This window comes from Actinosynnema sp. NPDC004786, assembly GCF_053601135.1.
In genome coordinates this window covers 49,189-161,600 of record NZ_JBSGBG010000017.1, presented here as the reverse complement: position 1 = coordinate 161,600, position 112,412 = coordinate 49,189, and the positions used below count along the sequence as shown (strand labels likewise).

At 73.1% G+C, this 112,412-nt stretch carries 106 protein-coding genes and 1 pseudogene (1 of these 107 running past the window's edge); 47 read left to right on the top strand and 60 right to left on the bottom strand.

What is annotated here, in order from left to right; translation table 11 throughout:
- The 9 genes from argH to ACWEFJ_RS17920 form a co-directional block, all read right to left on the bottom strand.
- Positions 1-1,169 carry the 5' portion of an argininosuccinate lyase gene (gene argH, locus ACWEFJ_RS17960; RefSeq protein WP_449714404.1) on the bottom strand. Its footprint begins 175 nt before the window's first position, so the window shows 1,169 of its 1,344 coding nt (coding positions 1-1,169); it begins with the start codon at positions 1,167-1,169; its stop codon lies off the left edge, out of view.
- Positions 1,170-1,229: 60 nt separating this feature from the next.
- Positions 1,230-2,150 carry an argininosuccinate synthase domain-containing protein gene (locus tag ACWEFJ_RS17955; protein ID WP_449714400.1) on the bottom strand — a complete coding sequence of 307 codons (921 nt, stop codon included), beginning with the start codon at positions 2,148-2,150 and terminating at the stop codon, positions 1,230-1,232.
- Positions 2,143-2,652, bottom strand: coding sequence for an arginine repressor (locus ACWEFJ_RS17950; RefSeq protein ID WP_378087919.1), 510 nt, complete (start codon positions 2,650-2,652; stop codon positions 2,143-2,145). Before ACWEFJ_RS17950 ends, ACWEFJ_RS17955 begins: the two co-directional genes overlap by 8 nt.
- A complete protein-coding gene (gene argF / locus ACWEFJ_RS17945; protein ID WP_378087917.1) occupies positions 2,649-3,602 on the bottom strand; it encodes an ornithine carbamoyltransferase in 954 nt (317 codons plus the stop codon). Before argF ends, ACWEFJ_RS17950 begins: the two co-directional genes overlap by 4 nt.
- The gene (locus ACWEFJ_RS17940) at positions 3,602-4,783 is read right to left on the bottom strand and encodes an acetylornithine transaminase (RefSeq protein WP_378087915.1); all 1,182 of its coding nucleotides are present in this window, start codon (positions 4,781-4,783) and stop codon (positions 3,602-3,604) included. Before ACWEFJ_RS17940 ends, argF begins: the two co-directional genes overlap by 1 nt.
- Positions 4,780-5,682, bottom strand: a complete 903-nt coding sequence (argB, locus tag ACWEFJ_RS17935; protein WP_378087913.1) for an acetylglutamate kinase — start codon at positions 5,680-5,682, stop codon at positions 4,780-4,782. The genes ACWEFJ_RS17940 and argB overlap by 4 nt, the downstream gene beginning before the upstream one ends.
- Positions 5,679-6,881, bottom strand: a complete 1,203-nt coding sequence (gene argJ, locus ACWEFJ_RS17930) for a bifunctional glutamate N-acetyltransferase/amino-acid acetyltransferase ArgJ (RefSeq protein WP_449714399.1) — start codon at positions 6,879-6,881, stop codon at positions 5,679-5,681. Before argJ ends, argB begins: the two co-directional genes overlap by 4 nt.
- Positions 6,878-7,894, bottom strand: a complete 1,017-nt coding sequence (gene argC, locus ACWEFJ_RS17925; RefSeq protein ID WP_449714398.1) for an N-acetyl-gamma-glutamyl-phosphate reductase — start codon at positions 7,892-7,894, stop codon at positions 6,878-6,880. The genes argJ and argC overlap by 4 nt, the downstream gene beginning before the upstream one ends.
- A gap of 84 nt (positions 7,895-7,978) precedes the next feature.
- Positions 7,979-9,160 (bottom strand): cytochrome P450, encoded by a 1,182-nt coding sequence (locus tag ACWEFJ_RS17920; protein ID WP_449714397.1) that lies wholly within the window; start codon positions 9,158-9,160, stop codon positions 7,979-7,981.
- A 103-nt stretch (positions 9,161-9,263) separates the two neighbouring features.
- On the opposite strand from ACWEFJ_RS17920, the gene ACWEFJ_RS17915 reads away from it, so the two are divergent.
- On the top strand, positions 9,264-9,905 hold the full coding sequence (locus tag ACWEFJ_RS17915) for an HAD family hydrolase (protein ID WP_378087905.1): 642 nt from the start codon (positions 9,264-9,266) through the stop codon (positions 9,903-9,905).
- Here ACWEFJ_RS17915 and sthA read toward each other — a convergent pair.
- The 4 genes from sthA to pheS form a co-directional block, all read right to left on the bottom strand.
- Positions 9,902-11,314: a Si-specific NAD(P)(+) transhydrogenase gene (sthA, locus tag ACWEFJ_RS17910; RefSeq protein ID WP_449714396.1), complete on the bottom strand. Its 1,413-nt coding sequence runs from the start codon at positions 11,312-11,314 to the stop codon at positions 9,902-9,904. The genes ACWEFJ_RS17915 and sthA overlap by 4 nt on opposite strands.
- 64 nt (positions 11,315-11,378) lie before the next feature.
- Entirely contained in the window at positions 11,379-11,870 is a 492-nt protein-coding gene (locus tag ACWEFJ_RS17905; RefSeq protein WP_378087901.1) for a hypothetical protein, read from the bottom strand.
- Between the two features lie 307 nt (positions 11,871-12,177).
- On the bottom strand, positions 12,178-14,655 hold the full coding sequence (pheT, locus tag ACWEFJ_RS17900; RefSeq protein ID WP_449714395.1) for a phenylalanine--tRNA ligase subunit beta: 2,478 nt from the start codon (positions 14,653-14,655) through the stop codon (positions 12,178-12,180).
- Positions 14,656-14,658: 3 nt separating this feature from the next.
- Positions 14,659-15,726 (bottom strand): phenylalanine--tRNA ligase subunit alpha, encoded by a 1,068-nt coding sequence (gene pheS, locus ACWEFJ_RS17895; protein WP_378087897.1) that lies wholly within the window; start codon positions 15,724-15,726, stop codon positions 14,659-14,661.
- Positions 15,727-16,160: 434 nt separating this feature from the next.
- Here pheS and ACWEFJ_RS17890 point away from each other — a divergent pair, with 434 nt between their 5' ends.
- Positions 16,161-17,915: an HSP90 family protein gene (locus tag ACWEFJ_RS17890; RefSeq protein WP_378087895.1), complete on the top strand. Its 1,755-nt coding sequence runs from the start codon at positions 16,161-16,163 to the stop codon at positions 17,913-17,915.
- Positions 17,912-20,710 (top strand): hypothetical protein, encoded by a 2,799-nt coding sequence (locus ACWEFJ_RS17885; protein WP_449714394.1) that lies wholly within the window; start codon positions 17,912-17,914, stop codon positions 20,708-20,710. Before ACWEFJ_RS17890 ends, ACWEFJ_RS17885 begins: the two co-directional genes overlap by 4 nt.
- Before the next feature lie 386 nt (positions 20,711-21,096).
- On the opposite strand, the gene ACWEFJ_RS17880 is transcribed toward ACWEFJ_RS17885, so the two are convergent.
- The 4 genes from ACWEFJ_RS17880 to infC all read right to left on the bottom strand — a co-directional run bounded on the left by ACWEFJ_RS17880 (position 21,097) and on the right by infC (position 23,279).
- The gene (locus ACWEFJ_RS17880) at positions 21,097-21,945 is read right to left on the bottom strand and encodes a TrmH family RNA methyltransferase (RefSeq protein ID WP_449714403.1); all 849 of its coding nucleotides are present in this window, start codon (positions 21,943-21,945) and stop codon (positions 21,097-21,099) included.
- Positions 21,942-22,331 (bottom strand): 50S ribosomal protein L20, encoded by a 390-nt coding sequence (gene rplT, locus ACWEFJ_RS17875; RefSeq protein ID WP_073892005.1) that lies wholly within the window; start codon positions 22,329-22,331, stop codon positions 21,942-21,944. The genes ACWEFJ_RS17880 and rplT overlap by 4 nt, the downstream gene beginning before the upstream one ends.
- A gap of 74 nt (positions 22,332-22,405) precedes the next feature.
- Positions 22,406-22,600, bottom strand: coding sequence for a 50S ribosomal protein L35 (rpmI, locus tag ACWEFJ_RS17870; protein ID WP_378087891.1), 195 nt, complete (start codon positions 22,598-22,600; stop codon positions 22,406-22,408).
- Positions 22,601-22,673: 73 nt separating this feature from the next.
- Positions 22,674-23,279, bottom strand: a complete 606-nt coding sequence (gene infC, locus ACWEFJ_RS17865; protein ID WP_378087889.1) for a translation initiation factor IF-3 — start codon at positions 23,277-23,279, stop codon at positions 22,674-22,676.
- 267 nt (positions 23,280-23,546) lie between these two features.
- On the opposite strand from infC, the gene ACWEFJ_RS17860 reads away from it, so the two are divergent.
- The 3 genes from ACWEFJ_RS17860 to ACWEFJ_RS17850 all read left to right on the top strand — a co-directional run bounded on the left by ACWEFJ_RS17860 (position 23,547) and on the right by ACWEFJ_RS17850 (position 27,483).
- Entirely contained in the window at positions 23,547-23,897 is a 351-nt protein-coding gene (locus ACWEFJ_RS17860) for a DUF1844 domain-containing protein (RefSeq protein ID WP_378087887.1), read from the top strand.
- A gap of 184 nt (positions 23,898-24,081) precedes the next feature.
- On the top strand, positions 24,082-25,677 hold the full coding sequence (locus ACWEFJ_RS17855) for a vWA domain-containing protein (RefSeq protein WP_449714393.1): 1,596 nt from the start codon (positions 24,082-24,084) through the stop codon (positions 25,675-25,677).
- 276 nt (positions 25,678-25,953) lie between these two features.
- Positions 25,954-27,483, top strand: a complete 1,530-nt coding sequence (locus ACWEFJ_RS17850; protein WP_449714392.1) for a S8 family serine peptidase — start codon at positions 25,954-25,956, stop codon at positions 27,481-27,483.
- Between the two features lie 145 nt (positions 27,484-27,628).
- Here the strand turns inward: ACWEFJ_RS17850 and ACWEFJ_RS17845 are convergent, their stop codons facing one another.
- Positions 27,629-28,225, bottom strand: coding sequence for a hypothetical protein (locus ACWEFJ_RS17845; protein ID WP_449714391.1), 597 nt, complete (start codon positions 28,223-28,225; stop codon positions 27,629-27,631).
- A gap of 106 nt (positions 28,226-28,331) precedes the next feature.
- Between ACWEFJ_RS17845 and ACWEFJ_RS17840 the strand changes: the two genes are divergently transcribed.
- Positions 28,332-30,620 carry an ATP-binding protein gene (locus ACWEFJ_RS17840; RefSeq protein WP_378087879.1) on the top strand — a complete coding sequence of 763 codons (2,289 nt, stop codon included), beginning with the start codon at positions 28,332-28,334 and terminating at the stop codon, positions 30,618-30,620.
- Between the two features lie 214 nt (positions 30,621-30,834).
- Here ACWEFJ_RS17840 and ACWEFJ_RS17835 read toward each other — a convergent pair whose 3' ends face one another.
- From ACWEFJ_RS17835 to ACWEFJ_RS17825, 3 genes are read right to left on the bottom strand one after another with little or no spacing between them, the layout of a single operon-like run.
- Entirely contained in the window at positions 30,835-31,218 is a 384-nt protein-coding gene (locus ACWEFJ_RS17835; RefSeq protein WP_378087877.1) for a RidA family protein, read from the bottom strand.
- Positions 31,219-31,246: 28 nt separating this feature from the next.
- Positions 31,247-31,996 carry an IclR family transcriptional regulator gene (locus tag ACWEFJ_RS17830; protein WP_378087875.1) on the bottom strand — a complete coding sequence of 250 codons (750 nt, stop codon included), beginning with the start codon at positions 31,994-31,996 and terminating at the stop codon, positions 31,247-31,249.
- Positions 31,993-32,961, bottom strand: a complete 969-nt coding sequence (locus ACWEFJ_RS17825; RefSeq protein ID WP_449714390.1) for a sugar kinase — start codon at positions 32,959-32,961, stop codon at positions 31,993-31,995. Before ACWEFJ_RS17825 ends, ACWEFJ_RS17830 begins: the two co-directional genes overlap by 4 nt.
- 129 nt (positions 32,962-33,090) lie before the next feature.
- On the opposite strand from ACWEFJ_RS17825, the gene ACWEFJ_RS17820 reads away from it, so the two are divergent.
- The 3 genes from ACWEFJ_RS17820 to ACWEFJ_RS17810 are packed head-to-tail and all read left to right on the top strand — an operon-like array spanning position 33,091 to position 37,349.
- Positions 33,091-34,344: an amino acid deaminase gene (locus tag ACWEFJ_RS17820; RefSeq protein ID WP_449714389.1), complete on the top strand. Its 1,254-nt coding sequence runs from the start codon at positions 33,091-33,093 to the stop codon at positions 34,342-34,344.
- A gap of 24 nt (positions 34,345-34,368) precedes the next feature.
- Positions 34,369-35,958, top strand: a complete 1,590-nt coding sequence (locus ACWEFJ_RS17815; RefSeq protein WP_449714388.1) for an N-acyl-D-amino-acid deacylase family protein — start codon at positions 34,369-34,371, stop codon at positions 35,956-35,958.
- Positions 35,955-37,349, top strand: coding sequence for a GntP family permease (locus ACWEFJ_RS17810; protein WP_449714387.1), 1,395 nt, complete (start codon positions 35,955-35,957; stop codon positions 37,347-37,349). Before ACWEFJ_RS17815 ends, ACWEFJ_RS17810 begins: the two co-directional genes overlap by 4 nt.
- A gap of 21 nt (positions 37,350-37,370) precedes the next feature.
- On the opposite strand, the gene ACWEFJ_RS17805 is transcribed toward ACWEFJ_RS17810, so the two are convergent.
- Positions 37,371-38,558, bottom strand: a complete 1,188-nt coding sequence (locus tag ACWEFJ_RS17805; RefSeq protein WP_449714386.1) for an FAD-dependent oxidoreductase — start codon at positions 38,556-38,558, stop codon at positions 37,371-37,373.
- A gap of 76 nt (positions 38,559-38,634) precedes the next feature.
- On the opposite strand from ACWEFJ_RS17805, the gene ACWEFJ_RS17800 reads away from it, so the two are divergent.
- A complete protein-coding gene (locus tag ACWEFJ_RS17800; RefSeq protein ID WP_378087863.1) occupies positions 38,635-39,228 on the top strand; it encodes a TetR/AcrR family transcriptional regulator in 594 nt (197 codons plus the stop codon).
- A gap of 46 nt (positions 39,229-39,274) precedes the next feature.
- On the opposite strand, the gene ACWEFJ_RS17795 is transcribed toward ACWEFJ_RS17800, so the two are convergent.
- The gene (locus tag ACWEFJ_RS17795; RefSeq protein ID WP_378087861.1) at positions 39,275-39,742 is read right to left on the bottom strand and encodes an SRPBCC family protein; all 468 of its coding nucleotides are present in this window, start codon (positions 39,740-39,742) and stop codon (positions 39,275-39,277) included.
- Positions 39,743-39,787: 45 nt separating this feature from the next.
- Positions 39,788-42,661 (bottom strand): excinuclease ABC subunit UvrA, encoded by a 2,874-nt coding sequence (gene uvrA / locus ACWEFJ_RS17790; RefSeq protein ID WP_378087859.1) that lies wholly within the window; start codon positions 42,659-42,661, stop codon positions 39,788-39,790.
- A 231-nt stretch (positions 42,662-42,892) separates the two neighbouring features.
- Here uvrA and ACWEFJ_RS17785 point away from each other — a divergent pair, with 231 nt between their 5' ends.
- Positions 42,893-43,687: a maleylpyruvate isomerase family mycothiol-dependent enzyme gene (locus ACWEFJ_RS17785; RefSeq protein ID WP_378087857.1), complete on the top strand. Its 795-nt coding sequence runs from the start codon at positions 42,893-42,895 to the stop codon at positions 43,685-43,687.
- A gap of 101 nt (positions 43,688-43,788) precedes the next feature.
- On the opposite strand, the pseudogene ACWEFJ_RS17780 reads toward ACWEFJ_RS17785, so the two are convergent.
- Positions 43,789-44,727, bottom strand: a pseudogene (locus ACWEFJ_RS17780) (acyltransferase family protein); the annotation flags it as partial.
- 116 nt (positions 44,728-44,843) lie between these two features.
- On the opposite strand from ACWEFJ_RS17780, the gene ACWEFJ_RS17775 reads away from it, so the two are divergent.
- Together ACWEFJ_RS17775 and ACWEFJ_RS17770 are read left to right on the top strand one after the other, a co-directional pair.
- Entirely contained in the window at positions 44,844-45,521 is a 678-nt protein-coding gene (locus ACWEFJ_RS17775; RefSeq protein ID WP_378087856.1) for an MBL fold metallo-hydrolase, read from the top strand.
- 108 nt (positions 45,522-45,629) lie between these two features.
- On the top strand, positions 45,630-46,571 hold the full coding sequence (locus tag ACWEFJ_RS17770) for a GIY-YIG nuclease family protein (RefSeq protein WP_449714385.1): 942 nt from the start codon (positions 45,630-45,632) through the stop codon (positions 46,569-46,571).
- Between the two features lie 459 nt (positions 46,572-47,030).
- Here ACWEFJ_RS17770 and ACWEFJ_RS17765 read toward each other — a convergent pair whose 3' ends face one another.
- On the bottom strand, positions 47,031-47,738 hold the full coding sequence (locus ACWEFJ_RS17765) for a hypothetical protein (protein WP_449714384.1): 708 nt from the start codon (positions 47,736-47,738) through the stop codon (positions 47,031-47,033).
- An 815-nt stretch (positions 47,739-48,553) separates the two neighbouring features.
- On the opposite strand from ACWEFJ_RS17765, the gene ACWEFJ_RS17760 reads away from it, so the two are divergent.
- Entirely contained in the window at positions 48,554-48,778 is a 225-nt protein-coding gene (locus ACWEFJ_RS17760; protein ID WP_449714383.1) for a hypothetical protein, read from the top strand.
- A 198-nt stretch (positions 48,779-48,976) separates the two neighbouring features.
- On the opposite strand, the gene ACWEFJ_RS17755 is transcribed toward ACWEFJ_RS17760, so the two are convergent.
- On the bottom strand, positions 48,977-49,774 hold the full coding sequence (locus tag ACWEFJ_RS17755; RefSeq protein WP_449714382.1) for a class I SAM-dependent methyltransferase: 798 nt from the start codon (positions 49,772-49,774) through the stop codon (positions 48,977-48,979).
- 81 nt (positions 49,775-49,855) lie between these two features.
- Between ACWEFJ_RS17755 and rnhA the strand changes: the two genes are divergently transcribed.
- A complete protein-coding gene (gene rnhA / locus ACWEFJ_RS17750; protein WP_449714381.1) occupies positions 49,856-50,332 on the top strand; it encodes a ribonuclease HI in 477 nt (158 codons plus the stop codon).
- 10 nt (positions 50,333-50,342) lie between these two features.
- Here the strand turns inward: rnhA and ACWEFJ_RS17745 are convergent, their stop codons facing one another.
- The 4 genes from ACWEFJ_RS17745 to ACWEFJ_RS17730 form a co-directional block, all read right to left on the bottom strand.
- Positions 50,343-50,948, bottom strand: coding sequence for a response regulator transcription factor (locus ACWEFJ_RS17745; protein ID WP_449714380.1), 606 nt, complete (start codon positions 50,946-50,948; stop codon positions 50,343-50,345).
- Positions 50,945-52,015 (bottom strand): sensor histidine kinase, encoded by a 1,071-nt coding sequence (locus ACWEFJ_RS17740; protein WP_449714379.1) that lies wholly within the window; start codon positions 52,013-52,015, stop codon positions 50,945-50,947. Before ACWEFJ_RS17740 ends, ACWEFJ_RS17745 begins: the two co-directional genes overlap by 4 nt.
- Before the next feature lie 73 nt (positions 52,016-52,088).
- On the bottom strand, positions 52,089-52,478 hold the full coding sequence (locus ACWEFJ_RS17735; RefSeq protein WP_378087842.1) for a hypothetical protein: 390 nt from the start codon (positions 52,476-52,478) through the stop codon (positions 52,089-52,091).
- 89 nt (positions 52,479-52,567) lie between these two features.
- Entirely contained in the window at positions 52,568-53,701 is a 1,134-nt protein-coding gene (locus ACWEFJ_RS17730) for an aminotransferase-like domain-containing protein (protein WP_449714378.1), read from the bottom strand.
- A 110-nt stretch (positions 53,702-53,811) separates the two neighbouring features.
- Between ACWEFJ_RS17730 and ACWEFJ_RS17725 the strand changes: the two genes are divergently transcribed.
- The 4 genes from ACWEFJ_RS17725 to ACWEFJ_RS17710 are packed head-to-tail and all read left to right on the top strand — an operon-like array spanning position 53,812 to position 56,697.
- The gene (locus tag ACWEFJ_RS17725) at positions 53,812-54,738 is read left to right on the top strand and encodes a sigma-70 family RNA polymerase sigma factor (RefSeq protein ID WP_449714377.1); all 927 of its coding nucleotides are present in this window, start codon (positions 53,812-53,814) and stop codon (positions 54,736-54,738) included.
- A 19-nt stretch (positions 54,739-54,757) separates the two neighbouring features.
- Positions 54,758-55,501 (top strand): alpha/beta fold hydrolase, encoded by a 744-nt coding sequence (locus tag ACWEFJ_RS17720; protein ID WP_449714376.1) that lies wholly within the window; start codon positions 54,758-54,760, stop codon positions 55,499-55,501.
- 39 nt (positions 55,502-55,540) lie between these two features.
- Positions 55,541-55,846 (top strand): ArsR/SmtB family transcription factor, encoded by a 306-nt coding sequence (locus ACWEFJ_RS17715; protein WP_378087834.1) that lies wholly within the window; start codon positions 55,541-55,543, stop codon positions 55,844-55,846.
- Positions 55,846-56,697, top strand: coding sequence for an SRPBCC family protein (locus ACWEFJ_RS17710; protein WP_449714375.1), 852 nt, complete (start codon positions 55,846-55,848; stop codon positions 56,695-56,697). Before ACWEFJ_RS17715 ends, ACWEFJ_RS17710 begins: the two co-directional genes overlap by 1 nt.
- Here the strand turns inward: ACWEFJ_RS17710 and ACWEFJ_RS17705 are convergent.
- Entirely contained in the window at positions 56,685-57,518 is an 834-nt protein-coding gene (locus ACWEFJ_RS17705) for an ADP-ribosylglycohydrolase family protein (RefSeq protein WP_449714374.1), read from the bottom strand. The genes ACWEFJ_RS17710 and ACWEFJ_RS17705 overlap by 13 nt on opposite strands.
- Before the next feature lie 132 nt (positions 57,519-57,650).
- On the opposite strand from ACWEFJ_RS17705, the gene ACWEFJ_RS17700 reads away from it, so the two are divergent.
- Positions 57,651-58,364: a S1 family peptidase gene (locus ACWEFJ_RS17700; RefSeq protein WP_449714373.1), complete on the top strand. Its 714-nt coding sequence runs from the start codon at positions 57,651-57,653 to the stop codon at positions 58,362-58,364.
- Positions 58,365-58,412: 48 nt separating this feature from the next.
- Here ACWEFJ_RS17700 and ACWEFJ_RS17695 read toward each other — a convergent pair whose 3' ends face one another.
- Positions 58,413-58,811 carry a winged helix-turn-helix transcriptional regulator gene (locus tag ACWEFJ_RS17695; protein ID WP_449714372.1) on the bottom strand — a complete coding sequence of 133 codons (399 nt, stop codon included), beginning with the start codon at positions 58,809-58,811 and terminating at the stop codon, positions 58,413-58,415.
- Positions 58,812-58,859: 48 nt separating this feature from the next.
- On the opposite strand from ACWEFJ_RS17695, the gene ACWEFJ_RS17690 reads away from it, so the two are divergent.
- Entirely contained in the window at positions 58,860-59,657 is a 798-nt protein-coding gene (locus ACWEFJ_RS17690; RefSeq protein ID WP_378084589.1) for an SDR family NAD(P)-dependent oxidoreductase, read from the top strand.
- Positions 59,658-59,666: 9 nt separating this feature from the next.
- On the opposite strand, the gene ACWEFJ_RS17685 is transcribed toward ACWEFJ_RS17690, so the two are convergent.
- Together ACWEFJ_RS17685 and ACWEFJ_RS17680 are read right to left on the bottom strand one after the other, a co-directional pair.
- Positions 59,667-59,897: a hypothetical protein gene (locus ACWEFJ_RS17685; protein ID WP_449714371.1), complete on the bottom strand. Its 231-nt coding sequence runs from the start codon at positions 59,895-59,897 to the stop codon at positions 59,667-59,669.
- Entirely contained in the window at positions 59,894-60,931 is a 1,038-nt protein-coding gene (locus tag ACWEFJ_RS17680; protein ID WP_449714370.1) for a DNA polymerase IV, read from the bottom strand. The genes ACWEFJ_RS17685 and ACWEFJ_RS17680 overlap by 4 nt, the downstream gene beginning before the upstream one ends.
- Before the next feature lie 231 nt (positions 60,932-61,162).
- Here ACWEFJ_RS17680 and ACWEFJ_RS17675 point away from each other — a divergent pair, with 231 nt between their 5' ends.
- Both ACWEFJ_RS17675 and ACWEFJ_RS17670 read left to right on the top strand, forming a co-directional pair.
- Positions 61,163-61,612 carry a DUF309 domain-containing protein gene (locus ACWEFJ_RS17675; protein WP_449714369.1) on the top strand — a complete coding sequence of 150 codons (450 nt, stop codon included), beginning with the start codon at positions 61,163-61,165 and terminating at the stop codon, positions 61,610-61,612.
- A gap of 123 nt (positions 61,613-61,735) precedes the next feature.
- Positions 61,736-61,918: a hypothetical protein gene (locus ACWEFJ_RS17670; RefSeq protein ID WP_106620345.1), complete on the top strand. Its 183-nt coding sequence runs from the start codon at positions 61,736-61,738 to the stop codon at positions 61,916-61,918.
- 51 nt (positions 61,919-61,969) lie between these two features.
- On the opposite strand, the gene ACWEFJ_RS17665 is transcribed toward ACWEFJ_RS17670, so the two are convergent.
- Positions 61,970-62,200, bottom strand: a complete 231-nt coding sequence (locus ACWEFJ_RS17665; RefSeq protein ID WP_449714368.1) for a hypothetical protein — start codon at positions 62,198-62,200, stop codon at positions 61,970-61,972.
- 112 nt (positions 62,201-62,312) lie between these two features.
- Here ACWEFJ_RS17665 and ACWEFJ_RS17660 point away from each other — a divergent pair, with 112 nt between their 5' ends.
- Positions 62,313-63,065, top strand: coding sequence for an EI24 domain-containing protein (locus tag ACWEFJ_RS17660; RefSeq protein ID WP_449714402.1), 753 nt, complete (start codon positions 62,313-62,315; stop codon positions 63,063-63,065).
- Here ACWEFJ_RS17660 and ACWEFJ_RS17655 read toward each other — a convergent pair.
- Positions 63,058-65,004 carry a beta-propeller domain-containing protein gene (locus ACWEFJ_RS17655; protein WP_449714367.1) on the bottom strand — a complete coding sequence of 649 codons (1,947 nt, stop codon included), beginning with the start codon at positions 65,002-65,004 and terminating at the stop codon, positions 63,058-63,060. The two genes, ACWEFJ_RS17660 and ACWEFJ_RS17655, sit on opposite strands and share 8 nt — an antisense overlap.
- Positions 65,005-65,106: 102 nt before the next feature.
- Between ACWEFJ_RS17655 and ACWEFJ_RS17650 the strand changes: the two genes are divergently transcribed.
- The 6 genes from ACWEFJ_RS17650 to ACWEFJ_RS17625 all read left to right on the top strand — a co-directional run bounded on the left by ACWEFJ_RS17650 (position 65,107) and on the right by ACWEFJ_RS17625 (position 71,685).
- Positions 65,107-65,481: an FKBP-type peptidyl-prolyl cis-trans isomerase gene (locus ACWEFJ_RS17650; RefSeq protein WP_073888740.1), complete on the top strand. Its 375-nt coding sequence runs from the start codon at positions 65,107-65,109 to the stop codon at positions 65,479-65,481.
- A 137-nt stretch (positions 65,482-65,618) separates the two neighbouring features.
- Positions 65,619-66,155, top strand: coding sequence for a YbaB/EbfC family nucleoid-associated protein (locus tag ACWEFJ_RS17645; RefSeq protein WP_449714366.1), 537 nt, complete (start codon positions 65,619-65,621; stop codon positions 66,153-66,155).
- Between the two features lie 21 nt (positions 66,156-66,176).
- Positions 66,177-66,479 (top strand): type VII secretion target, encoded by a 303-nt coding sequence (locus ACWEFJ_RS17640; RefSeq protein ID WP_449714365.1) that lies wholly within the window; start codon positions 66,177-66,179, stop codon positions 66,477-66,479.
- On the top strand, positions 66,479-70,363 hold the full coding sequence (locus ACWEFJ_RS17635; RefSeq protein WP_449714364.1) for a hypothetical protein: 3,885 nt from the start codon (positions 66,479-66,481) through the stop codon (positions 70,361-70,363). The genes ACWEFJ_RS17640 and ACWEFJ_RS17635 overlap by 1 nt, the downstream gene beginning before the upstream one ends.
- On the top strand, positions 70,353-70,703 hold the full coding sequence (locus ACWEFJ_RS17630; protein ID WP_449714363.1) for a toxin-antitoxin system YwqK family antitoxin: 351 nt from the start codon (positions 70,353-70,355) through the stop codon (positions 70,701-70,703). The genes ACWEFJ_RS17635 and ACWEFJ_RS17630 overlap by 11 nt, the downstream gene beginning before the upstream one ends.
- A 121-nt stretch (positions 70,704-70,824) precedes the next feature.
- On the top strand, positions 70,825-71,685 hold the full coding sequence (locus tag ACWEFJ_RS17625) for a hypothetical protein (RefSeq protein WP_449714362.1): 861 nt from the start codon (positions 70,825-70,827) through the stop codon (positions 71,683-71,685).
- A 59-nt stretch (positions 71,686-71,744) separates the two neighbouring features.
- Here ACWEFJ_RS17625 and ACWEFJ_RS17620 read toward each other — a convergent pair whose 3' ends face one another.
- Entirely contained in the window at positions 71,745-72,926 is a 1,182-nt protein-coding gene (locus tag ACWEFJ_RS17620) for a glycosyltransferase 87 family protein (RefSeq protein WP_449714361.1), read from the bottom strand.
- A 178-nt stretch (positions 72,927-73,104) separates the two neighbouring features.
- On the opposite strand from ACWEFJ_RS17620, the gene ACWEFJ_RS17615 reads away from it, so the two are divergent.
- Both ACWEFJ_RS17615 and ACWEFJ_RS17610 read left to right on the top strand, forming a co-directional pair.
- Positions 73,105-73,689, top strand: a complete 585-nt coding sequence (locus tag ACWEFJ_RS17615) for a DNA-binding protein (RefSeq protein WP_378084606.1) — start codon at positions 73,105-73,107, stop codon at positions 73,687-73,689.
- Positions 73,690-73,874: 185 nt separating this feature from the next.
- A complete protein-coding gene (locus ACWEFJ_RS17610) occupies positions 73,875-74,531 on the top strand; it encodes an RES family NAD+ phosphorylase (RefSeq protein ID WP_378084608.1) in 657 nt (218 codons plus the stop codon).
- Here ACWEFJ_RS17610 and ACWEFJ_RS17605 read toward each other — a convergent pair.
- From ACWEFJ_RS17605 to ACWEFJ_RS17585, 5 genes are all read right to left on the bottom strand, one after another.
- Positions 74,513-75,076, bottom strand: a complete 564-nt coding sequence (locus tag ACWEFJ_RS17605; RefSeq protein ID WP_378084610.1) for a GNAT family N-acetyltransferase — start codon at positions 75,074-75,076, stop codon at positions 74,513-74,515. The two genes, ACWEFJ_RS17610 and ACWEFJ_RS17605, sit on opposite strands and share 19 nt — an antisense overlap.
- A 33-nt stretch (positions 75,077-75,109) precedes the next feature.
- On the bottom strand, positions 75,110-75,715 hold the full coding sequence (locus ACWEFJ_RS17600; protein WP_378084611.1) for a hypothetical protein: 606 nt from the start codon (positions 75,713-75,715) through the stop codon (positions 75,110-75,112).
- 57 nt (positions 75,716-75,772) lie between these two features.
- Positions 75,773-76,456, bottom strand: coding sequence for a Crp/Fnr family transcriptional regulator (locus ACWEFJ_RS17595; protein WP_378084612.1), 684 nt, complete (start codon positions 76,454-76,456; stop codon positions 75,773-75,775).
- A gap of 201 nt (positions 76,457-76,657) precedes the next feature.
- Positions 76,658-78,568: a S9 family peptidase gene (locus tag ACWEFJ_RS17590; protein WP_449714360.1), complete on the bottom strand. Its 1,911-nt coding sequence runs from the start codon at positions 78,566-78,568 to the stop codon at positions 76,658-76,660.
- 53 nt (positions 78,569-78,621) lie between these two features.
- A complete protein-coding gene (locus ACWEFJ_RS17585; protein ID WP_378084615.1) occupies positions 78,622-79,632 on the bottom strand; it encodes a TerC family protein in 1,011 nt (336 codons plus the stop codon).
- 290 nt (positions 79,633-79,922) lie between these two features.
- Here ACWEFJ_RS17585 and ACWEFJ_RS17580 point away from each other — a divergent pair, with 290 nt between their 5' ends.
- Both ACWEFJ_RS17580 and ACWEFJ_RS17575 read left to right on the top strand, forming a co-directional pair.
- Positions 79,923-82,784, top strand: a complete 2,862-nt coding sequence (locus ACWEFJ_RS17580) for an alpha/beta fold hydrolase (protein ID WP_378084617.1) — start codon at positions 79,923-79,925, stop codon at positions 82,782-82,784.
- Positions 82,781-83,707 (top strand): ABC transporter permease, encoded by a 927-nt coding sequence (locus tag ACWEFJ_RS17575; protein ID WP_449714359.1) that lies wholly within the window; start codon positions 82,781-82,783, stop codon positions 83,705-83,707. The genes ACWEFJ_RS17580 and ACWEFJ_RS17575 overlap by 4 nt, the downstream gene beginning before the upstream one ends.
- Before the next feature lie 52 nt (positions 83,708-83,759).
- Here the strand turns inward: ACWEFJ_RS17575 and ACWEFJ_RS17570 are convergent, their stop codons facing one another.
- The gene (locus ACWEFJ_RS17570; RefSeq protein WP_378084620.1) at positions 83,760-84,116 is read right to left on the bottom strand and encodes an MmcQ/YjbR family DNA-binding protein; all 357 of its coding nucleotides are present in this window, start codon (positions 84,114-84,116) and stop codon (positions 83,760-83,762) included.
- Positions 84,117-84,147: 31 nt separating this feature from the next.
- On the opposite strand from ACWEFJ_RS17570, the gene ACWEFJ_RS17565 reads away from it, so the two are divergent.
- On the top strand, positions 84,148-84,540 hold the full coding sequence (locus tag ACWEFJ_RS17565; RefSeq protein WP_449714358.1) for a hypothetical protein: 393 nt from the start codon (positions 84,148-84,150) through the stop codon (positions 84,538-84,540).
- 182 nt (positions 84,541-84,722) lie between these two features.
- On the opposite strand, the gene uvrB is transcribed toward ACWEFJ_RS17565, so the two are convergent.
- Both uvrB and ACWEFJ_RS17555 read right to left on the bottom strand, forming a co-directional pair.
- On the bottom strand, positions 84,723-86,882 hold the full coding sequence (gene uvrB / locus ACWEFJ_RS17560; protein ID WP_378084624.1) for an excinuclease ABC subunit UvrB: 2,160 nt from the start codon (positions 86,880-86,882) through the stop codon (positions 84,723-84,725).
- 135 nt (positions 86,883-87,017) lie between these two features.
- Entirely contained in the window at positions 87,018-88,316 is a 1,299-nt protein-coding gene (locus tag ACWEFJ_RS17555) for a DUF5685 family protein (RefSeq protein WP_449714357.1), read from the bottom strand.
- Between the two features lie 53 nt (positions 88,317-88,369).
- Between ACWEFJ_RS17555 and ACWEFJ_RS17550 the strand changes: the two genes are divergently transcribed.
- Together ACWEFJ_RS17550 and ACWEFJ_RS17545 are read left to right on the top strand one after the other, a co-directional pair.
- A complete protein-coding gene (locus ACWEFJ_RS17550) occupies positions 88,370-88,882 on the top strand; it encodes a DUF402 domain-containing protein (RefSeq protein ID WP_378084627.1) in 513 nt (170 codons plus the stop codon).
- A 137-nt stretch (positions 88,883-89,019) separates the two neighbouring features.
- On the top strand, positions 89,020-89,538 hold the full coding sequence (locus ACWEFJ_RS17545; RefSeq protein ID WP_378084629.1) for a DUF402 domain-containing protein: 519 nt from the start codon (positions 89,020-89,022) through the stop codon (positions 89,536-89,538).
- On the opposite strand, the gene coaE is transcribed toward ACWEFJ_RS17545, so the two are convergent.
- The 3 genes from coaE to rpsA form a co-directional block, all read right to left on the bottom strand.
- Positions 89,514-90,692, bottom strand: a complete 1,179-nt coding sequence (gene coaE / locus ACWEFJ_RS17540) for a dephospho-CoA kinase (RefSeq protein WP_449714356.1) — start codon at positions 90,690-90,692, stop codon at positions 89,514-89,516. The two genes, ACWEFJ_RS17545 and coaE, sit on opposite strands and share 25 nt — an antisense overlap.
- A gap of 28 nt (positions 90,693-90,720) precedes the next feature.
- Complete coding sequence (locus ACWEFJ_RS17535; RefSeq protein WP_378084633.1) at positions 90,721-91,332, bottom strand: hypothetical protein; 612 nt, start codon at positions 91,330-91,332, stop codon at positions 90,721-90,723.
- A gap of 120 nt (positions 91,333-91,452) precedes the next feature.
- Positions 91,453-92,946 carry a 30S ribosomal protein S1 gene (gene rpsA, locus ACWEFJ_RS17530; RefSeq protein ID WP_378084635.1) on the bottom strand — a complete coding sequence of 498 codons (1,494 nt, stop codon included), beginning with the start codon at positions 92,944-92,946 and terminating at the stop codon, positions 91,453-91,455.
- A 190-nt stretch (positions 92,947-93,136) separates the two neighbouring features.
- Here rpsA and ACWEFJ_RS17525 point away from each other — a divergent pair, with 190 nt between their 5' ends.
- From ACWEFJ_RS17525 to ACWEFJ_RS17505, 5 genes are all read left to right on the top strand, one after another.
- Positions 93,137-93,967, top strand: a complete 831-nt coding sequence (locus ACWEFJ_RS17525) for a class I SAM-dependent methyltransferase (RefSeq protein WP_449714355.1) — start codon at positions 93,137-93,139, stop codon at positions 93,965-93,967.
- Positions 93,968-93,977: 10 nt separating this feature from the next.
- On the top strand, positions 93,978-94,901 hold the full coding sequence (locus ACWEFJ_RS17520; protein ID WP_449714354.1) for an N-acetyltransferase family protein: 924 nt from the start codon (positions 93,978-93,980) through the stop codon (positions 94,899-94,901).
- 92 nt (positions 94,902-94,993) lie between these two features.
- Positions 94,994-95,611 carry a hypothetical protein gene (locus ACWEFJ_RS17515; RefSeq protein ID WP_378084641.1) on the top strand — a complete coding sequence of 206 codons (618 nt, stop codon included), beginning with the start codon at positions 94,994-94,996 and terminating at the stop codon, positions 95,609-95,611.
- Positions 95,608-97,503 (top strand): YhgE/Pip family protein, encoded by a 1,896-nt coding sequence (locus ACWEFJ_RS17510; protein WP_449714353.1) that lies wholly within the window; start codon positions 95,608-95,610, stop codon positions 97,501-97,503. The genes ACWEFJ_RS17515 and ACWEFJ_RS17510 overlap by 4 nt, the downstream gene beginning before the upstream one ends.
- Positions 97,500-98,093, top strand: coding sequence for a TetR/AcrR family transcriptional regulator (locus ACWEFJ_RS17505; protein ID WP_378084644.1), 594 nt, complete (start codon positions 97,500-97,502; stop codon positions 98,091-98,093). The genes ACWEFJ_RS17510 and ACWEFJ_RS17505 overlap by 4 nt, the downstream gene beginning before the upstream one ends.
- Here ACWEFJ_RS17505 and ACWEFJ_RS17500 read toward each other — a convergent pair.
- The 4 genes from ACWEFJ_RS17500 to ACWEFJ_RS17485 form a co-directional block, all read right to left on the bottom strand.
- Positions 98,090-98,665 carry a hypothetical protein gene (locus ACWEFJ_RS17500; RefSeq protein ID WP_449714352.1) on the bottom strand — a complete coding sequence of 192 codons (576 nt, stop codon included), beginning with the start codon at positions 98,663-98,665 and terminating at the stop codon, positions 98,090-98,092. The genes ACWEFJ_RS17505 and ACWEFJ_RS17500 overlap by 4 nt on opposite strands.
- Positions 98,662-99,258, bottom strand: a complete 597-nt coding sequence (locus tag ACWEFJ_RS17495) for an AAA family ATPase (protein ID WP_378084648.1) — start codon at positions 99,256-99,258, stop codon at positions 98,662-98,664. Before ACWEFJ_RS17495 ends, ACWEFJ_RS17500 begins: the two co-directional genes overlap by 4 nt.
- Before the next feature lie 9 nt (positions 99,259-99,267).
- A complete protein-coding gene (locus ACWEFJ_RS17490) occupies positions 99,268-100,563 on the bottom strand; it encodes a Gfo/Idh/MocA family protein (protein ID WP_449714351.1) in 1,296 nt (431 codons plus the stop codon).
- Positions 100,564-100,637: 74 nt separating this feature from the next.
- Positions 100,638-101,141 carry a GNAT family N-acetyltransferase gene (locus ACWEFJ_RS17485; RefSeq protein WP_378084652.1) on the bottom strand — a complete coding sequence of 168 codons (504 nt, stop codon included), beginning with the start codon at positions 101,139-101,141 and terminating at the stop codon, positions 100,638-100,640.
- A 78-nt stretch (positions 101,142-101,219) separates the two neighbouring features.
- On the opposite strand from ACWEFJ_RS17485, the gene ACWEFJ_RS17480 reads away from it, so the two are divergent.
- Together ACWEFJ_RS17480 and ACWEFJ_RS17475 are read left to right on the top strand one after the other, a co-directional pair.
- The gene (locus ACWEFJ_RS17480) at positions 101,220-101,675 is read left to right on the top strand and encodes a winged helix-turn-helix transcriptional regulator (protein ID WP_449714350.1); all 456 of its coding nucleotides are present in this window, start codon (positions 101,220-101,222) and stop codon (positions 101,673-101,675) included.
- Positions 101,676-101,910: 235 nt separating this feature from the next.
- On the top strand, positions 101,911-102,255 hold the full coding sequence (locus ACWEFJ_RS17475; protein ID WP_378084656.1) for a hypothetical protein: 345 nt from the start codon (positions 101,911-101,913) through the stop codon (positions 102,253-102,255).
- 33 nt (positions 102,256-102,288) lie between these two features.
- Here ACWEFJ_RS17475 and polA read toward each other — a convergent pair whose 3' ends face one another.
- Complete coding sequence (gene polA / locus ACWEFJ_RS17470; protein ID WP_449714349.1) at positions 102,289-104,964, bottom strand: DNA polymerase I; 2,676 nt, start codon at positions 104,962-104,964, stop codon at positions 102,289-102,291.
- A 73-nt stretch (positions 104,965-105,037) separates the two neighbouring features.
- Between polA and ACWEFJ_RS17465 the strand changes: the two genes are divergently transcribed.
- Positions 105,038-105,439, top strand: a complete 402-nt coding sequence (locus ACWEFJ_RS17465) for a hotdog fold thioesterase (RefSeq protein WP_378084726.1) — start codon at positions 105,038-105,040, stop codon at positions 105,437-105,439.
- Positions 105,440-105,524: 85 nt separating this feature from the next.
- Positions 105,525-106,079: a DUF4352 domain-containing protein gene (locus ACWEFJ_RS17460; RefSeq protein WP_378084660.1), complete on the top strand. Its 555-nt coding sequence runs from the start codon at positions 105,525-105,527 to the stop codon at positions 106,077-106,079.
- A gap of 26 nt (positions 106,080-106,105) precedes the next feature.
- Here the strand turns inward: ACWEFJ_RS17460 and ACWEFJ_RS17455 are convergent, their stop codons facing one another.
- From ACWEFJ_RS17455 to ACWEFJ_RS17430, 6 genes are all read right to left on the bottom strand, one after another.
- Entirely contained in the window at positions 106,106-106,810 is a 705-nt protein-coding gene (locus tag ACWEFJ_RS17455) for an ABC transporter ATP-binding protein (RefSeq protein ID WP_378084662.1), read from the bottom strand.
- Positions 106,800-107,540 carry an ABC transporter ATP-binding protein gene (locus tag ACWEFJ_RS17450; protein WP_378084727.1) on the bottom strand — a complete coding sequence of 247 codons (741 nt, stop codon included), beginning with the start codon at positions 107,538-107,540 and terminating at the stop codon, positions 106,800-106,802. Before ACWEFJ_RS17450 ends, ACWEFJ_RS17455 begins: the two co-directional genes overlap by 11 nt.
- 32 nt (positions 107,541-107,572) lie before the next feature.
- Positions 107,573-108,742, bottom strand: coding sequence for a branched-chain amino acid ABC transporter permease (locus tag ACWEFJ_RS17445; protein WP_378084664.1), 1,170 nt, complete (start codon positions 108,740-108,742; stop codon positions 107,573-107,575).
- A complete protein-coding gene (locus tag ACWEFJ_RS17440; protein ID WP_378084666.1) occupies positions 108,739-109,701 on the bottom strand; it encodes a branched-chain amino acid ABC transporter permease in 963 nt (320 codons plus the stop codon). The genes ACWEFJ_RS17445 and ACWEFJ_RS17440 overlap by 4 nt, the downstream gene beginning before the upstream one ends.
- A gap of 125 nt (positions 109,702-109,826) precedes the next feature.
- The gene (locus ACWEFJ_RS17435; RefSeq protein ID WP_378084668.1) at positions 109,827-111,002 is read right to left on the bottom strand and encodes a branched-chain amino acid ABC transporter substrate-binding protein; all 1,176 of its coding nucleotides are present in this window, start codon (positions 111,000-111,002) and stop codon (positions 109,827-109,829) included.
- Between the two features lie 276 nt (positions 111,003-111,278).
- The gene (locus ACWEFJ_RS17430; RefSeq protein WP_449714348.1) at positions 111,279-111,884 is read right to left on the bottom strand and encodes an ANTAR domain-containing response regulator; all 606 of its coding nucleotides are present in this window, start codon (positions 111,882-111,884) and stop codon (positions 111,279-111,281) included.
- Between the last annotated feature and the right edge of the window lie 528 nt (positions 111,885-112,412).

Genomic DNA, 112,412 nt, shown 5'->3' with positions numbered 1-112,412 from the left:
AGCTCCTCCAGGCCGACGCCGCGGCCCTCGGCCACCCGGACGCACTCGCCCGCCGCCTCGTGGGCGACCCGGAACGGCACGCCCTGCCGCACGAGCCATTCGGCGATGTCGGTGGCCAGGGTGAACCCGGCGGGCGCGAGCGCGGCCATGCGCGCGGTGTCGAAGCGCATGGTCGCGATCATCCCGGCGAGCGCGGGCAGGAGCAGTTCGAGCTGCTCGACCGAGTCGAACAGCGGCTCCTTGTCCTCCTGGAGGTCGCGGTTGTAGGCCAGGGGCTGGGCCTTGAGCGTGGCGAGCAGGCCGGTCAGGTTGCCGATGAGCCGGCCGGACTTGCCGCGGGTCAGCTCGGCGACGTCGGGGTTCTTCTTCTGCGGCATGATCGAGCTGCCGGTGGCCCAGGCGTCGTCCAGCACGGCGAAGCGGAACTCGGCGGTGGTCCAGATGATCACCTCTTCGGCGATCCGGGACAGGTCGACGCCGATCATGGCGAGCACGAACGCGATCTCGGCGGCGAAGTCGCGGGACGCGGTGCCGTCGATGGAGTTCTCCACGGGGCCGTCGAAACCGAGTTCCGCGGCGACGGCGGCCGGGTCCAGGCCGAGCGAGGAGCCGGCGAGCGCGCCGGACCCGTACGGCGACAGGGCGGTCCGCCGGTCCCAGTCGTGGAGCCGGTCGACGTCGCGCAGCAGGGCCTGGCCGTGCGCGAGCAGGTGGTGCGCGAGCAGCACGGGCTGCGCGGACTGCAGGTGGGTGCGGCCGGGCATGACGGCGGTGGCGTGCGCGGACGCCTGGTCGGCGAGGGCCTCGACCACGTCGAGGACGCCCTGCGCGACGCGGTGGGCGGCGTCGCGCAGCCACATCCGGAACAGGGTGGCGACCTGGTCGTTGCGGGACCGGCCGGCGCGGAGCTTGCCGCCCAGCTCGGGTCCGGCGCGGTCGATCAGGCCGCGTTCGAGGGCGGTGTGCACGTCCTCGTCGGCCACCGTCGGCGTGAAGTCCCCGGACGCCACGTCGGCCTCCAGGGCGTCGAGCGCGGCGAGCATGCGGTCCAGCTCGTCGGTGGTCAGCAGGCCGGCCCGGTGCAGCACGCGGGCGTGCGCGCGGGAACCCCTGATGTCGTACGGGGCGAGTCGCCAGTCGAAGTGCGTGGACGCGGACAGCCGCGCCATCGCCTCCGCCGGTCCGCCGGCGAACCGGCCACCCCACAATGAGCTCACGTGTTCGAATCCCTACTTCGCGGCGATCTGGTTCGGCAGGTCACGCGGTGTCGCGTGGCCCGGGTGCGGGCGGGGCGGCGGGTCCTCGCCGCGCCGGTCGGTGACGACCGCGCGGCCGCCGCGCAGCACGAGCCGGACCTCGCCGGACACGTGCCGCTGGGTGTGGTCGAGGAAGCCGTCCAGCGCCTGTCTCAGCGGCGAGAACCAGAGCCCGTCGTGCACGAGCCCGGCCCAGCGCCGCTCGACCCGGCGCTTGAAGCGCGCCAGGTCGGGTTCCAGGGTGACGTCTTCAAGGTCGCGGTGCGCGGTGACGAGCGCGACCGCGCCCGGCGCCTCCCGCGCCCACGTGGTCGTCGTGCGGGCGACGCCGGAGCGCCGGTTCAGCTCCCGGACGGCCTGGCGCATGGTGACGGTCTCGCCGTCGATGGCCACGGGCCTGCCCCGGTCGAAGGTGACGACGAGCTCGTCGGGGTCGTACGGCTCCAGCACGCGCCGGGCCTGGACCGGCAGCTCCGGTTCCGCGCCGGGGTCGACCGCGACGACCTTCAGGTCGGGGGCGAGCGCGCCGACGCCCGCTTCGATCGGGCCGCGGTCGCCGGTGTGCGCCACGGTCGTCGCGCCGTGCCGTGCGGCGGCGCGGACCAGGTGCTCGACAATGAGGGGCCGGGACAGCGCGGAGGGTCGCGGCAGGGTGTTGGCGCGCAGGGCGGCGAGGAAGTACCGGTCGGCGACCTCGTCGCGGGCGTCCACGACCTCGGCCGCGACCGCGCCGCAGGCCAGGGCGCGCCGCCGGACGGCGTCCGGGTGCTCGCCGCCGTGGCCGAGGTCGACCGCGACGGCGACCACTTCGGCGCCGGCGTTCCCGGTGAGCCGGCCGATGGCCGCCGCGGCGGCCGGTCCGCCGGAGCAGGCGAGGACGACCCGCTCACTCATGGGTTTCGCCCTGCTGGGGCTGCTGCTCCTCGCCGGCGGCGAGCGCGGTGACGCGGGCGGCCAGGTCGGCGCCGGTGAGGGGTTCGCGCGCCACGGCGAGGATGGTGTCGTCGCCCGCGATGGTGCCGACGATGTCGTGCAGCGCGGCGCGGTCCAGGGCGCTGGCCAGGAACTGGGCCGCGCCGGGCGGGGTGCGCAGGACGGCGAGGTTGCCGGAGTGGTCCACGGACACCAGCAGCTCGCCGAGCAGCCGGGTGAGTCGGGTCGTGCCGCCCTGCACGCCGCGCACCGGGCTGCCGTCCTCGGGGATGACGTAGACGGGCGCGCCGCCGTCGGGTCCGCGCAGCTTCACCGCGCCCAGCTCGTCCAGGTCGCGCGACAGCGTGGCCTGGGTGACCTCGATGCCTTCCACCGCCAGCGTCTTCGCCAGTTCGGACTGGCTGCGGATGGCGCGTTGGGCGACCAGTTCGACGATGCGGGCCTGCCGCGCGGTCCGGGTCATCGCGCCGGGTCCCTCGGTGCGGTCGCGCCGGAGCGTTCGAGGAGCCACACGAGCAGCGCCTTCTGCGCGTGCAGGCGGTTCTCGGCCTCGTCCCAGACGGCGCTGTCCGGGCCGTCGAGCACCTCGTCGGTGATCTCCTGGCCGCGGTGGGCGGGCAGGCAGTGCAGCACGGTGGTCTTCACGCCGGTGGCGGCGACCAGGTCGGAGTTGAGCTGGTAGGGCCGGAAGGGGCGCATCCGGTCGCGGCCGTCGTTCTCCTGGCCCATGGACGTCCACGTGTCGGTGACCAGGACCTCCGCGCCGTCCACGGCCTTGCGCGGGTCCTCGATCACCTGGACCGAGCCGCCGGTCTCCTCGGCCCGCTTGCGGGCGTCCTCCAGCACCCACGGCAGCGGCTGGAACAGCGCCGGCGCGGCGATCCGCACGTGCATGCCCGCGGTGGCGCCGCCGAGCAGCATCGAGTGGGACATGTTGTTCGCGCCGTCGCCGAGGTAGGTGACGGTGAGGCCGGCGAGCCTGCCGTGCACCCGGCGGATGGTCTGGAGGTCGGCCAGCACCTGGCAGGGGTGGAACTCGTCGGTCAGCGCGTTGATCACCGGGATGCGGGACACCGACGCCATCGCGTCGATACGCTTCTGCGCGAACGTCCGCCACACGACCGCCTCGACGTACCCGGACAGGATGCGGGAGGTGTCCTCGATGGTCTCCTCGCGGCCGAGCTGCATGGACCGGCCGTCGATGATGACCGGGTTGCCGCCGAGCTGGGCGATGCCCACCTCGAACGACAGCCGGGTGCGGGTGGAGTTCTTCTCGAAGATCACCGCGACGGACTTCGGGCCGGCCAGGGGCTTGGCCGTCATCCGGTCGGCCTTGTAGTCGTCGGCGAGGTCGAGGACCTCGGCCTGCTCCTCGGGGGTCAGGTCGTCGTCACGCAGGAAGTGGCGCACCATCACGGCTCCTGGCCTGGGGTCGGGAGGAACGACGGCAGGTCGGCCACCAGCCGGTGGGCGTCGGCCTCGTCCAGCACCAGCGGCGGCGCCAGGCGGATGACGTCGGGCTGGATCGGGTTGATCAGATAGCCGGCCTGCTGCGCGGCCGCCGCGGCCTTCGCCGAGACCGCCTCGCGCAGCGTGATGCCGAGCAGCAGGCCGGCGCCCCGCACACCGGAGATGAGCGGGTGGTCCAGCGCCTCGACGCCGGCGGCGATCTCCTTGCCGACCGCGGAGGTGTGCTCCAGCAGGCCGTCGGCGGCGATCGTGTCCAGCACGGCGAGCGCGGCGGCGCAGCACACCGGGTTGCCGCCGAACGTGGTGCCGTGCTGGCCGGGGCCGAACAGGTCCTTGGCCGGGCCGATCGCGATGCACGCGCCCAGCGGCAGGCCGCCGCCCAGGCCCTTGGCCAGGGTGATCACGTCGGGCACCACGCCGACCTGCTGGAACGCGAACCAGGTGCCCAGCCGGCCGATGCCGGTCTGCACCTCGTCGAGGACCAGCAGCGCGCCGTGCTCGGCGGTGATCCGGCGGGCCGCCTGGAGGTAGCCCTCGGGCGGCACGACCACGCCGTTCTCGCCCTGGATGGGCTCCACGACGAACGCGGCGGTCTCGTCGTCGATCGCGGCCTCCAGCGCGGCGACGTCGCCGTACGGGATGTGCACCACGCCGGGCACCAGCGGCTCGAACGGCTCGCGCTTCGCGGGCTGGCCGGTGAGGGCCAGCGCGCCCATGGTGCGGCCGTGGAAGCCGCCGTCGGTGGCGACGACCTTGGTGCGGCCGGTGCGGCGGCTCAGCTTGAACGCGGCCTCGTTGGCCTCCGCGCCGGAGTTGCAGAACAGCACGCGGCCGTCGCCGTCCACGCCGGACAGGTCGAGCAGGCGTTCGGCGAGCGCGAGCGCGGGCTCGTTGATGTAGAGGTTGGACGTGTGGCCGAGCCGGCCGATCTGCTCGGTCACCGCGGCCACGATCGCCGGGTGCGCGTGGCCGAGCGCGTTGACCGCGATGCCGGTGAGCAGGTCCAGGTAGCGGTTGCCGTCGGCGTCCCAGACGTACGCGCCCTCGCCGCGGGTCAGGGTCAGGCCGGGCGTGCCGTAGTTGTTCATCATGGCGGCCTGCCACCGCCGCTGGTGCTCGCTCATGCCTCGTCCTCCCCAGTCGGGTCGCCGACCTCGCCGGCGGTGACCATCGTGCCGACGCCCTCGGACGTGAAGACCTCCAGCAGCACCGAGTGCGCCAGCCTGCCGTCGATCACGTGCGCCTCGGGCACGCCGCCGCGCACGGCGCGCAGGCACGCCTCCATCTTCGGCACCATGCCGCTGTCCAGGTCCGGCAGCATCTTCTCCAGCCGCTCGGCGTCCACCCGGTGCAGCAGCGAGTTCCGGTCCGGCCAGTCCGCGTACAGGCCCTCGACGTCGGTGAGCACGACCAGCTTCTCGGCCTTGAGCGCCACCGCCACCGCGCCCGCCGCCGTGTCGGCGTTGACGTTGTGGACCACGCCGTCGGCGTCCGGCGCGACCGTGGACACGACCGGGATGCGGCCCGCGCGCACGATGTCGAGCACCGCGTCGGGGTTGACGTCGACGATGTCGCCGACCAGGCCGATGTCGACCGGCTCGCCGTCCACCAGGGCCGACCGCCGGGCCGCGGTGAGCAGGTGGGCGTCCTCGCCGGACAGGCCGACCGCGAACGGGCCGTGCGAGTTGATCAGGCCGACCAGCTCGCGCTGCACCTGGCCGACCAGGACCATGCGGACCACGTCCATGGCCTCCGGCGTGGTGACGCGCAGGCCGCCGCGGAACTCGCTGGCGATGCCGAGCCTGGTGAGCATCGCGGCGATCTGCGGCCCGCCGCCGTGCACCACGACCGGGTGCAGGCCCGCGAGCTTGAGGAACACCATGTCCTGCGCGAACGCGCGCTTGAGCCCGTCGTCCACCATGGCGTTGCCGCCGTACTTGACGACCACGATCGCGCCGCGGAACCGCTGGAGCCACGGCAGGGCCTCGATCAGGATCCCGGCTTTCTCCTGTGGCGTGCTCACGAGCTGTACGCGCTGTTCTCTTCGACGTAGGCGTGGGACAGGTCCGTGGTGAGCACGGTGGCCGTGCCGTCGCCCAGGCCCAGGTCGACCACGATGTCCACGTCGCGGCCGGACAGGTCGGCCTCGCTGCGGTCGGCGGCCTTGTGGCCGTCGGCGAACAGGGTGACGCCGTTGATCGCGATGCCGAGCTTGTGCTGGTCGACGGTCGCCGGTGAGCGGCCGACGGCCATCGCGATGCGGCCCCAGTTCGGGTCCGAGCCGAACAGCGCGGTCTTGACCAGGTTGTCCTCGGCGACGGTCTTGGCGACCGCCAGGGCCTCGGCTTCGCTCAGCGCGCCGTTGACCGTGATCGAGACCTCCTTGGTGACGCCCTCCGCGTCGCCCTGGAGCTGCTTGACCAGGTCCTTGGCCACGGCGGTGAGCACCTCGGCGAACTCCTCGGCGGTCGGCGCGACGCCGGACGCGCCGGAGGCGAGGAGCAGGACCGTGTCGTTGGTGGACGTGCCGCCGTCCACGTCGAGCCGGTCGTAGGTCTTGGCCGTGGCCGCGCGCAGCGCCGCGTCCAGGGCGTCGCCGTCCACCACCGCGTCGGTGGTGAGGACGCTGAGCATCGTGGCCATGTTCGGCGACAGCATGCCCGCGCCCTTGACGAACCCGCCCACGGACCAGCCGTCGGGGTGGGCGAGCCAGGACTGCTTGGGGCGGGTGTCGGTGGTCATCACGGCGGTGGCGGCGTCCAGGCCCGCGCGGTCGCCCGCGGCCAGCTCCTGGGCGGCCTTCTCCACGCCCGCCTTGAGGTTGTCCATCGGCAGCCGCTCGCCGATCAGGCCGGTGGAGCACACCGCGACCTCGATCGCGCCGACGCCGAGCTCCTCGGCGACCTTCTCGGCGGTGGCGTGGGTGTCCTGGAAGCCCTCGGGGCCGGTGCACGCGTTCGCGCCGCCGGAGTTGAGCACGACGGCGCGCAGCCTGCGCTCCTTGAGCACCTGCTGCGACCACAGCACCGGCGCGGCCTTCACCTGGTTGGTGGTGAAGACGCCGGCGGCGGCCTGGCCGGGGCCCTCGTTGACGACCAGCGCCAGGTCGAGCGCGCCGGACTCCTTGATGCCGGCCGCGACGCCCGCGGCCTGGAAGCCCTTCGGCGCGGTCACGCCCCGGTGGCGATCGGGCGTGGACAAGCCGGTGGTCTCGCGGTTCACGGGGCTACTCCCACGGTGGACAGGCCGGTGGTCTCCGGCAGGCCGAGTGCCAGGTTCATGCACTGCACCGCCGCGCCCGCGGTGCCCTTCGCCAGGTTGTCGATCGCGGCGACCACGACGAGCCGGTTCGCGTCCCGGTCGACGGTCACCTGGAGCTGGACCGCGTTCGAGCCGAGCACCGCGCCCGTGGTCGGCCAGTGGCCTTCCGGCAGCAGGTGCACGAACGGCTCGTCGGCGTAGGTCTTCTCGTAGGCGGAGCGCACGTCCGCGTCGACGTCCACGAGCGTGGCCGAGCAGGTGGCCAGGATGCCGCGCGGCAGCGGCGCGAGCACGGGGGTGAACGACACCGCGACCGGCTCGCCCGCGACGGCGGCCAGGTTCTGCGCGATCTCCGGGGTGTGCCGGTGCGTGCCGCCGACGCCGTAGGCGCTGAGCGAGCCCATCACCTCGGAGCCGAGCAGGTGGGGCTTGAGCGACTTGCCCGCGCCGGACGCGCCGGACACGGCCACCACGGTGACCTCCGGCTCGACCAGCCCCATCGCGGGGGCCAGGGCCAGCGAGGACACCGTCGGGTAGCAGCCGGGGACGGCGACGCGGCGCGCGCCGCGCAGCTCCTCGCGCCGGCCGGGCAGCTCGGGCAGGCCGTACGGCCAGCTGCCCGCGTGCGTGCCGCCGTACCAGCGGTCCCAGGCGGCGGGGTCGGTGAGCCGGTGGTCCGCGCCGCAGTCGATGACGACCGTGTCCTCGCCCAGCTGCGCGGCGATCGCGGCGGAGTGCCCGTGGGGCAGGGCGAGGAAGACGACGTCGTGGCCGCGCAGGGCGTCGGCGGTCGTCTCCTCCAGCACCCGGTCGGCCAGCGGCAGCAGGTGCGGCTGGTGGGAGAGCAGCTTCGAGCCCGCGTTGCCGCCGGCGGTGAGCGCGCCGATCTCCACGTCCGGGTGACCGAGCAGGAGGCGCAGCACCTCTCCCCCGGCGTACCCGCTGGCCCCGGCGACCGCGATCCGTACCGTCATGCGGATAAGTATGCACGTTGATGCAAAGTCACTCAAATCGCTTTTCGGGGTTCCGCGCGACGGCGGACCGCCCCGCCCGCGCGATCACCAGGTGACGCGCAGCGACGAGAGCCCGTAGACGACCGCCTCCGGCCGGTAGTCCGGCTCCGGGTCGACGGTGCGCAGCCCCGGGAACCGGCGCGCCAGCGCGGCGAACGCGATCCGCATCTCCATCCTGGCCAGCGGCGCGCCCAGGCAGTGGTGCACGCCGTGGCCGAACGCGACGTGGCTGCCCGCGGCGCGGGTGACGTCCAGCCGTTCCGGGTCCGGCACGAGCGCGGGGTCGCGGTTGGCCGCGGGCAGCGCGCACACGACCAGCTCGCCGGGCCCCAGCGCGTGGCCGCCCAGCTCGACGTCGGTCGTGGTGACCCGCGGCACGCCGGTGTGCACGACGCTCAGCCACCGCAGCAGCTCCTCCACCGCGGCGGCGGCGCGGTCCGGTTCCTCGCGCAGCAGCCGGAACTGCGCGGGGTGGCGCAGCAGGGCGAGCGTGCCGAGGCCGAGCATGTTGGCCGTCGTCTCGTGCCCGGCCAGCAGCAGCAGGTCCGCCATGCCGACCAGCTCGCGGTCGGCGAGGTCGGCGGTGGTGTCGCGGACGAGCATGCCCAGCAGGTCGTCCCCCGGCTCCCGCCGCGCCCGCGCGACGAGCCGCGCCAGGTAGTCCTTGGCCTCGAACTGCACCGCGACCCGCTCGTCGAACGACAGCGTCATGTCGAAGTAGCGGGCGTAGCGGGCCTGGAACGCGTCCCGGTCCTCGGCGGGCACGCCGAGCAGCTCGCAGATCACCAGCGCGGGCACCGGCAGGGCGAAGTCGGGCACGAGGTCGGCCGGCGGGCCCTGGCGCTCGATCGCGTCGAGGTGGTCGCGCACGATCTCGTGCACGCGCGGTTCGAGGCGGCGCATCCGGCGGACGGTGAACTCCGGCGCCAGCAGCCTGCGCAGCCGGGTGTGCTCCGGCGGGTCGAACACGAGCAGGTTGCCCGGCCGCGCGGCGGCCAGCTCCTCCTCGGACAACGCGGGCGCGCCGGGCACGAGGTGCGGCGCCGAGTTGCCGAACCGCAGCGGGTCGCCGTAGACCCGCCGGACGTCCTCCACCCGGGTGACCAGCCACACCGGGACGCCCAGCGCCGAGTCGACCCGGACCACCCCCTCCCGGTCGCGGACCTCCGCGATCGCCGGATCCGGGTCGAAGCCGACCCGGCGCATGTAGAGGGGCATCGCGGCCATGCCGGTCTCCCGCCGTAGGGGTCCGGAAAACGGTAGCCCCGCACGGGAGTGGTGCGGCAGCCTTCAGCCGAGTGAGTCGCCGACTACCGAAGGTGAGCGCGGGATGGCCGACCGACTGCGGGCCGTGATCTTCGACTGGCGGGGGACGCTGGTGCTCGCGCCGACGTTCCGGAGGTGGGTGGCGGAGGCGTTGCGCCGGATCGGCCGCGCCGCCGACGGGGCCCCCGAGGTGGCGGCGGCCCTCGCCCGCGCGAGGCTCGACGTGCCGGGCGTGGACGCCGACGCCGACCTGCACCGGCGGACGAGCTACGCGGCGTTCCGGGACGCAGGGCTGGACGCGGAGCTGGCGGACTCGCTGTACGCGGTCGACCGCGACCCCGCGTTCACCCCGTTCGCGGTGGACGCCGCCCCGACGTTGCGGGCACTGCACGCGCACGGCGTCCGCATCGGGGTGTTGAGCGACATCCACTTCGACCTGCGGCCCGCGTTCGCCGACCTGCCGGTCGACTCCTTCGTGCTGTCGTTCGAGCACGGCGTGGTGAAACCCGACCCGGCGATCTTCCGGATCGCGCTGGACGAGCTCGGCGCCGCGCCCGCCGCGACGCTCATGGTCGGCGACCGCGCCACGCACGACGGCGCGGGCGTCGCCGCGGGCATGCCGACGCTGCTCGTGCCGCCGCTGATGGACGTCCGGGACGCGCGGCTGCACCTCGTCACCCGGCTGCTGCTCGACGGCCCCGGCTAGGACCCGAACCGCTCCAGCGCGCGGATCTTGTTCGTCGCGTCCAGCGCGGCCACCTTGTACGCCTCGGACAGCGTCGGGTAGTTGAAGACGGTGTCCACCAGGTAGTCGACCGTGCCGCCGCACGCCATGACCGCCTGGCCGATGTGCACGAGGTCGGTCGCGCCGGTGCCGAACAGGTGCACGCCGAGCAGCTTGCGGTCCACAGTGGACACCAGCAGCTTGAGCATGCCGTAGGCGTCGCCGACGATCGAGCCCCGCGCCAGCTCCCGGTACCGCGCGAGCCCCACCTCGTAGGGCACGGCGGACGACGTCAGCTCGGCCTCCGTGGCGCCGCAGTACGAGATCTCCGGGATGGTGTAGATCCCGATCGGCTGCAACGCCGACAGCTCGCGCGCCCGCTCGCCGAACGCGTGGTAGGCGGCGAGCCTGCCCTGGTCCATCGACGTGGCGGCCAGCGCCGGGAAGCCGATCACGTCGCCGACCGCGTAGATGTGCTCGACCGCCGTGCGGTAGTGCTCGTCCACCGACAGCCGGCCGCGGTGGTCGGACTCCAGTCCCGCGTTGTGCAGGTCCAGCGCCTCGGTGTTGCCCTGGCGGCCCGCCGAGTACATGACCGCGGCGGCCGGGATGCGCTTGCCGCTGGCCAGCGTCGTGACCGTGCCGGTCTCGGACACGTCCACGTTCACGACCTTCTCGCCGAACCGGAACGTCACCGCCAGGTCGCGCAGGTGGAACTTCAGCGACTCCACGATCTCCGGGTCGCAGAAGTCGAGCATCCGCTCCCGCTGCTCGACCACGGTCACCCGGCTGCCCAGCGCGGCGAACATCGACGCGTACTCGATGCCGATCACGCCCGCGCCCACGACCACCAGGGACGACGGGATCTCCTCCAGCGCCAGCACCTCGTCGGAGTCCAGCACCCGCACCTCGTCGAAGTCCACCTGGTCCGGCCGCGCGGGCCGGGTGCCGGTGGCGATCACGACGTGGCCCGCGGTGACGGTGTGGTGCTCGCCGCGCTGCGTGCCGTCCACCGCGATCGTGTGCGGGTCGACGAACCGGGCCGTGCCCTGGAGCAGGTCGATGTGGTTGCGGTGCAGCTGGGCGCGCACGACCTGGACCTCGCGGCCGATCACGTGCTGCGTGCGGGCGAGCAGGTCGGAGATGGTGATGTCGTTCTTGACCCGGTAGCTCGCGCCGTACAGGTCGCGCTGGCTCATGCCCGTCAGGTACAGGACCGCCTCGCGCAGCGTCTTCGAGGGGATGGTGCCGGTGTTCACGCAGACGCCGCCCACCATGTCGGCCCGGTCCACGATCGCGACCCGCTTGCCCAGCTTCGCGCCCGCGATCGCGGCCTTCTGCCCGCCGGGGCCCGACCCGATCACGACCAAGTCGTAGTCGTACGCGCTCATGCCGGAAGCCTCGCACACCGGGGCGGCCCGCGGTGGTTTTCGGGACGGACCCGCCGGACGTCCGCTAGACGCGGGCCGCCCGCCCCGAGTACGTCAGCGGGAACACCAGGTCCGTGCACGCGTCCGGCACGTCGTGCGCGATCCGCACGACCATCTCCACGTCGACCGACCCCGCCGGCGGGATGGTGACCGGCTCCGCCATCGGCGCCACGGCCAGCACGCCGGCCGGGCAGCCCGGCACCGGGTTGCCCGCCTCGTCCAGCGGCTCGCCCGGCTGCGCCTGCAACGTCAGCACCACGATCTCCACGCTGTTCGGGTTCGACAGCCGCACCAGCCGCGCGCCCTCGCTGCCGGGCGTCAGCTCGACCGCCCCGCCCGACACGTCGTTGATCTCGAACGACTGCAGGTCCGACACCTCGCCGCCGCTGACCGCGTACGCCATCGCGGGCAGTTCGGGTTCCGGCCAGGTCAGGTGCATGGCAGCGACCACGGCGGCGCCCACGCCGAGGATGGTCATGGCGACGGCGACTTCCATCCGCGGGCCCAAGCTGCGCATGAGGCAACCTCACTAGATTGCATGCTCCAGGCGGTGGGTTCGCCGCTAGCTCCCCGTCGGACCGGCGACCAGACTCGCCCGGCGGTTCATCGCTTCGCCCCTCGGCCCAGCGGGCCGCGACGCCAATCTTGGAGAACGTTCAACCTGTGCGCAAGGACCAAGCCGGCCCGGAAAGACAGGTCTTTGGGCCTCTTGACACGTCACTCAACGCGTTCTGAACTGCACGTTCACCGTTGCCCCACCGTCCGGTCGTTCACCCGGACGGCGTAAACCCGGACCCGCACCAGTGCGGGTCCGGGACACCGCGTCACGCTCTCAGCACCGCGCCGAACCGCTCGGCCGCGGCGGCCACGGCCGCGTCCCGCGCCGCCGTCGCCTCGTCCACGGTCAGGGTGCGGTCCGGCGCGCGGAACCGCAGCGAGTACGCCAGCGAGCGCTTGCCCTCGCCGACCTGGTCGCCGGTGTAGACGTCGAACAGCCGGATGTCCTCCAGCAGCGCGCCGCCACCGCCGCGCAGCACCCGCGCCACCTGCTCGGCGGGCACGTCCTCCGGCACGACCACGGCCACGTCCAGCAGCACCGGCGGGTACGCCGACACCACCGGCGCGGGCCGGTTGTCGCTCAACGGCAGCGCGTCCAGGTCCAACTCCATCGCCACGGTCCGCTTCGGCAGCCCCAGCGCCTCCACGACCTTCGGGTGCAGCTCGCCCGCGTGCCCCACCGGCCAGTCGCCGACCCGCAGCTCGGCGCACCGGCCCGGGTGCCACGGCGCGAGGTCGGAGGCGACCACGGTCAGCTCCACCCCGTACGCCTGGCCGACCAGCCGCGCGGCCTGCACCGCGTCCGCCCAGTCCGCCTGCCGGCCCTTGCCCCACCAGCCCGCCTGCTCGCGGTTGCCCGCCAGCACGGCCGCCACGTGCACCGGCTGCTGCGGCAGCGCCGCCAGCAGCGACGCGACCTGCGCGTCCGACGGCCGTTCGCCGACGCCGACCTGCGGCACGGGCACCTGCTGCGTGCGGGGCAGCGTCACCTGGGCGATCGCGTAGACCGCCAGGTCCTTCTGGCCGCGGGCCAGGTTGCGCTGCACGGTCTCCAGCAGCCCCGGCACCAGCGTGGTGGCCAGCGCGTGCTTGTCCGCCTCCAGCGGGTTGAGCACGCTCACCGTGTTGCGCCGCACGTCGCCCTCGGGCAGGCCCAGCGCGTCGAACACCGACGGCGCGACGAACGGGAACGGCTTGACCTCGACGAACCCGTGCTCGGCCAGCGCGCGCGACACCGTGCGGCGGCGGCGCTGCTGCTCGGTCAGCCCGCGACCGGCCGGGGCGGGCGGCAGCGTGGACGGGATCGTGTCGTAGCCCTCCAGCCGCAGCACCTCCTCCACCAGGTCGGCGGGCTGGGTCAGGTCCGCGCGCCACGTCGGCGGCACCGCGGTGACCATGGTCGTGCCGTCGTCGCCCGTGGTGACCTCGACCTGGCAGCCGATCTGGCCCAGCCGCCGCGCGGTCGCGCCGCGGGCGTAGTTCACGCCCGCGACCCGGTCGGGCAGGTTGATCGGCATCGTCACCGGCTTGGGCTGCGCGGGCGTGCCCACGTCCGTGCGGCCGGGCTTGATGCTGCCGTCGCCCAGCATGTCCAGCAGCCGGGCCGCGCGCTCCAGCGCCACCGGCGCCAGCGCCGGGTCCACCGTGCGCTCGAACCGCTTCGCCGCCTCGCTGGGCAGCTTGTGCCGCCGCACCGTGCGGGCGATGGACGCCGGGTCCCAGTTCGCCGCCTCCAGCAGGATGTCCGAGCTGCCGTCGCCGACCTCGGTGCTCGCGCCGCCCATCACGCCGGCCAGCGAGATCACGCCGCTGTCGTCGGCGATCACCACGTCGTCCGGGTCGAGCGCGCGGACCTGCTCGTCCAGCGTGGTCAGCTTCTCGCCGGCCGCCGCGCGCCGCACCACCAGGCCGCCCTGGACCTTCGCCGCGTCGAACGCGTGCAGCGGCTGGCCCAGCTCCAGCATCACGTAGTTGGTGACGTCCACCGGCAGCGAGATCGACCGGATGCCCGCCAGCATCAACCGCCGCCGCATCCACCACGGCGTCGGCGCGGTCGGGTCGACGCCGCTGACGCGGCGGGCCACGAACCGCGAGCACATCGCCGGGTCCTCGATGCGGACCGGCAGCACGTCGCCCTCGCCCTCGGGCACCTCGACCGCGCCGGGGTCGCGGTAGGGCACGTCGAACGCGCACGCCAGCTCACGCGCCAGGCCGCGCACCGAGAACGCGTAGCCCCGGTCGGGGGTGGGCGCGACCTCGATCACCGTGTCGCCCAGGCCCAGCAGCTCGACCGCGTCGTCGCCGGGCTGCGCGGTGCCGCTGGGCAGCACCATGATGCCCGAGTGGTCGTCGCCCAGGCCCAGCTCGCGGGCCGAGCAGATCATGCCCTCGCTGGTCCGGCCGTAGGTCTTGCGGGCCGAGATGGCGAACCCGCCGGGCAGCACCGCCCCGGGCAGCGCCACCACGACCGTGTCGCCCTCGCGGAAGTTCGACGCGCCGCAGACGATGCCGTTGACCTGGTCCGGGGCGACCTCGACCCGGCAGAAGCGGATCGGCTTCTTGAACCCGGTCAGCTCCTCGACCTCCACCACGCGACCCGCCACCAGCGGGCCGGTGACGGCGTCGAGCGCGTGGACGTCCTCGACCTCGATGCCGATCCGCACGAACGCCTCGGCGACCTGCTCGGGCGTGGGCGTCTCGGCGAACTCGAGGTTCTCGACCAGCCAGGTAACCGGAATGCGCACCGGTCAGGCCTCCGTTCCGAATGGCTGGGTGAAGCGGACATCGCCTTCGACCATGTCCCGCATGTCGGGCAGGCCGTTGCGGAACTGCAGGGTGCGCTCCAGGCCCATGCCGAACGCGAACCCGGAGTACACCTCCGGGTCGACGCCGCAGTTGCGCAGCACGTTGGGGTTGACCATGCCGCAGCCGCCCCACTCGACCCAGCCCGCGCCGCCCTTCTTCTCCGGGAACCACACGTCCACCTCGGCGGACGGCTCGGTGAACGGGAAGAAGCTCGGCCGCAGGCGGGTCCTGGAGTCCTCGCCGAACATGGCGCGGGCGAACGCGTCGAGCGTGCCCTTCAGGTGCGCCATGGTCAGGCCCTTGTCCACGGCCAGGCCCTCGACCTGGTGGAAGACGGGGGTGTGGGTGGCGTCCAGCTCGTCGGTGCGGAACGTGCGGCCGGGGCACACCACGTAGACCGGGAGGTCGCGGTCGAGCAGGGTGCGGGCCTGCACCGGGCTCGTGTGCGTGCGCAGCACCAGGCCGGAGTCGGCGGGCGCGACGTAGAACGTGTCCTGCATGGTGCGCGCCGGGTGGTCCTTGCCGAAGTTCAACGCGTCGAAGTTGAACCACTCGGTCTCCAGCTCGGGGCCCTCGGCGACCTCGTAGCCCATGGCCACGAACACGTCGGCGATGCGCTCGGCGAGGGTGGAGATGGGGTGGCGGGCGCCGCGCGGCACCCGGTCCCACGGCAGCGTGACGTCGACCGTCTCCTCGCGCAGCACCCGTTCGTCGCGCTCGGCCTGCAACCGGGCGCGGCGCTCCTCGAACGCGGCCTTGACCGCGTTCTGCGCCTCGTTCACCCGCTTGCCCGCCTCGGCCTTCGCGGCCGGCGGCAGCGCGCCGATCTCGCGGCGCGCCAGCAGGACCGGCGAGCGGTCGCCCAGGTGGCTCGGTTTCACGGCGGCCAGCTCGTCGAGGTCGGCCGCCTTCGCGAACGCCTCACGAGCCTGCCCGACCGCCGCGTCGAGCGCTTCCGGGGAGAGCGCCGCGACCTGCTTGGGGTCGTACGGGTCGTTGGCTCCGGACATGGTTGGTGGACAGCTCCCGTCACGGACAACAGGTGGTCAGCCCTCCGCGAGGCACGCGGAGCGGCGGTCCGATCCTAGGTGATCGGCCCTCCGCCTCCCCCACCGCCGCCCGACCAGGTGATTCCGGACCGGCCCGCGGTCAGGCCCCGGGCGTCGCCCGGTGAGCGGCCGGCGCGCCCACGCCCCGGATCGGGCGCGCGGTCGCGGTTCCGGCCCCGGACCGGCGACCCGACCCGCGCGGCGCCGTGCCGGTGACGCCGTGCCGGAACCCGATCGCGACCCGGGCGCGTCGGAATTGTCGGTGGGCCGTGGCACTCTTCGACCGCGCGCGCAGGATCCCGGCGGCGATCAGCGGAAAACCGGGTCACAAGCCGCGACCACGCCCTTAGAATCAGCCCTCCCCCGTGACCTGACCCGAGGTGAACTCCACTCCCATGGCACACACCTTCGGTGTCGACCTGCGCGGGATCATCGACCTGCTCAGCCACCACCTCTACAGCAGCCCCAGGGTGTACGCGCGCGAACTGCTCCAGAACGCGGTGGACGCGATCACCGCCCGCCGCGCGCTGCACCCGGACGCGCCGGGCGAGGTCGTGATCGAGCCGGTCGGGTCCGCCGGCGGCACCCTCCGCATCTCCGACACCGGCATCGGCCTCACCGAGCGCGAGGTGCACGAGCTGCTGTCCACGCTCGGCCGCACCTCCAAGCGCGACGACCTGGGCTTCGCCCGCCAGGGCTTCCTGGGCCAGTTCGGCGTCGGCCTGCTGTCGGCGTTCCTGGTGGCCGAGCGCATCCGGCTGGTCAGCCGCTCCGCCCGGGGCGGCCCCGCGGTCCGGTGGACGGCCGACGCGGCGGGCAACTACGAGGTCGAGGTGGACGACGGCGCCCGCGCGGACGTCGGCACCACCATCGAGCTGGTGCCGCACCGCGACGCCGAGCACTGGCTGGAGCGCGACGTGGTCAAGGCCCTGGTCACCGAGTACGGCGCCCTGCTGCCGGTGACGGTGCGGGTCGGTGACGAGGTCGTCACGGAGGGCGGGCTGCCGTGGGAGTCCGACCCGATCGCGTACGGCGAGCGGGTGCTGGGCGTGCGGCCGTTCGACGCGATCCCGGTCGAGGTGCCGACGGTGGGCCTGCGCGGTGTCGCCTACGTGCTGCCCGGCGGCGTGCACCCCGGCGCGCGCCAGTCCCACCGCGTCTACCTCAAGCGGATGCTCGTCGGCGACGCCATCGAGGGCCTGCTGCCGGAGTGGGCGTACTTCGTGCGCTGCGTGGTCGACTCGACGTCGCTGCGGCCGACCGCGAGCCGGGAGTCGCTCTACCAGGACGAGACGCTGCTGGCCGTGCGCGAGGAGCTGGGCCGCCAGGTCCGCGACTGGCTGGTCCGCCTCGACGCGACGAGCCCCGACCGCACGCGTGCCCTGCTCGACGCGCACCACCTGGGCATCAAGTCGCTGGCCAGGGTGGACGACGAGATGCTGCGGCTGGTCGAGCGGTGGCTGCCGTTCGAGACCACCGACGGCCCCCAGTCGCTGCGCCAGTTCCGCCGCAAGCACGGCGTCATCGCGCACGTGCCGGACGTGGACGAGTTCCGCCAGCTCGCGCCGGTCGCGCACGCGCAGGGCATGGGCCTGGTCAACGCGGGCTACGCCTACGACGCGGAGATCATGGAACGGCTCGTCGCCCTGGACGGCCCGACCGCCGCCCGCCGGGTCGCGCCGACCGAGGTGCTGGCCGCGCTCGACGACCCGGACCCGGAGTTGGAACGCGCGCTGCGGGAGCGGTTCGCGCTGGCCAAGGACGTGCTGGAGCGGCACGACTGCGAGGCCGTGCCGCGCGACTTCGACCCGGGCTCGCTGCCCGCGCTGCTGGTCACGAACGTGGAGGGCGAGCGGAGGCGGGACGCGCGGCAGGTCGGCGAGCAGGCCGACCCGCTGTGGGCGGAGCTGCTGGGCAGCCTGGTCGAGTCGACGTCCGACGCCGCCCAGCGGCTCGTGCTGAACTGCCGCAACCCGCTGGTGCGGCGGCTGGCGCAGCTGACCGACCCGGCGCTGGTGGAGCTGACCGTGGAGTCGCTGTACGTGCACGCGTTGCTGCAGGCGCGCCGCCCGATGCGCCCGAAGGACACCGCGGCGCTGAACCGTTCGTTCCTGGAACTGCTGGACCGTGCCGTGGGAGATCACCGGTGAACGAGGAGAAGGAAGCCGCCGAGCGGCAGTTCGTCGAGGCGTACCACATGCCGGAGGGCATGGCGCGGCACGAGGCGCTGGAGCGGGCGGCCCGCGCGGCGGACGCGCTCGACCACCTGCCGCTGGCCGTGAGCTGCCGCATCGCGCTGATCCGGTCCGCCTACGACCTGGGCCGCTACGACCTGATGCTGGCCCCGTTCGCCTGGTGCGGCACGGCCGAGCAGCGCGACCCCACCGCGTTCGACGAGTGGGAGACGCACAGCTACGACTGGGCGCACAAGTGGATCGTCAGCGGCCTGATCGCCGACCCTCGGTTCACGCTGGAGCAGATCAACTCGTTCGTGGACCAGCTCGCCGAGCGCTACCGGCGGCTCGGCTACTCGATGCAGCCCGTGCACGGCGCCCGCGCCGACCTGGCCTCGCACATCGGCGACGAGGAGGCGTACCGGGAGCACTTCGCGCGGTACCTGGCGATGGACCGCGGCCCGATGAGCGACTGCGAGGCGTGCGTCATCGAGGAGCAGGCCGGGCACCTGATCCGGCAGGGCAGGCACGCCGAGGCCGTCGCGCACGCCGAGCACCAGTTGGAGCAGGACACGGGCTGCGCGACCCAGCCCCAGGGCATCCTGACCACGTTGACGCCCGCGTTCGTGGCGCTCGGCGACGTGGACCGGGCCCGGCAGGCGCACGTGGTGGCGTACCGGCTGGTGCGCGACGACCTGGTCGGCGGCTACCTGGACGACCACCTGGAGTTCTGCGCGACGTCGGGCAACGTGCGGCGCGGCGTCGAGCTGCTGCGCGGCCACCTGCACCGGGTGCACCACTCGACCAGCCCGTCCCGGGCCATGCACTTCGCCGCGGGCGCGGCGCTGCTGCTCAGCCGGGTGTCGCCGGACGAGGAGTTCGCCGTGCCGCGGGACGGGCGGACCACCGTGCTGACCGCGCCGGAGCTGCGCGAGCTGCTGGAGGCGCAGGCGCTGGAGATCGCGGCCCGGTTCGACCGGCGCAACGGCAGCGACGCGGTGAGCACCCGCGTGCGGCGCACGCTGGCCGCGCCGGACACGATCCCGGTGCCGCTGGCCGTGCCGACCGCGGCCGCTCCCCCGCCCCCGGTCGAGGAGGAGCCGGTGGCGGTCGCCGACCCGGTCGAGCTGGCGCGGGCGATGTGCGACGCGTTCGACGAGGGCGAGTTCCTGGTCGGCATGCGGCTGCTGAGATCGCTGCCGGAGGACCTGGACCCGTTGCTGCCCGAGTCGCTGGGCGCGCTGGTCGCGGCCCGGCGGGCGATCGCGGGCGGGCATGTGCGGCCGAAGGAGGAGGTGCTGGCGGAGCTGGACGCGGCGGTCGACCGGCTGGCCGCGTGCGGCGAGCACGACCTGGCCAACCGGTTCCGGGCGCGGGGCGCCGGGCTGCGCGCGGAGGACGGCGGGCTCGCGCGGTGCATCGCCGTGGCGCGCACGTGCCTGGCGGAGGCGGACGTCGCGGGCACCCCGTTCACGCGGGTGCTGACGCGGTTGCTGCTGGGCGACCTGCTCGCGGACGCCGACGAGGTCGACGAGCAGGGCGAGCTGGCCGCCGAGGCGCTGGAGCTGGCGCGGGCCGAGGTGCCGGAGCTGGTGTCGCGGGCGCGGTGCGACCGGGCGCAGCACCTGGCCACCACGGGGCGGTTGGACGAGGCGCACGCCGAGGTGGCGGACGTGCTGTCGGGTGACGTGCCGGCGTCCGTGCGGTTCGACGCGCTGCGGCTGCTGCTGAAGATCCAGACCGTGCGCGGCGAGGAGGAGGCGGTGCGCACGGCGGCCGAGTTCGTCGGCGCGTTCAGCACGCCGCGCGGGCCGTGGACGGCGGAGACGCACCGGCAGCGGGTGGCGTCGGTCGAGCGGCTCGGGCTGGAGGCCGAGCACCTGGCGGAGCTGCGTGACGCGGTGACCGTCGGCCACGAGGTCGGCGTGCCGGACGACGTGGCCAAGGCGTGCTACGCCCTGGCCGGCGGCTACCTCAAGGCGGGCCGGTTCGTGGAGGCCGCCGAGGCCCTGGAGGAAGCCGTCCGCGTCATCGAGGGCGGCGACGTCGACCCGGACATCGTCGTGCCCGTCCGCTACCGGCTGGGCCAGGTGTGCGCCCGCCTGGACGAGACCGAGGCCGCCCGCAAGCACCTGGAGGTCGCGCTCGGCCTCGTGCCCGCCGACGAGCCGTGGCGACGGGCCATGGTCCTGGACGTCCTGGCCGGCGTCCTGCGCCGCCTGGACCACCCGCTCGAAGCCGCGTCCGCCTACCAGGGCGCCGCGGCCGCGTGGCAGGAGGTCTCGGAACCGGCCGAGGCCGCCGGCTCCCTGGTCGAAGCCGCCGCCGCGCTGCCGAACGAGGAAGCCGCCGAGTGCCACGCGACCCTGGCGGAAGCCGAACAACTCCTGCCCGCCGTCGAGGACGCCGACCACCGCACCCACCTGACCGCGCGGATCGCCGCCATCAGGGCCTTCCTGCACGTCCAAGCCGGCCACCACGAGGCCGCGATCGAGCAGAACGGCATCGCCGAGGAACTGGCCGCGCAGCTGGGTGACCTGGACTGGCAGACGTTCCTGGTGGCGCGCGGCGCGCGGTTCCTGCTGGAGTCGGGCGACCCGGCCAACGCCGAAGCGGAAGCCCGCCGGGCCGGCGCCCTGATCACCGACGACACCCCGCCGCAGATCCTCGGCGACATCGCCAACGTGGTCGAGGAAGCCCTCCGCGCCCAGTCCAAGCCGACCTCGGGCGACCCCCTGCTCCGCACTCTGACGACACGGCTGGAAGCCTGACGAGCGGCGGGTTGACCGGACCATAACACCTGGTCAACCCGCCTTTTCCCGGCTGGCTCAGATGTCAACCATGATCACCGGATCGAGCGAATCACCGGTCCACCGTGAACCAAATCCGAGTTCGCGCGTCGCCTAGGAACAAGAAGGAGGCCGGCTCAGGCACCACCCGCCCCCGCCCTCAAGCCCGCGCCCCACAACCCCCGGCCCTCCCGACCCCACGCCCCAGACACCCCAGCAACCGCCCCCGAGCCCTCTCACCCCGCTCGCACCACCACACCCAGCCCACACCCGCCGCACTCAGCCCACACACCCGCACCCGAGCCGCACGGCCCTCACCCGCACAGCCCTCACACCCGCCGCACCGGAGCCCTCACACGCCCGAGCCCTCACACCCGCTGCGCCCGAGCCGAGGCATACAGGCACACCGCCGCGGCGGTAGCGAGGTTGAGGCTCTCCGCCGCACCGTAGATCGGCACCTTGAGCGCGGCGTCCAGCCCGGCCACCACGTCATCCGGCAGCCCGTGCGCCTCGCTGCCGAACACCCACCCCGTCGGCCCCGCCAGCTCGCCGCGCAGGTCGGCCGTCACCAGGTCGTCGGGCGCGTACCCGTCCGCCGCGACCAGCCGCAGCCCCGCCGCCCGGCACGCCGCGAACGCCTCGTCCGCGTCACGCACGCGCGCGATCGGCAGGTGGAACACGCTGCCCGTGGACGCGCGCACGCACTTGCCGTTGTGCGGGTCGACCGCGTCGCCCGCGAAGATCACCGCGTCCGCACCCGCCGCGTCGGCCACGCGCACCACGGTGCCGGCGTTGCCGGGGTCGGCCACGCCGTGCAGCACGGCCACCAGCCGCACGTCGGGGGTGAGCGCCGTGGCCAGCGGCACGTCCACGAGCGAGCACACGGCGACGATGCCCTGCGGCGTGACGGTCTCGGACAGCGCGGCGGCGGCTTTGTCGGTCACGGGGCTGACCGGCACGCCCGCGTCGACGGCGGCGCGCACGAGCGGCTCGTTGCGGTCGGCGGCGGTGGGGGTGAGGAACAGTTCGTGCACCTGGCCGCGGCCGGCGGCGGACCAGGTGAGGGCTTCGCGCACGGCTTGGGCGCCTTCGGCGAGGAACCGCGAGGCGCGGTCGCGGCCGGAGCGCCTGGTCAGGCGCTTAGCGGCAACGACCCGGGGTGTCCGTTCGGTGAACGGAGCATCCCCGGGTCGTGGTGCGCGGTCGTGCGGGCTCAGGCCTTGTCCTCGACGGGCGCGTTGACGTCGCTGGGCAGCGCCGCGCGGGCGGCCTCGACCAGCGCGGTGAACGCGCCGGGGTCGCTGACGGCCAGCTCGGCGAGGATCTTGCGGTCCACCTCGATGCCGGCGAGCCGCAGGCCCTGGATGAAGCGGTTGTACGTCATGCCGTTGGCGCGGACACCGGCGTTGATGCGCTGGATCCACAGCTTCCGGAAGTCACCCTTGCGGGCGCGGCGGTCCCGGTAGGCGTAGTTGAGCGAGTGGAGCACCTGCTCCTTGGCCTTGCGGTACAGCCTCGAACGCTGGCCGCGGTAGCCGCTGGCGAGCTCAAGGGTGGTACGGCGCTTCTTCTGGGCGTTCACTGCCCTTTTGACGCGTGCCACGGGTCCATCCTGTCGATCTCGTGGGGCCGGTGGGGGCCGGTCCCGGTGTTCAAGGGGGTGGAGGTCTCAGGGCCTCAGAGGCCGAGCAGCTTCTTGATCCGCGGCACGTCGTGCTTGGAGACGTCGGTCGTGCCGGAGAGGCGGCGCGTCAGCGTGCTGGGCTTCTTCTCCAGCTTGTGGCGCTTGCCGGTCTTCTCGCGGATGAGCTTGCCGCTGCCGGTGACCTTCACGCGCTTGGAGGTCCCGCTGTGGCTCTTGTTCTTGGGCATTTCCGTCCTCAGTCTCGTGCAGCCACCGGGGATGGGGGCGGCCATGCTTGCTCCCGGCCCGGGGGCCGGGAGATCACTCCTCGACAGACTCCGCCGGCGCCTCGTCGGCGCTGTCGTGCTTGACCGGGCGGGTCTTCGTGGTCTTGTGCGGGGCCAGCACCATGATCATGTTGCGGCCGTCCTGCTTCGGGTTGGACTCGACGAACCCCAGCTCCGCGACGTCTTCCGCGAGCCTCTGCAGCAGGCGGTAACCGAGCTCCGGCCGGGACTGCTCACGGCCCCGGAACATGATGGTCACCTTGACCTTGTTCCCGTGCGACAGGAAGCGGGCGACGTGGCCCTTCTTCGTCAGGTAGTCGTGCGGGTCGATCTTCGGCCGGAGCTTCTGCTCCTTGATGACCGTGAGCTGCTGGTTGCGGCGGGATTCACGGGCCTTCTGCGCGCTCTCGTACTTGAACTTGCCGTAGTCCATGAGCTTGCAGACCGGCGGCCGAGCCTGCGCGGCGACCTCGACGAGGTCGAGATCCGCTTCCTGGGCGAGTCGGAGCGCGTCCTCGATGCGAACGATCCCGACCTGCTCGCCGTTCGGCCCGACCAGACGAACCTCGGGCACGCGGATGCGGTCGTTGATGCGCGGCTCGGTGCTCGCGGGAGCACCTCGGTTCGAGGGACTTGTCATTCACGTCCTTTGTGACTCGTTGTGCGCCAAAGACAAGAGGCCCCACACCTGCCCGGTGTGAGGCCCGCTTCCGACCGATCGCACAACGAAGGGCGCAGTCCACCCCTCGAGGGACCGGACCCGGCCACCTGCTCGAAGCGGCAGACTCGGGTGGGAGCGGGGCTCCACTTGCCGTCCCCACTGGTGTGGGGACTGGTCGCGCGGAGAATAGTAGCAGATGGCCTTGTCAACCCCCGAATCGGCGACCGGTCCGGTGTGGTTGCGAGAATGGCTCCCGTGACCGACCTGCCTTCGAACAACGTCCGCGACCTGTCCGATGTTCCCAGCGTCGAGGTGATCAGCAAGGCGGCGATCATGCTGCTCTCCTCCGCCGCCGAGCGCCTCGGCCTGGCCGACGCCGACCCCGAGCACAGCCCGCGCCGGGACCTGGACGAGGCGCGCCGCCTGATCACCGCGCTGGCGGGCCTGGTGACCGCGTCGGCCGAGTACCTGGGGCCGCACGCGGGGCCGCTGCGCGAGGGGTTGCAGTCCGTGCAACGCGCGTTCCGCGAGGCGTCGGCGTACCCGGACGAGCCTGGTCAGGGGCCTGGCGAGAAGTACACCGGGCCGGTGTACTGACCGCCGTCCTCCCCCTCCCGGCGCCTGCCGCTTCCGTTTGCCGGACATGATCCGGCCCGGAAGTTGCTCTTTCCGGACCGTACTGGGCGGATCTGCCGATCATCCGCCTGATGTGCCCCCACACCGTCGTCGGGGCGCCCGGGCCGCTCCCCCTGGCCCGGCAGTGCGAGCGGAAAGAGATCACATGCGTCACTCACGCAGACGCGGCGCGATGTTGGCCGTCGCCGCGTTGGCCGCCTCCGCCGTCCAGCTGACCCCGTCGGCGGTGGCCGCCCCCGCCCCCGTCGCGTCCAAGTGCGGCCCCCTCGACGTCGTGTTCGTCCTGGACGACACCGGCAGCATGGGCGGGGCCATCGGGAACCTGAAGACCGGTGTCAACGCGATCGTCAACGACGTGGTCACCGCGTCCGGTGGCGACTACCAGCTCGGGTTGGTGACGTTCAAGGACAACGTCACCGTCCACAGCGACCTGGCCCCGGGCAACGCCGGGCCGGTGACGAACTACATCACGAACACGCTGGCCGCCGGTGGTGGCGGTGGCGAGCCCGAGGCGTCCGACGAGGCGTTGAACACGGTCGTCAACAACCGGGCGGCGGCCGGGCGGCCGCAGAACGTCGACTTCGCGGGCACGTGGCGGTCGAACGCGATGAAGTTCGTCGTGCTGGTGACGGACGCGCGGCCGGGCGGGTTCGACGACGCGCACGGGGCGGTGGACGTCGCCAACGCCGCGCAGTGGGCCAACGACGCGCTGGCCCGCGGTATCAAGATCAGCCCGGTGTACGTGCCGACGTCGTCGGCGTACACGTCGGTGATCACGCCGATCATGCAGAACTACGCCACGACGACCGGTGGTGTGTTCACGCAGGCGTCGTCCACGGGCGCGGGCACGGCGGACGCGATCCGCAAGCTGCTGTCGGACTGCCGGCAGACCGACGTGTTCATGCGCGACCAGGTGACCGACACGGGCGCGGAGCCCAACCCGAACGGCACGGTGTGGAACAGCCCGGACATCAAGGTCTGCCCGACCCTGGCGGACTGCGCGCCGGGGTTCCAGCCGGTGGTCGGCGCGACGAACTACGTGCACGTGCGGCTGAGCAACAACACGGCGACGGCGAACGGCACGTTGAAGGTGTACCGGACGCCTGCCGGTGGCGGGACGACGTGGAACAACGCGACCAACGGCGACTGGGTGTTCATCGGTCAGCAGTCGTTGACGGTGCCGGTGGGCGGGGCCGTGGCGAAGATCGCGTGGTCGAACATCCCCGGTCCGGGGCACTTCTGCCTGTTGGCGCGGTGGGTGTCGGCGACGGACCCGATGACGTTCGCGGAGGGGTCGAACACGGCCCTGAACACGAAGAACAACAACAACATCGCGTGGAAGAACCTGCAGACCGTGCGTGGGCGGGTCTTCGAGCCGGTGAAGTCGTGGTTCACGGTGGGCAACGGGACGGAGCGCGAGATCCGGACCGACCTGGTGCTGACCGGTGAGAAGCCGGTCGCGGGCACGGTGGTGATCGACCTGGGTCGGGAGCTGCTGGAGCGCTGGCGCGCGGGCGGCGGGAAGGCCGAGGGCGTGAAGCAGGTCGGCGAGACGGCGTTCCAGTTCGACTCGAAGCGGTCGGGGCTGTTCGGGGTGCCGTTGAAGCCGGGTGAGCGGTTCACGACGGAGTTGACGTTCACCGCGGAGGCGCCGGGCGAGTACCTGGTGAACCTCGTCCAGTTCGTGGAGGGCGAGGACCACGGCGGCGTGGCCTACCAGGTCATCGCGGACCGCGAGTAGCGGGTGGGGCGTGGCCGCGGCCCTCGCGGGGGTCGCGGTCACGTGTCCTGAGCGTTGAATTCAGGGGTCCCGAACGTAGGACACACGCGTTCCGAACGTAGGACACACGCGTTCTGGAGGTAGGACACGCGGTTGGGGGTGGGCCGAAGGGTTGAGGTGGGGGCGCCGAAGGTTCGGCACGTCGGGGGTTGGGTGTGGGTGGTGGGGGTGCCAGGGTCGAGGTGTTCGCGCGAACTCGACCGAGATCCTCGACCCCTGCACGAGGGAGTAGCCCACATGGGAGAGTTACGCGCGCCCTGGATCCGTCGGGTCCGGGCGGTGGGTGTCGGCGCGGCGGCGGTGTTGGCGGCGGCGGTGGCCGTGACGCCGGCGCAGGCCGCGGAGGCGCAGATCCGCGACGCCGGTGCGCCGGCGGCGGTGGCGGGCAGTTACATCGTGGTGTTGGAGGACGGTGTCGCCGCGGAGGCGGTGGCCGAGCGGGCCGGCGTCCGGGTGACGCACCGGTACCGGGCGGCGTTGAACGGGTTCGCGGCGGCGATGAGCGAGCGGGCCGCGAAGCGGTTGGCGGCGGACCCGGCGGTCGCGTACGTGGCCCAGGACCAGCGGGTCCAGGTGCTGGCGGACCAGCCGAACCCGCCGTCGTGGGGGTTGGACCGCGTCGACCAGCGGGACCTGCCGCTGAACCGGAACTACGGGTACGCGAGCACGGCGGGCAACGTGCACGCCTACATCATCGACACCGGCATCCGGACGACCCACGCCGATTTCGGCGGGCGGGCGTCGTTCGACGCCAACACCACCGGTGACGGGAACAACACGGACTGCAACGGTCACGGCACGCACGTGGCGGGCACGGTCGGCGGTGCGGCGCACGGTGTGGCGAAGGCGGTGCGGCTGCACGGCGTGAAGGTGCTGTCGTGCTCGGGTTCGGGCACGATCGCGGGCGTCGTGGCAGGCGTGGACTGGGTGACGGCGAACGCGCAGAAGCCGGCCGTGGCGAACATGAGCCTGGGCGGCGGCGCGAACGACACCCTGGACGCGGCGGTGCGCCGGTCGATCGCGTCGGGCGTCACGTACGCGATCGCGTCCGGCAACTCGAACGCCGACGCGTGCTCGTTCTCGCCGGCGCGGGTGGCGGAGGCCGTCACGGTCAACGCGTCGGACAGCGCGGACGGCCGGGCGTCGTTCTCGAACTGGGGCACGTGCACGGACCTGTTCGCGCCGGGCGTGGGGATCACGTCGGCGTGGCACACGTCGGACACGGCGACGAACTCGATCAGCGGCACGTCGATGGCGGCGCCGCACGTGGCGGGCGCGGCGGCGCTGGTGCTGGCGGGCGCGCCGGGCGCGTCGCCGCAGCAGGTGCGGGACGCGCTGGTCGGGGCGGCCACGCCGAACAAGGTGGCCAACCCGGGCGCCGGGTCGCCGAACGCGCTGCTGTTCACGGGGTCGGCCCCGCCGCCGCAGCCGGGCGGGGACACGCTGGTGCGGGGCGAGAGCCTGCGGGCCGGGGAGAGCCGGACGTCGCAGGACGGCCGGTTCACGCTGGTGATGCAGGGTGACGGGAACCTGGTGCTGTACACGGCGGCGGGTCAGCCGTTGTGGCACACGAGCACCCACGGCACGGCCGCGGCTTACGTGGTGCTCCAGCACGACGGCAACCTGGTGATCTACACGGCGGCGGGCCAGCCGCTGTGGCACACGAGCACGCACGGCACGGCGGCCGACCGGCTGATCGTGCAGAACGACTCGAACCTGGTGCTGTACGGCCCGACGGGCCAGGTCTTCTGGCACCGCCTGGCCTGACGCCGGCCGGTCGTGACGTCGGGGTCGGGCACGGAGGACCCCGGCGTCACGGCCGGTGAGCCGCGGTCGGGGGCGGATGCCGGCCGCCGGCGGGCGGCGAGCCCGGTGGCAGCCGACGAGCCCGGTCGCGGCCGGTGAGCCGTGGTCAGGGGCGGATGCCGGCCGACCGCAGCCGCCGGGCGGCGAGCGCGGCGATGATCTCCGGGTCCTGGCGCCGCCAGCCCTCCACCGGGTCGCCGGGGAACGTCGCGAGGTCGTGCAGCGACAGGGTGTTGAGCGCGTGCAGGGCGAGCAGGTCGTGGCGGCCCTGGTCGCGCAGCCGCCGGACGAGGCCCGCCCGCCGGGCGTACCGCAGCCGCAGCGGCAGCCACGTGATCAGCAGGAACAGCAGCGGCACGGCGATGAGCGCGACGGTGAGCCAGAGGGCGGTGGTCTCGACCGCGTGGGTGACGGCGTCGCCCGCGTCGGTGAGCGTGCCGCCGGCGGATCGGCCGCGTTCCAGGGCCTCGGCGAGCCGGCCGCCGACGAGCGGCACGCCGCGGGCCTTGTCGGCGGCGTCGGTGAACGTGTCGGTCAGGTCGTGCCCGGCCCCGGCCAGTCCGTCGCCGGGTGCGCGCAGGGTGCGGACCGCGTCGCCGGCGGTCGTGGCGACCGTGATCCAGAGCCACGTCCAGGCGACCGCGACCAGGTCGGCGACGACCTGCAGGACGAGTCGGGGCGAGGGGTCCGCGTACCACTTCATGGGTGGTGGTCTTACCAGTGCCGCGTTACGGGAACCAGACGTGATGGTCGTCGCCGCGACCGCGGGCGGTGTTCCCCGGGTGGGCTACTACTGTCGTGGTGTGGGGATGACGTTCGGTGAGCTGCTCCGTGCGCACCGGTTGCGGGTCCGGTTGACGCAGGAGGAGTTGGCGGAGGGTTCCGGGGTCAGCGTGCGGGCGATCAGCGACATGGAGCGCGGTCGCGCGAAGGGGCCCCAGCGGCGGACGGTGGAGGCGTTGGCCGGGGTGCTCTCGTTGGCGGAGCACGAGTTCGCGGAGTTGTTGGCCGCGGCGAAGCAGGGTCGGGCGCGGCGGGCGCCGGTGGTGGCGGAGCCGTCGGCGTTGCCGCCGGACGTGGCGGACCTGACCGGCCGGGACGGCGAGTTGGCCGCGTTGGCGGCGGTGGCGGAGGCGACGCGGACCACGTCGCTGGTCGTGGTGCACGGTCCGCCGGGGGCGGGGAAGACGGCGTTGGCGGTGCGGGCGGCGTACCGGTTGGCGTCCCGTTTCCCGGACGGGTGCTTTTTCTTCAACCTTCGGGGGATGGACGCGCGGCCGGTGCACCCGTCGGAGGTGGTGCACCGGATGTTGTCGGCGCTGGGGGTGGACGAGAAGCGGATCCCGGCGGGCGAGGCGGAGCGGTCGGACCTGTACCGGGCGCGGCTGCGGGAGCGGTCGACGTTGCTGGTGCTGGACAACGCGTCGGACGAGGCGCAGGTGCGGCCGTTGCTGGCGACGGGGTCGGGGTCGATGGTGCTGGTGACGTCGCGGTTGGTGCTGGGCGGGTTGGAGGCGGGCACGCGGCTGGCGTTGGACGTGCTGGACCCGGGCGAGTCGGTCGAGCTGCTGGGCGCGATCGCGGGGCGGGCGAGGGTGGGCGCGGAGCCGGTGGCGACGGCGCGGGTGGCGAAGCTGTGCGGGCACCTGCCGCTGGCGCTGCGGATCGCGGGGAACCGGCTGGCGAGCCGTCCGAAGTGGACGATCGGGCACCTGGCGGGGCAGCTGGTGGACGAACGGCGGCGGTTGTCCGCGTTGACGGCGGGCGACCTCCAGGTGCGGACCGCGTTCGAGATGTCGTACCGGCAGCTCGGGGGGAAGGCGGCGGTGCTGTTCCGGCGGTTGTCGCTGGCGCCGGGCGCGGACTTCGGGCCGGAGCTGGCCGCGGTGGTGGCGGACGTGGACCGGTTCTCGGCCGAGGACACGTTGGAGGAGCTGGTGGACATGAGCCTGCTGGACACCGCGGAGGTGCCCGGCCGGTACGTGTTCCACGACCTGATCCGGGTGTTCGCGGGTGAGCGGCTGGCGGACGAGGAGCCCGCGCCGGTGGTGGAGCGGGCCCGGCGGCGGATGGTGGAGTGGCTGCTGGGCACGGCGGTGACGGCGGCCGGGTTCTTCGGGCCGGACGCGCGGACGGGGCCGGCGGGGTCGTTGGGCGGCCAGGAGGAGGCCGACGCGTGGCTGACCGCGGAGGCCGGGAACTGGTTGGGCGCGTTGCGGTGGGCGGTGGCGAACGGGTGGCACGCGGAGGTGCTGCGGCTGGCCACGGCCATGCACTGGTACTCCGACCAGCGCGGTCGGCCGGAGACGTGGGTGGAGGTGTTCACCGCCGGGGTGGGGGCGGCGCGGGCGTTGGGCAGCGTGCGGGACGAGGCCGTGCAGCTGAACTTCCTGACCTGGACGTTGGCGGTGCTGTTGCGCCGCTACCCGGAGGCGTTGGCGTTGCACGACGAGGCGTGGCGCGCGTCGGTGGCCGCGGGGGACGTGCGGGAGCAGGGCTGGGCGGTGCACTACCGGTCGGTGTCGGAGCTGCGGACCGGGCGGTTGGAGGAGGCGCAGGTCAGCGCGCGGCGGGCGCAGGAGCTGTTCCGCCGGGCCGGGTACCCGTTGGGCGAGCAGATCTCGTTGTCGTGCCTGGCGCTGGTGCTGGACGGGTTGGCGCGGCACGAGGACGCGGTGCGGGTGAACCGGGAGCTGCTGGCGAACGTGCGGTCGGGCCGGTTGGAGCTGGCGCCGGTGATGGTGACGGAGATGTCGGCGACGTTGCTGGTGCGCACGGCGGACAGCCTGGGCCGGTCGGCGCGGTGGGCGGAGGCGTTGGCGGCGGCGGACGAGGCGTTGGAGCTGCTGCGGGCGACGACCGCGCCGTCGAGCCTGTGCGACGCGCTGTACCTGCGGGGGGTGGCCCTGCACCGGCTCGGCGACGCGATGGGGGCGCGTGCCGAGCTGGTGCGGGCCGCGGCGTTGGCCGACGAGCACCGGCACCACCGGTTGGCGGCGGTGCTGGGCGCGTTGGCCGACGTCCACGACGACCTGGGCGACCCGGTCGCGGCTGGGGTGTCCCGCGACCGGGCCGAGGACGCGAGGTCTCGGCGGTAGACCTCGCGTGCCGTCCGGCGCGGCGGCGCGTCGCCCCCGGCCGCGGGCGGCGGGTGCGGCGCGGTCAGCCGATCGGTGATGCGTTCCTAGCCATCGCCGGGTCCTTCCAGACGTGCTCCTTGGGGGTGGTCCCAGTCAATCGCGCGCGCAAGCCCGGCACCACGCAGAACAACCGGCAGAAGTACGCGCTGTCACCCGGTCGTGTCTCGATTGGTCAGTCGAGGACGGCGAGCGCGTCGATCTCGACCAGCAGCTTCTCCGGCAGGCCGACGTAGACGGTGGTGCGCGCCGGGTAGGGCTGTTCGGTGACGAACTCGCCGTAGGCGGCGTTCATCTCGGCGAAGTGGGCGGTGTCGGTGAGGTAGACGCGCAGCATGACCACGTCGGCCAGGGACGCGCCGCCCGCCTCGAGCACCGCGACCACGTTGCGCAGGGCCTGGCGGGTCTGCTCGGCGACGGTGTCGCCGACGACCTCGCCGGTGGCCGGGTCGAACGCGACCTGGCCCGCCACCTGGAGGATCGGGCCCTTGCGGACGCCCTGGGAGAACGCGGCCACGGGGGTGGGCGCGGCGTCGGTCCTGATCTCGGTCTTCGCCATGGGTTGTGCGTTTCCTCTCTGGGTTTCGTCAGTCGCGCGGCGTCCAGCCGCACTCGACGGAGGCGGCCCGCGCGGTGGCGAGCAGGTCGGGCAGGTGGCCGAGGAGGCCGTCGAAGTCGAGCAGCACCTTGGGCACGGACATCGACACGGCCGCGACGACCTCGCCGCGGGCGCCGCGGATCGGCGCGGCGATGCAGTGGATGAAGTCCTCGTGCTCGGCGTTGTCGACGGCGTACCCGGCGGCGCGGACGCGGTCCAGCTCGGCCAGGTACGCGTCGGGCGTGGTGATGGTGTTGGCGGTGAGCGGCGCGTAGTCGATGGCCCGGGCGACCTCGCGGCGGCGTGGTTCGGGCAGGTCGGCGAGCAGCACCTTGGCGACGGCGGTGCAGTGCAGCGGCGCGCGTCTGCCGATGCGGGAGTACATGCGCATCGGGTGGGTGCTGTCGTACTTGTCGATGTAGATGACCTCGCCGTCCTCGTAGGACGCGAGGTGCACGGTGTAGCCGGTGCGGGCGTTGAGGTCGCGCAGGGCGGTCTCGGCGCTGCGCCGCACGTCGCGCTCCTCCAGCGCCCGGTTGGCCAGGTCGAACAGGGCGGCGCCGAGCCGGTAGTGGTGCACGCCCTGGCGCTGCACGAACCGGTGCGACTCCAGGGTGCGCAGGAGCCTCATGGTGGTCGACTTGTGCACCTCGATGACGCCCGACAGCTCGTCGAGCGTCTTCGGTCCGGTGGCCAGTTCCCCCACCAGGGTCAGCGCCCGGTCCAGGCTTTGGCTCATCGACGTCTCCTCAGGTGTGCGGCGGCCCACGTGCCGGGGTCGGCGTCCAGCAGTGGCACGGTCACCGCGGGCGGCAGCGACTCGCCGACATCCTCCCTGGTGAGCAGGGCGGCGGCGGCCTGGAGGTGGCCGACGCGCAGCCGGCGGGCGGGTGGCTCGCCGGCGAGGTGGGCGGCGAGGTAGCCGGCGGCGAACGCGTCGCCCGCGCCGACGGGCTCCACCACCTCGACCCGCAGTCCCGGCTGGAACGTGGTCGTGCCGTTCTCGACCACGGTCGCGCCGCGCGCGCCGTGCTTGACCACGAGCGTGGTCGGGCCGGGCAGCAGGGCGCGCAGCTCGGCCGGGTCGCCGGTGCCCCACACGGCCTGCGCCTCGTCGGAGCCCGCGAGCACGATGTCGGCGGCGTCGGCGAGGTCGCGCAGCACGGCCGGGTCGCGGTCGTGCCACAGCGCGGGCCGCCAGTTGAGGTCGAACGACACCGGCGCCGGCCGCGGCCTGCGCAGCACCGCCCGCAGCAGTTCCAGGCAGCTGTCCGACAGGGCCGCGGTGATGCCGCTGACGTGCAGCAGCGCCACGTCGTCCAGGCGCAGCCCGGCCAGCACCTCCGGGCCCATCGCGGACGCGGCCGAACCGCGCCGGTAGTACCGCACGGGGCTGCCCGCGGCGTCGGCCTCCTTGACGTACAGGCCGGTGGGCCGGTGCGGGTCCACGCGCACGCCGGTGACGTCCACGCCCGCGCCGCCCACCGCGTCGAGGACCGCGCCGCCGAACGCGTCGTCGCCCACGGCGCCCACCCACCGGCTGCGCACGCCCAGCCGGGCGAGGTGCACGGCCACGTTGGACTCCGCGCCGCCGACCGCCCGCGTCCAGGTGCGGACCGCGCGCACCGGGCCGGGTTCGGCGGGCACCAGCACCGCCATGGTCTCGCCCAGGCACACCACGCCGGCCGGGAGGTCGAACCGCATCCGGACTCCTCGGTGGACGTGCTGGCGGACGGGTGGGCTGATTGACGGCGGAGCGAACGAATGTTACACACTCCAGCATCACATCGCGCAATAGCCGTTGCGACATATGCAACGCGAAGGGCGGGGAACGTGGACCTCGACGCTGTGGCCGCCATCCGCGACGAACGCGTCGACTGGCGGTTCAAGGGCCTGCCGGCCGACGTGTTCGGCGCGACCATCGGCGACGTGGCCGCGCGCCGGCTCGACCTGTTCGCCGACGGGTTCGTCGGACCGCTGGTCGTGCTCGACGCCGCCGCGCTGGAGCACAACCTCGCCACCATGGCCCGCTGGTGCGCCGACCGCGGCGTGCTGCTCGCGCCGCACGGCAAGACGACCATGGCCCCCCAGCTGTTCGCGCGCCAGTTGGCGCACGGCGCGTGGGGCATCACCGCGGCCAACACCAGCCAACTGCGCGTCTACCGGGCGTTCGGCGTCGGCCGGGTGCTGCTGGCCAACCAGCTCGTTGACCCGGCCGGGCTGCGGTGGCTGGCCGCCGAACTGGCCGCCGACGCCGGGTTCGAGTTCACCTGTTGGGTGGACTCCGTCGCGGGCGTGGCGCGGATGACCGAGGCCCTGGGCGAGGTCGCCCGGCCGGTGGACGTGCTGGTGGAGCTGGGGGCGCGCGGCGGGCGGACCGGGGCCCGCGACCACGCCACGGCGCTGGAGGTGGCCCGGGCCGCCGTGGCGAGCCCCGCGCTGCGCTTGGTCGGCGTCGGCGGTTACGAGGGCGCGCTGGCGCACGACGCGTCGCCGCGGGCCCGGTCGGTCGTGGACGGCTACCTGACGTCGTTGCGCGGGTTGGCGATCGCGCTGCGGGAGCTGGTCGAGGTGGACGAGCCGATCGTCACCGCGGGCGGCAGCGCGTACTTCGACCAGGTGGCGGCGGCGCTCACCGGGCCGTGGCCGTTCCCGGTGCGGCCGGTGCTGCGGTCGGGCGCGTACATCACCCACGACGACGGGTTCTACCGCGGCATCTCGCCGCTGGCCCGCACCCCCGGCGCGCAGCCGTTCCGCAGCGCGCTGCGGGCGTGGGCGCAGGTCACCTCACGCCCCCAGCCCGACCTGGCGCTGCTCACGCTCGGCAAGCGCGACGCGTCGTTCGACGAGGGCCTGCCCGAACCGCAGGTCGTGCGCGGCCGGGACGGCGTCGAGCGGCCCTTCCGGGCCGAGGTCACCGCGCTCAACGACCAGCACGCGTTCGTGCGGCTCTCCGGCGACGAGGTCGAGGTCGGCGACTGGGTCGGGCTCGGCCTGTCCCACCCCTGCACGGTGTTCGACAAGTGGCCGCTCATCCCGGTGGTCGAGGGCACCACCGTGGTGGACCTGGTCCGCACCTACTTCTAGCACCTACTTCTAGGAGGTCACGGCGTGGACATCGTCTTCAGGGGCGCGCGGGTGGTCGACGGCACCGGCGCACCCGCCCGCCGAGCGGACGTCGGCGTGCGCGACGGCCGGATCGCCGCCGTCGGCGACCGGCTCGACGGGCGGCGGGTGGTGGACGCCGACGGGCGGGTCCTCGCGCCCGGCTTCATCGACATGCACTCCCACTCCGACCTCCAGCTGCTGGCCAACCCCGACCACCTGGCCAAGGTCAGCCAGGGCGTGACCACCGAGGTGCTGGGCCAGGACGGGCTGTCGTACGCGCCCGTGGACGACGACGTGCTGGCCGTGCTGCGCGCCCAGCTCGCCGGGTGGAACGACGACCCGCCCGGCTTCGACTGGGACTGGCGCTCCGTCGGCGGCTACCTCGACCGCCTGGACCGCGGCATCGCGGTCAACGCCGCCTACCTCGTGCCGCAGGGCACGCTGCGGATGCTGTGCGTCGGCTACGACGACCGGCCCGCCACCGACGCCGAGCTGGACCGGATGCGCGAGCTGCTGGCCCGGTCGCTGCGCGAGGGCGCGATCGGCATGTCGTCCGGCCTCACCTACACCCCCGGCATGTACGCCGACACCGCCGAGCTGACCGAGCTGTGCCGGGTCGTCGCCGAGCTGGGCGGCTACTACAGCCCGCACCACCGCAGCTACGGCGCGGGCGCGCTGGAGGCGTACGCGGAGATGGTGCGCGTCTCCCTCGACTCCGGCTGCCCCCTGCACCTCGCCCACGCCACGATGAACTTCGAGGTCAACCGCGGCCGCGCGGGCGAGCTGCTGGACCTCCTCGACCGGGCCGTCGCGGACGGCGCGGACATCACCCTCGACACCTACCCGTACCTGCCCGGCGCGACCTACCTGTCCGCCCTGCTGCCGAGCTGGGCGGGCGAGGGCGGCCCCGACGCCACGCTCGCCCGGCTCGCCGACCCGGACACCCGCGAGCGGATCCGGGTCGAGCTGGAGGAGACCGGCTCCGACGGCTGCCACGGCGTGCCGGTCGACTGGGCCGCGATCGAGGTCAACGGCGTGCGCGACCCGGCCAATGCGCACCTCGTCGGCCACTCGGTCGCCGAGTCCGCGCGCCGCGCCGGACGGCCGCCCGCCGAGCTGTACTTCGACGTCCTGGTCGCCGAGCGGCTCGGCACGTCGTGCCTCATGCACGTCGGCCACGAGGACAACGTGCGCGCGATCATGCGGCACCCCGCGCACACCGGCGGCAGCGACGGCCTGCTCGTCGGCGACCGGCCCCACCCCCGCGCGTGGGGCACGTTCCCCCGCTACCTCGCCCGGTACGTGCGCGAACTCGGCGTGCTCTCCCTGGAGGAGTGCGTGGCCCACCTGACCGGGCGGGCCGCGCGGCGGCTGCGGCTCGCCGACCGCGGCCTCGTCCGCGAGGGGCACGCGGCCGACCTCGTGCTGTTCGACCCCGACGCGGTCGCCGACACCGCCACCTTCGAGGAGCCGCGCCAGGCCGCCGCCGGCATCACCCACGTCCTCGTCAACGGCGTCCCGGTGCTCGACGACGGCCGGCGCACCGACGCCCTGCCCGGCCGCGCCCTGCGAAACCCCCGGAGCCACCCGTGATCGACTGGTTGCAGCACACCACCGGAGGGCTGCTGACGCTGTCCGCGCTCAGCATCGCCCTCCTCCTCGCGATGATCATCAAGTGGAAGGTCGAGCCGTTCATCGCGCTGCTCGTCGTCGGCCTGCTGGTCGCGCTGGCCGCGGGCCTGCCGGTCGAGACCCTGGTCGGCTCGGCGCAGAAGGCGTCGGAGTCCCTGGTGGAGAAGGGGTTCGGCGGCATCCTCGGCCACGTCGCCGCGATCATCGGCCTCGGCACCCTGCTCGGGTCGGTCCTGGAGGCGTCCGGCGGCGCGGAGGTGCTCACCCGGTCGCTGCTGCGGGCGTTCGGCGAGAAGCGCGCCCCGCTCGCCATGGGCCTGGCCGGGCTGATCTTCGGCGTGCCGGTGTTCTTCGACATCGGCATCTTCGTGCTCGCGCCCCTGGTGTACGTGGCGGCGAAGCGCAGCGGCCGGTCCATCGTGCTGTACGCGATGCCGCTGCTCGCCGGCCTGTCCGTGATGCACGCGTTCATGCCCCCGCACCCCGGGCCGGTCGCGGCCGCCGGGCTGCTCCACGTCGAACTCGGCTGGATCATCCTCATGGCGCTCGCCGTGGCGATCCCGGCGTGGTTCGTCGGCGGCGTGCTGTACTCGGCGTGGATCGGCAAGCGGCTGGACGTGCCCGTGCCGGACGAGATGCTGGCCGCCGCGGAGGAGCTGCGCGGCGAGCAGCCCAAGGGCGAACCGCCGCTGTCGCTCGTGCTGGGCGTCATCGCGGTGCCGCTGGTGCTGATCCTCGCGGGCACGTTCGGCAGCATCCTGCTGCCCAAGGGCTCCGCGGTCCTCGGCGTGTTCACGTTCTTCGGCACGCCCGCCGTGGCGCTGACCATCGCCGTGCTGCTCGCGTTCTGGCTCCTCGGGTTCCGCCGCGGGATGTCGCGCGAGCAGGTGACCGAGCTGTCCGCCGCCTCCCTGCGGCCCGTGGCGATGATCCTGCTCGTGGTCGGCGCGGGCGGCTTCTTCGGCGCGGTGCTCGCCGCGACCGGGGTCGGCAAGGTGCTCGCCACGTCCCTGTCCGACCTCGGCCTGCCGGTGATCGCCCTGTCCTACGTGATCAGCTGCGGCCTGCGGATCGCCCAGGGCTCGGCCACCGTCGCGATCGTCACCACGACCGGCATCGTCGCGCCGGTCGTGGCCGACCTGCACTACTCCCAGCCGCAGCTCGCGCTGCTCGTCATGGCCATCGCGTCCGGCTCGATCATCGCCTCGCACGTCAACGACGGCGGGTTCTGGATCGTGTCGCGCTACTTCGGCCTGTCGGTGAAGGAGACGCTCCAGACGTGGACCGTGCTGGAGACCATCCTGTCCGTGGTCGGGTTCGCCGTGGCCGCGCTGCTCAGCCTGGTGGTGTAGCCGGCGGCGTGCTCGCGGCGCTCAGTCGACGCCGTGGTCGCGGAACGCCGCCCGCTTGAGCGGCGGCACGGCCTCGAACAGCCGCAGCACCGACTTGAACGCCACCCGGCCGAGCGCGTTGCCCGACACGAACTGCCGCGCGCTGCGCAACGACGCCGCCACCGCCGCGAACCCGTACTCGCGCATCCGCCGCTCGTAGTCCGCGACGGCGTCCACCGGCTCCCGCTCGGTGAGGTTGCGGCACAACGTCATCGCGTCCCGCAACGCGACGTTCGCCCCGATCCCGCGCATCGGCGTCATGCTGTGGATCGCGTCGCCGAGCAGCGTGACGGTGGTCGCGGGCCACGGGGCGACCGGCGCCGACGTGCGGATCGGCCACCGCGACACCGAGTCGTGCGGCGACTCGCGCACCACCCGCAGCAGGTCCGGGTGCCAGCCCGCGACGGCGTCGGCCACCACGTCGCGCGGCGGACGCCCCGGCGGCAGCACCAGGCCGTCCGCCGCGTAGGCCCACATCAGGTAGCCGTCGCGGCCGTCGCCGGCCGGCTCGTGCGGCGCGAGGAACATCCCGGCCGCCGCGCGCGGGATCACCGAGTGGGCGTGCGCGACCAGGTTCGGCGGCAGCCAGGCGCGGGTGCGCGGGGTCAGCGGCAGCCTGCCCGCGACGGCGGTGATGCCGGTGTCGACGCGCTCGGCGTGCGGCAGGTACTGGGCCCGCACCGCCGAGTTCGCGCCGTCCGCGCCGACCAGCACGTCGCACCGGGTGCTCGTGCCGTCGGCGAAGTGGACCGCGACGCGACCGTCCACGTGCTCGTAGCGGGTGAACCGCCGGCCGAACTCGACCACGTCGTCCAGGCCGGTCAGCAACACCTCCCGCAGCGTGATCCGGCTGACCGAGTGGTGGCCGCGCGACGGCTCGCCGGCCGGGTTGTCCACGGTGAGCAGCCGGCGCAGCCGCTCGTCCACGAACCCGAACCCGTCGCCGCCGCGCCCGGTCGTGGCGACGAACCGCTCCCACAGCTCCGGCGGCAGGCACTCGTGCAGCGCCCGTGCGCCGACCGGGTTGATGTGCAGCCGATACCCCTGCAGGCGGTCGGTCGGCGTCGCGTCCCGCTCGTGCACCGACACGCTCACCCCGTTCCGCCTCAACCCCTGGGCCAGGCACAACCCGCCCACACCGCCGCCGACGACCGCCACGTGAAGACTCATGCGGACCACTATCATCCGTCTGGATGATTAAGTCAACCTTGTGGCTGATACGCGACGATCGGCTACCGTGTGCCGCGTGCCCCGCCGCTCCCCCGACCCCGCCGAACGCAAGCGCGACCCCGAGCGCACCAAAGCCCGGATCCTCGAAGCGGCGACGGCCGAGTTCGGCGCGAAGGGCTACGCGGCCGCCCGGGTGAGCGCCATCGCCGACCGGGCGGGCGTGAACAAGCAGCTGATCTCGTACTACTTCGGCGGCAAGGAAGGGCTCTACCGGGAGTTGGCGGGACGCTGGCACGAGCAGGGCGGGCGGCTCGCCGAAGGTCCGCTGGCCGAGGTCGTGCGCGGGTTCGTGCTGTCCACGCGCGAGCAGCGCGACTGGGCGCGGCTGATGGTGTGGGAGAACGTCTCCGGCGACGACACGCCGGACGAGGGCGACGGGGACTTCCTGCGCGCCCGGGTCGACGCGCTACGCGCGCGGCAGGAAGCCGGCGAGATCCCGGCCGACCTCGACCCGGCGTGCCTGCTGCTCGCCCTGACCGCCGCCGCGAGCGCGACCCTGTTCCTGCCGAAGGTGGCGCGCCGCATCACCGGGCAGGACCCGGCGTCCGACGAGTTCACCGAGCACTACGCCGACCAACTGGCCCGCCTCGTCCGCCACCTCGACACCTGACCACCGGCCGCCAACCACCTGCGGCCCGGCCGCCGCCCACTCCGGGCTAACCGTTGTCCGAGGCCGCCCGGAAGCCCGCCAGGTACGCGCGCAAGCCCCGCTGGCCGCTGCGCATCATCAACTCGTGGTTCGCCTTGAGCAGCGGTCGGCCGAGCAGGGCCAGGCGGCGCAGCAGCGGCTTGCGCACCACCACCTCCTGGTCGTAGACCAGCCGCGACCCGGCGCCCTGCGCGAAGACGCGCCAGCTCACCGTGCCGTCCAGGTCCCCGACCAGGTCGGCCCGCAGCAGCCCCGCCTCCGGCTCCCGGGCGTTGTGGTGCGCCTCGAACACCAGCTCGTAGGGCAGCACCGACCGGCACCGCAGCTCGGCCGCCTGCTCGGCGACCTGCCGGGCGTCGCGCACCTCGCGCCACCAGCTCGGGTAGCTCCCCAGGTCCGCGAGCACCTCGAACGCCCGCTCGGGCGGGCAGTCCACGGACCAGACACTGCGGAAGCGGTAGGCGTTCAGCGGCATGCCGCCAGGGTTGCCCACGACGGCGGCCGATCCAACCTCCGCCGGTCAGCCGGCCACGGCCGCGGCGGGCAGCACCTCCCGCAGGAACTGGCCGGTGTAGCTCTGCTCCACCGCCGCGACCTGCTCCGGGGTGCCCTCGGCCACCACCGTGCCGCCGCCCGAACCGCCCTCCGGACCCATGTCCACCAGCCAGTCCGACGTCTTGATCACGTCGAGGTTGTGCTCGATCACGATCACCGTGTTGCCCTTGTCGACCAGCCCGTTGATCACGCCGAGCAGCTTGCGGATGTCCTCGAAGTGCAGACCGGTGGTCGGCTCGTCCAGGATGTAGACCGTCTTGCCCGTCGAGCGCTTCTGCAGCTCCGCCGCCAGCTTCACCCGCTGCGCCTCGCCGCCCGACAGCGTCGGCGCGGGCTGGCCCAGCCGCACGTAGCCCAAACCCACGTCGACCAGCGTCCGCAGGTGCCGGTGGATCGCGTTGATCGGCTCGAAGAACTCCGCCGCCTCCTCGATCGGCATGTCGAGGACCTCGGAGATCGTCTTGCCCTTGTAGTGCACTTCCAGCGTCTCGCGGTTGTACCGGGCGCCCTTGCACACCTCGCACGGCACGTACACGTCCGGCAGGAAGTTCATCTCGATCTTGATCGTGCCGTCGCCCGCGCACGCCTCGCAGCGCCCGCCCTTGACGTTGAACGAGAAGCGGCCCGGCTGGTAGCCGCGCACCTTCGCCTCGGTGGTCGCCGCGAACAGCTTGCGGATGTGGTCGAACACGCCCGTGTAGGTCGCCGGGTTGGACCGCGGCGTGCGGCCGATCGGCGACTGGTCGACCTGCACCAGCTTGTCCACCTGGTCCAGGCCCCGCACCCGGGTGTGCCGGCCCGGCACCTGCCGCGCGCCGTTGAGCTTGTTCGCCAGCACGGTCGCCAGGATGTCGTTGACCAGCGTGGACTTGCCCGAGCCGGACACGCCGGTGACCGACACCAGGCAGCCCAGCGGGAACGACACGTCGATGCCGCGCAGGTTGTGCTCCCGCGCGCCGACCACCGTGAGCTGCCGCTTCCTGTCCACCTTGCGGCGCGCGGCGGGCATGGCGATCTCCTTGCGCCCCGACAGGTAGGCGCCGGTGATCGACTCCTTGTTCTTCAGCAGCTCCCGGTACGGGCCGCTGTGCACGACCTTGCCGCCGTGCTCGCCCGCGCCGGGGCCGATGTCGACCACCCAGTCCGACGTGCGGATCGTGTCCTCGTCGTGCTCGACCACGATCAGCGTGTTGCCCAGGTCGCGCAGCCGGGTCAGCGTCTCGATCAGCTTGTGGTTGTCGCGCTGGTGCAGGCCGATCGACGGCTCGTCCAGCACGTACAGCACGCCGACCAGGCCCGAGCCGATCTGCGTGGCGAGCCGGATCCGCTGCGCCTCACCACCCGACAGGGTGCCCGACGCGCGGTCCAGCGACAGGTAGTTCAGGCCCACGTCGAGCAGGAAGTGCAGCCGCGCCTGGATCTCCTTGAGCACCGCGCCCGCGATCATCGCCTCGCGCTTGCCGAGCTTGAGCCCGTCGAGGAACTCCGAGCACTCGGCCACCGACATGGCGCACACCTCGGCGATCGACTTGTCGCCCTTGCGCGCGTGGTGCAGCGTGACGGCCAGGATCTCCGGCTTGAGGCGCGTGCCCTGGCACGCGGGGCACGGCACCTCCCGCATGTAGCCCTCGTACTTCTCCCGCATGTACTCGGACTCGGTCTGCTCCTGCCGCCGCTCCAGGAACGGGATCACGCCCTCGTAGTTGGCGTAGTAGGAGCGCTCGCGGCCGTAGCGGTTCTTGTAGCGGACGTTGACCTGCTCGTCCACGCCGTGCAGCACGGCCTTCTGCGCCTTGGCGGGCAGCTGCCGCCACGGCGTGTCCATCCGGAACCCGATCGCGAGGCCCAGCGACTCCAGCAGCCGGGTGAAGTACTCGGCGGTCTGCCCCGACGCCCACGGCGCGATCGCGCCCTCGGCCAGCGACAGCTCGTCGTCCGGCACGACCAGCTCCGGGTCGACCTCCTTGCGCACGCCGATGCCGGTGCACGCGGGGCACGCGCCGTAGGGCGAGTTGAACGAGAACGACCGCGGCTCCAGGTCCTCGATCGCCAGCGGGTGGCCGTTCGGGCAGGCCAGGTTCTCGGAGAAGCCGCGCACCCGGCCCGGGTCGCCCTCCGGGACGTCCACGAACTCCAGCTCGACCAGGCCGTCGGCCAGCCGCAGCGCCGTCTCCACCGAGTCGGTCAGCCGCTGCTTCGCGCTCGCCTTGACGCTCAGCCGGTCGATCACGACCGCGATGTCGTGCTTCTCCTGCTTCTTCAGCTTGGGCACCTCGCCGAGGGCGTGCACCACGCCGTCGACCTTGGCCCGGGAGTAGCCCTGCGACTGCAGGGTGGAGAACAGGTCGAGGTACTCGCCCTTGCGACCGCGGATGACCGGCGCGAGCACCTGGAACTTGGTGCCCGGCTCCATGGCCAGCACCTGGTCCACGATCTGCTGGGGCGTCTGCTTGCTGATCGCCTCGCCGCACGTCGGGCAGTGCGCCTTGCCGGCCCGCGCGTAGAGCAGCCGCAGGTAGTCGTAGACCTCGGTGATGGTGCCCACGGTCGACCGCGGGTTGCGGCTGGTCGACTTCTGGTCGATCGACACCGCGGGCGACAGGCCCTCGATGAAGTCGACGTCCGGCTTGTCCATCTGGCCGAGGAACTGCCGCGCGTACGCCGAGAGCGACTCCACGTAGCGGCGCTGGCCCTCGGCGAAGATCGTGTCGAAGGCGAGGCTGGACTTGCCCGAGCCGGACAGCCCGGTGAACACGATGAGGCTGTCCCTCGGCAGGTCGAGGTCCACCCCTCGCAGGTTGTGCTCGCGCGCGCCGCGAACCACAAGCCGGTCGGCCACAACGGTTCCCTTCGGTTCTCCGGACATCCCCCGAACAGGCGTTCGAAAAGCGTAGCGGACCACCGCGTCGGCCCTGTCGGGGGAGGCGTGACCCATGCTAGGGGCGCGCACCGACAACACCGTGCCGGGCACTTCCCACGATCGTGCGCCAACGGCTCTACCGGTCGGTAGTGAACGCCCCTACGCTGGGGTGATAGGCCGTTCGGCCGCATACGCCGGGATGAGGTGCCCATGAGCTTCGCCGATGCCGCCCAGGTCCGATCCGCCCAGACGAGCGTACCCGCGCCGCGCGAGCAGTCGGCCGCGGTCCAGGACGCGGTCGCCGGGCTCGCCGAGGTCGACCGGGCCACGCGGGTGTTGTACGAGGTCGTCGCGGGCCTCGACCTGCCCGCGCTGCGCGGGCCGAGCCTGCTGCCCGGCTGGAGCCGGGCCCACGTGGTGACGCACCTCGCCCGCAACGCCGACGCCCTGGTGAACCTGCTCACGTGGGCCAAGACCGGCGTCGAGCACCAGATGTACCCGAGCGCGGCGGACCGGGACGCCGACATCGCCGAGGGCGCGGCCCGGCTGCCCCAGCTGCTGCGGGCCGACCTGGACGCGGCGTGCCAGCGGTTCGCCGCGTTCGCCCGCGACCTGCCGCCCGGCGCGTGGGAGGCGGAGGTCGCGCACCCGAGGTCCGGGCCGTTCCTGGCGCACCGGGTGCCGTGGCTGCGGTTGCGCGAGGTGTGGTTCCACCTGGTCGACCTCGACTGCGGCACCGGGTTCGAGGATCTCCCGCCGGAGCTGCTGGAGCACTTCCTGGAGGACGCCGTCGGCCAGTACGCCGACCGGGCCGACGTGCCGTCCGCCCGGGTCGAGGCGGTGCTCCCGGACGGCCGTCAGCGCAGTTGGGCGCTCACCGCGGCGGACAGCGCGACGTCGCCCGCGGTGAGCGGCGCGGCGGCCGACGTGCTGGCGTGGCTGACCGGTCGCCAGAGCGGCGCGCGGCTGAACGGGACGGCGCCGACGCTGCCCAAGTGGCTCTGAGCGGCGTGCAGGCGGGCGGTGAGCAGCAGGCCCGCCAGCGCGGGCCGGCTCGCCGTCAGCGCCCGGTGCGCGGGGCGTTCGACGAACTTCGTCAGCAGCCAGCCGAGGACGACGGCGGTGCCGGTGAACGCCGCCAGCTCGCCCCACGGCCCCCAGTGCGGCGCGACCATCGCCATCACGACGTAGCCGATCTCCTGGTGCACCAGGTACACGCCGTACGAGATGCCGGCCAGCCACCTGACCGGTCGGGCGAGCAGGCGCAGGGGCGCGACGTCCCAGTCCCGGCCGCCGGCCGCGGCGCACACGCCGATCAGCAGCACGCCCAGGCCGACGGTCGAGGCGAAGTCGGCGCTGTGCACGGCCTGGGCCAGCAGCGCGGCCGTGAGCAGGGCGAACAGGTGCCGGTCGCCGACCCGGCCGCGTGACCAGAGCCAGATGCCGACGCCGATGGCGAACAGCTGCGCGCGGTGCACGCCCAGGCCGTCGTAGAAGGTGCGGACGAGACCGGGTTCCTCCGTCCACGCCCGGAGCACGAGCGGCCCGACGACCAGCGCCCACGGCAGCGCCCCGACGGCCCGGCCGCGGACGCGGGAGACCAGCAGCGCGCCCGCGACGAAGCCCGTGACCTGCACCGGGAGGGTCCAGTAGGAGAAGTCGACCAGGCGCACGTCCGGCACCCAGTTCTGCAGCATGAGGGCGTTGAACAGCAGGTCGCGGGGTTCGAGGTGGCTCCAGCCCTCGGGGGCGACGTGGCGCAGGACGAGGTAGGTGCAGGTGGCGGCGACCACGTAGGCCGGGATCAGGCGGGCCAGGCGGTTGCGCAGGAAGCGGCGGGGTTGGCCCTTGGCCAGGGAGGCGCACGCGAAGTAGGCGGAGAGCACCACGAGCGCGCTCGCGCCGAATTCGAGGCTGAAGACGAAGGACGGTCGGCTGAGTTCGGCGTGGACGGACGGGCCGGCGTGGGTGGCGTGCTGGAGGAGCACGCACAGCACGGCGAGGATGCGCAGGACGTCCCAGTTGATCCGACGGTTGGTAGGCACGAGGTGGAAGAACCCTAATCAGACGACATCGGTGGAGCGGCGGAGACCGTTAACAACCCTAGGGGGTCGACCTGTGGGGATCCTGAAGGGTGCCGGGTCGGCTACGGTCGGCCGTTGTGGACGTACTAGAGGACTACACGGGGCACGTGTCGCCGGGCGGCCCGGCGACCCGGCGCACGCTGGACGCGCTGACCATCACGAAGGTCTCGGTCGGACCGATGGACAACAACGCGTACCTGCTGGTCTGCCGCGCGACCAACGAGGGCCTGCTCATCGACGCCGCCGCCGACCCCGAGCGGCTGTCCGACGTGGTGGGGCACTCGGTGGACCGGCCGAGGCTGAAGACCGTGGTGACCACGCACCAGCACGGCGACCACTGGGGCGCGCTGGGCGCGGTGGCGGGCGCGAACGGCTCGAACACGGTCGCGCACCCGGCGGACGCCCACGTCCTGCCGATCCCGCCGGACTTCCTGGTCGAGCACGGTGACACGGTGCACGTCGGCGCCGTGCCGCTGGAGGTCATCCACCTGCGCGGCCACACACCGGGCTCGATCGCCCTGCTGTACCGCGACCCGACGGGCCACCCGCACCTGTTCACCGGCGACTCGCTGTTCCCCGGCGGCGTGGGGAAGACCACGTCGCCGGAGGACTTCACCTCGTTGATCAACGACGTGGAGTCGAGGATCTTCGACGCCCTGCCGGACGACACCTGGTTCTACCCCGGGCACGGGGACGATTCCACCCTGGGGCGTGAACGACCACACCTGACCGAGTGGCGTTCGCGCGGCTGGTGACCGACGGCCTGTGCACGGACGGCCTGTGCACGTGAGCCCGCGGGCCAATCGCCGGGAAAGCACCCGGCGGTTGGCCGCGTTCCGAGCGGTGGTTGGTTCAATGACTCCATGACGCAGGCCGGTGCGACAGGCGCCACCATCCGCTTGTTCCTCGTCGATGGCACACCCCAAGGCATACGGCTCGTCGAGCGCAGCCAGTGGACAGGGGTGTGCCTGGCCTTCTCCCGGGCCGACTACGCCCGTGCGCGCCTCCGCAACGAGTTCGGGCGAACCGGGGTCTACCTGCTGACCGGCCCGGACCCGGATGGCCGGGGGCCCGACATGCTCTACATCGGGGAGGGGGACGAGGTGGTGGTACGGCTCGACTCGCACCAGAGGTTGAAGGACTTCTGGACGAACGCCTACGTGCTCACGACCACGGACGACTCCCTGAACAAAGCACACATCCGATACCTCGAAGCACGACTGGTGGACATCGCCAGAGCTGCGAAGTCCGTTCGGCTCGACAACTCCAGGATTCCCGCCATCCCGTGGCTGAGCGAGCCCGAAGTGGCCGACATGGAGGCGTACCTCGCCAATATGCTCATGATACTTCCCATTGCCGGAGTGCATGCTTTCGAAATTCCGATTTCCACCGAGGAAATCAGGAAGAACGAAGGGGCCGATACGACCGCAGTCCGCACGAGATACTTCCTCAATACCAAGCTCACCACTGCGGAAGGGGTCGAAGACCCTCGGGGCTTCACCGTTTTCGAGGGCGCGCTCGGACGCCTGGCAACGGTGACCATGACACCCGGATATCACGCGCTGCGGGAGAAACTGCTGACAGAAGGCGTACTGGCGGAACACGGGCAGGATCAGATCCGCCTGACCAGGACGTATGCGTTCGACAGCCCGTCGAGCGCGGCGAGCGTGCTGGCCGGGGGCAGCAAGAATGGCCGCATCGAGTGGCGTGATGCCAGAGGGCGGACGCTCCGCGAAAATCAGGAGGGCTCCGCAGAAGAGTCTGCGGTGACGGCACCCCCCGATCACGGAGGGGAAACCGCTTGACCGGGTCACCGTCCACGTCAGGAGAAGAGTAGGTATCGAGGACTCGCTGTTCCCGGACGGCGGGGGGAAGACCACGTCGCCGGAGGACTTCACCTCGTTGATCAACGACGTGGAGTCGAGGATCTTCGACGTGCTGCCGGACGACACCTGGTCCCACCCCGGGCGGGGGGAGAATCCCACCCTGAGGGTGAGAGGTCCTCACCTGGACGAGCGGCGTTCGCGAGGCTGGTAAGTCAGTCCCTCGTGCGGGTGACGCCGACCTTCACGCGGCGGCCAACCGCACGTCCGAGGAGTGGTGCAGCCTGCCCTCAGTAGCCGTTGCCGAGCTACAGGGGTCCCACGCGCTGTTCGAAGAGATCATGCGCCACCGATGGGCTTGACCTCATGAGTGTCGGCAGCTGCCGTCAGCGGCATTGCCGCCGCAGTTCGGGCGGCGCCGTGATTCCGGAGTGCGGTCGCTCAAAACTGCTCGATCACGAGCTCCACGTACGAGCTATGGCTGTTGAAGTTGACGACCTGCAGCCAGAAGGTTTTGTGGTCGGTGGTCTTGAAGCACAACCTCTGGTTGTTGGCCGTGATTTTCGTCGGGGACGAGGGATGGTTCCCGTCAGCGTAAAAATCCGACGTGCACATGTCGCGCATCGCACCCAGGCCTTCCGGATTGGTCCAGGACACTTCCAGGAAACCGGACGGCGCCCACAGCTCAAAACGCGAAATCAGGCGAAGGTCGTCGGCCTCGGCAAGTTCGTTGACCTTATGCGCTTTCGGCGTCGACACATCGACGTCGATTCCGTAGCCCACACCCAGCCGGATTGGCGACCCCCGGCCTTCCGGTGTGGCTGTGCCCCGGGTACTGCTGACGACCCGGCTCGTGGTCGGCGGCGGACTGGTGGTGGTCAGCACCTGCTGCCCATCCGTCGTGGCCTTGTGTGTCATCGTCTGCCGAGTGGTCGCCACGATCAACACGATCGCCGCGATCAAGCTGACGGCGACGACGGTGAGAGCGACGACACTGCGTCGGTCGTAATGATGGTTCCCGATTTCGACGCGTTCCACGGTGCCGGCGAGCACCGCGTTGTGGGCTTCGCCGGACATCTCGTTGCGGGTCTCGACCCCGCGCTCGTTCTGGCCTATTCGAGCAGTATCGCAGCCGCCGAGCGCCTCCACTACGCAATTCTGCGGAGATTCCTGTCACCCAATACGCCATTCGGGTCCGTCGCCGGTCGGCGGAGCGTCACGGAAACGCGGCCATCTTCGTCGCCGTCTACCGCTGAGGCGGTCGCACTCCAGAGCCGAACGGTCACCGCCGATCTCAAGATCCGCAGGGAGTTCCTCCTTGGCGAGCTTTGATTTCCGGACCTGGGCAAGCCCGTGGAGATGCGAAAGGAACCGGTGCCCGCGACACGCCGACCGGTGTGCGTGCCGGTCCGTCGGCGCTCAGCACGGCTTCGGTCAACTCGAACAACCCGTCCGTCCGACGGGTCAGGCACCGGTGGAACTCGTCTCGGAACCCGGACAACGCCACGAGTGCCGACCCCGGGGCGGGGTGGTGCACACTGATCACGCAGGCCTTTGGTCGACATCCTTTTGTCGCAAGAATGATGATCGCCGAAAGGCTGCCTCCGTAGTCAACCGGGGTGCGCGTCACCCGCCCGGGACCTTGAATGGTCGTCGGGTGATCGTGGACGCGATCCTGTACGTGGTCGACAACGGCATCAAGTGGCGGGCTTCCCGCTGTGGCCCACGGTCTACAAGCGTTTCGCCCTGGGGGAGAAGGTCGGTGCGTCGCAGCGACTGCTGGACGCGTTGCGCGACCGCGTCCGCCTGGCCGAGGGGCGGGCGGGCGGCGCCGGCGGCGGTCATGGACTCGCAGTCGGTGCGCGCCGCGCAGACCGTCGGCCGGGCGACCCGCGGTCGGGACGGCGGGAAGAAGATCGCGGGCCGCAAGCGGCACATCGTCGTGGACACCATCGGGGCTGCTGGTGGCGCTGGAGCGCGACGACGGCCAGGTGGTCGGCGTCGAAGCCAAGGCGAAGGACACCGTGACCGCGGAGGACTTCCGGGGACTGGCCACGTTGCGGGACCTGCTGGGTGATCAGTTCTCGCTGGGCGTCGTCTTCCACACCGGCCGCCAAGGAGGGATCAGTTTCGGCGACCGGCTGGTCTCGCTGCCCATCGCCGCGCTTTGGGAGACCGCGCCCCGGTGACGGCACCGTGGTTACCGCTGCGGGGCTCGCTGTTCCCCGGTCGTGTGGGGAAGACCACCTCGCCCGCAGGACTTCACGTCGTGATCAACGACGTGAAGTCGAGGATCTTCGGTGAGCTACCCGATGACACCTCGATGTATCCGGGGCACGGCGACGACACCGAGCGGCGATGCGGCACCCCGCCACGCCTCGCACGCGCTAATTCGTGGAGTTCGCCCGCCCCGTCAACGCGGTCACGCGCACGTCCTCGATGAACGGCGCGTGGGGTTCGATGGCGTGACGCACCCGGTCGGTGAAGGCGGCGCGGTCCGGCGGGGGCGGGAGGCGGTCGGCGGGGAGGGCGGAGAGGACGCCGCCCACCACGGACTCCAGGTCGAGCGTGCCGCGGTACCGGACCTCGTGCGTCCCGACCTCGAACCCGGCCGCGGCCAGGCTCGTCCGGTAGCGGTTCCGGCTTTCCTCGTCCGTGCCGCACGCGTGGCCGGACGGCGTGCCCAGCCACTCCTCCAGGCACCCGCGCAACGCGCGCGACCAGTCGCTCCCCTGCTGCCACAACGGCGTCCCGTTCGTCAGCACCGCCACCCCGCCACCCGGCCTGACGAGCGAGGACACCGCACGGAACAGGTCGTCGTGACGCATCCAGTGCAGCGCCTGGCCGATGGTGACCACGCCGACCGACCCGTCGCCGAGCACCCCGCGCAACGCGGGCACGTCCGCGTCCGTCCCGACCACCCACGCGATGTTCGCCGCCCCGCCCTCCTCCGCCGCACGGCGGGCGTGCGCCAGCATGTCCGGCTCCGGGTCGACGCCGACCACCGCGCGCACCCGGGCCGCGAGCGGCACGGTGACCTGGCCCGTGCCGCAGCCCAGGTCGACCGCGACGTCGTCCGCCGTGAGCCCGAACACCTCGACCAGCGCGTCGAACACCTCCGCCGGGTAGCCCCGCCGGTACCGGTGGTAGAAGTCCGCGACCTCGCCGCTGAAACCCAGTGCCATGGCGACAGCGTCCCCCCGGACCGCGGTGCCCGCGCAACGGATTGCGCTGTGGGCGCAACGCGCTTCGGTATCTTTCGCCGCATGGAGCAGGTGGTGGAGATCTACACCGACGGCGCGTGCAGCGGGAACCCCGGGCCGGGCGGCTGGGGCGCGGTGCTGCGGTACGGGGCGCACGAGCGCGACCTGTACGGCGGGGAGTCGGAGCCCACCACGAACAACCGCATGGAGCTGATGGCGCCCATCCGCGCGTTGGAGACGCTCAAGCGCCCGTCCGCCGTGCGGATCTACACCGACAGCACGTACGTCCGCAACGGCGTGCTGTCGTGGATGGCGAAGTGGAAGGCCAACGGCTGGCTGACGGCGGGCCGGCAGCCGGTCAAGAACGAGGACCTGTGGCGACGCCTGGACGCGGCCGCCGCGCCGCACCGGGTCGAGTGGCACTGGGTGAAGGGGCACGCCGGCCACCCGGAGAACGAGCGCGCGGACCGGCTCGCGGTCCGCGGCGTGCGCGCCGCGATGGAGTCGGACCTGCGGGCGGAGGACGTGCACGACGGGTGAGGACCGCCGGTCACAGCCAGCCGCGCTCGTGCGCGATCAGGTACGCCTCGGACCGGCCGGCCGCGCCGAGCTTCGCCACGGCGGCGGACAGGTGGTTGCGCACCGTCCCGACGGACAGGTGCGTCCGGCGGGCGATCACCGCCACCGGCGTGTCGTACTCGGCCAGCCGCAGCACCTCCAGCTCGCGCGGCGTGAGCGGGCACGGCGGCGTGGTCAGCGCGTCGGCCGCCAGCTCCGGGTCGACGTACCGGCCGCCCGCGCGGACCCGCCGGATCACGTCGGCCAGCGTGCCGCCCGGCGAGCCCTTGGGCAGGAACCCCTTCGCCCCGGCCGACAGCGCCCGGTGCAGGTGCGGCGGCTTGCCGCGCCCGGTCAGGATCACCACCGCGCACCCCGGCAGCGCCGAGGCCAGTTCTGCGGTCACCTCGAACCCGTCCAGCGTCGGCAGCTGGAGGTCCACCACGGCCACGTCCGGGCGGTGCGCCAGCGCCGCGCGCACCGCCTCCCGGCCGTCCCCGGCCTGCGCGACGACCTCGATGTCCGGCTCCAGCCCGAGCAGCGCCGCCACCGCGACCCGGATCAGCTCCTCGTCGTCGGCCAGCAGCACGCGGATCACGACCGCACGGACGCCACCAGCGTGAACACCCCGTCCTCCTCCCCCGCGCGCACCGTGCCGCCCACCCGGGCCAGCCGCTCCGCCAGCCCGTCCAGCCCCGACCCGTGCCCCCGCGCGCCGGACGCGCCGTCGTTGGCCACGGTCAGCCGCACCTCGTCGGGCGCGACCACGACGTCGATCGTGCACCACCGGGCGCGGCTGTGCCGCAGCACGTTCGTCCCGGCCTCCCGCAACGCCCACGACAGCTCCCGCGCCGCGGGCGGCAGGTCCGGGGGCACCGACACCGCGCACCGCACCCCGGACGAGGTCAGCACCTGCTCGACGGCCGCGACCTGGTCGCCCAGCTCCACCGCCCGGTAGCCGTGCACGGCCTCCCGCAGCTCCGACAACGCCGACGCGGTCAGCGCCCGCACCTCGTCGGCCTCCGCGGCCGCCCGGTCGCCGTCCACGGCCGCGAGCCGCGCGGCCAGCTCCGCCTTCAGCGCGATCACGGTCAACCGGTGGCCGAGCAGGTCGTGCACGTCCCGCGCGAACCGCAGCCGCTCCTCGACCACCGCCAGCCGCGCCCGCGCCTCCCGCCCCCGCTGGGCCTGCACCACCAGGCGCCACAACCACACCGGCAGCACGTGCATCATCGCCAACGCGGCGCCGACGGCGGCGACGATCGCCAACCCGCGCAACGGTTCGGCGGCCACCGCCACGGCGACCGCGACCACCGCGGGCGCCGCCACCCACCACCACCGCACCAGCACGGGCAGCGTGCCGACCAGCGCCGCGCCCACCCACGCCCAGGTGTCCCACCGGCCCGCCGCCACCGGCGCGAGCAGCGGCACGGACAGCACCGACGCCGCCACGAGCGCCGCGTCCCACCGCGCACGCGCGACGCCGGGCGTCACCGCCGCGTACAACGCGCCCGCGTGCGCCACGCCGAACAGCACCGCGCCCACCAGTCCGGCCACCGCGCGGGCGGGCCGGGGCTCCAGCAGCACGCCGATCCCCGGCCCGACCAGGCTGGTCGACCACGCCACGCCCAGCGACACCAGCGTGAGCACCCGCGCCCGTCGCATCACACGCCCCTCCAGCCCCGACACCCGACGTGCTCGGCCGCCGCCACCGCGGTCCCCCACCTCGAGGTGTTCCTCACCATGCCAGGGACACCCCCACGAACGCGTCCACCACGGCGCACGCGAGCGCGTACCACGTCGGCACGACGAGGCGGGCGCGGAAGTGCGCCAGGTCCCACGCGGCGTGCGCCAGCCAGCCCGCCGCCACCAGGCGCCGGCCGACCTCCGGGTCCACCAGCAGGGCCACCGCCGCCAGCGCGCCGAACCCGACCGCGCCCGCCACCTGCGCCCACACCACCCGGGGCCGGCGCAGCTCGCCGCGCACCAACCCGATGACCAGGTACGCCAGCGCGCACGCGACCAGGCCCCACGTGCCGAACCCGGTCCGGTCGCCGACGCCGTCGGCGACGATCGCGATGCCCAACGCGGTCGACACCGCGAGGGAGATGATCGATGATCGCTTCACGAGGACCACCGTGCGGCCGACGGCGCGCGACCCCCACCCCCGCGGTGTCACGACCGACCCGTGAAGAACGCACGGGCCGACCGTGAGTCCTAACGCAGCACGGTCGCCAGCCGCCGCATCCCCTCGCGGATCCCGTCGACCGCGTTGGTGGTGAACGACAACCGCAGCGTCGACCGGTCCGGCCCGGTGGCGTAGAACGCCGCGCCGGGCACGAACGCCACGTCGCGCCGCAACGCCTCGTGCACCAGCTCGCCGGTGTCCACCCCGCCCGGCAGCGAGACCCACACGAACATGCCCCCGTCGGGGTCGCTCCACCGGGCGCCGGGCGGCACGGTCGACGGCAGCGCGTCGACCATCGCGTCCCGCCGCTCGCGGTAGGCCGCGCACAGGCCGCGGATGTGCTCGTCCAGGTCGTTCGCGGCCAGGTACTCCGCCGCCGCGGCCTGGTCGACGGCCGACGTGTGCAGGTCCGCCGCCTGCTTCACGACCACCAGCGTGCGCATGATCGACTCGGGGGCGCGCAGCCAGCCCAGCCGCATGCCCGGCGCGCCGACCTTGGAGAAGCTGCCCGTGTAGAGCACGCGGTCGCTCATCGACGCCAGCGGCGGCACCGGCTCGCCCCGGTAGCGCAGCTCGCCGTACGGGTCGTCCTCGACCACCCACAGGCCGTGCCGGTCGGCCAGCGCGGCGACCTCGGCCCGCCGCGCGGCGTCCAGCGTCCGGCCGGTCGGGTTGGCGAACGTCGGCACCAGGTACAGCAGCGCGGGGCGGTCCCGCTCGATCACCTCCGCCAGCGCGGCCGGGTCCACGCCCCGGTCGTCGCCCGCGACGGGCACGACCCGCGCGTCCGCGAGCCGGAAGCACTGCAGCGCGGCCAGGTAGGTCGGCTCCTCGACGGCGACCACCGCGCCCGGTTCCAGCAGCGCGGTCGCGACCAGCCCCAACGCCTGCTGCGAGCCGGAGGTGACGAGCAGGTCGCCCGCGGCGGTGGGCAGGCCGCGCCGCGTGAGGCGGTCGGCGACCAGGCCGCGCAGGGCCGCGTCGCCCTCGGTGGGCGCGTACTGGAGCGTGCGGCGGGACAGCGCCCGGTCGTAGGCCGAGCGCAGGCCGTCCACGTCGAACAGGCCGGGCGCGGGCAGGCCGCCCGCGAACGAGATGACCTCGGGCCGGGAGGTGAGGGCGAGCAGGTCGCGGACGGGCGAACCGGTGAACACGCGGGGCACGGGAGGGCTCCTCGGGATCGTCGAGCGGGACGTCACGCGGTCGTGCCACGCGGAAGGGGGCTGCACTGGGGTCGAGGCGCCGCTTTCATCCTAACGTGTGACGTGTGGACGTGGACCTGGAATCTCACCGGGTGGCCCTGACCGGCTACTGCTACCGCATGCTCGGCGGGCCGTTCGAGGCCGAGGACGCCGTGCAGGAGACGTTCGTGCGCGCCTGGCGCGCCACGTTCGACCCGGGCCGGGGGTCGCTGCGGGCGTGGCTGCACTCGATCGCCACCAACGTGTGCCTCGACATGCTGCGCAGCGCCCAGCGGCGGGCCACGGCGATGGACCTGTCCTCGCCCGCCGCGCCGGGCGCGCCGCTGGGCGAGCCGCTGCCCGACGCCGCGTGGGTGCACCCCGCGCCGGACGCGCTGGTGCTGCCCGCCGACGAGGTCGCGGTGGGGCGGGAGACGGTGCGGCTGGCGTTCGTGGCCGCGCTCCAGCACCTGCCGCCCCGGCAGCGGGCCGTGCTGATCCTGCGGGACGTGCTGTGCTGGCGGGCGTCCGAAGTGGCCGCGCTGCTGTCCACAACGGTCGCTTCGGTCAACAGCGCGCTGCAACGCGCGCGGGCGACCCTCGCCGACCGGCGGCCCGCGCCGCCGCAACCGTTCGACGCCGGGTTGCTGGAGCGCTACACGACCGCGTTCGAACGGCACGACGTGGCCACGCTGGTGGCGTTGCTGCACGAGGACGCGACGATGACCATGCCGCCGTACACCTGGTGGCTGCGCGGGCGGGACGCCATCGCGGCCGCGTTGGCGTACCCGGGCAGCGGCTGCGAGACCGCCCGGCTGTTGCCGACGCAGGCCAACGGCGGGCCGGCGTTCGGCCAGTACCGGCCCGGCGACGACGGCGTGCTGCGACCGTTCGCGCTGGTGCTCGTGGAGTTCTCGGGCGAGCGGATGACCGGCTCGACCACCTTCCTGGGTGATCGGCTGTTCCCGCTCTTCGGCCTGCCGATGAGTTTGCCGGCCCCCTCCCGTACGAGTAGGTGAGACCACACGGGAGGACCTGATGTACGAGACCGTCAACGGCGTGCGCACCTGGCACGAGGTGCGCGGCGAGGGCGAGCCGCTGGTGCTGCTGCACGGCGGGTTCAGCGACTCGCGGGACTTCGCGCCGAACCTGGCGCGGCTGGCCGACCGCTTCCGGGTGCACCTGGTGGACCGCCGGGGCCACGGGCGGACGCCGGACGTGCCCGGACCGGTGTCGTCGGCCGTCCTGGCGGGCGACGTGATCGCGTACCTGGAGCAGGTGGTCGGCGGCCCGGCGCACCTGGCGGGCTACAGCGCGGGCGGCGTGGTGGCGCTGGGCGTGGCGCAGCGGCGGCCCGACCTGGTGCGCAAGCTCGTGGTGCTGAACTCCGGCTACGCCAAGGACGGGTGGGTCTTCCTGCCGCAGCCGGGCGGCGAGCTGCCGGTTGAGGTCGCCGACCGGTACGCCGAGGTGTCGCCGGACGGCCGCGACCACCTGCCGGTGGTGGTGGAGAAGTTCGCGCGGGCGGCGCACGACCCGGAGGTGGTCGACCTGGCCGCCATCACGTGCCCGACGCTCGTGCTGGGCAGCGACGACGACATCGTGCACCTCGAGCACACGATCGCGATGTACCGGGGCATCCCGGACGCGCAGCTGTGCGTCCTGCCGGGCACCTCGCACCTGATGCCGTTCGAACGGCCCGACGAGTGCGTGGCCGCGGTGGCGGACTTCCTGACCACCACACCCGCGCCGCTGATGCCGATCCGCCGGGCGGTCGCGTGACCGGTTGAGCCTATATGCCAGAACGGCTATATTGCCGTCATGGCATCTACGTTCGCCGTGCTCGCCGACCCGCAGCGGCGGCGCATCCTCGACGTGCTGCGGGACGGCGAGCGGCCGGTGAACGAGCTGGTCGACGGGCTGTCGGTGAGCCAGCCGACGGTGTCCAAGCACCTGAAGGTGCTGCGGGAGGCCGGGCTGGTGGAGGTCCGGCGGGACGCCCAGCGGCGGCTCTACCGGCTGCGGCCGGGGCCGCTGGCCGAGGTCGACGCCTGGCTCGCGCCGTACCGGCGGATGTGGGAGGACAGCCTCGACGCGCTGGAACGGCGGCTGGACGGGATGGGCTGATGGGCACCGAACTGGGCTGGATCGACGGCAAACCCGTGCTGAGGTTCGAGCGGGTGCTCGCGCACCCGCCGGAACGGGTGTGGCGGGCGGTCACCGAGCCCGCGGAACTGGCGCACTGGTTCCCGGCGGAGGTGGCGGTCGACGGGCGGGCGATGACGTTCTCCTTCCCCGACCAGGTCACCACCGGCGAGGTGCTGGAGGCCGACCCGCCCCGGGTGTTCGCGTTCCGCTGGAACACCGACGTGCTGAGGTTCGAGCTGCTGCCGCACGAGCGGGGCTGCCTGCTGGTCTTCACCCACGTGCTGGGCGACCGGCACGGCGCGGCGCGCAACGCCGCGGGCTGGGACACGTGCCTGGCGGCGCTGGAGGCACGCCTGGCCGGCCGGGCGTTCGAGCCGCCGGCGGACGTGCTCGGGGCGATGGAGCGCTACGTCCGCGAGTTCCGGCTCGACGAGGGCCGGTGCCACGACGGCGTGGTGCGGTTCGTCCGCGACCTCGTCTGGCGACCGCTGGACGAGGTGTGGGCGCTGCTCACCGAGGGCGGGGACGGCGTGCCCACCCGCGCCGCCAACCCGCACGTGCCGCCCGGCCCGCTGGTCGAGCGGGTCGAGCCGCGCGTGCTGGCGTTCGACTCGCCGACGGGCCGGGTCCGCTGGGAGTTCCGGCACGACCCCGACCTGGGCACGACGGTCGAGCTGACGCACGCGCTCGCCGACCCGGCGTTCGCGCCGCGGGCCCTCGCGGCGTGGCACGCGCACCTGGAGCTGTTCTTCGCCGCGACGTTCGGCGAGATCCGCTGCCCGTGGCCGGAGGACCGGTTCGCCGAGCTGGTGCGCCACTACCGCAGCTGAGCGTCCACCCGGGCCAGGTGGTCGCGGCCGAACGGCCCGTTCTCCAGCCCGTCCACCAGCGCGTCGGGCAGGTCGGCGCGGATCCCGGCGGACCGCGACGCGGCGGCCAGGGCGACGGTGGCCACCGTGTCGACGTCACCGGTGAAGGCGACGCACTGGCGCAGCACCGCGCTCAACGAGCCGCCGCCCGCCAACGCGGTCAACGCGGCGCGCACGCTCTCCACGCCCTTCGACCCGACCGCGCCGTGCCACGGCCGCGCCCACACCGCCGACCCGAGCCGGTCGGCGATCCACGCGCCGACCTCCGCCACCGGCCCCAGCCCGTGGTGGCAGTAGTGCACGGCCAACGCCGCCGCCCGCGCCGCCGCGACCCCGTCCGGCGTGTCGTGGGTGACCCTGGCCTGCACGTCGGTGAGGTGCAGCACCTCGTCCGCGGTCGGCAGCAGCCCGGCCGGCGAGGCCCGCATCGCCGCGCCGCTCTTGTCGCTGTCGGGGCGGATGCGCGCCAGGAACTCGGCGCCGGTCCGCACGGTGCCCAGGAACGCCTGGAAACCCCGTGCGTAGCCCTCGCGCGGGTCGCGGTGGAACGCGTCCACGAACGCCGAGGCCACCGTCTCCGGCGTCCACGGCGCGCCGGACACCCGCAGTTCCGCCAACGCCAGCGTCATCTGCGTGTCGTCGGTGTAGGAGCCGGGCCGGATGCCGTGGTGACGCGGGTGCCGCACGTACCCCGCGAGGGTGTTGTGCCTGGTCACGAAGGCCGGTTCGGCGTACTCGAAGCCCGCGCCGTACGCGTCCCCGATGGCCAGTTCGACGAGCATGCGGCACACGTTATCGGCGGCGTTATAACCGGTTCGAGATATCCCTAATCACCCGATCGAGTGGTACGAATCTCGTGACCCGAGACACCCCTGTGCGCGAGTGATCGCGTGTCTTAGGAATCGAGGAAACCCTTGCGAATCACCAGGTTGATCCCTGCGCTCGCAGCGGCGTTGCTGTCCCTGCTCGCCCTCGTCCCGTCGGCGTCGGCCACGCCGGCGTCGCAGGACGGCGGCGTGACGCCGTACATCATCGGCGGCGGCTACGCGAGCAACGCGCCGTGGGCCGCGCGGCTGTTCTCCAACGGCAGGCAGACGTGCAGCGCGACCATCATCGCGCCCACGTGGATCCTGACCGCGAAGCACTGCGTCAGCGGCGGCGGGCTGTCGTTCCGCATCGGCAGCCTCGACCAGACCTCCGGCGGGACGGTCGCCAACGGCGTGCAGACCTACACCCACTCCTCGGACCTCGCGCTGGTCCGGCTCGACCGCTCCGTGTCCGCGACCTACGCGCGGCTCGGCCAGCCCGGCTCGGTCACCGTGGGCCAGACCGTGCAGGTCTACGGCTGGGGCGCGACGTCCCAGTGCGGTTCGGAGATCAACTGCCAGTCGCAGTACCTGAAGGTGGCCAACGTGGTCGTCACCGGCGGCTGCACCGACGCCTACGGCGGCAACGCGATCTGCGCGCGGCGCGGCGACGGCATCACCGCGGGCGGCGACTCGGGCGGCCCGATGATGGCGGGCGGCGCGCAGGTCGGCGTCGCGTCCACCAGCGACCGGCAGACGACCACCGCCTACACCAACGTGACACGGTACCGGTCCTGGATCCAGTCCATCGCCGGCGTCTGATCACACCACGGGTCCCGCTCGCGCGACGCGGTCGCGCGAGCGGGCCTTTCAGTCCACTGTGGACGACGAGTGCCCGGGCGCCTCGTCGTAGGCGGCGCGCGCGGCCGCGATCGCGCCCTCGTTGGCCAGCACCCACCGTCCCAAGGGGACGACCAGCTCCAGCAGCGAGCGGCCGAGCGCGGTCGCCGCGTAGGTCACCCCGGCGGCCCGACCGGGCCGCACGTCCCGGCGGACCAGCCCGTCGCGTTCCAGGTTGCGCAGCGTGCGGGTGAGGATGCGGCGGCTCAGCTCGTGCACCGCGCGGTCCAGCTCGTTGAAGCCGTAGGGGCGGTCGGCGACCAGGCTCAGCACGAGCAGGCTCCACTTGTCGCCGACCCGGGCCAGCACGTCGGACACCGGGCAGGCGGCGCGGTCGGCGGCCGTGACCGGCACCGGGACCAGTGACATGGATGTGCCTTCTTCCGGTTCGTCGCGGTGTGTTCCAGGCTCCAGGCTATGGCGAACGCGGTGATCACCGGTGGCACGAACGGCATCGGCCGGAGCCTGGCGGCGCGGCTGGCGCGCGAGGGGCACCGGGTGGCGGTGGTGGGCCGGTCGGCCACCGCGCCGGACGGGGTGGAACTCGTCCGGGGCGACCTGAGCACGCTCGCGGGCGTGGCGGCGGTGGCGGACGAGGTGGCGGACCGGTTCGACGCGGTCGACCACCTCGTGCTCGGCGCGGGCCGCTTCACCCCGCGCCGCGAGGTCACCGCGGACGGGCTGGAGCACTCCTTCGCGCTCTACCCGGTGAGCCGGTTCCTGCTGGTCGAGCGCCTGCTGCCGGTGCTGGAGCGGGCCGCGGCCCCGGTCGTGGTGAGCCTGTGCGGGGTGGCCGGGCTGCGCGGGCCGGGCATCCGCTGGGACGACCTGTCCCTGGCCCGCGGCTACCGCGCGTTCCACGCGGTGAGCCAGGGCGCGCGGGCCGCCGACCTGCTCGGCGCGGGCTTCGCCGACCGGCACCCCGGCAGCGCCGTGCGGTACGTGCTGCACAACCCGATGTTCGTGGACAGCGGCCTCGGCGCGCAGGTCGGCGGCCTGCGCGGCCGGGCGCTGGACCTCGTGGCCCGGCTGTTCGCCAGGTCGGCGGACGACGCCGCGGACCAGGTGCGCCGGTTCCTGGTCGACCCGCCCGCGGCGCCGCTCACCGCGTCCCGCGCGGGGAAGCCGGTGGACCTCGACCGGCCCGAGTTCGACCGGACCGCCGCGGCCCGGCTCTACGCCCTGCTGGACGAGGTCACCGCGTCGGCGCGGTGACGCGCGCGGTCACCGCAGCACGCGGAACCGCAGGTGCACGACGTCGTCCCCGGGTGCCACCCCGACCGCTTCCAGCTCCGTCGGGTCGAGGCCGTCCAGCAGCCGCGACCCGCCGCCGAGGAGCACGGGCACGAGCTGGAGCCGCTCGCCCCCTTCGCCCCTCGGGTGGTCCTCGCCCACGTTCGGCCCGGCGCTGTAGCCGTCCAGCGACACCGAGCCGTTCACCACCACCTTGGTCATGCGCGTCCTCCGGTGAACTCGGCGCGCACCCCCAGCAGGCGCACGGCGCGGTCGTCCTCGAACCTGGCGAGCGCGGCGAGCGCCGCCGCCTCGATCGGCCCGGCGTCCGTCGTCGGCTCGGCCAGCGCCACGCCGCGCGTGAACGTGAAGAACGGCGCGAACCGCACCTTCACCACCACCCGCAGCGCGGGACGCCCTTCCGCGCGCACGTCCTCCGCCACCCGCCGCGCGAGCAGCCGGACCTGCTCCCGGACCTCGTCCGGGTCGGTGAGGTCCCGCTGGAACGTCGTCTCCCGGCTGCGCGACTTCGCCACCCACGGCGTCGCGGTCACCACGGGGTCGCCCGCGCCCAGCGCGAGCCGCCGCAGGTGCGGCCCCGCGGCCGGGCCGAACCGCGCGGCCAGCACGTCGTCGTCGGCCCGCGCCAGGTCGCCGACCGTGCGCACGTCCAGCTCCGCGAGCTTGGCCGCGGTCCGCGACCCGACGCCCCACAACGCGGCCACCGGCCGCCCGGCCATCACCTCCACCCAGTTGTCCCTGGTGAGCCGGAAGACCCCGGCGGGCTTGGCGAACCCGGTGGCGAGCTTGGCGCGCAGCTTGTTGTCGCCGATGCCGACCGAGCACTCCAGCCCCGTCCCCTCCCGCACGGCCCGCCGCGCGGTGTCGGCCAACGCCTCCGGGTCGTCGGTGCGCGCGCCGAGGAACGCCTCGTCCCACCCGATCACCTCGACCACGACGGGCAGCCCGCGCAGCACCTCCATCACGTGCGCCGACACCTCCTCGTAGGCGGGCGCGTCGGAGGGCAGGAAGACCGCGTCGGGGCAGCGCTTCTTCGCCAGCCGCAACGGCATCCCGGAGTGCACGCCGAACGCCCGCGCCTCGTAGGACGCGGTCGCCACCACGCCGCGCCGGGTCGGGTCGCCCGCTCCGCCGACGACCACGGGCCTGCCGCGCAGCTCGGGCCGGCGCGCGACCTCGACCGCCGCGATGAACTGGTCGAGGTCGACGTGCAGGACCCAGTCCGGTCCGGGCACACCGCCAGTATCACCGGGGGAGGCGGCCGGCGTGCGACCGGAGAACGGGCGCGACCCTGGCGGACCGCATGTGCGGAGTGCGCGAAAGCCACCCGAGGCGCCCGACGTGCGGCATGCGACCGCCGACCGCAGCGCCGGCCCCACCAGGTCACGCGACCCGGCGGCGGCCCGTCGTGCTCCGCGCGGCCGGACCGCGTTTCGCGCGGGCGGGGTTCGTGACACGATCAAGACGTGCCGACCACCGACCGCGACCGTGACGAGCAGGGCCGGGCCCGCAACGCGCGACCGCGCGACGGGCTCGGCCGCCCGCTGCCCTACGGGGCGGAGGGCGTCGAACGCCAGCCGGAGGGCGTGCCCCGCACGCCCGCGGAGGCGCTGGCCGAGGCGCAGCGGCTGCTGGACCTCGGCCGGCCGTTCCACGCGCACGAGGTGCTGGAGGACGCGTGGAAGGCCGCCCCCGAGGCCGAGCGCGAGCTGTGGCGGGGGCTCGCGCAGCTCGCCGTCGGCCTGACCCACGCCGCGCGCGGCAACCGGGACGGCGCGTCGGCGCTGCTCAGCCGGGGCACGCGCAACATCAGCCCCTACCTCGACGACCCGCCGCACGGGGTGGACGTGGCGGGCCTGGTGGCCTGGGCCGCCACGGGCGCCGGCGTGCCGCGGCTGACCGGCGGTCCGCGCTGATCACCGGGCCGCACGGCGGACGGCGACCCCGCCGCCCCGGCCGCGAAGTTGGTCCGAACGCCGGCTTGGGGACGCGCGCGGCGGGGTAAGCGGTGGTCACCCACCCCACCCTTGGAGGTTCCCGTGCTAGCGATCATCGCCGCGGTCATCTTCGGCCTCGCCCTCCTGCTCGACCTGGCGAACGCCTCGCTCGGCTCCGTGCTGGACGGCGGGACGCTGCTCCTGGCCGGGCTGCTGTGCGTGGCGCTGCACCTGGCCGGTGTCGGCGCGGGCGCGCGGGCGTTGAGCTTCCGCCGCCGCCGCTGAGCCGCGACCGCTCCCGCCCCGTGCGGGAGCGGTCCCAGGCGGGTGCCCGGTTCAGTCCCGCGGCGGCGGGGCCGACAGCAGGCACGCCACGCACGGCATGCCCTCCGGCTCGGGCAGCAGGTCCACCGCGCCCACGTCGACCCGCTCGCCGCACAAGGTCAGCAGCGTTGCCCCCGTGCCGTCCTCGGGCAGCGGCGCGAGGTGGCAACTCCTCTCCCACTCGCCGGCGACGTCGGCGCGCTTGCGCACGAGCAGGACGGGTTCGGTGCGGTCCAGTGCCATGGCGGTAGTCCTCTCCCCAGAGACCAGCAGTCTGGCACCGCTCCCAGAAGCCCGCGACCGTCGATTCGGGACTCCGCCGCCCGTGCGCGGATATGCTCCGGCGGTGATCAGGGTGCTGCGGGACTTCTCGACCGGTGTCGGACTGCTCGGCCAGGGTTTCGGATTGGTGTTCCGGTCGCCGAAACTGCTGCTCATCGGCGCGGTGCCGGCGTTGATCACGACGGTGCTGCTGATCGGCGGCCTGGTCGGGCTCGCGGTGTGGATCGACGAGATCGCGGCCTGGGTCACGCCGTTCGCCGACGACTGGAGCGAGGGGTTGCGCGCGGCCACCCGGTTCGCCGCCGGGTTCTCGATCATCGGCGCGTTCGTCGCGATCGGGCTGCTGCTGTTCACCGCGATCACGCTGATCATCGGCGGGCCGTTCTACGAGCACATCGCGGAGACCGTCGAGGACACCCACCTCGGCGGCGTGCCCGAGGCCGAGCAGGTGTCCTGGCTGCGGTCGGCGGCGGTCGGCGCGCGGGACGCGATCCTGCTCGTCGGCCTCGCGGTCCTGTGCGCGATCCCGCTGTTCGCGGCCGGGTTCATCCCCGTGGTGGGGCAGACCGTGGTGCCGGTGGTCGCCGTGTGCGTCAACGCGACGCTGCTCGGCATCGAGCTGACCGCCATCCCGTTCACCCGGCGCGGCCTCAAGCTCGACGTGCGGCGGCGGACGCTGCGCAAGCGCCGGGCCGTCACGCTGGGCTTCGCCGTGCCGACCTACCTGCTGTGCCTCATCCCGCTGGCCGCGCTGGTCGTGCTGCCGGCGGCGATGGCGGGCGGCACGGTCCTCGCGCACCGCCTGCTCCACGACCAGATCAGGTGAACGGCACCCACGCCAACTCCGCCGGCCCGTCGATCCGGTGGACGCCCACCCCGGTCGCGGACACCGTCCACAACTCGTCGCCGATCACCAGCGCCCGGCGGATGCCCGGGTCGTAGGCGGGCCCGTCGTGCCGGACCGTGCCCAGCGCGGTGAACGCGCCGTCGCCGAGCCGCAGCACCAGCAGTCCGCCGGGCACCGGCGCGGCCGGGTCCGTCACGGGCAGCACCACGAGGCCCCGGGCCGGCCAGTACAGGAAGGCGTGCGGGTCGAACTCGACCTCCGAGTACGCGCCCGGCAGGTGGTGGCCCGCGACCTTGGCCGGCGCGGCCGGGTTCGACACGTCGAACAGCGACACCTGCGTGCCGGTGGCGCGGCCCTGCGCGGTGGCCTCCTGGCCGACACCGATCAGCCTGCCGTCCCCGGCGGGGTGCAGGTAGGCCGAGTAGCCGGTGATCTTCAGCTCGCCGACCGCCCGCGGCCGGGCGGGGTCGGACAGGTCCAGCGTGTAGAGCGGGTCCACCTGCCGGAACGTCACCACGTACCCGACCGGGCCCGCGAACCGGACGCTGTGGATGCGCTCGCCCACGCCCAGCCCGTCGACCTTGCCGACCTGCACGAGCTTCGCGCCGTCCTGCCGGAGCACGGTGACCGCGCTCTGCGTCGCCGGCGCGCGCTCGGGGACGCCCGGCGCGTCCTCGGACGTCGTCGCCACCCGCAGGTGCCCGTCGTGCTCCGACAACGAGTACTGGTTGAGCAGCGTCCCGGCGACCTGCCCGGACGCCACGTGCCGGGGCGGGCCCGGCCGCGAGACGTCGAACCGGTGGATCGCGGTGGTCGCGGGCGTGCCGGGCGCGAACCGCGTGGTCGGCCGCAGGTGGTGGTCGTCGGCCACGTACAACGACGTCCCGGTGCCGTAGACGGTGTCGCCGTCCGCCATGATCGTCACGGCGTCCCCGGCGCCCAGCTCGCCGGGGAAGTCGAACGTCAGCACGGACAGCATCGACGTGGCCGGGTCGCCCACCGGGTGGCTGACCCGGTCGCACGCCACCAGCCTGCCCTCGGAGCGCGAGCCGTCGGCGTCGGTCAGCTCGTAGCGCGGCAGCCACGAGTCGATCGGCGCGGTGGCGACCAGCTCGCGGTTGGCGATCAGGGACTCCGCCTCGCCGCGACCGTCCACCGGGTACACCCACGGCAGCCGCGGACCGGAGTGGACGACGACCCGCACCACGTCACCGACCTGCCGGGCGTCGAGGTACCGGCCGGACACGGTGAGCGTGCCGAGGACGCGCGGCTCGCCGGACAGGTCGACCAACGTCACCGACGAGTCCTCCGAGTGGCTCGCGTACGGGCCGTCGACGGCGATGCGCTCGCCCGCCACGCCCCGGACCCCGCCGCCGACGAGCAGCGCGCGGTCGCCGTGCAGCAGCAGTTGGGAGGCGTGGCCCGCGGGCACGTCCAGCGTGCCGGTGAGCTTCCGGCCGGCCACGTCGAGCACCCGCAGCCTGCCGTCCGCGACCGTCACCACCCGCTTGCCGTCGGTCTTGACCAGGTCGGGTTCGTCCACGCCCGCCTCGTGCGCGTTGGTCGTGGAGTGCTCGGGCGCGGCCCGCTCCTCCACCGCCCGCGGGACGCCTCCGACGCGCGCGTCGGCCTGCGCCTCGGCCGGTTCGGCGGCCGCGACCCGGCCGTCGGCCTTGGTCCGGAACCCGTGACCGCCCGGGCCGTACGCGCCGACGTGCGGCGAGAGCGCGGACCGCAACCCGGCCAGCGCGGAGTCGCACGTGTCGAACGCCACCAGGTCGACCGGCACCGCCTCGATCGGCGGCACGACCCGCCACCCCTCCTCTTCGACGGGCACGGCGGACGCCGCGCTCACCGCCACCACCAGCGCCGCGCCGCCGAACAACGCCGCCCGCGCACCCCAGGACCGTCGCCTCATGCCCCCAGGACGGGACGGACCCGGCGCGGGGTTGCGCGGCCACGCCGCCGGCGGCGTGGTTGAGTAGGCGAGGACCCACAGCCCAACCAACAGGAGAGTCACATGGCCCCGAGCAAGCCCGTGGTCGAGCCGTACGAGGGCGCACCGCCCGCCGACCTGGTGATCGAGGACATCACCGTCGGCGACGGGCCCGAGGCGGCGCCCGGTCAGCTCGTGCACGTGCACTACGTCGGCGTGTCGCACTCGACCGGCGAGCAGTTCGACGCCTCCTGGGACCGCGACGAGGCGTTCAGCTTCCCGCTGGGCGGCGGCCGGGTCATCGCCGGCTGGGACCGCGGCGTCGCGGGCATGAAGGTCGGCGGCCGGCGCAAGCTGGTCATCCCGGCGCACCTGGGTTACGGCGACCGCGGCGCGGGCGGCGTGATCAAGCCGGGTGAGACGCTGATCTTCGTGGTGGACCTGCTCGGCGTGAACTGAGCGTGGTGACCGGTGCACGGCCCGGTACCGCCCCGTGCTCCGTTCGGAGCATTTGACACCGGGGCGGAACCGGGCCGTTCACCATTGCGTCATCCTGAGGGGACCGACCACACCGTCATCACCAGGGGGAAGCCGCCGTGCCCGAGGACATCGGGGCGTCCGAGCGGATGCTCAGCCAGTGGCAGCAGAGCATCGAGCGCAAGGCCGAGCGCTACCAGGAGATGGCGGCCCGCGTGCAGGGCATGACGATCTCCGAGACCTCGCGTGACGGCACGGTGCGGCTGACCATCGGCTCGAACGGCATCCTGACCCACCTGGAGATCGCCGAGTCCGCGCGGGACAGGCGGATGGCCGAGGTGTCCGCCGAGGTGATGCGGACGTTGCAGCGCGCGCAGTCCCGCATCCCCGAACTGCTCCAGCAGGCCATGGCCGAGACCATCGGCACGCAGGACGAGACGGCCAACGCGCTGTTCAACGAAGCGAAGCGCACCTTCCCGACCCCGCCGCACGAGGAGCCCGCGCCGCCGCTCGGCCGGGAGATGCGGTTCGGGATCGACGAGGACGACGCGCCGCCTCCCGCCCGGCCCGCCCCGCCGTCCCCGCCGCCGTCCCGCCGCCCGCCGCGCGGGCAGGACGAGGACGACGACTTCGGCGGACAGTCCTTCCTTTCGTAATCGGCTCTCCAGGGGGATCGCATGGCGGGTTTCGAGATCGTCGCGGACACGCTCGAGGCGCACGGCAAGCAGCTCGGCGACCTGGGCACGCGGCTGCAGGGCGCGGTCGACGCGGCGAAGTCGGTGAGCATGCCGACCGACGCGTACGGCATCATCTGCCAGCCGTTCCGGATGATGCTCGACCCGGTCGAGCAGTGGGGGCTGGACGCGTTGCAGGGCGCGGTGGAGGCGATGGAGGCCGCCGGCAAGGCCGTGCAGGACACCGTGAGCCAGTACCGCGAGAGGGAAGACGCGATCAGGGACAGCTTCAAGGCCGGTGAGTGATGGCGGGCGAGAACCCCCTGGTGGCCGCGCCGCCCGCGGAGTCCGGTTCGTTCTTCAACGCCGGCACCGGTGACAACGGCTGGGCGACGGGCATCTCCATCGCGGAGTCCGCGATGGACACGTTCAACGGGATCAAGGACGGCAACTGGATCGAGGGCGGGCTGGGCCTGGTCGGCCTGGCCGCCGACGCCGCGGCGATGGCGATCGACCCGTTCGGCACGTTGCTGTCGTCGGCGGCGGCGTTCCTGATGGAACACATGCAGCCGCTCAAGGACATGCTGGACTGGTTGGCGGGCAACCCGCCGGTGATCGAGTCCTACTCCACGACGTGGAACAACGTGGCCGCGGAGCTGGGCAGGATCGCCGAGGAGTACTCGTCGGCGGTGCAGCGCGGCACCGAGGGCTGGACCGGCGCGGCGGCGCAGGCCTACCTGACCAACTCCAAGGTCCACGGCGATGCCCTGAGCGGGGCGGCGTCGGCGGCGGGGACCGTGGGCACGGTCGTGGGCATGATGGGCATGGTCGTCGCGTTCGTGCGGGAGATGGTGCGCGACCTGATCGCCGACCTGGTCGGCAAGCTCATCGCGTGGGTGCTCGAAGCGGTGTTCTCGCTCGGGTTCGGGACGCCGGTGATCGTGGCGCAGGCCGTGACGGCGATCTCGAAGTGGGCCGCGAAGATCGCCAAGATCGTCCAGGACCTGCTGAACACCGTCAAGAAGGTCTCGCCGATGCTGAAGCGTCTGGTCGAGGTCTTCGAGAAGATCATGAAGGTGGTCGGCAAGCTCGCCGGCAAGGTCACCGGCCTCGACGTGCTGGACCCGAAGAACATCAAGAGGGGCGGCTTCCTCCAGACCGGCCGGGCCGACATCGACACCCCGTCCGGGGCCGGTACCCCCGGCGGCGGCACGCCCGGCAGCGACACCCCGGGCGGCGGCACACCCGGGAACGGCACTCCGGGGAGCAGCCGCGCGCCCGGCGGCGACAGTCCACAAGGGACGTCCACACCGGACGGCAGCCCGAGCGGCACGACCACGACCGCGGGCACGACGACGGCCGACCCGGCGCCGTCGGCCTCGCGGCCGGGGCGGGGCGACCCGACCGACGTGCCGACGGCGACCACCCGACCGGGGGGCGACCCGGGCAGCCCGGACACCGACGCCCCACCGCGCGGCACCGCGCCCGGTCCCGGCCCGACGCCCGGCGGCACCACACCTGCCGGCAACACACCCGGTCGCACCGCGCCCCTCGGCGAACACCGGGGCGGCCCCGGCGGCCAACCCGCGCCCGGCGGCGGGGGTCCAAGCCCTTACAGCAGCCCCAACCCACCCGGCAGCGGTGCGCCGGGGAGCGGTTCTCCGGGCAACGGGTCGCCCGGCGGCTCCCACGGCAACGGCTCGCCCGGCGGCGGTTCCCCCGGTGGCTCCCCCGGCGGCGGCGCGTACGGCAGCGGCTCGCCTGGCGGTGGTTCGCCTGGCGGTTCTCCTGGTGGCGGTTCGCCGGGTGGTGGTTCGCCGAACCCGCCCGCGCAGCCCCGTCTCGACCAGACCTCGGCCTCCCACGCGGCCACTCCCGAGGCTCCCGCGCGCCCCGACCAACCCCACACCCCCAACCCGACCACCCCGCACCCGAACCAGCCCGCTCCCGGCACCCCTGCTCCCGGCGGTCCCACGGCGGGCGCTCCGGGTGGCGGCGCACCTCACGGCGGCGGCGCGCCGACCGGCGGCGGCCCCCGGCCCGGCAGCGGCGGGCCCGGCTGGACCGGCACGCCCGGCAGCCGCGGCGACCTCGGCTCCGGCATCCCGCCCGCACGCGGCCCGGAGCACCTCAACCCGTCGTCGCACGGTCCCTCGACCCCCGGCCCCTCCCACGCGCCCCACACCGGACCCGGCGCGCCCCACGGCGGCCCGAACACGCCCGGCACCGGTCCGACGCACACCGGCCCCGGCAACACCGGTCCGACCAACACCCGGCCCCAGGGCAGCGGCCCGACCCCGCCTCCCGCAGGCCCGCCGCACGCAGGTCCGCGACCCGGCCCCGCCAACCCCTACACACCGCACGGTCCCCACACACCGAACGGACCGCACACACCCAACGCGCCACACACCCCGAACGGGCCGCAGGCACCGCACGGGCCGCACGGCGGCCCTCCGCAGCCCCGCCACGGCACCCCGGACCTCGCCCGCCCGCGCGGCGACGCGCCGGCACCCCACCGTCCCTCCGACGGCCCGCCACCCCCACGGCACCCCGACGCCCACACCCCCGCACCGCGCCGCGACCCGGACTCCCAGCTCCCACCGCGCCGCGACCCGGACGGTGTGCCGCACCAGCGCCGCGACCCCGACCCGTGGACACCGCCCCACCGCGACACCGACGCGCCCCACGGCGACCGGCCCGACGGCGAGGCGCCCCACGGCGACCGGCCGGACGCCGACGCACCGCACACCCCCGACCAACCCGGCATCGACGAGGCGCATGCCCGTCACGGTGAGACGACGCCGGCGGGGATCTCGCACCACCGCGGTGACCCGGACATGGGCGACCTGCCCCACCGGGTCCCGCCGGACCCGCGGTACTTCACCGCCGACGTGCACATCACCCCCGACGGCCGCGCCCGCATCGGCAACCACACCTACACCCCCGAGCAGTACGGCGACCTCCTGCGCCGCAACGGCTGGGACGGCCGCACCCCCATCCGCCTCATCGGCTGCGACGCCGCCCGCAACGACTTCGCCCACCGCCTGTCCCGGCACACCGGAGCCGACGTCCTGGCCCCCACCAAACCCGCCTGGACCGACGGCAACGGCCGCGTCTACACCAGCGACGCCCATACCGGCCCCGACGGCAACCGCCACCCCCGCATCCCGCCCAACGGCGAATGGCACACCCACCACCCGGACGGCACGACCACCCGCACCACCCAGGACGGCTTCGCCCCCGGCACCCGCGACACCGACAAGCACGACCTCGACCCCGACGACGCCAGGGACCGGGCGGCCGACGACCAGCCGGACGGCGAACAGCCGGACGGCAAGTCGGACGGCGACGACAAGTACGCGCGCGACCCGCAGTTCGCCCACCACCCGGACACCCCGCCGCCGGACCCCTCCCAGCCCCAACGGCTGGAGACGCTCGACCCGGAACGGTGCACGTTCGACGAGAACGGCCTCATCACGCACTACGACGACGTCCCCATCGACCAGTACCAGCGCGAGGTGCTGACCGACCGCGCCAAGCTGCTCCAGTCGATGGTCGAGGACCGGTCGATCATCCCGGAGGAGATCCGGGGCGACCCGCGCCGCAACCCGGACAAGTGGCCCGGCAAGAACATCGTCTGCGTGTCCGTGTCGATCGACCACCGCACGGGCCACGTGTACGAGTCGATCAACGGCGCGGCCACCGACGTCATCCCGCACGACAAGCTGCACCCGGTGCTGCGCGACCGCCAGGAGGCCATGCGCGGCAACCCGCAACCGGACGGCTCCACCCCGGGCTACATCCAGCCCGACCGGCGGCCGGGGTTCGAGGGGCAGCCGATGTCCAACAAGCACGGCGAGATCAGGTACGACTACCCGATCAACGACGCGCCGACCCGGCACGCCGAGGTGAAGAACGTCAACCAGATGCTGAACGACCGCGGCGTGCCCGCCGACGTCTCCCCCGAGGAGCTGGACCGCATCCTCGCCGAGATGCAGGTGGACAACGCGTTCATCCCGCCGGGCAAGGGCCCGAACGCGACCGGCGACTTCCCGGACATCGCGCCGTGCTGCGCGAACTGCACCAGGATGATCGACGGCGTCCCCAGCCTGACCGACAAGCTGACCCAGCCGCCGTACCACCCGGACCTCCGGGTCCTCCCACCGAAGGCCACCCACCATGCGAGTTGACGCGAACGACGTCGAGGACGACGGCGGACTGGTGTTCTACCAGGGCCAACCCTTCACCGGCGAGGTGGTCGAGCAGGGCCCGGACGGCAGCCTGGCCACGCTGTACACCTACGACACCGGCACCGAGGACGGCCCGTACCGGGAGTGGTACCCGGACGACCGGCCCTACAAGGAGGGGCAGATGCGCATGGGCCTGCCGGTCGGCCTGCACCGCAAGTGGCACCCGAACGGCGTGCTCGCCGAGGAGACCCTGTTCGGCGACCACGCCGACCACCTCGGGCACCGCAAGTGGGACGAGCAGGGCAACCTCCTGGTCGACACCATGCCGCCGACGCCCTGAACGGCGTGCGCCCGGCCGGTGCGGACCGACCTCCGGTCTGCCTCGACCCGGCCACGGGGATGTGGTGCGGCCGTTAAGATCGGCACACCGTCTCGGGGGGAGCCAAAGGGGTGTTCGACGCATGAGCCAGCCAGCCACACCGCTGACCGAGCAGGAGCAGAACCAGCTCGTCAAGCAGATCGGCCGGGCCATGCTCCCCGCGCTGCCGCCGGGCTGGCAGCGGATCCGGGCCGAGTACCGGGCCGCCGGCCGGCACATCGAGGTGGACCTGGCGTTCGCGGGCCCGGACGGGCAGTGGCGGCCGGTGCGGCCGCCGATGGACGTGGTCCAGCTCTTCGGTCAGCTCCGCGCCGGGATGTACGAGCCGGTGCGCGGCACGTGGCTCAGCGCGGTGTACGAGATCGAGGCGCCGGCCGCGTACTCGGTCGACTTCAACGCCGACGACGAGCCGCGCTGGCGCAACCCGCCGCCGCTGATCGGTTTCCAGGACGAGCTGCGCACGTTCCCCCGCCAGGACGACCGCATCCCGCCGTGGCTGCGGCAGCGCCTGGGCCTGCCGCCCCTCCCGCCGCCCGCCGTGCCCGAACCGGTGAACGAGGCGCCGCCGGCGGGCGCGTCGGACGCGCTGCGCACCGCGCACGTCTACGACGGCCGGGACGAGGCCGGTCGGCCCGTGGTGAACCGGCAGGTGCTCGACCCGCAGCTGGCCGAGGCGCTGCTGACGTACCTGGAGGGCGCGCCGGTCGTGCTGGCCGCGCGCAACCTGGACGTGGACGAGTTCGTCGGCGACCAGGACGTGCCGCTGAACTTCCGCACCGACGGCTCCTGGATCTGGGCCGGCGCGGTGCCGCACTACCTGCGCAAGCACGGCCTCCCGCCGGAGCCCGACCTGGTGGCGCACATCGTGGCGCGCGGCTTCCGGCTCGGCGAGGTGGACGAGGCGACCCGCGAGCGGGCCGTCGCGCTGATCACCGGCGGCTGATCACGCACCCGGCCCGGTGGCCGCTCGCCGGCGGTTGGTCACGTGCGGACCGGAGCCGATCACGCCAGAGCCGGCGGCTGGTCAGGGGTGGTCGCGCGCGGCCTGAGCGCCAGCACGACGAGCGCGGCGAGGCCGGCCCAGATGTAGGCGTTGCCGATGACCTGCTGCCACCACGTCCAGGTCTGCTCGAGCTTGTTCTCGTACGGCACGTACCACATCGGCGCGAGCCAGAAGAGGAACGCGAGCGCCGCGCCCCACGGCCAGTACCGGTGCGACAGGTAGACGATGCCGGGCACGACCCACACCCAGTGGTGGGTCCACGACACGGGCGAGACGAGCAGGCCGCCCACGGCGACCGCCATCAGCGCGGCCACCTCGTCGTCCTTCGCCCGCGCCACGGCCACCCACACCAGGGCGACGGTGGCCAGGCACAACAGCGCCCACACGGCGGACTCGCCCGTCCCGGTGAGGCCCCAGCGGTTGACCAGGCCGCGCAGCGACTGGTTGGCCACGTAGTCCAGGCCGCCGACGCGGCCCGGGTCGAGCAGGGCGTCGAACCAGTACTGCTTGCTGTCGGTCGGCGCGGCGACGAAGCCGACCAGGCTGAACCCGACGAACGACGCGACCGCGGTGACCACCGGCTTGATCCGCTTGCGCGGCAGGAAGAACAGCACGAACACCATCGGCGTGAGCTTGATGGCGGCGGCGAGGCCGATCAGCAGGCCGCGCGGCCACGGCGTCCTGGGCAGCAGGCAGTCCAGCGCGGCCAGGCCGAGCAGCACGAGGTTGATCTGACCGAAGTCGAGCGTCGCGGTGACCGGTTCGAGCAGCAGCGAGCCCAGGGCGACGCCGAGGCCGAGGAGCAGAGCGCGCCGGGTGCGGCCGTAGGCGTGCTCGGCGGTGACCAGGCAGACGCCGGTGAGCAGGGCCAGGCCGACGCCGGTCCAGATCAGCACGGCCGCCGACCACGGCACCACCGCGAGCGGGCTGAACAGCACCGCGGCCAGCGGCGGGTAGGTGAAGGGGAACGGCGGGCCGTCCAGCGGTCGCGGGAACGCCTCGGAGTACAGCCGGACGCCTTCGAGCCACGCCCGGCCGCCCGTGCGGTAGACGCGCAGGTCGAGCAGGCCGATGTCACCCCCGGAGCGGCTGAGGACCACGACCAGCGCGGTCACGACGGCCCCGGCCCACAGGCCCGCGACGGCCGCCACCCGCTTGTCCACCCGCACCGGTACCGCCACCGGACCACCCCCGCCTTCCGTCCGGCGCATCGTAGTCGGCGGGTGGGTGAGTCCGAGGTCACCGTGCCCGACCTCGGGCGTTTACGTAGAGTGCGGAGATGTGCGCACTCCGTGGGCTGCCTCCGACGATCGGGTTACGTATGCGCACAAGAGCGCACGATCGGGATACCCTGTGCGCATGAGTCCCGCGCTGGAGGCGGTGTTGGCCAAGGCAGGTCTGCAGGTCACCCCCGACGAGTTCCTGTCGCTCGTGGCCGACGCGGCCCGCAAGCTCGCCCCACCCCACCCGGACCCGGCCGGCTACTTCTCGCCGGACCAGCGCGACGCGCTGGAGGACGTGGGCCTCGACCTGAGCCCGCACCGGGTGCACGACGACCAGGGCCGGGCGCGGACCGTGGTGGCGCACGCCGTGCTGCGGGACTCCGCGCTGACCGTGGCGGAGGCCGCGCGACAGCTCGGCGTGGACACCAGTCGCATCCGGCACCGGCTCGGCGTCGGCCGCCTGGTCGGCTGGAAGGACCGGGGCAGCTGGCGGCTGCCCGCGTGGCAGTTCGCGGGCGCCGGGGTGCTGCCGGGGCTGGAGGCCGTGCTGGCCGCCGTGCCGCCGGACCAGCCCGCGCTCGTGGTGGCCGGGTTCATGACGACCGAGCAGGAGGACCTGGTGGTGGACGGCGCGCCCACGACGCCCCGCGAGTGGCTGCTGGCGGGCGGCGAACCCCGCCGGGTGGCCGCCCTGGCGGCTCAGGTGGGCACCCCCGCCTGACCCCGACCCGACGACGTCACCCGACCGGCCCACCACGCCGGCCACCGACGAAGACCGGCCGATCACGGCCCCCCGCGCCGCGCGCCCCGACCCACCACGCTCGGACCGCCGCGCCGCCAGACCCGCTCGCCGACCCCGGTCGCGATCCGGTCGCCGATCCCCGTCGCCGAGAACCTTGGACGCGCATGTCACGGCTCCCCCAGCCGCCCTCCCCCGCCGTGCTGCAGGCGACCCTGCGCCGTGCCGAGGACGTGGTGGCGGTGCACCGGGCCACCCGCCTGGTGCGCATCTTCACCGCGAAGGGGCTGCACCCGCAGCGCTGGAACAGCTTCCGCTACACCGGTCCGCTGCCGCACGCGCGGTTCGACACCCAGCCGCCCGCGGCCGACGGCTCGCCCACGCACGCCCACGACCAGGGCGTGCTGTACTTCGGGCTGACCGTGCGCACGTCGGTGGCCGAGGTGTTCCAGGCGACGTCGGTGGTCGACCGCCGCACGCGCAGCCCGTTCCTGGTGGTCCTGCGACCGCGCCGGACGCTGCGGCTGCTCGACCTCACCGGGCTGTGGCCGACCCGCGCCGGCGCGTCGCAGGAGATCAGCGCGGGTCCCAAGGCGGTCACGCAGCAGTGGGCGCGGGCGATCCGCGCGGCCTACCCGGAGCTGGACGGGCTCTGGTACCGCTCGTCCATGGACTCCGGCGCGCCGGCGGTGTGCCTGTGGGACCCGCCCGGGGGCACGGGACTGCCCCCCGCGCCGGACGTGCTGCTGCCGCTGGAGCACCCGGGGCTCGACCTGCCGCTCGCGCGGGTGTGCGAGGAGCTGAACTACACCCTGCTCGGCTGACCACGCCGGCGCGGCGCGGGGAGGAACCGGGCGTAGCGGACCTCGGGCAGCTCCTGGTCGCCCAGCTCGTAGCGGTGCACCAGCCCGTCGTGCCGCCAGCCGTGCGCCTCGTAGAAGCCCCGGCTGCGGGCGTTGTCCTGGAACACCCACAGGACGGCGTACCGGAACCCCTGGTCCACCAGGTGGCGCAGGCCCGCTTCGTGCACCTCGTGGCCCGCGCCCCGGCCGTGGTAGCGGGGGTCCGCGTAGATCGCCACCAGTTCGCCCGTGTGCAGGTCGGGGTGGGCGTCCTTGGCCTCGCGGACCGCGTCGACCGCGCAGTAGGCCCCGATCCGGCCGGTGCTCTCGTCGACCGCGACGAACACCCGGCTGGGTTCGGGCAGCCGCAGCACGCGCGCCCACGCCGGGAGCCTGCTCTCCGGCAGCATCCGGTCCAGCACCGGGTCGTCCACTATCCCCCGGTACGAGTGCTGCCAGGCGTCCACGTTGATCCTGGCGATCTCGGGCGCGTCGTCGGGCCGTCCGGCCCGCACGGTCCACTGCATCCGCGAAGCGTGCCCCAAGCACCGCGCCGTCCGCTAGCCATTCGCCCAACCCCGACGCGGTGGCCCGGCGCACACGTACCCGGAGTACACCTGGTTCTTCACCCGGCAGCGCGTCGGCCGGAACCGGGACGGGTCGAGGTCGTGGAACCGGGTGCGGACGACGTCGTCGTGCAGCCGCTGCGAGATCACCAGCACCAGGTCGTCGTCCGCGGTGGCCAGCGCGTCCCGGACCGGCTTGGCGTCGAGCAGCCGGCAGGTCACGATCGGCGCGTCGCCGACCAGGCCGAACGCGCCGGCGGTGAGCGGCCCGCAGTGCATGGCCACGCGCATCCGCAGCGGCGTGCCCGCGGCCCGCAGCTCGGCCAGCGCCGCGGCGAGCCGCTCGGTGAAGTGGGCGACCACCCACGCGGCGTCGGCGTCGGCGGGCAGCACGGCCAGCTCGCCGTCGCCGCGCACCTGCCGGTACCACAGGTCGCGGTCCAGCCCGGCGTTGCGGGCGGCCGCGTCCAGCACGTCGCTCAGCCGTGCCTGGACCAGCGACTGGTCCAACGCGTCCAGCTTGCTGTAGCCCTCGACATCGACGGCCACCACGAGGCGGTAGACCAGTCCGTGGAGGGGCCTCGCCATTTCGACTGTCACGGGAGGAGCATGCCGCCGGCGGTCGCCGCGGGGTAGGCGATCACCGGGTTTCCCGTTTCAGGCTTCGGCGATCTGCCGCAACGCCACCGGATCCACGACCGTGGCCGCCCGGTACCCCATGGTGATGACGCCGCGGTCGCGCAACGTGCGGAACTCCCGGCGCGCGGTGTCCTCTTCCACGCCGACGAGCGACCCGATCTCCCCCTGGGTGAGGTTGAGCTTCAACGCGATGCCGCCGTCGACCCGGTGGCCGTAGGCGTCGGCGAGATGGACCAGGACGCGGGCGAGCCGCACCGAGACCGGGTAGCCGTTGTAGTCCGTGCGCCGCTGCTCGCCCCACTCCAGCGTGCGCAGGATCATCCTGTGCAGGTCGAAGTGGGCGGCCGGGTACCGCGTGAGGAAATCGGTGAACTCGGCCGCGGCGACGACCCGGACGCGGGTGTCCAGGCACGCGGTCACGGTCGCCGAACGCGGGTTGCCGGTCAGGAACGCCATCTCGCCGACCAGGTCGCCGCCGCCCCTGACGTTGAGCAGCGCCACCCGCCCGTTCTCCAGCGTCACGGTCGCCTTCACCAGACCCTGCACCAGCAGGATCACGTGGTCGGACCGCTCGCCCTCGCGCACCAGGGGGTCACCGGGCCGGTACCGCTTCGGCACGCCGAGCGCCAGCAGCGCCGCGCGCCCGGCGTCGGACACCGCCTCCAGGTAGGTGCCGGTGGGCCGAGCCGAAGGGATCGCCATCCCGAGACCTCCTCCGCCGGGCACCAGTGTGCCGCTCGCGGGGGTGGTGACGCCGGGATTCCGGCCGGTTCACCCCACCGGTCCCACACGGCCTCGGGCGGGGCCGGACCGGCCGTTCTCCCGGCGTGACGCCGGGGCGGTGCCGGGCCGGGAGGTCGCGATCGGGCCGGACCGGCGTGCGGCGTCACGCCGGAGGCCGGGTCAGCCCAGGTGGCGGGCCCACCAGTCCAGCACGGCCTCGAACCGCTGCGCGCGGTGCCTCGGTTTGCCCGACCGGGTCAGCTCGTGGCCCTCGCCGGGGAACACCAGCATCTCGGCCTCGACCCCGTTGCGGCGCAGCGCGACGAACAGCCGCTGCGCCTGTTCGAGCGGGCAGCGCCAGTCGTGCTCGGAGTGCACGACCATGAACGGCATCGAGATCTTCTCGGCGTAGGTCAGCGGGCTCATCGCGCGCTGGGCCTCCAGGCTCGGCCCGCAGTAGGCGTCGGTGAAGAACCAGCCGATGTCCGACGAGCCGGCGAACGAGTCCCAGGCGTTGACGGCGCGCTCGCTCCACGCGGCGCGGAACCGCTCGCCGTGGTGCGCGGCCAGCCAGGACGTCATGAACCCGCCGTACGAGCCGCCCATCACGCCGACGCGGGTCCGGTCGAGGTCGGGGCGCTCCAGCGCGACGTCCAGGACGGCGAGGATGTCGTCCACGTCCACCGTGCCGAAACCGCCGATCACCGCCTGGCCGTGCGCCTGGCCGTAGCCCGCGGAGCCGCGCGGGTTGGGCAGCACGACCGCGTAGCCGGCCGCCGCGTACACCTGCGCCTCGTCGAAGAAGCCCCACGTGTGGTACATGAACGGGCCGCCGTGCACGGCCAGCAGCACGGGGTGCGGCCCCTCGCCCTCGGGCAGGACGACCCAGCCGTGCACCGGGTAGCCGTCCGGCGCGGTGCCGGTCAGCTCCACCGACGGCCGCAGCGGCACGGCGGAGCCGAAGTCGGTCAGCGTGCCGCCGCCGACCAGCTCCACCTCGCCGGTGTTGTCGGAGGTGGACACCACGGCGACGATCCGGTCGCCGTCCGCGGCGAAGGACTTCACCTCGGACCGGTCGCCCGTCAGCAGCTCCAGGTCGGCCAGGACGGCGTCCTCGGCGTCCAGCGGCACCCGGCGCAGCTCGACCGCGCCCCGGTTGCGCACCGCGACCAGCACCCCCGCGTCGGTCACCACGGGCGGGCCGGCGGCCTTCTCGCAGTCCACCGTCTCCAGGTCGGTGAGCCGGGTGAGGCGCTCGCCGTCGAACCGCCACAGGCTCGTGTTGCGGGCGACGGCGGCCGTGCCCGGCGCGTGCTCGGGCGAGTAGAACAGCAGGCCGCCGTCGGGCAGCGCCACCGGGAGCATGGCCGCGCCGGGCGCGAGCACGACCAGCTCGGGCTCGCCGCCCGTCGCGGGCACGGAGTACACGTCGTTGTGGAACGCCTCGGCCGCGCCCAGGTCGCGCTCGGCGAGGAACAGCACCGCGCCGCCGTCGGCGGTCCACGCCGGGTCGGCCGCGGAGAACGTGCCGTCGGTCAGCTCCACCGGCTCGGCGTCGGGGTCCAGGGCGTCCACGGTGAACAGCCGGGCGTGCCGGTCGGCGGTGAAGCCGACGTCGTCCAGCCGGTAGTCCAGCCGGGTGATGTGCCGCGGCGCCTCGGCGTCCGGCGTCGGCGCTTCGCCGCCCTCGACGAGCGGCGCGCCGTAGCGGCCCGGCTCGGGCACCCGCGACGTGAACGCGATCCGCCGCGAGTCCGGGGCCCACACCGGCACGCCCGCGCCGAGCTTGAAGTCGGTGAGCGCGCGCGCCTCGCCGCCGTCGGCGGGCATCACGTGCAGCTGCGGCGCCTTGCCGCGGTCGGTGACGCGCAGGAACGCGACCCAGCGCCCGTCCGGGGAGATCCGGGGGGCCAGGTCGCGTTCCGCCCACGTCCAGCGCGTCGCCCCGGTGCCGTCCAGGGCGACGCGGTGCAGCCCGCCCCGGTAGGCGTTCGCGGCGACGTCGGGGGTGGAGACGTTCACCAGGACGAGGTCCCCACGCACCGACACGGAGCCGGGCTGGGTCAGCGACTGCAAGTCATCGGGGCGCACGCTTCAGCACGTTACCCCACCGATTATTAGCAAGGCTTACGAGTTTTTGACGCTCACAGATGGTCACTGGGAGCGGGCACCGGCTTCACCGCTTCCGGGTGCCTCTTCACCTTGACCAGGCTCGCGATGGTGGTGATGGCCAGCACACCCACGATCACGGAGAGCGACAACTCGATGCCGATGGTCGGCACGTGCAGCGGCTCACCGCCGTTGACGAACGGCAGCGAGTTGGTGTGCAGCGCCTCCAGGATCAGCTTCACGCCGATGAAGCCGAGGATCACCGACAGCCCGATCGACAGGTACACCAGCTTGTTCAGCAGGCCGCCGAGCAGGAAGTAGAGCTGACGCAGGCCCATCAGCGCGAACGCGTTCGCGGTGAAGACCAGGAACGGCTCCTTGGTCAGGCCGAAGATCGCCGGGATCGAGTCCAGCGCGAACAGCAGGTCGGTGGTGCCGATCGCGACGATGACGATGAACATCGGCGTGACGAACCGCTTGCCGTCGATCTTCACGAACGACCGGGCGTCCCGGTAGCCGTCGGTCACCGGGTAGACCTTGCGCACGAGCCGCAGCGCGACGTTCTCCTTGAACTCCTCTTCCTCTTCCTCGTGGTCGGTGCGCGCCAGCTTGTAGCCGGTGTAGATGAGGAACACGCCGAAGAGGTAGAAGACCCAGCTGAACTGGGCGATGACCGCCGCGCCCACGGCGATGAAGATGCCGCGCATGACCAGCGCCATCAGGATGCCGATCAGCAGCACCTTGTGCTGGTGGATCGCCGGCACCTTGAAGGTGGTCATGATGATCAGGAAGATGAACAGGTTGTCGACGCTCAGCGAGTACTCGGTGATGTACCCGGCGAAGAACTCGCCCGCGTAGGTGCCACCCGACCAGTACCAGATGCCGAGCCCGAACAGGACCGCCACACCCACGTAGAAGGTCACCCACCGGGCGGCTTCGCCGATGGTCACCTCATGCGGTTTCCGGTCGACGATGAAGAGGTCGATGGCCAGCAGGACCACCAGGCCGGCGATCGTGGCGAACCACAGCCACACAGGGACGGACATCTACCACAACCTCCGGTACATCGCGCGCACGCCAATGACCGGAGGTCTCCTCCGCCGACTGGATCAGCCGACCGGCGGCACCGGGAACCTCACGCCAGGCTCCGTGCTGACGACACCGCCGCTGGGGAGTACTCCCCTCCACGCCTACACAGTCTCACGCATGACCACGGTCCCGCGCCAGCGGGGGTGATCAGGGGCACCCGTCCGGGCTTGCCACCGGCGGGTTCGCTGAGAGCGGGAACCCCCGACCGACAGCCCGTTCTCAGGTGATCCGGCCTAAGGTCAACTCCGTGGCCTCCCTCAACCGCCTCCGCGGCAGGTGGTCGCTCCCCGCGCTGGTCGTGCTGGTCGCCCTGGTGGGCGCCATCGTGGTCTTCACGCGCCAAGGGGACGACCCCGCCCCGGTGAGCACCCGCGAAGCGGTGATCGACGTGCCGGAAAGCCCGGGCAGCGACCGCACCGTGCAAATCGACACCACCCTGTACCTGCCCGAACGCACACCGGCGCCCGCCGTCCTGCTGCCGCACGGCTTCGGCGGCAGCAAGGCGAGCGTGGCCGCGCAGGCGACCGAACTCGCCCGGCGCGGCTTCGTCGTGCTCGCCTACTCCGCCCGCGGCTTCGGCCGCAGCACCGGCCAGATCGCGCTGAACTCGCTGGACCACGAGGTCCGGGACGCGCAGAAGCTGCTCGACTGGCTGGCCACCCGCGAGGAGGTGGTGACCGACGGCGGCGGCGACCCGCGGGTCGGCGTGACCGGCGGCTCGTACGGCGGCGCGCTGGCGCTGTCCCTGGCCGGTGTCGACCGCCGGGTGGACACCATCGCCCCGGTCATCACGTTCAACGACCTGGCCCAGGCGCTGCTGCCGAACTCGGCGCGCGCCGACGACGTGCCCGCGGGCACCCCGGCGGCGGGCGCGTTCGCCGAGGACGGCGTGTTCAAGCGCTCGTGGGCGGGCATCTTCTTCTCCGCCGGCCTGTCCGGGGCGGACGCCACGAACCCCGGCCAGGAGGCCACCGAGCCCGGTCAGGACGACGACGACGCGAGGGCCGCCGACAACGCCGCCGCGGCCGTCACCGCGCCGCCGCAGCAGCAGGGCGACCCCCGGCCCGCCGGTCCGCTCAACGGCGCGTGCGGCCGCTTCCAGGCCGACGTGTGCGCCGCGTACACCGAGGTCGCGACCACCGGCAAGGCCGGACCGCAGACCCTGGAGGTGCTGCGCCGGGCGTCGCCGTCCTCGGTCACGAACAAGATCACCCAGCCGACGCTGCTGGTCCAGGGCGAGCAGGACACCCTGTTCGGCCTCGACCAGGCCGACGCCAACGCGCGCGAGATCGCGGCGAACGGCGCGAAGGTGAAGGTCGTCTGGTACGCGGGCGGCCACGACGGCGGCTCGCCCGGCCCCGAGCTGCGCGGGCAGATCGCCGACTGGATGGCGTTCCACCTCCGGGGCGAGGGCGCGGACCCCGGCACGGGCTTCGAGTACACCGTGGTGGGCGCGTTCCGCAGCAGCGGCGCGCCCTCGTTGCGCAACGTCGTCGCGCCGAGCTACCCCGGCCTGAACGGCTCGCCCGGCGCCGAGCGCCGCGACGTGCCGCTGTCCGGCCCCGAGCAGGTGGTGGTGAACCCGGCGGGCGGCAACCCGGCCGCGGTGTCCAGCCTGCCCGGCCTCGGGTCGGTGGTGTCGCGGTCCAGCTCGCTGTCGTCCCGGCTGTCGATCGACATGCCCGGCCAGGCGGCGGTGTTCCAGAGCGAGCCGCAGACCGGGCAGACGCTGCTGACCGGGTCGTCCACGGTGCGGCTGCGCGTGGCCGCCGTGCCGGGGCAGCCGGTGCCGGCCGACGGCGCGGTGCTGTTCGTGAAGCTGTACGACGCGGACGCCAACGGCGTGCGGACCCTGCCCGGCTCGGCCGTCGCGCCCGTGCGGGTGACGGACCTGCCCGCCGACGGCACGCCGGTCGAGGTCACCGTGACGCTGCCCGGCGCGGTGCGCCCGGTCGAGGCCGACCACCGGTTCCAGCTCGTCGTGTCGACCACCGACATGGCCTACGCGAACGCGCCCGAGCCCGCCGCCTACCGGATCTCGCTGGCCTCGTCCGCGCTGTCCGTGCCGGTGGTGCCGGGCGTGAACGCGACCAGCGAGGTGCCGACCACCGCGCTGTGGGGCATCGCGATCGTGCTGGTGGTGTGCGTCATCGCGGCCGTCGTGGCGTGGTTCCGGCGCAGGCTGACCGCGGACGTCGACCCGGAGCTCGAGTCGGTGCCGCTGGTGATCGAGGGCCTGACCAAGTCCTACCCCGGCGGGTTGACCGCGGTGAAGGACCTGTCGTTCCGGGTCGAGCACGGCCAGGTGCTCGGGCTGCTCGGGCCCAACGGCGCGGGCAAGACCACCACGCTGCGCATGCTCATGGGCCTCATCCGGCCCACCGAGGGCGGCATCCGGGTGTTCGGCCACCGGGTGAGCCCCGGCGCGCCGGTGCTGTCGCGGATCGGCTCGTTCGTGGAGGGCTCCGGCTTCCTGCCGCACCTGTCCGGCGCGGAGAACCTGCGGCTGTACTGGGCCGCCACCGGCCGCCCGCTGGAGCAGGCGCACGTCGAGGAGGCCCTGGAGATCGCCGGGCTGGGCAACGCCGTGCACCGGCGGGTGCGGACCTACAGCCAGGGCATGCGGCAGCGGCTCGCGATCGCCCAGGCCATGCTGGGCCTGCCGGACCTGCTGGTGCTGGACGAACCGGCCAACGGGCTCGACCCGCCCCAGATCCACCAGATGCGCGAGGTGCTGCGCCGCTACGCGGCGGCCGGGCGCACCGTGCTGGTGTCCTCCCACCTGCTCGCCGAGGTCGAGCAGACGTGCACGCACGTCGTCGTGATGCACAAGGGCACCCTGGTCGCCGCCGGTCCGGTCGAGGAGATCGCGACGGGTGGCGGCGAGGCGAGCTTCCGGGTCGACCGGCCCGACGAGGCCGCCGCCGTGCTGCGCGGCCTGGCCGGCGTGCACGACGTGCACGTGGACGGCGAGCAGGTCCACGCGAGCCTCAACGGCACGCCCCGCGCGTCCGCGTTGCAGGCCCTGGTGGCCGCGGGCGTGGCGGTGGACCAGGCGGGCCCCCGCCGCCGGCTCGAAGACGCGTTCCTGGAGTTGGTGGGCGAATGAGCGAGAACGGTGTGCACACCGACCCGGCGGCGATCTCCGACCTGACCGACGCGGCGCGGGCCGAGCGGTCGTCGGTGGCGCCGGACGGGTCGAAGGTCGGCTACAAGGCGTCGCGGACGCTGCCGGTGCGGGTCGAGCTGGTGCGGCAGCTGCGCCGCAGGCGGACGCAGCTCGTGCTCGGTTTCCTGGTCCTGCTGCCGTTCATCCTGGTGGTGGCGTTCGAGCTGGGCCAGGCGTCGCCGAACCGGCGGTCCGGCGGGTTCGTCGACCTGGCCACGGCCAGCGGCGTGAACTTCGTGATCCTGACGTTGTTCGTGAGCAGCAGCTTCCTGCTGCCGATGATCGTGGCGCTGTTCTTCGGCGACACGATCGCGAGCGAGGCGTCGTGGTCGTCGTTGAAGTACCTGCTCGCCGCGCCGATCCCCCGGCACCGGCTGCTGCGGCGCAAGGCGGTGGCGTCCGGGCTGATGTCGGTGTTCGCGCTGGCGCTGCTGCCCGCGGTGGCGTTGGGCGTCGGCGTGGTCTGGTACGGGGCCGGGGAGGCGGTGTCGCCGACCGGCGAGGCGGCGTCCTTCGGCTCGGGGGTCTACGGCGTGGCGCTGGCCGTCGTCTACATCTCCATCCACCTGTTCTGGGTGGCGGGCCTCGCGCTGTACCTGTCGGTGTCCACGGACGCGCCGCTGGGCGCGGTCGGCGGCGCGGTGCTGGCGTCGATCCTGTCGCAGATCCTCGACCAGATCACGGCGCTGGAAGGGCTGCGGGACTACCTGCCGACGCACTACGCGCTGGCGTGGGTGGACCTGCTGTCGTCGGACGTGGACTGGTCCCAGATGGCGAAGGGCACGTTCTCCGCCCTGGCCTACGGCGCGTTCTTCAGCCTCCTGGCGGCGCGGAAGTTCGCCCGCAAGGACATCACGAGCTGACACGCGCGACCCGACGAGCGGCGCACCGGGGTTCCCCCGGTGCGCCGCCGCGTCATTCGGCCGGGATCGGCCGCCGGGACCTGGGCAGCTTCGCCACCACCAGCTCGTAGGACAGGTCGAGGAGTTCGCGCAGCTCGTCGTCCGGCACCGCGCCGCCGAGCCGGACCCGGTTCCAGCCGTAGCGCCCGACGTAGGCGCTGATCTCGACGTCGTCCGGGTACCGCGCCCGCCACGAGGCGGCCTCCTCGGCCGTCGCGCCGCACTTCACCCCGACGCCGCCGCCGTCCAGGCCGATGAACGCGAAGACCTTGCCGCCGACCTTGCAGCACAGCTCGCCGTCGCCGAACGGGTAGGTCTCCTCGGCGCCGGGCTTGCCGAGGCAGTGCTCGATCACGTCGTCCAACGTCATGGCATCACGCTCATCCCACTAGGGTGCTCGGGTGACTTCCTACACGGACGAGGAGGGTCGGACGCTGCGCACCGCCGTCTTCGGGGCGATGGTGCTGGTGTCGACCGCGGAACCGGGCGCGCTGGACGAGGAGAGCCACGCGGGCATCCGCGCCATGGCGGCGTTCCCGCCGGCGGTGCGCGAGGTGCTGGGCGCGGCGCGACCGGAGCTGCCCGCCGGGTCCGCGGCCGACGTGGAGCGCGGCGTGCTGGCGGCGCTGCGGCGCTCGGTGGCCATCCTGGCCGCCAAGGACCCCGGGGACGCCGAGGCGTTCCCCGCCACCGTGGTCGCGGTGTGCGAGGAGGTCGCCTCGGCGGACGGGCGCGTCGGCGCGGCCGAGGACGCCGTGGTCGACCGGATCCGCGCCGCCGTCGGCGCTGCCTGACCCGGCGGCCGGGTTCCCTCCCGCGCGGCTCGCCACCCCGACCGGGTCCGCCCCACGCGGTTCCCCTTCACCTGCCCCGGCCCAGGCGGCTCGCCCTTCGCCGTCCCCGGCCGGGTCGTCCCGCGCAGCTCGGCTTCCGCTAGGCGTCCCCGGCCGGGGTCGTCCCGCGCGGGCCGCCTCCGCTACCTGACGCCGGCCGCGTCCATGCCGCGCAGCTCCTTCTTCAGGTCCTGGATCTCGTCGCGCAGCCTCGCCGCCAGCTCGAACTGCAGCTCGCGGGCCGCGTTCATCATCTGGTCGGTGAGCTGCTGCACGAGGTCGGCCAGCTCGGACCGGGCCATGCCGCTGGTGTTCCGGTCGGCCAGCACGCCGGAACTGGCCCGACCGGACGCGCCCGGGTCGCCGGTGGGCTTCTTGCCGCGCGAGGTGTTGCGGCCCGACCCGCCGGGCGCGATGGCGTCCTCGGCCTCGGCGTAGACCTGCTCCAGGATGTCGGTGATCTTCTTCCGCAACGGCTGCGGGTCGATGCCCCGCTCCTCGTTGTAGGCGATCTGCTTGGCGCGCCGCCGGTTGGTCTCGTCGATGGCGTGCTGCATCGAGTCGGTGATGCGGTCGGCGTACATGTGCACCTGGCCGGACACGTTGCGCGCCGCGCGGCCGATGGTCTGGATCAGGCTCGTGCCGGAGCGGAGGAAGCCCTCCTTGTCCGCGTCGAGGATCGCGACCAGGGACACCTCGGGCAGGTCGAGGCCCTCGCGGAGCAGGTTGATGCCGATCAGCACGTCGTAGTCGCCGAGGCGGAGCTGGCGCAGCAGCTCGACGCGGCGCAGCGTGTCGACCTCCGAGTGCAGGTAGCGCACCCGGATGCCCAGTTCGAGCAGGTAGTCGGTGAGGTCCTCGGCCATCTTCTTGGTCAGCGTGGTGACCAGGACCCGCTCGTCCCGCTCGGCCCGCGAGCGGATCTCGTGCACCAGGTCGTCGATCTGGCCCTCGGTCGGCTTGACCACGACCTCCGGGTCGACCAGGCCGGTCGGGCGGATGACCTGCTCCACGAACTCGCCGCCGGTCTGGCCCATCTCGTACGGGCCGGGCGTGGCGGAGAGGTAGACGGTCTGGCCGATCCGGTCGGCGAACTCCTCCCAGGTCAGCGGCCGGTTGTCCAGCGCGCTGGGCAGCCGGAAGCCGTGCTCGACCAGGTTGCGCTTGCGCGACGCGTCGCCCTCGTACATGCCGCCGATCTGCGGCACGGTCACGTGCGACTCGTCGATGACCAGCAGGAAGTCGTCCGGGAAGTAGTCGATGAGGGTGGCGGGCGCGCTGCCGGGGCCGCGGTCGTCGATGTGGCGCGAGTAGTTCTCGATGCCGTTGCAGAAGCCGACCTGGCGCATCATCTCGATGTCGTAGGTGGTGCGCATGCGCAGCCGCTGCGCCTCCAGCAGCTTGCCCTGCCGCTCGAGGGTGGCCAGCCGGTCGGCCAGCTCCAGCTCGATGTTGCGGATCGCCTTCTCCATGCGCTCCGGGCCCGCCACGTAGTGCGTGGCCGGGAAGATGCGCAGCTCGTCCACCTCCTTGACCACGTCACCGGTCAGGGGGTGCAGGTAGTAGAGCTTGTCGATCTCGTCGCCGAAGAACTCGACCCGCAGCGCCAGCTCCTCGTACGCGGGGATGATCTCCACCGTGTCGCCGCGGACGCGGAAGGTGCCCCGGTTGAACGCGATGTCGTTGCGCGTGTACTGGATGTCGACCAGGGCGCGCAGCAGCAGGTCGCGCTCGACCTCGACGCCGACCTCCAGCTTGATCGACCGGTCCAGGTACGACTGCGGCGTGCCCAGGCCGTAGATGCACGACACGGACGCGACCACGATCACGTCGCGCCGGGTGAGCAGGCTCATCGTGGCGGAGTGGCGCAGCCGCTCCACGTCCTCGTTGATCGAGGAGTCCTTCTCGATGTAGGTGTCGGTCTGCGGGATGTACGCCTCGGGCTGGTAGTAGTCGTAGTAGCTGACGAAGTACTCCACCGCGTTGTCGGGGAAGAAGCCCTTCAGCTCGTTCGCCAGCTGGGCGGCCAGCGTCTTGTTCGGGGCCATCACCAGCGTGGGCCGCTGCACCTTCTCGACCAGCCACGCGGTGGTGGCCGACTTGCCCGTGCCGGTGGCGCCGAGCAGCACCACGTCCTTCTCCCCGGCGCGGATGCGCCGTTCGAGTTCCGCGATCGCCGCGGGCTGGTCGCCCGCGGGCTGGTAGTCGCTGACCACGCGGAACTTCCCGTCGGTGCGGGGGATGTCACCGACGGGACGATGCGACGAGTGCGCCTTGACCGGGATCTCGGTTGGGAAAGCCACGGGTACGACGGTACGCCGGGGGTCCGACAATTTCCGATCCGGCCCAGGTCAGGTGGGTCACGCGGGTCGCGCGGGACATGTGGGGACCGGGCCGGGGGCGGGGGCGGGATCGGGCGGACACACGGGTTGGGCGGGTCAGCAGTCGCAGCCGCCGCAGTCGCAGCCCGGACCGCAGTCGCAATTGCACCACGCCTCACGGCGCTTGCCGCTCCACGGGCCGGGGTGCGGGTCGCGGCAGCAGAACTGGCACGTGCCGCACTCGTAGAACGCGGCCAGGCAGCCCAGCAGCACGCCCCGGCTCCGGGGCGGGTGGACGAGCTTCGGCCAGAACCACAGCCCGCTGCCCGGTCCGGGCTCCCGACCGGCCCGCTTGCCCTTGCCGCCGCCGGACGGCGGGACGGGAGGGTTGCCGCGGCCCGGCGCGGAGGGCGGCGGGACGGGACCGGGCGGCGGCACCCGACCGGCCGGCTGCCACCCCGGCGGCGGCTGGGGGTTGTTGCCGTGCGGGCCGTTCGAGCGCGAGTGGTCCGAGTGCGGGCCGTGGACGTGCGCGTCGTGCGAGCGAGGGTCGTGCGAGCGGGGGCCGTCGAGGTCGGCGAACGCCCGCCGGATCGACTCGCGCACCTCGTGCACCAGCAGCGCGTGCACCAGCCGGTCGTCGGCGAACTCCACCTCCCGCAGGGCCGGCTCGATCCCCAGCGCCGCGTCCTCGCACAACCGCCGCGCCTCGTCCGCCGACGTGCCGGTCGCCACCAGCGGGTTCCACGCGCCGGACGCCCGGTCCTCGGCCAGGTCCTCCACCGCGTCCAGCAGGTGCGCCAGCCGCCCGAACAGCCGCCCCACCTCGCGCAGCGCCGCCGCGTTGCCCGGCCGCCCGGCCAGCACCGCGGTCTGCGCCACGGCCTCGCCCGCCGCGGTCTCGGTCGGTTCGGTCACGGTCAGCACGGACGACCCGAGGCCGGCCGCCGCCTCGACCGCCGACTGCCGGCGCACCGCGTCCACCAGCACCGCCGTGTCGAACCCCAGGTCGGAGCCCGTCTCCGCCGCCTGCGCCGCCCACCGCCGCGCCACCTGCCTGCCCACGCCGCGCATCGGGGCGCGGGCGAACACGCCGTCGCGGTCGTCCACGTGGTCGCCGACCTTCGCCGACGCCAGCACCAGCGACACCGACGCGGCCAGCCGCGCCCCCGCGCCCGCGGCGACGTCCGCCGACTGCATGCCGCGCAGCGCGCACGGCCCGGCCGACCGCCGCGACCTGCCGGCCTGCGCCTCGACCAGCGCGGAGATCACCAGGCCGTCGTAGTTGGTGACCACGCGGGCCAGGTGGCCGTGGTCGTCGCGCAGCGCCAGGCACAGCCCGCACAGGTGCGCCAGCCACGACTCGCGCAGCTCGGGGCCCAGGCGGTTGCGGCAGGGGCGGATGATGCCGAACATGGCGGGAAGACTAAGCGATCATCCTGCTTTCGGGTGACGAACTCGGGACACTCATGCACATCCACCCGCCGAAGATCGAGTACTTCGACCTCGACGCGAAGAGCAACACCGACCCCAAGGGCCACCTGCGCGGCGTCGAGGAGTACCGGCTGACGCCGCACGGCCTCTACATGTTCCGCCCGGTGCCCGGCCACCCCCGGCTGTCCCACTTCGAGTCGTGGCTGCTGCCCGCGCACGGCCTGCGCGTCACCCGCCAGTCCTGGCACCCCGGCCACGAGTGCGACTACGACCTGTACGTGGACGTGGTGGAGATCAGTTCCAGCGGGTCGGTGTGGAAGACCGTCGACCTGTACCTCGACCTGATCGTGCGCACCGGCCGCAGCGTGACCGTGCTCGACACCGACGAGCTGCTGGTCGCCCTCGACCGCGGCCTCATCCAGCCCGACCGGGCGCAGTGGGCGTTGGAGACGACCTACCGCGCGGTGGCCGGCATCGCCGCGCACGGGCACGACGCGGTGCGCTGGCTCGCGGCCCAGGGAACGATCACCACGTGGCGTCGGCCGTAATACAGAGGGTCACACTCGCTGGTCAACCGCCACCCCAGTACCTTCACCCGATAGTGACCGCATACCACACAGACCGTGATGTAACGAATCGACCTGCTCAGTTACCCGCAGCACACTTCCGGCTACCCTCGGATCGCGTGGGAGCGGTCATCACACCTCAGCTGGTCGACGTGGTCGACACCATCAGCGCAGTTCGGAGCTACTCCAGCGGGACGTCGCGGTACCTGACGACGTGCCGGGTGGAGCCCTGGGGGCTGCGGCTGGAGTGCCCCACGCCGGAGGACCCGTTCTCCGATTCGGAGGTCACCTGGTTGATGCCCGACCTCGGGCTCCGGCTGACCCACCACCGACCCCGCTCCCGCCACGCCCGCAGCGGCCCGAGCGTGCTCAGCGCGGTCCGCGTGCAGCGCGACGGCCGCGCCTGGCGCACCACCGACCTGCTCCTCGGCCTCGCCGTGCCGGGCGGCACCACCGCGCGGATCGTGCGCTGCGAGGAGTTCGCCGCCGCCGTCGCCGGGCGCGTGCTCGGCCCCGACGACGCCGACCAGGCGCTGCGCACCGTGCACCGCACGCTCGAAGAGGTCAGCCTGCACCGGCACGACCTCGGCGCGTGGCTGACCCACCGGGGCATCTACGACGTCTGGCCGTCCCTGTAGAACGCCGCCACGCGCGCCGTCGCCGCGGCCATCCACGGCTCCTTCGACTCGGCGTACCCGAGATCGGTGTCGTCTCCCCGGTGCCGCTCCGCCAGCTCCCGCTTCAGCGCCGCGTACTCGTCCCGCGCCGCCGCGTCGGCCCGCAGCCAGTCGCGGAACCGGATCGCCCAGTTCCACGCCGGACCGCCCTCCACCCTCACGTGCAGGTTGACGCACCGGCCCGGGTCCGCGCCCGAGTGCAGCCGCTCGTGCCAGTCCTCCGGCGCGTGGCCCTCGTGCCGCACGCCGTCCTCGGCGAGTCCCCGGCTCGGGAACCCGGCCTGCGCCAGCGCCTCCTCCAGCTCCGCGGCCTCGGCCAACGACCGCACGCCCAGCTGGAAGTCCAGCACGTCCTTCGCGGGCAGGCCGGGCACCGCCGTGGAGCCGATGTGCTCCACCGTGCGGCCGCCCGCAGCCAACCCGATGCGCGCCGCGACCCGCCGGGCCTGCGCCGGCCACGTCTCGTCGTACGGCACCACGACCGGCGGGCCGTAGGGGGCGTGGCGGCGCAGCCGGACGTTCGACTCGTACCGCACCAGCCGGTCCGCCCACAGCGCGTCCACCCGGGCCAGCACCACGTCGGGCGTGCCGGAGTTGTCCAGCCACACGTCCGCCACGGCCCGGCGGCGCTCGTCGTCGGCCTGCGCGGCGATGCGCCTGCGCGCGTCCTCCTCCGGCAGGCCCCGGTCCCGCAGCCGGACCAGGCGCTGGTCGAGGTCCGCGTGCACGATCAGGACCAGGTGGTAGAGCGGGGCCATGTCCTTCTCCACCAGCAGCGGCACGTCGTGCACCACGACCGCGTCCGGTGGCGCGGCCGCGATCAGCTCGGCCGTGCGGGCGGCGATCCTCGGGTGCGTGATGCCGTTCAGCGTGGCCAGGGCCCGCTCGTCGCCGAACACCCTCGCCGCGAGCGCCGGCCGGTCCAGCGCGCCGTCCGGGCCCAGCACCTCCGCGCCGAACGCCTCCACGACCTCGCGCAGCCCGTCGGTGCCCGGCGCGACCACCTCGCGCGCCAGCACGTCGGCGTCGATCACCACCGCGCCGTGCTCGGCGAGCCTGCCCGCCACCGTCGACTTGCCCGACCCGATTCCCCCGGAGAGGCCCACGCGCAACATGGCGACCAGCCTGCCACGCGGCGGATCGTCAGGAGCCCTCGACGGGGGTCATGGACTGCTGGGCGATCGCGGCCAGGAAGCCGCCGATCGCGTCGTCGGGCAGGACGCCCGCCTTGGCGCGGGCCACGAACGTCGTCTTGCCGAGCCACCCCATGAGCAGCCGCTCGTCCTTGGTGGTGACGAGTTGGCCCTTCCGCCTGCTCACGTCGACCTCCTTGACCGTGCCGCCCTCCTGCCGTTCGGCGGCCACGCTCTCCTCGACCCGCCCCTTCGCGGTGGGCTCGTCGGTGTAGGTGGCCAGGCCGACGATCACCGGCGCGGCCGTGAGCGGCTGGCGCTCCGGCACCCCGTAGTAGCAGTCGATCTTGCCGGTGCGGCCGAGCGACGGCTCGGGGATGCCGATGATCGTCTTCAGCTCGCCCGGCAGCTCGCGCCCGAGTTTCTGGTTGAACACCTCGACCGGGACGACCAGCTCGCAGTCGTCGGGGATCGGGCGGTCCACCATCTGCGGGATGCGGCTGATCGTGGTGGGCGGCAGGATCGTCGGGATCTGCGGCTGGGTCACGGGCTGGGGCTGCACGGCGGCGCACCCCGCGCACGCGAGCACCGCAACCGCCGTCGCCAGCACCGTTTTCCGCACGCTCATAGGATGCTCAACTTAGCGCACGGCAACGCTTTCCCGCCCTGATCGGGTGAACGACGATCGCCCCCCGCCCGAGGTGGGCGAGGGGCGATGCGTCAGTCAGTCGACCGGTGCGGCTCAGGCGCCGCCCGACAGCTTCTCGCGGAGCGCGGCGAGCTGCTCGTCGCTGGCCAGGGTGCCGCCGGCCTGGGCCGGGGCGCCCGTGCTGGACGACGCGGCGGCGGGGGCGTCACCACCGGAGGAGTAGTTGGTCTCCCCGGCGGCCTCCTCCTCGGCGGCGGCGGCCTTGGCGACCTGCTTCATGTGGGCCTCGTAGCGCGTGTGGGCCTCGGCGTACTGCCGCTCCCACTCCTCGCGCTGCTTGTCGAAGCCTTCCTGCCACTCCTGGGTCTCCGGGTCGAAGCCCTCGGGGTAGATGTAGTTGCCCTGCTCGTCGTACTCGGCGGCCATGCCGTACTGGGTCGGGTCGAACTCGGAGTCGACCGTGAAGCCCTCGTTGGCCTGCTTGAGCGACAGCGAGATGCGGCGGCGGTCCAGGTCGATGTCGATGACCTTGACCATGACGTCGTCGCCGACCTGCACGACCTGCTCCGGGATCTCCACGTGGCGCTCGGCCAGCTCGGAGATGTGGACCAGGCCCTCGATGCCCTCGTCCACCCGAACGAACGCGCCGAACGGCACGAGCTTGGTGACCTTGCCCGGCACGATCTGGCCGATCGCGTGGGTGCGGGCGAACTGGCGCCACGGGTCTTCCTGCGTCGCCTTGAGCGACAGCGACACGCGCTCGCGCTCCATGTCGACGTCCAGGACCTCGACCGTGACCTCCTGGCCGACCTCGACGACCTCGGACGGGTGGTCGATGTGCTTCCAGGACAGCTCCGAGACGTGCACCAGGCCGTCCACGCCACCCAGGTCCACGAAGGCGCCGAAGTTGACGATGGAGGACACGACGCCCTTGCGGACCTGGCCCTTCTGCAGCTGGTTGAGGAACTCGCTGCGGACCTCGGACTGGGTCTGCTCCAGCCACGCGCGGCGGGACAGGACCACGTTGTTGCGGTTCTTGTCCAGCTCGATGATCTTCGCCTCGAGCTCGCGGCCCACGTAGGGCTGCAGGTCGCGGACGCGACGCATCTCGACCAGGGAGGCGGGGAGGAAGCCGCGCAGGCCGATGTCCAGGATCAGGCCGCCCTTGACGACCTCGATGACCGTGCCCTTGACGGGCTCGTCCTTCTCCTTGAGGGCCTCGATGGTGCCCCACGCGCGCTCGTACTGGGCGCGCTTCTTGGAGAGGATCAGCCGACCTTCCTTGTCCTCCTTCTGGAGAACCAGGGCCTCGACCTCGTCACCGACCTTGACGACCTCGTTCGGGTCGACGTCGTGCTTGATCGACAACTCGCGCGAGGGGATGACACCCTCGGTCTTGTAGCCGATGTCGAGCAGGACCTCGTCCCGGTCGACCTTGACGATGGTGCCCTCGACGATATCGCCATCGTTGAAGTACTTGATGGTCTTGTCGATGGCGGCGAGGAAGTCCTCCTCCGTCCCGATATCGTTGATAGCGACCTGCTTCGGCGCAGCGGCGACCGGGACAGTGGTGGTGTCGGTGGACATTAGGTAGGTGGCTCCGGTACGGATTGGGGTTTGTGGCCTGCGGGTTCAACGCTACGCGGAGGGCGCGCCCACCGCGAAGACCCACTCGGCGGAGACCAGGCGATCGAGGACAGCGCGAACCCACTACGCGGGCGATATCGTACGCGGTTCGAAGCTCGCCGGGCAAACCGGCACCCTTGAATGGAGCAGTGTGTCCGACCAGCACGCGAGCGCCGAACTGGCGCTCGGCACCACCGGCATCGCCAAGCGGGGCGTGGACGCGGCCGAGTCGCGCGCGGCCAACCGCCTCTGGTGGGACGCCGACGCCGACGACTACCACGCCGAGCACGGCGACTTCCTGGGCGCGGCCGACTTCGTCTGGTGCCCCGAGGGCGTCCGCGAGGAGGAGGTCGGCTACCTCGGCGACGTGCGCGGGCGCCGGGTGCTGGAGGTGGGCTGCGGCTCCGCGCCGTGCGCGCGGTGGCTGACCGCCCGGGGCGCGCGGGCGGTGGCCTTCGACCTCTCGGCCGGGATGCTGCGGCACGCGGTGGCGGCGAACGCGGCCACCGGGGTGGCCGTGCCGCTGGTGCAGGCCAGCGCCGACCAGCTGCCGTTCGCGTCGGGCAGCTTCGACGCGGCCTGCTCGTCGTTCGGCGCGGTGCCGTTCGTGGCCGACGTGGGCGAGGTCTTCCGCGAGGTGGCGCGGGTGCTGCGGCCGGGCGCGCCGTGGGTGTTCTCCGTGACTCACCCGATCAGGTGGATTTTCCCGGACGACCCGGGCCCCGCCGGCCTCACCGTCACCCAGTCGTACTTCGACCGCACGCCGTACGTCGAGGTGGACGACGCCGGCCGGGCGACGTACGTGGAGCACCACCGGACCACCGGTGACTACGTGCGGGCGCTCGTCGGCGCGGGGTTGGAGCTGCTGGACGTGGTGGAGCCGGAGTGGCCCGCCGGCCACACCCGCACGTGGGGCCAGTGGAGCCCGCTGCGCGGGCGGCTGTTCCCGGGCACCGCGATCTTCCGGACGCGCAAGCCGTAGCCTGCCTGGCATGACCGTCGGTCAAGGGCTGGTGGAGGCGCAGAGCGCGCGCTTCGCGAGCGTCGACCCGCTGCTGCCGGCCGTGGTCGCGCCGCCGGACGGCGACGTCATCACCGCGGCGCTGCCGGACGGCACGAGGGTCGCGGGCGTGCTCCAGCGCCAGGTGCACGACCGGCGGTCGCCGGCCCGGCTGTGGTCGGCCACCGAGGTGTGGGAGCTGACGCCGCTGCTGGGCGCGGCCGGCGCGGCGGGCATGGACGTGCTGCTGCGGGCCTGGCGCAAGCGCCTCGACCTGCTGCGACCCGCCGAACGGGACTCGGCGTGCGTGCTGACCTGGCCGAGCCGGGACGCGGAGGCGACGCGGGCGCTGCTGGACCACGGCCTGGTGCCGCTGACCGTGATCGCGGTGCGGCAGGCGCCCCCGCCGCCCGCGCCGACCGGGGTGGCGATCCGCCGGGCCACGCCCGCCGACCTGGAGACGGTGCTCACCCTCGCGCTCGCCGAGCTGCGCTACTCGTCCATGGTCGGCTCGACGGTGCACCGGCCGGACGCGGCGGAGCTGAAGCGGCGGACCCTGGCCGAGCGGCTGGCGGCGGGCGGGCCGGCGTGGCTCGCGGAGCGGGACGGCATCGCGGTGGCCCTGGCCGAGTGCGCGGTGGTGACCTCGGAGCCGGGGAACTGGACCGCGACCAGGCTGCCGCACGGTCGCTGGGGGTACGTGAACTGCGTCTCGGTGCTGCCGGGCGCCCGCGGCGCGGGGGTGGGCCGGCGGCTGATGGCGCACGCCCACCGGGAGCTGCACCGGCTGGGCACGGTGGGCACCTACCTCTACTACAACCCGCCGAACCCGTTGTCCTCGGTGTTCTGGCCCCGGCAGGGCTATCGTCCACTGTGGACGATGTGGGAGGTCCGGCCGGCCGGGGCGTTGCGCTAGCCGCGCGCCACGTCACACCACGTCGGGTTGCGAGGCGTCCTCACCCAGGCCACTATTTGGACTGACCAGTCAGTTCAAAAGGAGGTCGCACGGTGCGCATCCACGCTCGGCGCGTCGGCGTCACCGGGCCGCACGGCCCGCTGCTCAAGCCGACGTCGCTGCTGGTCGAGCCGGGTCGGCTGGTGCTGGTGGCGGGCGAGCCGGGGGCCGGGCAGACCGCGCTCGGCCTGGTGCTCTCCGGCCGCATGCACCCGACCACCGGCACCGTCACGCCGTCGGCCGCCGAGTTGCGCGAGCACGTCGTGCTGGTCGACTCCCCCGGCGTCAGCGAGCCCGAGCCCGCCCTGACCCTGGCCGCCGTGGTCGGCGAGGAGCTGGCCGTCAACGGTGCGCGCAGCGGTCGCAAGGCGGTGGCCGACTGGCTGGTCGAGCGGGGCGCGGACGAGCACCTGGACGCGCGGTTCGAGCAGGTCCCGGCCGCCACGCGGTGCGCGCTGATGCTGGAGCTGGCCGCCGGCCGCCCCGGCGCGACCACCCTCGTGCTGGACAGCCCCGACCGCTACCACGGCGATCCGGAGGGGTGGGTCGGGCTGGCCCGCCGGCACGTCACGCCCGACCGGTCCGTCGTCGCCCTGTGCACCACCACCAGCGCCGCCGTGCTCGACGTGCCCGTCGCGCGGATCGGCGCGGACAACGAGGAGCCCGAGTGACCTCCGTGCGGATGGCGTTCAACGAGCTGCGCCGCGTCACCTCCGGCAAGCTGCCCAAGCTCGCCGTGCTGGCGCTGGTCCTGGTGCCGCTGCTGTACGCGGCGCTGTACCTGTACGCCAACAAGGACCCGTACGCGCACCTCAACCAGGTGCCCGCGGCCCTGGTCGTGGAGGACGAGGGCGCGACCGCGAGCGACGGCACCCGCCTGGACGCGGGCGAGCAGGTCGCCGACGAGCTGGTCCGGGGCGACCGGTTCGACTGGCGCCGGGTCGACACCGAGCAGGCCGAGGACGGCGTACGCAACGGCGCCTACACGTTCGCGCTGACCCTGCCCTCGGACTTCTCCAAGTCGCTGCTGTCGTCGGGCGACTTCACGCCCCGGCAGGGCGTCATCGTGCTGACGACCAACGACGCGAACAACTACCTCGGCTCGACCATCGCCAACCAGGTCGTGGCCGAGGTGCGCCGGTCGGTGTCGGTGAAGGTGGGCGCGGAGGCCGCGGACAAGCTGCTGCTCGGCTTCTCGACCATCCGGCAGAAGACCGCCGAGGCCGCCGACGGCGCGACCAGGCTCGCCTCGGGCCAGCAGGACGCGTACACCGGCGCGCAGCAGCTCGCCGACGGCACGGCGCCCCTGGCCGACGGCGCCGCGCAGCTCGCGTCGGGCCTGACCCGGCTGCGCGACTCGACGGCCGACCTGCCGGTCCGGTCCCAGCAGCTCGCGTCCGGGGCCAAGCAGGTCGCCGACGGCAACGAGACCGTCGCCCGGACCGCCGAGGACTACGCCGCCAAGGCGCAGGACCTGGTCAACCGGCTGGACGCGGTCAACGGCGACGTGGCGACCAGGCTGCGCGCGCTCGGGTTCACCGAGGATCAGGTGCAGCGCGTGCTCGGCGCCCTGGGCGAGGCCCGCCGCCCCCTGGACGAGGCCAACGGCAAGGTGCAGGGCACGGCCGGGCAGCTGCGCGCGCTGGCCGACGGCGCGCGGCAGGTGTCCGACGGCGCGGCGCAGCTCGCCGCGAGCACGCCGGCGCTCACCAGCGCCATCACCCAGCTGAACGACGGCGCGGCGCAGGTGTCGTCGGGGGCGGCGCAGGTCCGCGACGGCGCGGTGCGGCTGCGGGACGGCGAGGCGCAGCTCGTGGACGGCGCGAACCGGCTGCGCGACGGGCTGAACGAGGGCGTCTCGCAGATCCCGAACCCGGACGACCCGACCCGCGAGTCGACCGCGCAGACCATCGGCGACCCGGTGAACGTGCGCGGGGTGAGCCAGACCTCGGCGGGCAGCTACGGCGCCGGGCTCGCGCCGTTCTTCCTCGGCCTGGCGACCTGGATCGGCGCGTTCGTGCTGTTCCTGCTGCTGCGACCGCTGTCGCGGCGCGGGCTCGCGGCCGGCCGGTCGCCGTTGCGGGTCGCGGTGGGCGGCTGGCTGCCGGGCGTGCTGCTGGGCGCGGCGCAGGTCGTGGTGATGTACGCGGTGGTCACGCTGGTGGTGGACATCCGGCCGGCGAACCCGGTGGGCGCGCTGGCGTTCCTGCTGCTGGTGTCGGCGACGTTCGTGGCCGTGCTGCACGCGCTGAACGCCCTGTTCGGCGCGGTCGGCAAGTTCATCGGCCTGGTGCTGCTGATCCTGCAGCTGGTGAGCGCGGGCGGCACGTTCCCGTGGCAGACGATCCCCGTGCCGCTGTACCCGCTGCACTACGGGCTGCCCATGGGCTACGCGGTGGACGGCCTGCGGCACCTCATGTACGGGGGCTCGCTGGGCGGTGTGGGCCGGGACGCGCTCGTCCTCGCGGGGTACCTGGTGGCGGCCCTTGCCTTGACGACGCTCGCCGCGTACAAGCAGCGGGTGTGGACGCCCACCCGCCTCAAACCCGAACTGGTGCTGTGACCGGCCCGCGGCCCGGCCGCACCGCCGTGACCAAGCAGAAGCTGTTCGACGCCGCGCTGCGGCTGGTCGGCGAGCGGGGCGCGGCGAGCGTCACGGTGGACGAGATCGCCGCCGAGGCGGGCGTGGCGAAGGGCACCGTCTACTACAACTTCGCCAGCAAGGACGCGCTGGTCGACGCGCTGCTGCGGCACGGGGTGGACCTCCTGGCCGCGCGGCTGCGCGCGGCCGAGGAGGAGGACGACACGTCCGCCGCGATGGCGTCGCTGGTGGACGGGATGCTCGGGTTCTTCGCCGAGTACCCGGCGTTCGGGCAGCTGCTGGTGTCGGAGCTGTGGCGCACGCCGGGCCAGTGGCACGGCACGTTGAGCCTGCTGCGCGACGACATCGTGTCCATCGTGCGCGGCCAGGTGCAGCGCCTGGCCGACGCCGGGCGGCTGCCCGGGGGCGTGCAGGTGGGCACGGCGTCGGCGGCGTTGTTCGGCACGCTGCTGGTGACCGCGCTGGACTGGCAGGTGTTCCAGCCCGAGCGCAGCCTGGCCGACGTGCGCGAATCGGTGTTGTCGCTGGTCCGGGGCCTGCGGTCGGACTAGTGCCGCATGACCCGGGTGTCCACCTCGCCCACCTGGTGCACCGACGGCGGACGGCCGTCCAGGGCCCGCCGCACCGCCTCCAGCACGCCGACCGACGCCTCCTCGTGGCTGAGCCAGCGGGTGCCGCCGCCGTGCCGGGTGAAGCCCAGCACGACCTGCTGCGTCGGGTGGCCCTCCAGCACCGGGTCGGGCACGCCCCGCACCGGCTGGATGGCGCCGCTGTCGTGCACCTCGACCACCGGCGCGCCCGGCGCGAGCAGGGGCGCGACGGCCCGCAGCACCGGTTCCCGGTAGCTCGCGTGCACCCAGGCGACCAGCAGGTCGGCCGGCCCGTCCACCACCGCCCGGACGCGGTCGGCCAGCTCGTCGGGTCTGGTCCAGTCGGCGGCCACCGCCACCCGCTGCCGCGGCACGTGGCCGCGCCCGCGCAGGGCCGCCGTCGCCGCGCTGCCCAGCACCCCCTCGGGCCGCCGGCAGGGCAGGACCACCCGCCACCCCTGCGCGACCAACTCGTCCGCGCACCCCTTGAGCATCCCCGTGCCGCCCAGCACCAACGCCGTCCGCTCGCTCATCGCACCGACTCCTCGCCGCGCTCCGCGGCCCGCCGCAGCGGGCCGGACCACCATTGGTCGACCTCACGCTGCCCGCGCAGCCGCACCACCGCCAGCCGGTCCGCGTGCGCTCCCCCGAGCACCTCGCGGACCCGCTCGCCGGTGCGGGCGTGCGACCTCCAGGCCCACCGCAGCAGGTGTTCGGGATCGGTGAACACCGTGCGCAGCGGTGGTTCGACGTTGCCGTTCCACAGCTCCTCGCGGCGGATCCGGCGCCGCACCGTCCGCACGGTGACCCGGCGCATCACCACGTGCCGCGGGTGGTCCAGCCAGACCAGCGTGTCGGCGTGCTCCAGGAGTAGCGGCCGGGCCAGGCTGTACTGCCACTCCGTGGCCCACGCGTCGCCCTTGACGAACCGGCGCACGTCGGCGAGGAACTCCGCCCTGGGGGTCCACTGTGGACCGTGGTACAGCGAGTCCATCTCCACATAGGACAGACCGAGGGCGCGCGCGACGGAACCCGCCAGGGTCGTCTTGCCGGAGCCGGACGTGCCCGTGACGAGCACCCGGCGCGGCGGGTGCGGCAACTCGTCGGCTGGTCCCAGGAGCGGCACCCGGCCAGGCTACCGCCAACCGCGGTCGAACAACTCCGCCACGCGCACGGGTCGCCCGGTCTCCAGGCTGCGGTTGGCCGCGAACCCGGCGACCAGCGACAGCAGGCCGTCGCGGTGCGTGGCCCGGCGGCCCAGCGGGTCGGGCTGCCCCGGCGGCCCGTAGAGCACCTCGGTCATCCGCGCGTCCGCGCCGCCGTGCCCGACGCCGTCGGACCCCTCCAGGGGGATCTCCTCCGCTCGTCCGAACAGCGGCTGCACGGTCAGCCGGACGTGCCCCTCCTCGGGGTTGGCCTCCTTGCCGTGCACGGCAGGCTGCTGCCCGCCGACCCAGCTGTTCTCCACCACCTCCAGCTCCAGCCGGCCGCGGCTGCCGTTGACCATCAGCCGGTAGCCCTCCCACGGCGAGTAGGCCGTGAGGTGGTAGGTCAGGTTGGTCCCGTCGGCGTAGCGCAGCAGCACCGAGATGTCGTCCTCAATGGACACACCCGGCGCGAACGGGTTCCGGTCGCGGACGTAGCCGTCCTCGTGCTCGGCGTCGAGGTAGAGCCGGCGCAGCCAGTCGTCGCGCTCGACGTGCAGCGCGAACGGGTCGTCCAGCGCCTCCGGCGAGCCGTGCACCCGGTCGTAGGGGCGGTGGTTGCCGTGGCGCCTGCCGTTCTCGTCGCCGTAGAAGAACAGCCGGCCGTGGGCGTAGACGACCTCGGGCGTCGAGCCGACCCACCAGTTGAGGAGGTCGAAGTGGTGCGTGGCCTTGTGCACCGCCAGGCCGCCGGAGTTGGCCTTGTCGCGGTGCCAGCGGCGGAAGTAGTCGGCGCCGTGGCGGACGTCGAGCAGCCACTCGAAGTGCACCGAGCCGATCTCGCCGACCGCGCCGCCCGCCAGCAGCTCGCGGACCTTCTCGTGGACCGGGTTGTACCGGTAGTTGAACGTGACGGTGACCCGGCCGCCGGTGCGCTCGACGGCGTCGAAGACCTTGCCCGCGCCGGCCTCGTCGACGGTCATGGGCTTCTCGGTGATGACGTCGCAGCCCGCGTCCAGCGCCTCGACGATGTAGGTGTCGTGGTGGCGGTCGACGGTGCAGACGACGACCACGTCCACCCGTTCGGCCTCGATCATCCGGAGGAAGTCGCCGGCGGCGTAGGTCGGCACGGGCCGGTCGAGGCGCGCGTTGTGCGCGGCCATGCGGACGGGGTTGACGTCGCAGAACGCGACCAGCTCGCCCTGCCCGGGGTGTCCGACGACGGCGTCGACGTGCAGCTCGGCCCGCGCGCCGGCGCCCACGACCGCGTAACGCCTCCGTGCCATGCCAGCCTCCTGGTAAGCGTTTTCCACACGCTATCCCGCGCGGGCCGGAGGGCGTCAAGCCCGACTGCCGCCCCTCACCACCGCAGGTCCGCCACCAGCTCCTCGTGGGTCAGCTCGAACGTCAGCGGGTAGCTGACCCGGATCACGTCGTCCTCCTCCCGGACCAGGCGCGCGCCGGGGAACACGCGCCCGACCAGGCGCAGCATCGGCTCGTTCTCCCCCAGCACGTCGCCGTGCAGCTCGGTGTAGCGCAGGTCCGTGGCGAGCCGGCCCAGTTCGGTGATGAGCCGGGTGCCGACGCCCCTGCGCTGCCACGGGTCCACCACGGCGAGCGCGATCTCGGCGGTGTCGTCGCCGGTCGCGATCAGGCGGGCGATGCCGATCGGCGCGCGGCGGCACTCGGCGACGACCGCGACCTTGCGCCGGCCGTCGAGGTCGGTGAGGCGGCGGCGCATCTCGGCGGTGAGCCGCGGCACCGGGGCGTGGAAGCGCAGGTAGCGGCTGCGCGCGGACAGGCCGTGGAACACGGCGTCGACGGCGCGGCCCGCCTCGGCGGCGTGCAGTTCGCGGACCCTCATGACGAACGACCCCCTGAGTTCGGATTCCGAACCCTAGCTGGGTACGTTTTCCGAACGCAAGGGGTATCGTCGGTGGACATGGCCCACGTGAAGGTTGCCGACGAGCTGTGCACCGTGTCGTTGCCCGCCGCCCTGCTGGGCGAGCGGTGGACGTTGCTGCTGCTGAGGCAGGCGTTCCTGGGCACGCGGCGGTTCGAGGACTTCCAGACCGCGATGGACATCTCCCGCAGCGTGCTCACCGAGCGGCTGGGCACGCTGGTCGAGGAGGGCATCCTGCGCCGCGAGGCGTACAAGGACGTGCGGACGCGCTACGAGTACCGGCTCACCGAGAAGGGCCTGGACCTCTACCCCGTGCTGATGGCGCTGCGGAAGTGGGGCGACCGCTGGATGTCGCCGCCCGAGGGCCCGTCGTTCGACCTGAACCACCGGGGCTGCGGCGGCGGCGTCGGCGTGCACGTGGCGTGCGAGGGATGCGGGGCCGAGCTGACCGCGCGCGACGTGCGGGTCACGCCGCTGCGCCCGTCACGTGCCTGAGGCGGGGAAGCACCGCGACGACGAAGGCCGGCGCCCCCGGCGGTGACGCCCGCACCGGGCACCGGAGCGGCATTCCGTCACCATTCGTGCGCACCACCGGAATGAGGACTCCCTTTCCGGTGAATTATCGCACTCCATCGGATATCTTCGCGTGCACTCCATTCGGGAATTGCCGGCACGGAAATGTGCCTCCTAGGGTCGGGAACCCGGACCCGACGGCGAAGGAGGACCCCTGATGGCGAGGGCAGCGAGGGCACTGGCGGCGGCGCTCGGGGTGGCGTTCGCGCTCGGCACGGCGGCGGGCGCGGCGGCCGCGACCACCCCGCCCGACCCGCCCGACGAGCAGCGCACGGAGCTGGGCGGGGTGGACCTCGCCCAGTTCTGCGTCGCGTTCGGCCACCGGGACCTCACCCTGCTCGACCCCGGCACCGTCTGGGACTGGCGCTGCGTCGAGCAGGACGGCGGCCTGGTGGACATCAACATGAGCGCCGCCTGCCAGTGGCAGTACCGCGAACAATGGGCCAAGCCCGACTTCCGCGACGAGTGGGACGGGTACAGCTGGTACTGCTACCTCGACTGACCCTCCCCCGACCACGCGGCCGGACAGCGGGGCTCAGTGGGCGGCGGCGTCCCAGGAACGGCCGACGCCCACCGAGACCTCCAGCTCCACCGACAGCTCGTAGGCGCCGCCCATCTGCGCGCGCACCAGCGACTCGACCTGCTCCCGCTCGCCCTCGGCGATCTCCAGCACCAGTTCGTCGTGCACCTGCAGCAGCATCCGCGACCGCAGGCCCGACTCCTCCAGCGCGCGGAACACGCCGAGCATCGCCACCTTGATGATGTCCGCCGCGCTGCCCTGGATCGGCGCGTTCAACGCCATCCGCTCGGCCATCTCGCGGCGCTGGCGGTTGTCGCTGGTCAGGTCGGGCAGGTAGCGCCGGCGGCCGAGGATCGTCTCGGTGTAGCCCTTCTTCCGCGCGTCCTCCACCACCGCGTGCAGGTAGTCGCGCACCCCGCCGAACCGGGCGAAGTACGCCTCCTTCTGCTCCCGCGCCTCGGCCGCCGAGATCCGCAGCTGCTGGGCGAGCCCGTACTCGGACAACCCGTACGCCAGGCCGTACGACATGGCCTTGACCCGGCGGCGCTGCTCGGCGGTGACCTCCGAGGTCGGCACCGAGAACGCCCGGGACGCGACGAACGTGTGCAGGTCCTCGCCGCTGCGGAACGCCTCGATCAGGCCCTCGTCCTCGGACAGGTGCGCCATGATCCGCATCTCGATCTGGCTGTAGTCCGCCGTCATCAGCTCGGCGAAGCCCGGCCCGACCACGAACGCCTCGCGGATGCGCCTGCCCTCGTCGGTGCGGATCGGGATGTTCTGCAGGTTCGGGTCGGTGGACGACAGCCGCCCCGTCGCCGCGATCGTCTGGTGGAACGTGGTGTGGATGCGGCCGTCGTCGGCCACCGACTTGAGCAGCCCGTCGACGGTCGACTTCAGCCTGGTCACGTCCCGGTGCGCGAGCAGGTGCTGGAGGAACGGGTGCTGGGTGGCCTCCAGCAGGTTCTGCAACGCGTCCGCGTCCGTCGTGTACCCGGTCTTGGTCTTCTTCGTCTTCGGCATCTGCAGCTCGTCGAACAGCACGGTCTGCAGCTGCTTGGGCGAGCCGAGGTTGATCTCCTTGCCGATCACCGAGTACGCGTCCTGCGCGGCCTGCTTCACGCCCGCCGCGAAGTGCGCCTCCAACGCGGCCAGGTGCTCGGCGTCGATCGCGATGCCGACCGCCTCCACCTCGTCCAGCACCATCATCAGCGGCAGCTCCAGGGTCGCCAGCAGCGACTCCTGGCCGGTGGCCACCAGCTCCGCGTCCAGCGCGTCGGCCAGCTCCGCCACCGCGAACGCCCGCACGATCGCCGCCTGGGCCGTCTTCTGCCGCTCCTCGGCCTCGTCGGCGAGCAGCGAGAGCTGCCCGTCGTCGGGCTCCTCGGCGCGCAGCTCCCGCTTGAGGTAGCGCAGCGCCAGGTCGTCCAGCGCGAACGACCGCTGGCCCGGCCGCACCAGGTAGGCGGCCAGCGCGGTGTCGCTGGTCACGCCGCGCAGCCGCCAGCCGCGCGCCCGCAACGCCCGCAGCGGCAGCTTCAGGTCGTGCGCCGCCTTCGCCACCGACTCGTCGGCCAGCCACGCGGCCAGCGCGTTCTCGTCCGCCTCGGTCAGCGACGCGACCTCGACGTACCCGCCCTCGCCGCCGACCGCGGCCAGCGCCAGGCCCTCCAGGTCGCCGTTCGCGGCGCGGAAGGCGACGCCGACCCGGCCGGACCGCGCGTGCGCGTCGAGCCAGGCCGCCACCCCGCCCGCGGGCACCTCGCCGCCGCGGACCGCGAAGCCCTCGTCGGCCTCCGGCTCGGCGGTGGACAGGGTGGAGAACAGCCGGTCCCGCAGCACCCGGAACTCCAGCTCGTCGAACAGCCGGTGCACCGCGTCCCGGTCCCACGGCCGGGCCTGGAGGTCGGCCGGGCCCACGGGCAGCTCCACGTCCCGCACCAGCTCGGTGAGCTGCCGGTTCAGCATGATGTTGGCCAGGTTGGCCCGCAGCGCCTCGCCGACCTTGCCCGGCACCTCGTCGACGTGGTCGATCAGGCCGTTCAGCGAGCCGAACTGGGTGAGCAGCTTCACGATCGTCTTCGGGCCGACGCCGGGGGTGTTCGGCAGGTTGTCCGACGAGTCGCCGCGCACCGCGGCGTAGTCGGCGTACAGCTCGGGCGGCACGCCCTGCTTCTCCAGCACCAGCTCGGGGGTGTAGCGGGCCATCTCGGACACGCCCTTGACCGGGTACAGCACCGTCACCCGGTCGGTGACCAGCTGCAACGCGTCGCGGTCGCCGGTGCAGATCAGCACCTCGAAGCCCAGCGCCGTGGCCTGCGTGGTCAGCGTGGCGATCAGGTCGTCGGCCTCGTAGTTGGCCTTGGACAGCACCGGGATGTTCAGCGTGCCCAGCACGTCCTCGATCAGGCTCACCTGGCCGCGGAACTCGTCCGGCGTCTCGCTGCGACCGGCCTTGTACTCCGCGTAGGCCTCGGTGCGGAACGTCTTGCGCGAGACGTCGAACGCCACCGCGATGTGCGTCGGCTTCTCGTCCCGCAGCAGGTTGATGAGCATCGACGTGAAGCCGTAGACCGCGTTGGTGGTCTGGCCCGTGCCCGTCTGGAAGTTCTCCTTGGGCAGCGCGAAGAAGGCGCGGTAGGCCATGGAGTGGCCGTCGACCAGCAGCAGGCGGGAGGCTTCTGAAGTGCTCACGCGGCGAGTCTAGGGTGGGGGTCCGACAGTTCTGCACCGACTGGAGCAACCCGTGACGCCAGCCCCCGAGGACATGCCCGGCGCCGACCAGGCCGTCGCCCACGAGCAGCTCACCACGAAGCTCGGCATCGAGATCACCCGATGGGATGCCGACCGGCTGGTCGGGACGATGCCGGTCAAGGGCAACCGCCAGCCGTACGGGCTGCTGCACGGCGGCGCGAACGCGGTGCTGGCCGAGACGCTGGGCTCGGTCGCCGCGGCCATGCACGCCGCCCCGGAGCGGATGGCCGTGGGCCTGGAGCTGTCGTGCACGCACCACCGGGCCGTCGCCGAGGGTGTCGTCACGGGGGTGTGCACGCCGATCCACCGCGGTCGCAGCACCGCCACCTACGAGATCGTCATCACCGACGAGCAGGGGCGGCGCGCCTGCACGGCCCGGCTGACCTGCTTCCTCAAGGAAGCCACGAAGGGGTGAACCCGAAACGACCCGATCGGGTGAAATGCGATTCGGGTCCCGCGGGTGTGCAATTCGAGGTGCAGCGGGTGAGGCGGAGGTGGACGTGCGGCGTCTGGTGGCGGTGATGGCCGTGGTGCTGGCGGCGGCCGGGTGCGGTGACGCGCCGGTGGTCGCGGGCCCCGAGACGTCGGCCTCGCCGGCGGCCACCTACCCGGTGCCCCCGGAGACCGTGCGGCCGGACGAGAAGCCGCTCAAGATCCCCACCACGGCGGACGGCGACACCGCGTTCACGCTGGTCGGGCTCACCACCGAGATGCCGACGCTGATCGGCAGCCACGCCGAGTTCCACGCCAAGGGCCAGTTCGTCCGGATCCGGATGAGCGTGATCAACAACGGTCGCAGCAGCGTGCAGTTCAACGCCCGCCGGCACGTCCTGGTGGACGACCGCCGCGGCGAGCACGAGGTGGACTCGCAGGCCATGACGATCAAGCGGCAGCCGGAGTCGCTGGACCTCGGCGCGAACGTGCGGCTGGAGTACGACGTCTACTACGACGTGCCCCGGGACGTGAAGCCGCTGGCCCTGCGCGTCTACGGCGGGCCGACGCTGACCGACATGAAGGACGAGGCGGGCACCGAGATCCCGCTGGCCCAGCCGTAGCCGGACCGGCGGGATCCCGGTCACCGTCAGTGACCGCCGAGGTACGCCGCGCGCACCTGGGGGTCGTCCAGCAGCTCCGGGCCGGGGGCGCTCTTGACGACCCGGCCGGTCTCCAGCACGTACGCGCGGTCGGAGAGCTTCAGCGCCTGCTGCGCGTTCTGCTCGACCAGCAGCACGGTCGTGCCGCGCTGGTTGATCTCCTTGATGATCTCGAAGATCTGCGCGATGAGCATGGGCGCGAGGCCCATCGACGGCTCGTCCAGCAGGAGCACCTTCGGCTTGGTCATCAACGCCCGGCCGATGGCGATCATCTGCTGCTCGCCGCCGGACATCGTGCCGCCGAACTGGTTCTTGCGCTCCGCCAGCCGCGGGAACAGCTCGTAGACCTCGGCCAGGTCGGCGTCGAGCGAGTCACGACGGGTGTAGGCGCCCATCAGCAGGTTCTCCTGCACCGTCATGCCGGGGAACACGCCCCGGCCCTCCGGCGACTGCCCGATGCCCGCGACGACCCGCTTGTGCCCCGGCATCTTGGAGATGTCCTGGCCGTTGAACAGCACCTGGCCGCTGGTCAGCGGGCGCAGCCCGGAGATCGTCTTCAGCGTGGTGGTCTTGCCCGCGCCGTTCGCGCCGATCAGCGAGACGATCTCACCGTCCGCGACCTCCAGGCTGATGCCCTTGATCGCGGCGATCTTGCCGTAGTGGACGTGGATGTCCTTCAGCTCAAGAAGCATCTTCGGACACCCCCAGGTACGCCTCGATCACCTTCGGGTTGTTCTGCACCTCTTGCGGGAGCCCTTCTGCGATCAGCTGGCCGAAGTCCAGCACCGCGACGCGGTCGCTGACGCCCATGACCAGGCTCATGTCGTGCTCGATCAGCAGCACGGTCCGGCCGCTGTCGCGGATCTTGCGGATCAGCGCCTGCAACGCCTCCTTCTCGGCCGGGTTCATGCCGGCCGCCGGCTCGTCGAGCAGGAGCAGCTTCGGGTCCGTGGCCAGCGCGCGGGCGATCTCCAGCCGCCGCTGGTCGCCGTACGGGAGGTTCTTCGCGGTCTCGGTCATCCGGCCGGGGATGCCGACGAAGTCGAGCAGCTCCCGCGCCAGCTCGCGGCCGCGCCGCTCCTCCTTCCGGTGCCAGGGCAGGTTGAGCGTCGCGCCGATCGCACCGGTCTTGTGGTGCGCGTCCGCGCCCACCATCACGTTCTCCAGCGCCGACATGTTGTGGAACAGCCGGATGTTCTGGAACGTGCGGGCGATGCCCATCTTGGTGATCTTGAACCGCTTGCTGCCGTCGATCCGCGCGCCGTTGAACAGCACCTGGCCCTCGGTGGGCTGGTAGACGCCGGTGACCACGTTGAACACGGTGGTCTTGCCCGCGCCGTTGGGCCCGATCAGGGCGAAGATCTCGCCCTGGCCGACGCTGATCTTCGCCTCGCGCAGGGCGACCACGCCGCCGAAGCGCATGGTCACGTTGTCCAGCTGAAGGACGGGAGTGCTCACTTGGCCGCCTCCGTCGTCGAGACCTCGGTGTCCGGACCCGCGACCTCGGCGCCCATGGTGCCCATGCCGCCGGTGCCCTCGTGCAGCTCGGCCTTGCGCCTGCGGGAGGGCAGCAGGCCCTCCGGCCGCAACGCCATCATCAGCACGAGCACGCCGCCGAACAGCAGGATGCGGAACTCGGCCGGGTCCTTGCCGCCGAGCGCCGTCTTCAACCAGTCGACCTCGCGGAACCGCTCGGGCAGCCAGGCGATGACGAACGCGCCGAGCATGACGCCGGGCAGGTTGCCCGAGCCGCCGAGCACGACCGCGGCGAGGATGGTCGCGGACAGGATGAACGGGAACGTGTTCGGCTCGATGAACACGGCCTTGCCCGCGTAGATGCCGCCGGCCAGGCCGCCGATCATCGCGCCGATGGCGAACGCCAGCAGCTTGAACTTGAACGTCGGCACGCCCATCAGCTCGGCCGCGTCCTCGTCCTCGCGGATCGCCGCCCACGCGCGACCCACGCGGCTCTTCTGCAACCGCACCGAGAAGATGATGACCAACACGATGGCGGCCACGATCAGGTAGTAGTACGGCGCGGGCAGCACGCCGAACTCCAGGCCCAGGTAGGGCATGTCGTCCGGGTGCGGGATCCCGGTGATGCCGCGCGCGCCACCGATCTCGTCGGTGTTGTTCGCGGTGATGCGGATGATCTCACCGAAGCCGAGCGTCACGATCGCCAGGTAGTCGCCGCGCAACCGCAGCGTCGGCGCGCCGAGGATCACGCCCGAGACGGCCGCCAGGAAGATGCCGAACACCACCGTCGGCCAGTAGGACCAGCCGTGCTCGGTGGCGAAGTAGGCGAGCGTGTAGCCGCCGATGGCGAAGAACGCGACGAAACCGAGGTCGAGCAGGCCCGCCTGGCCGACCACGACGTTCAGGCCGACGGCCAGCAGGATGTAGGTGCCGATCGGGTAGATCAGCACGGTCGTCCAGTCGGAGCCGGGCGACATGAACGTCCCGATCCACGGCGCCGGGAGGATCAGCGCGAAGACGATCGCGCCCAGGTACACCAGGTACCGCTGCCAGGTCTTGGCGTGCTCCCACCAGTCGCGTGCGCCGTCGAACAGGGCGCCCACGCGCCTCAACGGATTCGCGTTGCCAGTCACTCCGTTGCCTTTCATGCGCGGGCCTTCTGCAGGGATTCGCCCAGGATGCCGGTCGGCCGGAACATGAGCACGACCACCAGCACGGTGAACGCGATCACGTCCTTCCACTCCGAACCCAGGAAGATCGCGCCCCAGTTCTCGATGAGGCCGAGCACGATACCGCCGAGCAGGGCACCGCGCAGGTTGCCGATACCGCCGAGCACGGCGGCGGTGAACGCCTTGATGCCGAGCACGAAACCGACGTTGAAGACCGTGTTCTCGAACTCCATCAGGTACAGCGCGCCCGCCACGCCCGCCATCGCGCCGCCGAGCAGGAAGGTGACCCGCACGATGTTGTCGATGCTGACGCCCATGAGGACGGCGGCCTCGGGGTCCTGCGCCGTGGCGCGGATGCCGCGACCGATCTTGGTCCGGTTCACCACGCGGTCCAGCGCGATCATCATGATGACCGCCGCGACCACGACGATGATGTGGTCGACGCGGACGGCCGCGTTGCCGATGGTGAACACCGTGTCGCGGTCGACGATGCGCGGCGAGGACTGCTGGTTGCGGCCCGCGTTGCCGGTCAACCAGGGGATGATGACCAGCGCGAACAGCTCTTGGAGGAACAGCGACGCGCCGATCGCGGAGATCAGCGCGGTGAGCCGGGTCGCGCCCTTTCTGCGCAGCGGCCGGTAGGCCACCAGCTCCAGCAGGACCGCGGCGCCGCCGGATACCGCGGCGGACAGCACGATGATCAACAGCATCACGCCGAACAGGGCGATCCCGGTGAGCGGCGACGCGGGTGCGATCGCGGTGATCACCACGAGCGACGTGAACGTGCCGATCATGAAGATCTCGGAGTGCGCGAAGTTGATCAGACGCAGCACGCCGTAGACCATCGTGTAGCCGAGGGCGACGAGCGCGTAGATGGAGCCGAACACCAGTCCGCCCACCGTGCTGGGTAGGAACTGGTTGAGGAAATCATCAAGCATGACAGGTTTGCCTCACGAGACGGGCGGGGAGAGAAACTTCGCCATAGGGGTGGGGAGCGGGAGCTGTCGTTCCCACGACACTCCCGCTCCCCAGCGCGCCAGCTTGCTGCCTATTCCGTCTCGGCTCAGCCTTCGAGCTTGGCGGACTCGGCCGCGCCCAGCAGCTTCACCTTGCCGTCCTTCACCTGGTAGATGAAGATCGCGTTGTTCTCCGGCTCGCCGTTCGCCTTGAACTTGATCGGCTTGGAGACACCGTCGAAGCTGACGGTCTTGAGGAACTCGTTGATCTTCTCGCCGGTGGTGTTGCCCGCCTCGACGGCCTTGATGAAGGCGGTCGCGGCGTCGTAGCCCTCGGTCGCGTAGATCGCCGGGTCGACGTTCGCGCTCTTCTTGTAGTTGTCGAAGAACGTCTTCAGCGCGCCCGTGACGTCCGACGTCGGGATGTTGCACGGGCAGGCGAGGACGGCGCCCTCGGCCGCGTCGGCGCCGGCGCCGGTCACGAGCTGCTGGTCGAGCGAGCCGTCACCGGAGGCGAAGATGGTCTTCACGCCACCGTCGCGGAGCTGCTTGAGCAGGCGGCCGGCCTGCGCGTAGTAACCGCCGAAGACGATGACGTCCGGGTTGGCCGCGGCGACCTTCGTGACCGTGGACGAGTAGTCGGACGCGTCCTTCGAGAACTTGTCCCGCTCGACCGTGACACCGGCGCCCTCGAACGACTTGGCGACGGCGTCGGCCAGGCCGACGCTGTACTCCTGGTCGTCGGACAGGACGAACGCCTTCTTCGGGCTCTTGGCCTTCACCAGGAAGTCGGCGATGCCGGGGCCCTGGTCGGAGTCGTTCGCCACGACGCGGTGCCAGTAGGTCCAGCCGTTGTTGGCCAGGTCGGGGTTCGTCGCGGACGGCGAGATGCTGGGGATCTTCCCCTCCTCCAGCTGACCGCCGATGGCCTTCGACTCACCCGAGAACGCCGGGCCGATGAGGCCGACGATCTTGTCCTGGGTGATGGCCTTCGTGATCAGCGAGGTGGCCTGGTCGGCCTTGCCCTGGCTGTCGTACGGCACCAGCTCGATCTTGATCTTGGGGTTCTTGGCGTTGTACTCCTCGACCGCCATCACGGCCCCGTTCCGGGGCGGGATCACGATCGCCGCGTTCTCACCGGTGAGGTCACCCATGAACCCGATCTTGACCGAGGTGACGTCGCCGCCCCCGTCGCCACTGCCGCCGCCTCCAGCGCAAGCCGCGAGCACCAGCGACGAAGCCGCCGCCAGCGCCAGAACTCGGCCGAGTCGTGCTCCTGACACCGGAATACCTCCCATGACCAACCAGCCCGCCGGTAGGCGGAGCCCTCACACGAGGGCGTGGGTTAGGGCAGGAACGTAGCTTCAGTTGAACTCGGTGAACAGGTGGTCTTACTGCTCTGTGTCCACATCGTGACGGTAGTCACGGGAAAATCGCCTGCGGTTAACAACCTCAAATCCAGCTCAAATCGCCGCAGGTCACAAGGTCAATGCGCGCAGTAACCAAGAATGACCAACGGGACCCGTCCGATACTCGAACAGGTATCGCAGTGGTGATACTCACCCGAAGTTTTCGATGACGGCTTCCGCGACGGCCTTCATGGTCGTGCGGCGGTCCATCGCGGTGCGCTGCACCCAGCGGAATGCCTCGGGCTCCGACAGACCCTGCTTGGTCATCAGCAATCCCTTGGCGCGCTCGACGACCTTGCGCGTCTCCAGCCGCTCGGTGAGCCCGGCGACCTCGTTCTCCAACGCCTGCAGCTCGGCGAACCGGCTCATCGCCAACTCGATGGCGGGCACCAGGTCGCGCTTGGCGAACGGCTTGACCAGGTAGGCCATCGCGCCCGCGTCCCGGGCCCGCTCCACCAGGTCGCGCTGGCTGAACGCGGTGAGGATGACGACCGGCGCGATGCGCTTGCCCGCGATCACCGACGCGGCCTCGATGCCGTCGACCTTCGGCATCTTCACGTCCATGATGACCAGGTCGGGCCGCAACTCGGTGGCCAGCGTGACCGCCTCGTCGCCGTCGGCGGCCTGACCGGCCACCTCGTACCCCTCCTCGCGGAGCATCTCGACCAGGTCGAGGCGGATGAGGGCTTCGTCCTCGGCCACGAGGACACGCCGGGGCGTGACCTCTGGCTGGGCCTCGGCAGCCGGATGGGTCACCGGGGTCCTCCTGACACTCTGACGGCGGCTCGACGCGGTCGCGTCGCGTGAAACCGCAGTCTACCGGCGGGCCCGGCGCTGTCCGCGCGGTTGGGCCGTGATCACGGCCACCGGGTCCGACTTCGTCGGTTCGGGTGGCCGCGATCGGCCGAACGCGGGATCGCACGCCCGCCGGTTACCGCACCGGTTCCCGGCAACTTCTCACGCACCGGCCCGAGCGGACAGCCGGCCGACGCGCGACCCGGCGACCGCACCGACTCCACCCGACCCGACACCGCCCGCCCGGGCTTCGCGCGCACCAGGCCGGGCAGAGCTGGGGGCTGGGCAGGACCGGGCGAGCGGGGCGGGGCCGGGCAGGACCGGGCCGGGCAGGGCGCGGCAGGGCCGGGCAGGGCGCGGCAGGGCCGGGCCAGGCCAGGCAGGGCCGGGCCAGGCAGGGCCGGGCCAGGCCAGGCAGGGCCGGGCCAGGCAGGGCCGGGCCAGGCCAGGCAGGGCCGGGCCAGGCAGGGCCGGGCCAGGCCAGGCAGG

Coding starts and splice junctions, on each gene's coding strand:
- ACWEFJ_RS17955 (WP_449714400.1), bottom strand. CDS start 2,150: ATGAGTGAGCGGGTCGTCCTCGCCTGCTCCGGCGGACCGGCCGCCGCG.
- ACWEFJ_RS17950 (WP_378087919.1), bottom strand. CDS start 2,652: ATGACCCGGACCGCGCGGCAGGCCCGCATCGTCGAACTGGTCGCCCAA.
- argF (WP_378087917.1), bottom strand. CDS start 3,602: ATGGTGCGCCACTTCCTGCGTGACGACGACCTGACCCCCGAGGAGCAG.
- ACWEFJ_RS17940 (WP_378087915.1), bottom strand. CDS start 4,783: ATGAGCGAGCACCAGCGGCGGTGGCAGGCCGCCATGATGAACAACTAC.
- argC (WP_449714398.1), bottom strand. CDS start 7,894: ATGACGGTACGGATCGCGGTCGCCGGGGCCAGCGGGTACGCCGGGGGA.
- ACWEFJ_RS17920 (WP_449714397.1), bottom strand. CDS start 9,160: ATGGCCGCGATGCCCCTCTACATGCGCCGGGTCGGCTTCGACCCGGAT.
- ACWEFJ_RS17915 (WP_378087905.1), top strand. CDS start 9,264: ATGGCCGACCGACTGCGGGCCGTGATCTTCGACTGGCGGGGGACGCTG.
- sthA (WP_449714396.1), bottom strand. CDS start 11,314: ATGAGCGCGTACGACTACGACTTGGTCGTGATCGGGTCGGGCCCCGGC.
- ACWEFJ_RS17905 (WP_378087901.1), bottom strand. CDS start 11,870: ATGCGCAGCTTGGGCCCGCGGATGGAAGTCGCCGTCGCCATGACCATC.
- pheS (WP_378087897.1), bottom strand. CDS start 15,726: ATGTCCGGAGCCAACGACCCGTACGACCCCAAGCAGGTCGCGGCGCTC.
- ACWEFJ_RS17890 (WP_378087895.1), top strand. CDS start 16,161: ATGGCACACACCTTCGGTGTCGACCTGCGCGGGATCATCGACCTGCTC.
- rpmI (WP_378087891.1), bottom strand. CDS start 22,600: ATGCCCAAGAACAAGAGCCACAGCGGGACCTCCAAGCGCGTGAAGGTC.
- infC (WP_378087889.1), bottom strand. CDS start 23,279: ATGACAAGTCCCTCGAACCGAGGTGCTCCCGCGAGCACCGAGCCGCGC.
- ACWEFJ_RS17860 (WP_378087887.1), top strand. CDS start 23,547: ATGGCTCCCGTGACCGACCTGCCTTCGAACAACGTCCGCGACCTGTCC.
- ACWEFJ_RS17855 (WP_449714393.1), top strand. CDS start 24,082: ATGCGTCACTCACGCAGACGCGGCGCGATGTTGGCCGTCGCCGCGTTG.
- ACWEFJ_RS17850 (WP_449714392.1), top strand. CDS start 25,954: ATGGGAGAGTTACGCGCGCCCTGGATCCGTCGGGTCCGGGCGGTGGGT.
- ACWEFJ_RS17845 (WP_449714391.1), bottom strand. CDS start 28,225: ATGAAGTGGTACGCGGACCCCTCGCCCCGACTCGTCCTGCAGGTCGTC.
- ACWEFJ_RS17840 (WP_378087879.1), top strand. CDS start 28,332: ATGACGTTCGGTGAGCTGCTCCGTGCGCACCGGTTGCGGGTCCGGTTG.
- ACWEFJ_RS17835 (WP_378087877.1), bottom strand. CDS start 31,218: ATGGCGAAGACCGAGATCAGGACCGACGCCGCGCCCACCCCCGTGGCC.
- ACWEFJ_RS17830 (WP_378087875.1), bottom strand. CDS start 31,996: ATGAGCCAAAGCCTGGACCGGGCGCTGACCCTGGTGGGGGAACTGGCC.
- ACWEFJ_RS17825 (WP_449714390.1), bottom strand. CDS start 32,961: ATGCGGTTCGACCTCCCGGCCGGCGTGGTGTGCCTGGGCGAGACCATG.
- ACWEFJ_RS17805 (WP_449714386.1), bottom strand. CDS start 38,558: ATGAGTCTTCACGTGGCGGTCGTCGGCGGCGGTGTGGGCGGGTTGTGC.
- ACWEFJ_RS17795 (WP_378087861.1), bottom strand. CDS start 39,742: ATGCCGCTGAACGCCTACCGCTTCCGCAGTGTCTGGTCCGTGGACTGC.
- ACWEFJ_RS17785 (WP_378087857.1), top strand. CDS start 42,893: ATGAGCTTCGCCGATGCCGCCCAGGTCCGATCCGCCCAGACGAGCGTA.
- ACWEFJ_RS17770 (WP_449714385.1), top strand. CDS start 45,630: ATGACGCAGGCCGGTGCGACAGGCGCCACCATCCGCTTGTTCCTCGTC.
- ACWEFJ_RS17755 (WP_449714382.1), bottom strand. CDS start 49,774: ATGGCACTGGGTTTCAGCGGCGAGGTCGCGGACTTCTACCACCGGTAC.
- rnhA (WP_449714381.1), top strand. CDS start 49,856: ATGGAGCAGGTGGTGGAGATCTACACCGACGGCGCGTGCAGCGGGAAC.
- ACWEFJ_RS17740 (WP_449714379.1), bottom strand. CDS start 52,015: ATGCGACGGGCGCGGGTGCTCACGCTGGTGTCGCTGGGCGTGGCGTGG.
- ACWEFJ_RS17720 (WP_449714376.1), top strand. CDS start 54,758: ATGTACGAGACCGTCAACGGCGTGCGCACCTGGCACGAGGTGCGCGGC.
- ACWEFJ_RS17715 (WP_378087834.1), top strand. CDS start 55,541: ATGGCATCTACGTTCGCCGTGCTCGCCGACCCGCAGCGGCGGCGCATC.
- ACWEFJ_RS17710 (WP_449714375.1), top strand. CDS start 55,846: ATGGGCACCGAACTGGGCTGGATCGACGGCAAACCCGTGCTGAGGTTC.
- ACWEFJ_RS17705 (WP_449714374.1), bottom strand. CDS start 57,518: ATGCTCGTCGAACTGGCCATCGGGGACGCGTACGGCGCGGGCTTCGAG.
- ACWEFJ_RS17695 (WP_449714372.1), bottom strand. CDS start 58,811: ATGTCACTGGTCCCGGTGCCGGTCACGGCCGCCGACCGCGCCGCCTGC.
- ACWEFJ_RS17690 (WP_378084589.1), top strand. CDS start 58,860: ATGGCGAACGCGGTGATCACCGGTGGCACGAACGGCATCGGCCGGAGC.
- ACWEFJ_RS17685 (WP_449714371.1), bottom strand. CDS start 59,897: ATGACCAAGGTGGTGGTGAACGGCTCGGTGTCGCTGGACGGCTACAGC.
- ACWEFJ_RS17665 (WP_449714368.1), bottom strand. CDS start 62,200: ATGGCACTGGACCGCACCGAACCCGTCCTGCTCGTGCGCAAGCGCGCC.
- ACWEFJ_RS17655 (WP_449714367.1), bottom strand. CDS start 65,004: ATGAGGCGACGGTCCTGGGGTGCGCGGGCGGCGTTGTTCGGCGGCGCG.
- ACWEFJ_RS17650 (WP_073888740.1), top strand. CDS start 65,107: ATGGCCCCGAGCAAGCCCGTGGTCGAGCCGTACGAGGGCGCACCGCCC.
- ACWEFJ_RS17640 (WP_449714365.1), top strand. CDS start 66,177: ATGGCGGGTTTCGAGATCGTCGCGGACACGCTCGAGGCGCACGGCAAG.
- ACWEFJ_RS17635 (WP_449714364.1), top strand. CDS start 66,479: ATGGCGGGCGAGAACCCCCTGGTGGCCGCGCCGCCCGCGGAGTCCGGT.
- ACWEFJ_RS17630 (WP_449714363.1), top strand. CDS start 70,353: ATGCGAGTTGACGCGAACGACGTCGAGGACGACGGCGGACTGGTGTTC.
- ACWEFJ_RS17625 (WP_449714362.1), top strand. CDS start 70,825: ATGAGCCAGCCAGCCACACCGCTGACCGAGCAGGAGCAGAACCAGCTC.
- ACWEFJ_RS17615 (WP_378084606.1), top strand. CDS start 73,105: ATGAGTCCCGCGCTGGAGGCGGTGTTGGCCAAGGCAGGTCTGCAGGTC.
- ACWEFJ_RS17610 (WP_378084608.1), top strand. CDS start 73,875: ATGTCACGGCTCCCCCAGCCGCCCTCCCCCGCCGTGCTGCAGGCGACC.
- ACWEFJ_RS17605 (WP_378084610.1), bottom strand. CDS start 75,076: ATGCAGTGGACCGTGCGGGCCGGACGGCCCGACGACGCGCCCGAGATC.
- ACWEFJ_RS17595 (WP_378084612.1), bottom strand. CDS start 76,456: ATGGCGATCCCTTCGGCTCGGCCCACCGGCACCTACCTGGAGGCGGTG.
- ACWEFJ_RS17585 (WP_378084615.1), bottom strand. CDS start 79,632: ATGTCCGTCCCTGTGTGGCTGTGGTTCGCCACGATCGCCGGCCTGGTG.
- ACWEFJ_RS17575 (WP_449714359.1), top strand. CDS start 82,781: ATGAGCGAGAACGGTGTGCACACCGACCCGGCGGCGATCTCCGACCTG.
- ACWEFJ_RS17570 (WP_378084620.1), bottom strand. CDS start 84,116: ATGACGTTGGACGACGTGATCGAGCACTGCCTCGGCAAGCCCGGCGCC.
- ACWEFJ_RS17555 (WP_449714357.1), bottom strand. CDS start 88,316: ATGTTCGGCATCATCCGCCCCTGCCGCAACCGCCTGGGCCCCGAGCTG.
- ACWEFJ_RS17550 (WP_378084627.1), top strand. CDS start 88,370: ATGCACATCCACCCGCCGAAGATCGAGTACTTCGACCTCGACGCGAAG.
- coaE (WP_449714356.1), bottom strand. CDS start 90,692: ATGTTGCGCGTGGGCCTCTCCGGGGGAATCGGGTCGGGCAAGTCGACG.
- rpsA (WP_378084635.1), bottom strand. CDS start 92,946: ATGTCCACCGACACCACCACTGTCCCGGTCGCCGCTGCGCCGAAGCAG.
- ACWEFJ_RS17520 (WP_449714354.1), top strand. CDS start 93,978: ATGACCGTCGGTCAAGGGCTGGTGGAGGCGCAGAGCGCGCGCTTCGCG.
- ACWEFJ_RS17500 (WP_449714352.1), bottom strand. CDS start 98,665: ATGAGCGAGCGGACGGCGTTGGTGCTGGGCGGCACGGGGATGCTCAAG.
- ACWEFJ_RS17490 (WP_449714351.1), bottom strand. CDS start 100,563: ATGGCACGGAGGCGTTACGCGGTCGTGGGCGCCGGCGCGCGGGCCGAG.
- ACWEFJ_RS17485 (WP_378084652.1), bottom strand. CDS start 101,141: ATGAGGGTCCGCGAACTGCACGCCGCCGAGGCGGGCCGCGCCGTCGAC.
- ACWEFJ_RS17480 (WP_449714350.1), top strand. CDS start 101,220: ATGGCCCACGTGAAGGTTGCCGACGAGCTGTGCACCGTGTCGTTGCCC.
- ACWEFJ_RS17475 (WP_378084656.1), top strand. CDS start 101,911: ATGGCGAGGGCAGCGAGGGCACTGGCGGCGGCGCTCGGGGTGGCGTTC.
- ACWEFJ_RS17465 (WP_378084726.1), top strand. CDS start 105,038: ATGCCCGGCGCCGACCAGGCCGTCGCCCACGAGCAGCTCACCACGAAG.
- ACWEFJ_RS17455 (WP_378084662.1), bottom strand. CDS start 106,810: ATGCTTCTTGAGCTGAAGGACATCCACGTCCACTACGGCAAGATCGCC.
- ACWEFJ_RS17450 (WP_378084727.1), bottom strand. CDS start 107,540: ATGCGCTTCGGCGGCGTGGTCGCCCTGCGCGAGGCGAAGATCAGCGTC.
- ACWEFJ_RS17445 (WP_378084664.1), bottom strand. CDS start 108,742: ATGAAAGGCAACGGAGTGACTGGCAACGCGAATCCGTTGAGGCGCGTG.
- ACWEFJ_RS17440 (WP_378084666.1), bottom strand. CDS start 109,701: ATGCTTGATGATTTCCTCAACCAGTTCCTACCCAGCACGGTGGGCGGA.